This window comes from Streptomyces sp. NPDC040718 (assembly GCF_055593565.1).
This window is the reverse complement of record NZ_JBVIXO010000003.1, coordinates 446,185-557,022: the sequence shown is the minus strand read 5'-3', so window position 1 is coordinate 557,022 and position 110,838 is coordinate 446,185. Positions and strand designations below refer to the sequence as shown.

The window sequence follows — 110,838 nt, the reverse complement described above, 5'->3', positions numbered from 1 at the left end:
TCGACAGCTCTCCGGAAAATTCTTCGGAGATTCGACGGAACCGGCCACCGGGCGCGTCCTCGCCGCATCCGGCCGGGCCCCGGCGGCCGAAGAGGGGGCAGAGCCCCCGGTCACACGTCGGCGGTCCGGGGGCTCGCCGCTACCTGCTGTCGCCCGCCCAGTCCCAGCGGCCGGGGTCCGAGGCCCGCCGGCGGTAGTGGGCGCGGCCTCCCGCCCCGTAGCGGCCTATCTCGGTCGGCAGGCGTGCCTCTTCGGCCAGCCGGCCGGTGCTCCAGCCGGTGACGTCGAGGAGGAGGCCGTCGAGGGGGCCGCCCACGAGCTCGCCGTAGTCTCGGCCGGGGCGGGGGCCCGGGTCGGGGTCTTCGTGGTCGGCTCCGTAGACACGGCGGCGCGGCATCCTGTCGTCCATGCGCCCAGCTTCACAGCCGCCACTGACAACGGGCCCCGCGTGATCCGGGGGCACCCCATAGGCTGGCGGCCACGTCGCACGCGAACCGAGGAGCACCACGCATGGCCAGTCGGGTACACCGGCCTCTGGAGGACCAGGAATTCGACTTCGTCACCGGGATGGCGCCGGGGCCGGTCCTGGCCTATTTCACCGGCACCTGGCCCAAGGCCGTCGAGGCCTGCCGGGAGATGGACTCCCTGGTCGCCGAGCTGGCCCGGGACGCGGAGTACGGCGCGCGGTTCACCGCCGTGCGCGCCGACATCACCCGCTGCCCCGGACCGGTGCGGCGCTACGGGGTGGCGGGCGCGCCGACCGTGGTGCTGCTGCGGTCCGGTGAGGCGGTGGCGACGCACGCGGGGCCGATGGGGCGGGCGGAGCTGCGCGCCTTCCTGGACGCGCACCTGTAGCGTCCGCGCACCGCGGACCGGTCCCGGGCGGCCCGGCGGGTGAACTCGGGCAGGCTGGCCGAAAGTGGCATAGGTGGGATAGGTGCCTTAGGCATGTAATGGAGTCCGGCGAGACGGAACCATCGCTTGCGAGGTGTTGCTTTCCATGTCCGATGCCGTTGCCTTCCCCCAGGACCGAACCTGCCCCTACCACCCGCCGGCCGCCTACCGGCCACTCCGGGAGGGGCGGCCGCTCTCCCGGGTCACCCTCTTCGACGGCCGCTCCGTATGGGTGGTCACCGGCCACGCCGAGGCGCGGGCCCTGCTCTCCGACGGGCGGCTGTCGACCGACCGCACCAACGAGGCCTTCCCCGCCCCCACCGCCCGGTTCAAGGGGCTTCAGAACCGGCGGACGGCCCTGCTCGGGGTGGACGACCCCGAGCACAACGTGCAGCGGCGGATGCTGATCCCGAGCTTCTCGGTCAAGCGGACGGCCGCCCTGCGCCCCCGGATCCAGGAGACCGTGGACCGGCTGATCGACGCGATGGAGACCCGGGGACCGGGGGCCGAGCTGGTGGGCGACTTCGCGCTGCCGGTGCCGTCCATGGTGATCTGCGCCCTGCTCGGGGTCCCGTACGAGGACCACGACTTCTTCGAGGAGCAGTCGCGGCGGCTGCTGCGCGGCCCCTCCACCTCCGACGTGGAGGACGCCCGGGACCGGCTGAACGCCTATCTGGAGGCCCTGATCCGGCGCAAGCGCACCGATCCGGGTGACGGGCTGCTGGACGAGCTGGTCTCCACCCGGCTGGCGGCGGGCGAGACCGACGTCGAGGAACTCGTGTCGCTGGCCGGCATCCTGCTGATCGCGGGGCACGAGACCACGGCGAACATGATCTCGCTGGGCACCTTCACCCTGCTGCGGCACCCGGAGCAGCTGGCCGAGCTGCGGTCCGACCCCTCCCTGATGCCGGAGGCGGTGGAGGAGCTGATGCGGTACCTGTCCATCGCGGACGGGATGCTTCGGGTGGCCACGCGGGAGATCGAGGTCGCGGGGGTGACCATCCGGCCGGACGACGGGGTGGTCTTCTCCACCTCGGTCATCAACCGTGACGACGCGGTCTTCACCGACCCCGACGCGCTCGACTGGCACCGGCCGACCCGCCACCACCTGGCCTTCGGTTTCGGCATCCACCAGTGCCTGGGCCAGAACCTGGCCCGCGCCGAGATGGAGATCGCCCTCGGGACCCTGTTCGAGCGGCTGCCGGGCCTGCGCCTGGCGGCCGACCCGGACCGGATCCCGTTCAAGCCCGGCGACACCATCCAGGGCATGATCGAACTGCCCGTGACGTGGTGAGCGGCGTGCGGATCTCCGTGGACCAGGACGTCTGCATCGGCGCCGGCCAGTGCGTGCTGACCGCGCCGCAGGTGTTCACCCAGGACGACGACGGCTTCAGCGAGGTGCTCGCCGGCCGTGAGGACGGCCACGGGAGCCCGCTGGTGCGGGAGGCCGCGCGCGCCTGCCCGGTCTCGGCGATCACCGTGCGGGAGGCCGGGGAGGGTCCGGCGGACTGAGCGGGTCGCCGCGTCGCGCGGGAGCCCCCGCCGGGTGACCGGCGGGGGCTCCGGGCGACGGGAACCGCGGTGCGGCCGGCGCTACTCGGGGACCACGTTTTCCGCCTGGGGTCCCTTGGGGCCCTGGGTGACGTCGTACGCGACCCGGGCGTTCTCCTCCAGGGACTTGAAGCCGGTCCCCTGGATGGCGGAGAAGTGCACGAACACGTCGGGGCCGCCGTCGTCCTGCTGGATGAAGCCGAACCCCTTCTCCGAGTTGAACCACTTCACGGTGCCAGTTGCCATCGGTACTGATCCTTCTCAACGTTCCGCGGGGGCCGCATACGCGCGGCCGTCTCGATACTGCCCACCCGTCCCGCACGCCACACGCCGGACGCGGCCAACCGGGGCGGGTCAGGCTCCGCCGTCCCCGGCGGGCAGCGGGGCCGCGGACCGGCCGCCGACGGCCGGGCGGCCCGCGGACGCCGCAGCGCGGCGCGGGCCGCCCGCGCGGCAGCCCAGGCAGTCGGCGTGCCCCGTCCGGGCGGCGGTGTCCCGGACGCGCCAGTCCCAGTCACCGCGCGGGCGCGGGCCGCTGGGCTTGCCCCAGCCGGCGAGGTGGAGCAGCCAGGTGACGAGCCCCGCCACCACGACCAGGCCGAGTCCCAGCCAGACGCCCGGAGTCCAGGCCGCGCACAGGGCGGCACCCGCTCCGGTGCAGCCCAGCAGGGCCAGGGCGGTTCCGGTCCAGCCGGCCACGGTGTGGCCGAGGTCGACGTCGCCGTGAGCACTCATGGTTCCCCCTCGACGGGCAGGCGGCAGTACGCTCGGAGCAGGATCATTTATCTCACGAGCTAAGTAACTTAGATACTAAGGAGAATGTCGGTGCACGGCAAGCCCCGCCCCGCGGCCACGGCCGGGGAGGCGATCGCGCGCATGGACCAGTACGTGGCCCTCGGCCTCATCGGCCAGCAGGAGGTGGCCCAGCTCCTCGGGATCAACGTCACCGACCTGACCTGCCTCGCCCACATCCTGGCCGCCTGCGACAAGCCCCTCTCGGCCGGCGACCTCGCCGGGCTGGTGAACCTCACCACCGGCGCCGTCACCGGCGTGCTCAACCGGCTGGAGAAGGCCGGGTACGCCCGCCGGCAGCCCGATCCCGCCGACCGCCGCCGGGTGCGGGTGGTGGCCGACCCCGAGGCCGCCGCCCGGGTCATCGCCACCTACCAGCCCTTCTACGACCGGCTCGGCGCCCTGTTCGCCGAGTACACCCCCGACGAGACCGCCGTGATCGCCGACTGGTTCGGCCGGGCGACGGTCGAGATGCGGGCCCACCTCGCCCAGGTACGGTCCGGGGAGCTGGACCCCAGGCCCGGCCGGTGACCGGCTGGTAAAATGGCCGGGAAACTCGAGGCGCGGGGCGCCCCCGCCCGGTGCGGACGCGTACGACGAGCCGGGGACCGTACCGAGGGGTACGGACCCCGGCTCGTCGCCGTTCCCCCACCACGGCCCCCGGCCGCCTCACTCTCCTCACGGAAGGTTCTGCATGAAGAACCCGTCAGCTCACGGGCGTTTCGGCATCAAGGCCGGGGCGAAGGCAGGCTCCAAGCCGGGAGCCAGGGGAGCCGGCAAGGCCCCCCGGACCCTCGGCCCCCAGGGTGAGTTCGCCATGCCGCGGACCACCACCCCGGCACTGCCCCCGGTGGCCTCGTTCGACGAACTCGGACTGCCCGCTGAGCTGGTGAGGACCATGGCCGAGCAGGAGGTGCGGGAGCCCTTCCCGATCCAGGCGGCCACCCTGCCCAACTCCCTCGCGGGACGCGACATCCTCGGCCGCGGCCGCACCGGCTCCGGCAAGACCCTCGCCTTCGGCCTGGCCCTGCTGGCCCGCACGGCCGGCCGGCAGGCCGACCCCAAGCGGCCGCTCGCCCTGGTCCTCGTACCGACGCGCGAGCTGGCGCAGCAGGTGACCGAGGCGCTGACCCCGTACGCGCAGGCCCTGAAGCTGCGCATGGCCACCGTCGTCGGCGGGCTCTCCATCGGCCGCCAGACCAGCGCGCTGCGCACCGGCGCGGAGGTCGTGGTCGCCACCCCCGGCCGGCTCAGCGACCTGGTCGGACGGCGTGACGTGCACCTGGAGCGGGTGCGGATCACGGTGCTGGACGAGGCCGACCAGATGTGCGACATGGGCTTCATGCCGCAGGTCACGGAGATCCTGGACCAGGTGCACCACGACGGGCAGCGGATGCTGTTCTCGGCCACCCTGGACCGCAATGTCGACCAGCTCGTGCGCCGGTACCTGAAGGACCCGGTCTCCCACTCCGTGGACCCGCAGTCGGCGTCGGTCGGCACGATGGACCACCACGTGCTGCACATCCACGCGGCGGACAAGGTCTCGGCGGCGACGGAGATCGCGGCCCGCGAGGGCCGGGTGATCATGTTCCTGGACACCAAGCACGGCGTGGACCAGTTCGTGAAGCACCTGCGGGCCATGGGCGTACGGGCCGAGGGGCTGCACAGCGGGAAGTCCCAGCCGCAGCGGACCAGGACCCTCGGCCAGTTCAAGGACGGCCTGATCACGGTCCTGGTCGCGACGAACGTGGCCGCCCGGGGCATCCACATCGACGACCTCGACCTCGTGGTCAACGTGGACCCGCCGGCGGACAGCAAGGACTACCTGCACCGCGGCGGCCGCACCGCGCGGGCGGGCGAGTCCGGCAAGGTGGTCACCCTGGTCACCCCCAACCAGCGGCGCGACATGGTGCGCCTGATGGCCGACGCCAAGATCCGTCCCAGCATCACGCAGGTGCGCTCCGGCGAGGCGGCACTGAGCCGGATCACCGGCGCGAAGAAGCCCTCCGGGGTCCCGCTGTCCGGGGCCCTGCCGACCGACGCCAAGGGCCGCCCGAGCGGTACGGAGCTCGGTTTCCGGGGCATCGGCACCCGCCCGGGCCGGGGCAAGGAGTCCCGCAAGACCATCGAGGCGCGCCAGGCCGCCGAGGCCCGTCGCGCGGCCCGGGTCCGCAAGGGCCTCTGAAGGCCCGTGACCCGGTGTCCGGGGGTCCCCCGGACACCGGGTCACGGCACGGCTCGGGTCAGGCGCGGGCCCGGCGGCGCCGGGCCACTATCGCGCGGGTGACCACCGGCGGGAGCAGGTCCTTGGCCAGCCTGCGCCAGCGCACGCCCGGCCGCGGCGCGGGCTTCGAGGCGGGGCGGGCCGGGGCGGGTCCGGGGGCCGGCGGGTGCAGCGGCTCGGGCGCGGGCGGCGCCGAGACGCCCTCGTCACCTATGCGCACCAGCGGCTTGCCGTCGATGACGTCCACGCCGTGCCACAGGTCGGTGCGGCCCTCCAGCCAGGTGCGCAGCGCCGCCTGCCAGGGCTCCGGGTCGCCCCAGGTCGCGTACAGCTTCGAGGCGGACACGGCGATCGGGTGCAGCTCGCCGGTGGCCACGGCGGCCCAGACGGCGGCGGCGACGCCGGGGCAGTGGGCGGAACGGTAGTCGTCGAAGACCACCACGGCGTCCGGGGTGGCGACGATCCGCGAGGAGGCCACGTCCTGTACGACGTGCTCGTGGAGGTGGGAGGCGTCGACGTGGACGAAGCGGCAGCTTCCGGGGCGGACCCTTTCGGCCACGACGGAGGTCGGGGCCTGGATGACCGTCGGCAGTGCCTCGTGGAAGGCGAGGTAGTTCGTCTCGAACCCGCGGCGGGTGAGGGTGGGGTACGAGTCCCGCACTTCCTCGACGTTGGAGTCGTCGGGTGCCGGCGAGTCGAAGAGGTCACAGACCGTGAACCGCTCGCCCTCGCGGAGGTATCCGGCGAGGAAGATCGCGCTCTTGCCCATGAAGGCGCCCAGTTCCAGGATGTCGCCCGCCACCGGAGCGGCCTCGTTCTGGCGGCTCAGGAACCAGTCGAAGAGGACCTGGTCATACGCCGAGAACCAGCCCTCCACCTCGCTGTACGCCTTGGGCGCGGGCGGCGCGGGCGGTGCGGGCGGTGCGGGCGGTGCGGGCGGTGCGGGCGACCCGGCGTCGGGGGTGGTGACGGGGGCCTGCGAAACGTGCGACACGGAGAGTCATCCTCCAGCGGAACGGCATCGGTCCAGCTCTGACACCCGGCCGGGTATGCAGACCCTAAACCCCCGAACAGCCTTATGGCGAGAACTCGTTCGCCTGATCGTCCCGAATCAGGAGGTGGCTCGCCGGTCGAGTCTCCGGGCGGCCGCGTTGCGCACGCTCCGGGTCCGCCCGGAGGCGGCCAGCAGGGCCAGCGCCTCGTCCGGGGCCGGCGACCGCGCCGCGGTGCGCTGGCACCAGTCGGAGGCGGCGGCCAGTTCCGCGCGCGACCACTCCCCGCCCGCCTCGACGGCCTTCAGCAGGGTCCATTCGCGCAGCCGCAGAGCCGGGAACGCGTGGCCGTCGAGTACGCGGTGCAGGGCGCGGGCCCAGTCGCGGAACGCGGCGCCGGGCAGCAGCCGTACGGCGCGGCGGTCCAGATGGGTCACCACCGCGCTCTGCGCCATCACCGGGTCCCGGTCGAGCAGCACCTCCGCCACCGCCCCGGCCTCGACCGCCACGCCGGCCGCCCCGGCGGCGGCGAGCAGGTCGAGGTGGCGGGCGTAGCGCCAGCGGTCGGTGGCGACGGCCTGCTCCGGCGGCCGGGCCGTAGTCGTCGGGCCGGCCGCCGGCGCGCGGCGTATCTGGTGTCCTGGGCTCCCCATGGCACACATTCCACACGACCGCCCCGCGCGGGCCCGGGGCGGGGGGTGGGGTCAGTGCGCCGGGGCGGCGCCGGCCTGCTCGAAGTGGAAGGACTTGATGAAGCAGTCGCGGGGCTGCCCGACGGCGAAGAAGACGCAGTCCACCAGGGACTGCGCGGTGAGCGCGTCGTGGGCGGTGCGCGGGGCGTCCTCCCAGGCAGGGGAGAGCGGATCGTGGTTGTCGAAGTCCGGGGGGTAGAGCGAGATCACGCGGACCCCCCGGCCCCGCAGCCGGCGGGAGAGGCTCTCGGTGAATCCGGCCTGGGCGCTCTTGGCGGCGTAGAAGGCGTCGTGCGCGTCGGAGCGGTGGTTCCCGGTCTCGCCGCAGCTGGAGACCATGGTCACGATGTCCGGCTTCTGCGACTTGAGGAGGAGCGGGAGGAAGGCCTTGGTCACCAGGACGGTGCCGGTGGCCCCGGAGGCGAGGGTGTCGACGACGGCCTCGTCGGTGGCGGAGAGCAGGTCCGTCCCGTGCTGGTAGCGGGAGCCGTTGTTGACCAGGACGTCCACGTGGCCCGCGCGGGCGGCGACGGCCTCCGCGAAGTCGCGTACGGAGGCCGGGTCCGTGAGGTCGCAGGCGTAGGCGTGGATCCGGGCGGCGTCGTGGCCCTGGGCGATGATCTCCTCGCGGACCCGCTCGGCGCCCTCCCGGGTGCGGGCGGAGAGGTGTACCTCGGCGCCCCGTGCGGCGAAGCTGAGGGCGAGGGTCCGCCCGAAGTCGCGCCCGGCCGCGGTGATGACGACGCGGTGGTGTTCGAATGCCATGCCTGTCACGCCTCCTGGTGTGTGGTCCATACACGCGAACCCGTCTGTCGATCAAGAAATTCCGATCAGGGAACGCCGGGGCCCGGCATGCGCCGAGGGACACGGCCCAGGGCCACCGGGGACCCGCGGCCGGCATGGCGGGGCCGCCCCCTCAGCCCTATCCTGAAAAGGATCTCCGCGCCCGCCGGCCCGCGTCCCGTTCCCGGGAGGTCCGGCCCCGGCGTCCGAACGCCGATGCCGCGGCCCACCGGCCCCGCGGGTGACCGTCCGCGATCTCCGTCGTGAGGGAGAGCCGGTCCCCATGGATCTCAACACCATCACCGAAGTCGTCCGCCGCCCCTCCGGCCACCCGGGCGCACTCTGGCGCGAGGGCGACGCCTGGCTCGCCGGCGGAACGTGGCTGTACTCGGCGGAGCAGCCGCACCTGCGGCGCCTCATCGACCTGACGGCGCTGCCCTGGGAGCCCCTCGTCCCCGGTGACGCGGGCCTGGAGATCGGCGCGACCTGCACCGTCCGCGACCTGTACGCGTTCCGGCCGCCGTCCGAGTGGACCGCGGGAGCACTCATCCCGACGGCCTGCGAGGCGTTCCTGTCCTCGTTCAAGGTCTGGAACGCCGCCACCGTCGGCGGCAACATCTGCATGTCCCTCCCGGCCGGGCCGATGATCACGCTCACGGTCGCCCTGGAGGCCCGGTACGAGCTGTGGGGCGCCGACGGGTCCGTGCGCACCGTCGACGCCCTCGACTTCGTGACCGGCAACAACCGCAACGTCCTCGGCCCCGGCGAACTGCTGCGCCGGGTCGACGTCCCGGCGCACGCCCTCGGCAAGCGCGCCGCGCACCGCCGCTTCACCCTGACCCGGCTGGGCCGCTCGACGGTGTTCCTGATCGGCACGCACGCCCCCGGGACGGACAACCTGCTGCTCACCGTGACCGCCGGCACCACCCGGCCCGTGCGGTTCGCCTTCGACCACATGCCCGACGCCCTGACCCTGCGGCAGAGCATCGACGCCGTCCCCGCCGACGTCTGGTTCGCCGACCCCAACGGGACCCCCGACCACCGCAGGCACCTGACACGGCACTTCGCCGAAGAGATCCGGCGCGAACTCGTCACCGGGGGCCCGGCATGACCTACCTCGTCAACGGCAGGGACTTCGAGCAGGAGCCCGCTCCCGGCCAGTGCCTGCGCACCTTCCTCCGCTCCCTCGGCCACTTCGGGGTCAAGAAGGGCTGCGACGCCGGGGACTGCGGCGCCTGCACGGTCTGGCTCGACGGCGTCCCCGTCCACAGCTGCATCACCCCCGCCTTCCGCGCGGAGGGCCGTGCGGTGACCACCATCGAGGGGCTCGGATCGCCGGGCGACCTGCACCCGGTCCAGCGGCGGTTCCGCGACGCCCCGGGCTTCCAGTGCGGCTTCTGCACCGCCGGGATGATCATGACCTCGGCCACCTTCACCGAGGCCCAGAAGGCCGACCTGCCCAGGGCCCTGAAGGGCAACCTGTGCCGCTGCACCGGCTACCGCGCCATCGAGGACGCCGTGAAGGGCGTCGCGCACGTGGAGACGGCCGCGCCGGGCAGGGCGGTCGGGACGAGCGTCGGCGCCCCGGCGGCCGAGGACGTGGTGACCGGGCGCGCCGAGTTCACGATGGACACCCGAGTGGAGGGCATGCTGCACCTGAAGGTGCTGCACTCGCCGCACGCCCACGCCCGGATCGTGTCGATCGACAAGGGGCCGGCGCTCGCGGTGCCCGGGGTGCTCCGCGTCTACTCGTGGGAGGACGTCCCGCGCAGGCGCTTCACCACGGCGATCCACACCGACCACCTCGTCGATCCGGACGACACGTACATCCTCGACGACACCGTCCGCTTCGTCGGCCAGCGCGTCGTGGCGGTCCTGGCCGAGACGCCCGGCGCGGCGGAGGAGGGCTGCCGGAAGGTTGCCGTGGAGTACGAGGTGCTGCCGGCGGTGTTCGACCCCGAGGAGGCCATGGCCGACGGGGCACCCCAACTGCACGGCTCGGAGGACCCGTTCGTCCGCGACAGCGTCCACAACCTGCTGCTGGAGATCCACTCGCACATCGGCGACGTCGACGCCGGGTTCGCGGCGGCCGACGTCGTCCACGAGGGCACGTACTCCTCCCCGCGCGTGCAGCACGCCCACCTGGAGACCCACGGGTCGATCGCGTGGATGGAGGACGGCCGGCTGGTCGTCCGCACCAGCTCCCAGTCCCCGTCGATCGCGAAGGTCAAACTGGAGTACCTGTTCGCGCTGCGCCCGGACCGGGTCCGCGTGTTCTGCAAGCGCGTGGGCGGCGGGTTCGGCGGCAAGCAGGAGGTCATCTCGGAGGACCTGGCCGCGCTGGCCGCGATCGACACCGGACGGCCCGTCTGCTACGAGTTCACGCGCGAGGAGGAGTTCACCACCGCCTCGCCGCGGCACCCGATGAAGCTGACGGTCAGGCTCGGCGCGAAGGCGGACGGCACGCTCACCGCCTTCCAGGTACGCAACATGTCCAACACCGGCGCGTACGGCAACCACGGCGGCGAGACCCTGTACGCGGGCGGCGCCGCCGTCATGATGTACCGCTGCCCCAACAAGAAGTACGACGCCTACTCCGTCTACACCAACACCGTTCCCAGCGGGGCGCTGCGCGGCTACGGGATGACCCAGCCGGCCTTCGCCGTGGAGTCGGCGATGGACGAGCTGGCACTGGCCCTGCACATGGATCCGCTGGAGCTGCGCCGCCGCAACATCGTGCGCCCGGGCGACCCGCTGGTCGCGATGCACGACGGCCCCGACGACGTGATGTTCAACGAGGACGGGCTCGGCAAGTGCATCGACCTGGTGGCCGGCGCCCTGGCCCGTACCGCCGACCAGCCCGCCCCCGGCCCCGGATGGCTCGTCGGGACCGGCGTGGCGAGCTCGCTGCACGAGACGGCTCCCCCGACCGAGCACATCTCCGAGGCCTGGATCACCCTCGGCGACGACCTCGTCTACGAACTGGCCGTCGGGACGGTCGAGTTCGGCGAGGGGACCTCCACCGCGCACGTCCAGATCGCGGCCAACCAGCTGGGCACGACGCCCTCGCGGATCCGTCTGGTGCAGTCCGACACCGACCGCACGGGGTTCGACACCGGCGCCTTCGCCAGTGCCGGGCTGTTCGTCGCGGGCAACGCCGTGCTGCGGGCGGCGAACGCGGTGCGCGACCGGATCGTGGAGTTCGCCGCCGCGCACACCGGCGTCCACGTGGTCATGTGCACGATGGAGGACGACCACGTCGTCTGCGGCGACGACCGCGTCCCGCTGTCCGAGCTCGTCGCCCTGGCCCGGGCGCGCGGCATCCGGTTCACGGCGGCCCGCAAGGCGTACGGCTCGCCGCGCAGCGTCACCTCCAATACGCAGGGGTTCCGCATCGCCGTGCACCCGGTGACGGGCGAGATCCGGATCCTCTACAGCGTGCAGGCTGCCGACGCCGGCGTGCTGATCAACCCCGAGCAGGTACGGGGCCAGGTCGACGGCGGCGTCACGCAGGGCATCGGGTTCGCGCTCACCGAGAACTTCATGGTCGACGCGGCCGGCGCCATGGCCAACCCGAACCTGCGCAACTACCGCATCCCCAGCTACGCCGACGCGCCGCGCACCGAGGTGCTCTTCGTGAACTCGGCGGACTCGGTCGGGGCCATGCACTCCAAGGGCATGGCGGAGTGCTGCATCAACCCGGTGGCCCCGGCCCTGGCGAACGCGCTGCGCGACGCCACCGGAGTCCGCTTCCGCGAACTGCCCCTGACCCCGGAGCGGATCTACAGCCGGCTGGGTGAGAGCAGTCCGGCGTCGACGGGTCCGAGACGATGAGCACCGGCGCGCAGGCGGACGCCTCGGCCACGGTGATCATCGGCCGGAAGGTGCTGCCCGGCAGGGAGCGGGAGTACGAGGAGTGGCAGAACGGGGTCAACACCGCCGCGGCGGACTACCCCGGCTACCTCGGCGCCGAGGTCTCCCCGCCGACGCCGCTCCAGCCCGACTGGGTGATCGTCTACCGGTTCGACTCGATCGCCCACCTCCAGGCGTGGATGAACGGGGCGACCCGGCAGCGGCTCCTGGACGTCGGCGAGAAGTACTTCGACGGCCCCGCGACCCAGCAGGTCATCAGCGGCGGCTCGCAGCCGACGGACCCGCTGGTGACCGTCGTGGTCAGCCACCACGTCCACCCGGGCCAGGTCGACGAATTCCTCGCCTGGCAGCGCCGCATGAGCCACGAGGAGAGCAAGTTCGAGGGCTACCGGGGCAGCGAGGTCTTCCGCCCGGTCGAGGGCCTCCAGGAGGACTGGACCACCCTGTACCGCTACGACAACGCCGAGCACCTCGACGCCTGGCTGACCTCGGCCAAGCGGCAGGAGGTGCTCGCCGAGGGCCAGAAGTTCAGCGAGTTCAAGCTGCGCACCATCGACAACTCCTTCGGCAGCTGGTTCGCCTTCGCGGAGAACGGCAGGGAGGCGCCGCCGCCCTCGGAGACGAAGACCTCCGTGGCGGTCTGGGTCGGCCTGTACCCGACCGTGGTGCTGCTGACGCTGGCCCTGTCGCCGCTGAAGATGCCGCTGTGGCTCGGACTGCTGGTGGGCAACCTGCTGTCGAGCTTCCTCATGAGCTTCCTCACGATGCCGCACTACGTGAACCCGCTGCTCAGGCGGTGGCTGCGGCCGGCCGAGAACGAGCCCCCGGCCCGGACCAACCTCATCGGCCTCGGGATCGTCGCGGTGGTGATGGCGTTCTGGGTGCTCGTGTTCTACCTCGTGACGACCCGGATCTGGTCACTTCCCTGAGCCGGGCCTGCCCGGATCGGGCTCGGGCAGCGGTGCGCCGGTCTCCAGGAGCGTCTTGATGCTGGAGACGAGCATCGGCCAGGCGGCGGAGCACATGCCGATGAGGGTGCCGCCCGGAGTGAAGCCCTCGTGGCGGACGGTGAGGCGGGCGAGGGTGTCCCCGACCGGCTCGATCTCGTACGTCACCCTCGTGCGCGGTTCGGCCGCCAGCTCGGCCCGCAGCTCTTCGGCGATCCCGGCGGAGTCCGCCCACTGGGTGCTGAAGGTGTGCCAGGTGTAGGAGAGCCGGCGGTCCGGGACGCATTCGAGCACGACCTGCTCGGGGTCGCTGGTGCGGGTACCGCGCTCGACCCAGTCCATCGTCGAACCCACCGCCCAGTCCGTCTCGAAGGTCAGGTCCCAGTAGCGGCGGGTGTACGCCGGGGCGGTGAGGGCCTGCCAGACCCGGGCGGGGTCGGCCTGGATGTACACGGTGTAGTCGATCGCGCTGTCGCTCATGGCCCCATGCTGCGGGACCGGCCGCCGCGCGCCCGGCATTGGCGGGCCGGGCATCGGCCGGCCGGGCCCCTCACCAGCGCAGCCCCTGCTCGGGGAGTTCCGCGGGCGGGGTGCGCAGCGGGGCGGGCAGGCCGAGGTGGGTGCGGGCCGCGTGCACGGCGGCGAGCTCGTCCCGCCCGGCCGGTCCCCAGTCGCTGAGCTCCCGTACCTGCTCGGGGGTGGCCAGCAGCCGGGCGTACGCCGGGTCCGCGGCCGGGGACAGCGACGTGAGCCGGGCCGCCGTACGGGCCAGGGCGCCCCGGTCGGCGTACCGGTAGCCGAGCGGCAGCGCCCCGACGGCGGGCTCCGCCCGGGGGGCGGGCAGGTGCGCGGCGCCGGTGGCGCGGGCGACCAACAGCAGCACCCGGCCGTCGGGGGCGAAGAGCCAGCCGGTGTGGTCCCGTACGGGCAGGTGGGCGGGGACGGGGCCCGGGTGCCAGGAGCCGTGCTGGGGGGTGCGCCGGCTGCGCAGGACCCCGAGCCGGTCCAGGGCGGTGGGGGCGGTGGGGCGGCCGTCCTCCAGCAGGGCGGGGCCGGCGCCGTTGATCCGGGCGCGGAGGGCGGACAGGGCGCGGCGGGCGTCGCCCGGGTCCATCAGGGCGGGCAGGTCGGCGGGCTCGGCGAAGTCGATGCCGGTGATCTCCTGCGCGGGCAGGCGGACGGACCGGATGCGCTCGGGGGTCCAGGTGCCGCCGTCGTAGACGTGCAGGATCTCGCCGGGGAAGCGCATCTCGGGCGGGATCCCGGGCACGTCGGCGGGGATCCAGTCGACGGCGAGCCCGCGCGGGTAGTGGCCGTCGACGCCGAGCTCCTCGCGCATCTCGCGGGCCGCGGCCGCCGAGGGCGCCTCCCCGGCGTCCACCGCGCCGCCGGGGAGCAGCCGGTCGGGGCGGTAGTCGACGGTCTGGACGAGGACCCGCCCGTCGGGGTCGGTGACGAGGACGGTCGCTCCGGTCCAGAGGGCGGCGCGCGAGGCCCCGTACTCCGCCGGGGTCATCCAGGTGCCCGCGCGTCCGGGGTCGTCGGTCAGCTGCGGCATCGGTACTCCGTTCACCGTGGGTGGACCAGCCGCCTGTGCAACAGCGGGCCGGGCCGCCGGGTTACGGCGGTTCCCCCGGCTCCCGCCGGTTCCCCTTTGCCCGCGCCATACCTGCTTATTGCCGCGTTATGTCGATCTCGCTACGGTCCGTCCTGCGGACCGGTGGTGTGAAAGCGGCTGGTCCGACCACGTACGCTCACCCGTCCGTGTGAGCGGGCGCGACCTGCGGCGTCCCGTTGCGGCAGGGTGGGCGGATGCCGTCGCGCCGGACCCTGCCGCTGCCCCTGTCCCTGTGCCTGCTGCTCGCCGTGCTGGTGGCGGCCACCGGGTGCGTGACCGTCCGGCCGCCGGGGAAGCCGCCCGCGCCGGCGCGGACCGTGTGGGCGCCCCGGGTGCTGGGCGGCCTGCCGCTGGGACAGGTGCCCGAGGCGGCGGCGCCGTCGCCCGCCGCGGCCCCCGCGGAGCCTGACGACCCGCGGCCGGCCGGCGCGCGGCCCGCGCCCGCCGTCCCGCACCGTCCGGGGCCCCGCTCGGACGACCGCCCGCCGCGCCGCGCCGCCCCCGGCCGGCCCGCCCGCCCGGCCCACCGGGCCCCCGCCCCCAAGCCCCGCAAGCGTCAGCCCGCGCGCCCCGCACCCCGTCCCGCGCCGCAGCGCTCGTACGACATGAGCCACCTGTGCGAGGCGGCCCACGGCGTGGTGGACCCGGCCATCGTCGCCATGTGCCGCTGACCGGACGGCGCCCGGACCGGCCGGACCGGGAACCGATCGGGCCCGAGGCCGCCCGCTTCCGGCACGCCGCCCGTCGAGCGGGTCACCGGGGGGGACGACGACCTGACCGGGCGCAAATCGGGTGGATGCTCCGGGTCCGGATACCTAGAGTGACCTGGCACCCCGTCACCCGACCTGGAGCCGGTCATGCGTACGCACTACCCCCGCACGGCGCACCTGCCGTGGTCCCCCGGTGCCACGGCGGACGACGTGCGCGCCGGCGGTACGTCGGCGCTGGCCGGGCGCGAGGTGGTCGTCACCGAGAAGCTCGACGGGGAGAACACCACCCTGTACGCGGACGGGCTGCACGCCCGCTCCCTCGACTCCGCCCACCACCCCTCCCGCGCCTGGGTCAAGGGCCTCCAGGGCCGGATCGGCGCCGCGATACCCGACGGCTGGCGGGTGTGCGGGGAGAACCTGTACGCCCGCCACTCCCTCGCCTACGAGGAACTCGACAGCTGGTTCTACGGGTTCTCGGTGTGGGACGGCGACCACTGCCTCGACTGGGACCGCACGCTGCGCTTCCTCGGCCGCCTCGGCGTTCCCGCGCCGCGCGTCCTGTGGCGCGGGGTCTACGACGAGCGGGTCCTGCGCAGGCTGCGGATCGACACCACCCGCCAGGAGGGCTACGTCGTGCGGACCACGGCCGGCTTCGACCGCGCGGACTTCGGCCGGTACGTCGCCAAGTGGGTGCGGGGCGGGCACGTGCAGACCGGCACCCACTGGATGTACGCGCCCGTCGTGCCCAACGGGCTCGGCCCGGCCGCGCCGCTGTGGGCGGTCCGCTCCGGCTCCGAGCCGGACCCGGCCGGGCTGCTCGCCGCCCTCGGGGTGCCCGAGCCGGCCGACGCGGCCGCGGAGCGGACCGTCGCCGAGGTCACCGCCCGGCTCGACGGCGCGGGCCGCACCGGGGAGGCCCGGCTGGCCGGCGTACTGGCCGCCGCGCTGCACCGCGAGCCGCGGGCCGCCCTCGGGGCGCGGCTCGCGGCGGGCCCGCTCGGGATGCGGACGGCGCGGCGGGTGGCCGACCTGGTCGGGCTGTACCCGGCGCTGCGGCGGCCGTTCCCCGAGGAGGAGCGGCGGGCCGGGCTGGTGCGGATGGCGGCGGCCGCCGACCTCGGGGTGCTGCACGCGCTGGCCTCCGCCCTCCCGGCGACGGCCGGGGAACTGGAGTGCGCCGAGTGGTCGGCGCTGTGCGCCGAGGAGGCCGGCCTGCTCGGCCCGGACCCGCTCGGCGGGCTGCGGGCCGGACTGCGCGAGGCCCTCGCCGGGCTGGACGCCGACGCCGCCGACCGCTGCTGGGCCGAGACCCGCGAGGCGTTCGGACGGGGCTCGCTCTCCACGGCCGAGGAGGCGGTGGCCGCCACCTGGCGCTGGCGGGACGGGTCGGCGTACCCGCGCCTGGTACAGCTGTGCGGGCCCTCGGGCAGCGGGAAGAGCACCTTCGCGCGGAGCCTGCCCGGGGTGGACGCGTACATCGCCCTGGACGACCTGCGCGAGGCCCGGGGGGCGCGCGCCGACCAGCGGGCCAATCCGGAAGTGCTGCGCGAGGGCCTGGAGCGGCTGGACCGGGCCCTGGCCGCCGGGGGCACCGTGGTGTGGGACGCCACCTCCCTCACCGAGCAGCAGCGCGGCCTCGCCGGTGCCGTCGCACGGCGCCGCGACGCGCTGGTCACCCGGGTGGTGGCGCTGGTCGGGGAGGCGGAGCTGGCGCGGCGCAACGCCGTGCGCCCGCACCCGGTGCCGGAGCCCGTACTGACCGCGCAGCTGCGGCGGTTCAGCCCGCCGTACCCGGGCCGGGCGCACCGCACCCGGTACATCGGGGCGGCCGGCACGATCGAGGACACGACGGGCGGCCTCAGGGACGCCGGCGAGGGGGACGACGTCTGATGCGTACCAGTGAGCAGCTCTACCACCAGGTCCGCTGGGACCCCCGGTTCGACCCGGCGCGGTTCACCCTCGGCCTCCTGCAACGGGGGGCCGCGCCCAAGCGGATACCGCTGCCGTCCTTCGTGCCCGGCGGCGACATCCCCTGGCACCGGGTGCTGTTCGTCGAGGCGGACGGCGAACTGGTGTGGGACCGGGCCACCGGGGTCGACCTGATCGACTCGACCCCCGCCGGACGGGTGCGGGAGCAACGGCTGCTGAGCGCCCCGTTCTTCACCGCCCGGACCCCGCACGCCTGGGACCCGGCGGCCGGCGGCTGGCGGCCCGTACAGGCCGGACCGGCCGCGCGGCCTCCGGCGAGCGTGCGGCTGCTGACCTGGAACACCCTGTGGGACCGCTACGACGCCCCGCGCATCGCCACCGCCCGTCGCAGGCCCATGCTGCTGGCGGACCTGGCGGCGGCCGCCGCCGACGTGATCGCCCTCCAGGAGGTCGAACCGGCGCTGCTGGCGCTGCTGCTGGCCGAGCCGTGGGTGCGGGCCGGCTACACCCTGGGCACCGACCCGCGGGGTACGGACGTCGCGGACTACGGGCTGCTGGTGCTGAGCCGGCTGCCGGTGCGGGAGGCGGGGCTGCACGCGCTGCGCCCGCACAAGGCGGTCACCGCAGTCACCGTGGACACCGCGGGCGGCCCGCTGGTCGTCGCCGCGACGCACCTGACCAGCGACCACACCGAGGACGGGGCCGGCCGGCGGGAGGGGGAACTCGCGCGCCTCGCCGAGGGGCTGGGCGGGATCGACGCCGGGGTCGCGCTGCTCGGCGACTTCAACGACGGCCGCTCCGGGGACGGGGGCCCGGCCGTCGCGCTGGGGCTGCGGGACGCGTGGACCGAGGTGCACGGGCCGGGGGACGACACCCCGACCTTCGACCCGGGGGTCAATCCGCTGGCGGCCGTGGGCTCGCTGTCGGGGCGGGCGGCACGGCTGGACCGGATCCTGCTGGGCCCGTCGGGCGGCGCCCGGGTGCGGTCGGCCGGGCTGAGGGGCGACTCCCCGGGGCCGGAGGGGCTGTTCGTCTCCGACCACTTCGGGGTCGAGGCCACCGTGGAGTACGCGACCCCGGACGCGGCATCGGATGCCGTATCGGACGCGGGGGCCGCGCGGTGCCGCGTACCGGCGTCGGCGCGGACGGCCGTGGCGTGGCTGGCACCGCCCGACCCGGCGGTCGGGGAGCTGCGCCGGGCGCACGACCCGCAGGCGGACCGCTGGCCGGCGCACGTGAACCTGCTGTTCGGCTTCGTGCCGGAGTCCTCCTTCGGGGAGGCGCTGCCGCTGCTGGCGGAGGTCGCGGCGGGCACCGGGCCGTTCACCGCCCGGCTGGAGGGGGTGCACTCCTTCGGGCACCGGGAGGGCGCCACGCTCTGGCTGGACCCGGCGGCGGGCCCGGACGGCGACGCGCCGTGGCGGGAGCTGCGCCGCGCCCTGGCCGACCGGTTCCCGGGCTGCCGGGGGCACGCCGAGGGCTGGACCCCGCACCTGACGCTGGGCCGCAGCGCGGATCCGCGGCGGGCGGAGCGGGAGTTCACCGAGCGCCTCGGGCCGGGCGGGCGTGCGGCCCGGGTCGGGGAGCTGGCGGTGCTGTCGCGGCGCGGGGACGGGCCGATGCGGGTGCGGGCGGTGGTGGAGCTGGGCACCGCCACGGTGCGCCTGCCCCGGCCGGAGGCTCCGGCGGTGCCCGACGAGGTGCCGGGTGCCGCCGAGGAGCTCGCGGCGCGGATCGCGGCGGCCCTGCCCGGGGGCCGGGTGCGGACGGCGGGTTCCCGCCGGATGGGCTGCGCGCTGCCGGGGGCCGATCTGGACCTGGTGGCCGTCCTGCCCGGGCCGGCGGACGCCGCCGGGGTGCGGGCACGGGTGGCGGCCGCGCTGCCGGGGGCTCGGCGGCTGCGGGAGGTGACGGGCGCACGGGTGCCGGGGCTGCGGCTGCACGCCTCCGGGCTGGACGTGGACCTGGTGCTGGTCGGCGCCGGGGCGCTGGACCCGGACGAGGCCGTGGCCCGGCGCGCCGAGCTGGGCGAGCCCGCGGCGGTGGCGCTGAGCGCGCTCGACGACGCCGACGCGGTACGGGAGTCCGTGGGCGCGGAGCATGCCGCCTTCGCCGGGCTGGCGCGGGAGGTCAAGGCCTGGGCTCGGGCGCGCGGGCTGGACTCGGCGCCCTTCGGGGGGCTGCCGGGACTGGCCTGGGCGGTCCTCGCGGCGCGTACCGTCCGCGGGGCGGTCCGGGACGGCGGGGACCTCTCCCCCGCCGCGCTGCGGCGGGAGTTCTTCGGGACCTGGGCCGCCTGGGACTGGAGCGGGCCGGTGTCCCTGTTTCCGGCGGAGGGCGCGGGCCGCTCCCCGTCGGGCGACCCGGTGACGGTCCTGACGCCGTGCGCGCCGGTGCGCAGCTGCACCGCGCAGGTGGGGCCCGGGATGCGGGACCTGCTGGTCCGGGAGCTGTACCGGGCGTGGGAGGTGCTGGAGGCGGATCCCGAGGGCCTCGGCCGGCTGATGGCGCCGCCGCCGCTGCACCGGCGGCACGCGGCGTGGGCGGTGGTGACCGTACGGGGCGGTGCGGCCGGGGAGTTCGAGGAGCGGCTGGGCCGGGCGCGGGGCAGGATGCGGGCCCTGCTCGCCGGGCTCCCGGACGGCCATGCCTGGCCCCGGCCGTTCGAGCGGACCGCCACCTTCGCCCGCTACGCGGTGGGCCTGGGCCCGACCCCGCCGGACGCCGCCGCCCTGTCGGCCCTGGCCGCGCCGTGGGCGGCGGCCCTGCCGGGGGTGGAGGTCGCGTGGGCGGCGTCGGGCGAGGTGCCGGACCTGCTCTGAAGGCCGTCCGGCCGGCCGGTCTCACACCTCGATGACGATCTTGCCGGCCGTGTGGCCCTTCTGGTTGAGGGCGAAGGCGGCCGGGAGTTCGACGAGGGGGAAGGTCTCGGCGACCGTGACCTCCAGGCGGCCCTCGTCGGCGAGGCGGCCCAGGGCGGCGAGGTCCGCGGAGTCGGGGCGGACCCACATCCACTGGCCGCCCGCCCCCAGGACCGTGTGGTCGGCGATGGAGGCGTGGCGTCCGCCCTCGGCGAGGACGGCGCGGGTGACGTCGAGGACGCCCCCGACGAAGTCGGCGACGACGGTGACGCCCTCGGGGGCGAGGGCGCGGACGCGGTCGGTCAGGCCGTCCCCGTAGGCGACGGGTTCGCAGCCGAGGCCGCGCAGCCGGTCGTGGTTGCGCGGGGAGGCGGTGCCGATGACCCGGGCGCCGAGGGAGCGGGCGATCTGGACGCCGAGGGAGCCGACGCCGCCGGCGGCCCCGTGGACGAGGACCGTGTCGCCCCCGCCGGTACCGAGGCGGGTGAGCAGCTGGTAGGCGGTGAGGCCGGCCAGCGGCAGGCCGGCCGCCTGCCGCCAGTCGAGCGAGACGGGCTTGGCGGCGAGGCAGCGTACGGGGACGCTGACGAACTCGGCGAAGGTGCCGCCGTGCACCCAGTCCTTGCGGGCGTACCCCATGACCTCGGCGCCCACCGCGAACTCGGGGGCGTCGATGCCGACGCGCTCGACGGTCCCGGACACGTCCCAGCCCGGGATCACGGGGAACACGGCGTCCATGAGGCCGTCCAGCCCGCCCGACATGATCTTCCAGTCGACCGGGTTGACCGCGGCGCAGCGGACCCGGACGAGGACCTCGCCGGGGGCGACCTTGGGCACGGGCAGCCGGGTCTCGGCGAGCACCTCCGTCCCGCCGTACGCCCCGTACGCCATGGCCCGCATGGTGCCTTCGGTGTCCTGCGACATGGATGCGGCCTCTCCGTCTACCCGAACCGGTGGAAATCGCCCCTTCTCCATCCCACCACGGAAGGCCGCCCGCGCCGCTGACCGCAACGCCGCAGGCCCGTCCGCTGCCGGGCCCCGCGGCACGGGGTCACTCGTACTCGGTGCCGCCCTTGCGCGTCAGGTAGGCCGGGCTGACCGCCTTCGCGATGGCCCGCCCGCCGGTCACGGGGCTGTACCGCTCGGTCGCGGGCCGGATGACGACCCCCTCGCGCAGGTGCAGGCCGCGCCCGGAGACCGTCTCCCGGCCGCTCGCCAGCTCCAGTACCGCGGCCAGGGCGTACGGTCCCTCGAAGAGCCGGGGCACCAGCGGGAGTTCGCCGTCCCGGAGCACCTCCTGCGGGTCCAGCCAGCGCACCTGGCCGTCGATCTCGGCGGACACGTCGAAGACGGCGTATCCGGACGGCGCGTCGGCCGTCGCGGCCGGGACCCCGTACGCCAGGTCCTGCACCCCGGTTCCGTACACCTCGCCGAAGACGCCGATCCGGCTCGCGCCCAGCCGCTCGGCCAGCCGGGCCGCGGCCTCGGCCACGCCGTGGCCGCGTACGGCGCGCCAGTAGACGTTGCGCTCGTCCTCCTTGAGGGCCAGCCCCTTGGCACCGACCCCCTTGGAGGAGACCAGGACCCGCCCCTCCCCGGCCACGTAGGTCAGCAGGCAGGCCGTGCCGTGGAGTTTCTCCGTCAGGACGACGGGCTCCCCCTCCTCGAAGATCCCCGGGTAGCGCTGGAGGTTCTCGATGTCCACCCACGGCAGCAGGCCGGGCGCGGCCTCGACTTCTCCGGCCATCGTCGTGGGGACGGGCGGGGACCACTTGACGATGCCCAGCGCCTCCGCGAAGTCGGTGCCCTCCTCTGCGGCGAGGGCGAGGTCCACGCCGGCCAGGGCGCGGGGCCGGCAGACCAGGCCCTGCGAGAGCTCCCCGCGCAGCCGGACAGCCCTGACCCGGTCCTTCGAGCTGCCGGCGAGGCGGCCCGTCAGTCCCAGCTCGTCGATCAAGGCGGCCGGAAGAACGGCCTGTTCGGGTATGTAGAGGGCCAAGTCGCCGGTGCGGTAAGCCCCTTTGGCGACGACGGCGCGGTACAGGCCCACCTGGGCCAGCTCCAGCGCGTCTGCGTCGGGGTGGTCGTGGACGGTCAGCTCTTCGACGGTGACACGGAGGGTGGACATCGGCGCCTCCTGGGACGCGGTGACGGGATCGGAGTTCCCGGCCACTCTCGGCTCCGCCATTTCCGCTGGTCCAGCGGATTTCGGGGTGTTAGCCTGCGCCGCCTGGGACGGCATCCGCCGTTCCCCGCAAGGAGGTTCACATGCCGCGTCGCCCCGTCACCGTCGTCACCGGAGGCAGCCGAGGCATCGGCGGGGCCATCGCCTGGCCGCTGTCCGCGGACGCCTCGTGCACGACGGGAGCGGTGCTGCGGGCCTCCGGCGGGCGGTGACCCGGACCGCCCCGGGCCCCCGCCCCGGGCGGGCGCGGCCTCAGCCGAAGGCCGCCCGGGTGGCCGGGCCGTAGACGCCGCTCGGGTCGCCCTTGATGTCCCGGTCCCGCTGGAGCTGCGCGACGCCGCGCTTGGTCTGCCCGTCGTAGACCCCGGTCACCCGGACGTACGTGAACCCCTGCCCGTACAGCCGCTCCTGGAGGGCGGCCACCTCGGGCCCCTTGTCCCCCGGGCGCAGCGTCCCGGACGAGGCCGGGTGCTTCGCGGGCTTGCCCGGGGTCGGGGAGCCGGTCGCCGGCTTCGCCGAGGACGGGGGCGCGGAGGGGGACCGGGTGGCGGCGGAGGCCGAGGGCTTCACGGTGGCCGTCTGGCCGCGCACCTCGGCGTCCCCGGCGCCGGGGCTGCGGGCGGGCAGCGCGGGCAGGGCCAGGTCGGGGCGGGCCGCGGCCGGCGGGGGCTCCGGTTCGGGCCCGCCCAGCAGGAACACCAGCGCGCCCGCCCCGGCCAGCGCCAGCAGCGCGAGGGCGGCCGGTGCGAGCCGGCTCCCCCGCCGCGCGGGCGGGTGTACGGGCTCCGCGGCGACGGGGCCGGCCGGGGGCGCCGGCGGGACGGGCGGGAGCGGCTGCGTCGACTCCTCCGGCGGCTCCGGCAGCGACGGCCAGTCGGGGTACGCCGAGCCGTACGGGCCGTCGGGGACGGCGACGTAGGGGCGTACGAAGTGGCGGTCGTCGGGCTCGGGCCCGTTCTCATCGGGGTGTGGGGACATGGTTGTCTCCGGGCGCGGACAGGGGGCCGGTGCGGCGGTGCGGAACCGGCCCCCGTCCAGCCGGTCAGGCCCTGCGCCGCCGGGCGGCGGGGGCCGTGCCCGCCCCCGGGGCCGGCACGGTGAACGGGGCGCGGGCGGATATCGGCATGTGGGACTTCTCCGAAGTGCTGCTCATTCGGTGGCTCTTGAGCGGACTCTTTCCGTCCGCGACCACTTCGTCAAGCCGGGTGTCCGTTCCGCCCCATCCATCCGTTCTGCTCCGGCGTCGGGCCGGCGAGGGGGGCGGAGGCGGCCGACGGGTGGTCCGGGACCCCGCCGGCGGGGTCCCGGTCCCGGGACCGGGACCCGCGGGAGGTGACCGCCACCGTCAGGGCGGCCGCCAGCATCAGCGCCGCTCCGGTGAGCGGTGCCGCCGGCACGGAGACGCCGTCCACCGCGAGCCCGCCGGCGAGGGCGCCCGCCGCGATGGCGAAGTTGAACATGGCCACCATCAGGGAGGAGGCGGCCTCGGCGGCCCGCGGCGCGGCCTGGAGCATCCAGCGCTGGAGGCTGACGGAGACCCCGCCGTAGACCAGGCCCCAGACCAGCAGCAGCGCGGTCCCGGCGGCGGCTCCCGGCACGACGGCGATCAGCGCCAGTACGGCGGTGAGGGTGGCGCTGACGGTGAGCAGCGTCCGGCGGGCGTCGCGCGGCCCGGCCAGGAAGTTGCCCGCGACGCCGGCGAGGCCGTAGCCGAGGAGCAGGGTGCTGACCAGGCCGGAGTCGACGCCGGAGACGTCCCGCAGGACGGGCCGCACGAAGGTGTAGGCGGCGAACTGGCCGGTCACCACCAGGAAGGTGACGGTGACGCCGGCCCGGACCCCGCGGTTGCGGCGCAGCAGGGCGGGCAGTTCGCGGAAGGTGACGGGCGCGGACGGGGGCAGTGCGGGCAGCAGCAGGAGCAGGGCCGCCGTGGTGAGGGCGCCGAGGACGCCGACTGCGCCGAAGGCGGTGCGCCAGCCGCCGAGTTCGCCGAGGAGGGTCCCCGCGGGGACGCCGAGGACGGAGGCGGTCGGGACCCCGCCGAAGATCAGGGCCGTGGCCCGGCCGACGTGGCGCCCGGGGACCAGCCGGACGGCGAGCCCGCCCGCGATGGCCCAGAATCCGCCGACGCTGATGCCGACGAGCAGGCGGGCGGCCAGGAGCACCGTGAAGTCGGGGGCGAACGCGGCGGCGAGGTTGGCGGCGGCCATCAGGGCGATCAGCGCGCAGAGGACCTGCCGCCGGTCCGTCCGGGCGGCGCCGACGGTGACGAGGGGCGCGCAGAGGCCCGCGACGAGCCCGGGGACGGTGACCATCAGCCCGGCGGTGCCGTCGGAGACCCCGAGGTCGGCGCCGACGGGGGTGAGCAGCCCGATGGGCAGCAGCTCGGAGGTGATCAGGCAGAAGATCCCGAGGGAGACGGCCGCCACGGCCGCCCATCCCCTGAGGGGGCTCCTGCGGGGGCTCCGCCCCGAGGGGGACGGGTCGGCGGGCGGGGTGGGTCCGGGAACGCTGGACGCGGCTGGTTCGGTCATGCTCGGCACTCCGTACGGCAGGCGGGCGGACGGTTGGGGGTCCCCGCGGACGGAGTCCGGGGGGAGGGGCACGGCGGCACCAGGTCCCGGGGGTCGCGCCTCCCCCGTCGCCCGCACTGCCGTGTCGTGCCCCGAACGCGTTCCCGCCCATTCTGCGACCGCCGGGGCCGTTTCCGGCCGCCTCCCGAAGGATCGATTCGGCAACGCCCGTCCCGGCACCCCGCGTCACCCGGACGCGTGAGGGCCCTGATCCTGGCGGTCCCGGACTACGGCATGGTGGTCGGATGCAGTTACGCCGGGCCGCCCTGCCCCTCTCCCTCCTCGCGCTCCTCGCGAGCGCCGGCTGCGTCTCCGTGGGCGCGGAGTCCGGCGGCCCGGGCCCGGCACGGGGCTCCGTACCGCCCGTGGACGCGCCGGAGGCGCCGGACTCCCCCGGCGCCCCGGACGTCACCGGCGCGCGCCACGCCCACGATCCGCCGCCGGAGCCCCTGCCGCTGGGCGAGCTCCCGGGGCCCGAGGCGGCCCCGGCGCCACCGCCGCGGGTGCCGCCGCCCGTCCGCCGGGCCCGCCCGCCCGCGCAGCGCCCGGCGAAGCCCGCCGCGCCCCGGCGCGCACGGCCCCCCGAACCGCCCGCGGCCCGCGTACCGCGTGCGCCGCGCGGCGAGGAGCTGTGCGAGGCGGCGGAGGGCACGGTCCCGCCGTCGATCGTGGACCTGTGCGTACGCCAGTACGGCCGCTGAGCGGGCCGGCCACCCGGGCCGGGCAGACTTGACCCTCACACCGTGTCAGGCCGTGCACTGGGAGGCGTCATGTTCACCATCGGAGACTTCGCCAAACACGGCCGGGTGTCGGTCCGCATGCTGCGCCACTACGACGCGCTCGGACTGCTGCGCCCGGCGCGTGTCGACCCCGTGACCGGCTACCGCTCGTACGAGGCGGGCCAGCTCGCCCGTCTCAACCGCGTCATCGCGCTCAAGGAGCTCGGCTTCAGCCTGGAACAGGTGGGGGCGGTGCTCGACGAGAAGGTCGGCACGGAGGAACTGCGCGGGATGCTGCGGCTGCGCCGGGCGGAACTGGAGACCGCGGCGGCCGAGGCCGCGGCCCGCCTGGTCCGGGTCGAGACGAGGCTCCGGACCATCGAGAGCGAGGGAACCATGCCCGCGGACGAGATCGTCCTGAAGAGCCTGCCGCCGGTGCGGCTGGCCGAACTCACCGGGGTGGCCGCGAGCTTCGCCCCGCAGGACATCGGGCCGGTCATCGGTCCCCTGTACGAGGACCTGTGCCGCCGTATCGAGACCGCCGGGGTGGTTCCGACCGGCCCGGGTCTGGCCTACTACGAGGACGCTCCGGGCGGTGAGCCCGGGTCCGTGCTGGTGCACGCCGGGCTCCCGGTGGCGCCGGCGGTCCGCGCCGAGCAGCTCGGGGCCGGGGTGCGGATCGTCGAACTGCCCGGGGTCGAGCGGGCGGCGACCGTCGTGCACCGGGGCGCGATGGACGGCGTACTGCCGACGGCGCAGGCCCTGGCCCGGTGGATCGACGCGAACGGCCACCGCTCGGCCGGCCACGCCCGCGAGCTGACCCTGGCCTGCCCGGAGGACCGGACGCAGTGGGTCACCGAGCTCCAGGAGCCGCTGGCCTCCTGAGGGCCCGGCCGCGGTCGCGGACGGCCGCGCAGCGCCGGGCGGTGTGCCGGCGGGCCGTCCGCAGCCGGCGGACCGCGCCGTGCCCGCGCCGGCTCCACTCGGCGCGGGGCAGGCCGGCGCGCTGGCCGCCGCCGGTGATCAGGGCGTTGACGGGGGCGTGCGGGTCGGCGGCGAAGCCCTTGGCGATCAGCACGCCCAGGACGAGCGGGACCAGCGCGACCGCGAGCGCGGAGCCGGCGGCGGTCACGTGCCCGAGGCGCGGGCGGGGGGTTTCGGGTGCCGAGGTGTCCATGCCGTCATTCCAGCAGCGGCTCCGCCGCGGTGGATCAGGGCGGATACTCAGTCCGCCCGGCACGGGTACTCAGACGGTGGAGGACGGCAGTGGAGACGCGACCCCAGGGCTTCGAGCCCGCGACCGGCGACGGCCCGGAGCCGCCCGGCACCGGGCGGGCGGCCGAGGTGCGCACGGCGTACGAGGGGCTGTTGCAGATCCGCCGGCTGCTGGCCGGCGGGGCGGGGGTGCCGGCCCCCTGGGAGCTGCGGCTGATGCCGCGCGCGGTGGCCCTCCTCCTGGAGGCGGCCGGCTTCCCGCCGTCGGCGGTGGACGCCGGGGGCCGTCGCACACGGACCGGCTACCGGGTGATGACGGGCGGCGCGGACCGGGTGGAGGTCGCCTGGGCCGGCCCGCCCGGCGGCGGCGCGGCCGGGGAGGAGCAGGAACGCCTGAAGGCCTGCGCGGCGGAACTGGAGAGGCACGGCTGGGAGTGCCTGCTGTACCGCGGACCGCGGGGGCGGCGCTTCCTGGAGGTGGAGGCCCCCGGTGGGCGGGGGCCGTCGGTGACAATGCCGCCATGAGCCGCCACATCGGTACCGCCATCTCGGCCTTGGGAGTCCTCGCCTGCTCGGTGCTCCTCGTGGGAGCCGTGCACGACTACCGGAGCGGTGCGTCGCCGCTGTGGGTCGCGGCCGGTGCGCTGCTCGTCCTGGGCGCGGTCCTCGCGCTCGTGCGGGACGTCCGGAGCGGCCGCGGAGGGGCCTCCGCCTGACCGGCGGAGGCCCCTCGGTGTGCCGTCAGCTGCCGTCGGCGGGGTCCCGGTGGCGCAGCAGCCGCAGGGCGTTGGCGACGACGACGAGGGTGGAGCCCTCGTGGACCAGGACGGCCGGGCCGATGCCCAGGCCGAGCGCGGTGGCCGGGACGAGGACGGCGACGATGCCCAGGCTCAGCCACAGGTTCTGCCGGATGATCCGGCTCGCGCGGCGGCTGAGGCCGGTGATGAAGGGGAGGCGGCGCAGGTCGTCGGACATCAGCGCGATGTCGGCCGTCTCCAGGGCCGCCGCCGAGCCGGCCGCGCCCATGGCCACTCCCACGGTGGCCCCGGCCATGGCGGGGGCGTCGTTCACCCCGTCGCCGATCATGGCCGTACGGGCGGTGCGGCGCAGCCGGGCCACCTCGGTGACCTTGTCCTGCGGCATCAGGCCGCCGAGGGCCTCGTCCATGCCGACCTCGCGGGCCACGGCGTCGGCCACGCGCTGGTCGTCGCCGGAGAGCATCACGGTGCGGGTCACCCCGAGCGCGCGCAGGGCGGCGACGGTCCCGGCGGCCTCGGAGCGGGGGGCGTCCATCAGGCCGAGGGTGCCGAGCCAGCGGTCACCCCGGCGGACCAGCATCGTGGTGCGGCCGGTCCTCGCCAGCTCCTGCGTGCGCTCGCGCAGCGCGGGCGGTACGGGCGGGCCGGCGAGGGTGTCGGCGTAGGAGAGGCTGCCGATGTGGACGGCCTCGCCGTCGAGTTCGGCGCTGACCCCGCGGCCGATGACGGCGCGGAGGCCGACGGCTTCCGGGTCCGCGGCGGCCGGGCCGGCCGGCATGCCCGCCAGCAGGGCCGGCGCGTCCCGTACGACGGCCTGGGCGAGGGGGTGGTCGCTGAGGCGCTGGGTGGCGAGGGCCGTGCGCAGCAGTTCCCCGCGGCCGGCTCCGTCGGCGGCCTCGACGTCGGTGAGGCGGGGGCGGCCCTCGGTGAGGGTGCCGGTCTTGTCGAAGGCGAGGGTGCTCAGGCGGCCGAACTCCTCCAGCGGCGCCCCGCCCTTGACCAGCACTCCCCCGCGGGCGGCGCGGCCCACGGCGCTGAGGACGGCGGCCGGGGTGGCGATGGCGAGGGCGCACGGGCTGGCGGCGACGAGGACGGCCATGGCGCGGTAGAAGGTGTCGCTGAAGGGCTCGCCGGAGAGGGCGCCGAATCCCAGCAGGGCGGCGACGAGGACGAGGACTCCGGGGACGAAGGCCTTCTGGAAGCGGTCGGTGAAACGCTGGGTGGGCGAGGTGCGCTGCTCGGCCTCCTGGACCATCCGCACCACGCGGGCGAGGGTGTTGTCGGCGGCGAGGCGGGTGACGACGACGTCGAGGGAGCCGGAGCCGTTGACGGTGCCCGCGTAGACGCGGCTGCCCGGGTCGGCACCGGCGGGGTCGGCGAGCGCGGCGGCGCGGTCGGCCACCGGGGTCTTGTCGGCGGGGACGCTCTCGCCGGTGATCGGTGACTGGTCGACGCTGCTGTCGCCGGCGGCGACGAACCCGTCGGCCGGGACCCGGGTGTGCGGGCGGACCAGGACGGTGTCCCCGACGGCGAGCTCCTCGACGGGCACCTCGACGGGCTCCACGGCGCCGCCGCGCCGGACGAGGGCGGTGCGGGGGGCGAGGGCGCCCAGGGCCTCGATGGAGCGCCGGGCGCGGCCCATGGCGTACTCCTCCAGGGCGTGGCCGAGGCTGAAGAGGACCAGGAGGACGGCGCCCTCCTCCCAGCGGCCGATGGCGGCGGCTCCGGCCGCGGCGACGAGCATCAGGAAGTCGACCTGGAAGCGGCCCTCGCGCAGGGTGGCGACGGCCTCGCGGAGGGTGAAGAACCCGCCGAAGGCGTAGGCGGCCACGAAGAGGGCCTGGGCGACGGGGCCGCCGTTGGCGGTCAGCTGGAGGGTCAGCCCGGTGAGGTAGACGGTGAGGGCGAGCAGGGCGCTGACCAGCTCCGCGCGCTCTCCGGCCTTCTTCGCCACGTCACGCATGACGTCGCGCATCACGTCGTTCATGACATCAATATATCAGCACATCGAAATATATAGAGGTGTGCACGTCCTGATCTGCCGTTCTAAGGTGGCCCCCATGGAACCAGGCGTGCAACCCCCGCTCACCGAGCCCGACGCGGCCGCGGTCGCCGAGGTCATGCAGGGCCTCGCCTCGCCCGCCCGGATCCGCATCCTGGCCCGTCTGCTGGACGCGCCCTGCTCGGTCGGGGAGCTGGCCGAGGCCCTCGGCCTCGGCCAGCCCACCGTCTCCAACCACCTGCGCCTGCTGCGCCACCTCGACCTGGTGGCCGGACGGCGCGACGGGCGCAGCGTGGTCTACGAGCTGCACGACGAGCACGTCACCGCCCTGCTCCGGCAGGTGCTGGAGCACGTGCACCACGGCCGCCGGGCGTAGCGCGGCTACGGGGCCCCGAAGGTGAGCCGCAGCTGCGGCGTCCCCTCGTTCGCCGCGGCCTCCGAGGACCACAGCCACAGGGCGTCCGTCCCGGTGCTGGTCAGCGCCAGACCGTACGAGCCGCCCAGGGCGCCCGCGACGGCGGCTGTGCTGAGCCCGGCGGTGTGGACCGCCGAACCGTCCGGGACCCCCGGGAGGCTCCCGAGCGCCGAAGCGCCGGTGCCCGGCCGGTTGTCGTACGTGGTCCCGCCCTCCGACCAGGCGCCGCTGACCGGGACCACCGAGACGGTGTCGGTGGTCCCGGCGCCGGCCATGGTGCTGGTCTTCACGCTCAGCGCGGCCGACTTGAGGACCTTCCCGGCGGGTGCGGCCGGCAGGTCGAAGCGCAGGTAGCTCGTGTACAGCGAGGTGCCGCGCACGGCCAGGGACCCGGAGGTCCCGTAGTTGGCCGCCGGGGCGCCCGCGTTGGCGTACGTGTCCTCGGCCGCGGTGAGCGTCACGACCGAGTCTGCCGGGGCGGAGGCCAGGGTGAAGTGGTCCTTCACCTGCGCCGCGCTCAGGACGCCGGGGTAGACGGCCGTCTCGTCCAGCCGGCCCGCCCAGTGCTCGCTGTTCGGGCGGTCCGGCCAGCCGCCGAGGCCGTCGAAGCCGGTGCGCCAGTAGCCGGCGAAGTCCTCGTGGGTGGTGACGTCCAGGGTGCCCTTCTGGACTCCGTCCACGTACAGGGCCATCCCGCCGGGGCCCTGGGTGGCGACGACGTGGTGCCACTTGTCGTCGTTGTAGGCGGCGGCGGTGGTGACGGTGCGGGTGGCTCCGGTGTAGACGCCGTAGACCAGCCGCCCGTCATTGGTCATGTAGACGTGCTTGTCGTACCGGCTGCTGCCGCCCACCTGCTGGTTGCCGAAGCCGACGAGTTTGCCGCCCTGCGTGGTGCCCGTCCTGAACCAGGTCTCGATGCTGTACGCACTGCCCACGGTCTGCCGGCGGTCGCCGTACACGTGCGCGTCCGTGCCGTTGAAGCCGATCGCCGTCCCGGCGCCGCCCACCGCCCCCGGCGACTGGCGCAGGGCCGGTCCGTTGTGGTGCACCCCCGCCTGCTCGCCGGCGGCCGAGGAATCGGCCGCGTACGGCAGGACCGCGTCGTCGTAGCGCCAGTACAGCTGCGCGCCGTCCGCGCGGACCCGGCTCGGATAGGCCTCCGCCGAGACCGGGACCGTCACGCTCGCCGGGGCGGACGGGGCGCTGGTGTTGCCCGCCGCGTCGGTGGCCGTCACCCGGTAGGTGTACGACTGGCCGGCCTGGGCGGTGGTGTCGGTCCAGGAGGCCTGCGGCCGCTTGAAGAACAGCGAGTCGGCGGTCACCGTCGCGATCGGCGTCGCCGAGCCGTTGCGGTGGATCCGGTAGGTGAGCGCGCTGTCGTCCAGGTCGAGGCTGGTGCGCCAGCGGACCTGGACCTCGCCCGGCCCGAAGCCCGCCGCGCTGGCGACGGGAACCGTGGGCGCGCCCGTGTCGTTGGTGGAGGAGAAGCGCGTCAGGCTCTGCTGCGCCGCCCCGTTGACGGTGGTGAACTCGCCGCCGACCCACAGGTAGGGGACGCCCGCCTTGGCACCGACGGCCATCACGCGCGGGCCGATGCCCTCACCGATGCCGTCGTTGGTGTCGGGGGACCAGCCCAGCTTGCCGGTGCCCGTGGTCGGCTGGGCCAGCAGGTGGTGGCGCCGGCCGTCGGGGAACTCGCCGACGCCCGAGCAGTCGTGCGCGTGCGAGGCGCTGTAGAGCACGTTCCGATAGGGCAGGACGGCCTGGGTGGCGCCGAGGCACGTGTCGCGCCAGCGCTGGCCGAAGCCGGCCAGGTCGAGGGCGATGCGGCCGTCGAAGACCCCGCCGCCGGTGCCCTCGTTGGCGGTGTAGAAGCCGGTCGCGTCGGTCGCGATGTCCTTGACGACGGAGTTGGCCTCGATGAAGCCGGGGTAGGCCTTGGTGAGGGCGCCGCTGGCGGAGTCGACGACGGCCAGCGCGTGCGTGTCCGTCCCGTTCAGCGCGAAGAAGTCGCCGCCGAGCAGGACGTTCTTGCCGTCCGGGGTGACCTCGACGGCGCGTCCCGGTTCGTCGGCGTCGGCCCGGAAGGGGCGCAGCGCGCCGTCGGCGGTGGCGACGGCGGCGAAACTCCGGCGCGGCTGGCCGCCGACGGTGAGGAAGTCGCCGCCCGCGTAGACGGTGTCGCCGGTGACGGCGATGGCCCGCACCGTGGCCGCGAAGGACGGCCGGAAGGACTGCTTGACGGTGCAGGTGGCCACGTCGATGGCGGCGATGCTGGAGACCGGGGTGCCGTTGACGGCGCCGAAGTAGCCGCCCGCGTAGAGGGTCTTCTTGTCCGGCGAGACGGTGAGCGCCCGGACCGTGGCGGTGCCGCTCGCGACGGTGAAGGACAGCTCGCAGGAGGTGGGGGCGCCGGTGGCGGCGTCGAGCGCGGCGAAGTTGACCGCCTGGCGCTCGCTGCCGCCCGCTCCGGCGGGCGGGCGTACGGCGGAGAAGGTACCGCCGGCGAAGACGGTGCCGCCCGCCTCGGCGAGGGCCCAGACGACCCCGTTGGGCTGCCAGGTGGACAGCGGGTCGGCGGTGAAGGCCACGGGCGGGGTGACGGCCGCCGCCTCCGGGACGAGGCCCAGGCCGACGACCGCGCCGGTGCCGGCCAGTGACAGGGCGAGAGCGGCCGCCAGGCCTCTGGATCTACGCATGAACCCCCCAGTTCGTCGTGCGTCGCACTGCCGTACAGACGGCGCACGGATGTTCTTCCGTACCGGCGCACCCTAGGGTGGATCGCCGCGCCGGTCACCACACTTGACCCATCGGTTGCCGAACGTCCCGGGCGTACCGGCCGCGCGACGGAGCCGTCGCCTACCCTTCCTGCATGATCGTTTCAACTGAGCCCGTCCGCCTGGTGATATTCGACTGCGACGGCGTACTCGTCGACAGCGAGCTCCTCGCCGCCCGCGTACAGGTGGCCCTCGGCGCCGAGCTGGGCTGGCCGCTGACCGAAGCCGAAGTCATCGAGCGCTTCATCGGCCGCTCCAGCGCGTACGTGCGGGAGCAGGTCGCCGCCCGGCTGGGGGCCGCGACGGCCCGGGAGTGGGACGAGCGCTTCACCGTCCTGCACGCCGAAGCGGTGGACGCGGGGCTGACGCCGGTCGAGGGGCTCCCCGAGGCCCTCGACCGGATCTCCCTGGCGACCTGCGTCGCGTCCAGCGGTTCCCACGAGAAGATGCGGCACACGCTCGGCCGTACGGGCCTCTACGACCGCTTCGCGGGCCGCATCCACAGTGCCACCGAGGTCCCGCGGGGCAAGCCCGCCCCGGACGTGTTCCTGTACGCGGCCCGGCGGATGGGCGTCGAGCCGGCGGCGTGCGTGGTCGTCGAGGACAGCCTGCCGGGCGTCCGGGCGGCACGTGCGGCGGGGATGCGCTCGCTGGGCTACGCGGGCGGACTGACCCCGGCGGCCTCGCTCGCGGGCCCGGGCACGGTGGTCTTCACCGACATGCGCGAACTCCCCGCCCTGCTGGAGGAGATGGCCTGATCAGCCGGTCGGCCCTCAGGGCAGCGGACGGCACAGCAGGGCCGCCGGCGAGGGGCGTGAGCCGACCCGGGCGGTGAAGGCGATGCCCGCCGCGTACTCGGTGGACGCGCACTGGCCCTTGTAGTGCCCTTGGGCGAAGTCGCCGCCGCCGGCGCCCGCGGGACGGTTGTCGCCCCGGTCGAACCAGAGGGTGCGGCCCGCGCCCGCCGGGAGGGCCGTGCGGGCCGGGGCGCACAGGCCGGCGGAGACCCGCTCGCCGCGCAGGCTGTACCCGATCAGGAACTGCCCGGCCGGGCACTGGAGCTTCGTGTAGCCGGTGGCCCAGTCGCCGCCCGGCGGGACGTACCCCTCGTCGCGGACCACCGTGTGCCCGCCGGTCGGCGCGCGCAGGTCCGAGGTGGTGCACAGGCCGCGCCCGCCGGTGTGGCCCAGTCCCGCCAGCCGGGCGCCGTCCGGGCAGACGGCCTTGCGGGCTCCGCTGTCCCAGTCCCCGGCGGTGCGGGTGCGCAGGGAGGCGTTGTGGTCCCGGTGGTCGGTACTGAGCTGGTACCAGGCCCGGGTCGCGGGGACGGGCCCGGTGCGGCCGGGGGCGGTGGCCAGGGCGGTCCAGGGGGCGGTGCGCCAGTCGGCGGGGTCGAGGACTCCGGTGCGCCGCCCCGCGGAGTCGTAGCGGAGCACCGCCCAGCTGTCGCCGCCCGGGGCGCCCTGGCCGGTGGTGCTCCAGCCGACGAGCGGCCAGTAGGCGAAGTCGGCGTCGGAGCCCGCCAGGTAGGAGGTGAGGTTCTGGAACCAGGCGCGCGGGGCGGTGCCCGTCTCGTCCGCGCCGATGCCGAACTCGCTGATCCAGACGGGGGCGGTGAAGTGGGTGCCGGTCTCGGCGGAGACGAAGAAGGCCTGGTCGTAGAGGGTCTGTTCGAGCTGTGCCCGGCTCATGTCCTGGTAGCGGGGGTCGTGGGTCTCGCCGAGGCCGGTCGCGCCGCTGTGGCGGGGTCCGGTGTACCCGTAGAAGTGGGCGGAGTACACCAGCTTGCCGGAGACGACGAGGGTGTGCGAGAGCGTGCGGACGGGGGTGAGGGTGGGGCGTTCGTGGGGGAGGCCGTCGAGCGGGATGCCGGTCCAGTTGATGCCCTCGACGACGATGAGCAGGTCCGGGTTGGCCTCGGTGAGGATGCGGTCGGCGGCCTCCTGGGAGGCGGCCTGCCAGTCGTGGGCGTCGCCGAGGCCCCAGTTGGGGTCGTCCCAGGTGTCGCGGCGGACCTCGTTGTAGAGGTCGGCTCCGACCACGCGCGGGTTGTCGCGGTAGCGGCGGGCGACGGCCACCCAGTCGTCGGCCCACTGGGCGGTGGAACGGCCGCTGTTCCAGCGTTCGTTGCCGTCGAGTCCGCAGCACCAGCGGGTGGTTCCGGTGTGGTTGTTGAGGATGACGGCGAAGCCGGCGTCGGTCAGGGCGGCGACGACGGAGTCGAAGACCTGGAGCGGGGTGCGGCCCCGCAGGGCCGGGTTGGCGGCGACGGCGGCGTCCGGGACGGGGGTGGTGGTGTGCAGCATCTCGTTGGAGAAGGGCAGCCGGATGCTGTTGAGGCCCAGGGCGCGGAAGTCCGCGAGCAGCGTGGGTACGGGTACCCGGTCGAGGCCGAGGGGGATGCCGTGGGAGTCCTGGCCGCTGTGGTGGGTGGCGGGGTCGGTGCGGTCTCCGGAGCCGTTCCAGGAGCCCTGGGCGCCGTCCCAGTTGCCGGAGCGCAGCCGGAAGCGTTCGCCCCGGGCGTCGACGATGTAGCGGCCCCGGGTCGAGAGCGGGGGCGTCCAGGCGGCGGCTGGGACGGGCGCGGCGGCGGCCGGGGGCGGGGCGGGCGCCGCGGCGGCCGGCAGGGCTCCGCCCGCCAGGAACAGCACGCTCAGCAGCACCCGTACGAGGCTCTTCATGTGGCTCCCGCCCGCTCCGGCCGCCCCCTCCGGGCGGCTGCGGCGGACAAGTTACCGGGCGGTCGCAACGGGCGGAAGGCACGGGACCGGCCCGAGGGGCGCCCGCTGCCGCGGAGGCGTCAATTCCGGCGAGCGAGGGCCATCCCTTCACAGGCGGTCACCCGGCCGAAACCGCCCCGCGCGCCGCCGTGCGCCTCTACCGTGCCCTGAGGGGCAGGGCCGGCAACGGGAGGGCGGGGCTGATGGACGACGACGAGGACATGCGGCTGGCGAGGATCACGCCGGAGATCTCCCGCCGCACCCTGGCGATGCTGCGCGGGCTCGCCGGGCTGGAGCCGCCGGAGCAGGTGCCGGAGGACGCCATGGCGGTCGCCGACGCGATCCTCGACGACCACGGCACGGACGGGCTCCGGGTGCTGGTGATGACGCTGGCCGCCTGGGCGACGGCGCAGATCGAGAACGTCGCGGAGCTGAGCGGGCGCAGCCACGAGGCGGTGCTCGACGCGATGGAACTGGCCTGCCTGGAGGCCAACGCCGAGGAGTAGGGACGGGCAGCCACCGGAGGGGTTTCTTCCGCCGGGGTACGGGCGACGCTCCGGGGCAACCCGGCCCGTCGTCCGCCACCCTCGGTGGACGGCGGACGACCGACCGTGGCCGTACCGCGGCACGCCCCTCATCCGGGCCCGGGTCGGCGACACTGGGGAGACCAGAGGCTTGTGGGGGGTCGTGATCGGAGGCCGTCGTGAGCACACCTTCCCCCATCCGGATCGCCGCCGTCCTGTCGGCCGAGCACCGCGGCCGGCTGATGTCGCACGCCCGTGAGGTCAACTTCCCCGAAGGGGCGCGACTCTTCGACGAGGGCGGCCCGGCGCGGACCTTCTGGATCGTGCGCTCCGGCACGGTGACCCTGGAGATCCCGCTGCCCGGCCGCCGCAACCCCGCACCCGTCGAAAGCCTGGGCCCCGGGGAGCTCGTGGGCTGGTCGTGGCTGTTCCCGCCGTACGTGTGGCAGCTCGGCGCCGAGGCCATGACCCCGGTGCGCGCCTACGAGTTCGACGGGGCGGCCGTCCGGATGCTGATGGACGCCGACCCCGCCTTCGGCTCCGCCATCGGGCACTGGGTCGGGCGGGTCCTCGCCGTCCGGCTCCAGCAGACCCGCACCCGGCTCCTCGACCTCTACTCCCCGCGTTCCGGGGCGAGCCGCTGAGGAGCCGCTCCAAACCTTTCGGGGAGGGGTGTTCGGCCGTTTCACGCAATCCCTCCCCCACAGGTCACGGCAGCGCGGGCCGGAGGAGGGCGGCTGCGGACTGCGCTCATGCGCTCACGATCAGTGACGAGAAATGGCGGTACGAACGGGCGTTCACGCTCCGGATCGGCAAGACTCCCGTCCGTTATCCGAAACGCCGACCCGAGGAGTGTTCGAAATGCGGTCCATCACCAGGAGTCTGGGACTGGCTTCCGGAGCAATGGCCCTCACCGCCGTCACCGCGCTGGCCGGGACCGGAGCCGCCGACGCGGCGCCGACCGGAACGCAGAGCCTCTACTCGCCGTCCGCGCTCGTGGTCAGCGTGACGGCCGGGGAGGACACCGTCAACGGGACGGTACTGCGCGCGGCCACACTGGTGTGCGCGCCGCGGCCGGGCGGCACGCACCCCGACCCGGCGGCGGCCTGCGCCGAACTGCGGGCCACCGGGGCCTCGCTGGACGCCCTCGCCGCTCCCCGGCCGGACACGGCGTGTACCAGGGAGTGGAACCCGGTGACCGTCACCGCCGAGGGCGTCTGGCAGGGCCGCCGGCTGAGCTACACGTACACCTTCGGCAACCCCTGCGGCCTGCGCAGCACCACCGGAGTGCTCTTCGGCATCTGAGGAGCGGGCCCCGGGCCCGGCCGGGCGGCGCCGTGCGACCGCCGTCCGGCCCGGCTGCTCAGCCCAGTTCGAGGCTGGTGACCCCGTACAGCCCGGCCAGCTCGACCTCCGGCGCCGGGCCGGTGTACATGCGGGCCGTCTCGAAAGTCGGGGCCAGCCCCAGGCCGGTGGCCACCGCTGCCGCCGCCGGGTTCGCGTCGGGCACGTCCACGGCCACCTCCCCGCCGGGGGCGTGCCCGGCGAGCCGCCGGACGAGGGCGGCGGCGATCTCCGGGGCGGCGGCGTAGAGCGGGCCGACGCGGGAGGCGCCGCTACAGGGGCGGACCACGCCGAGGCCCTCGATCCGGCCGTCCCGGACGGCCGCGAGCGCGGTCCTGCCGGGCAGCGAGGTCCAGGCGGCGAGGAAGGAGTCCCGCCGCTCGGGGAAGAAGCGGCGGTCGTAGGCGGCGAGCGCCGAGAAGGGCAGCGAGGCCGCGTCGACGATCTCCACTCCCTCGTCCGCGCCGTCCCCGGCGGCCCGGGGCACTCCCTCGTAGCGCATGTTGGTCCAGGCCGGAAGGAACCCGGACTTGCGGTAGTTGTCCTGCTGTTCGACCACACCGTCGAGCCCCACGAGCCGCCCGTGGAGCCGGTCCATCCCGGCCTGCCACAGCCGGATTCCGTACCCCTGGCCGCGTACGTCGGGCCGGGCGATGTAGAAGCCGATGAAGCCGAACCCGGCGCCGTAGCGCACCGCGGAGATGCAGGCCACCGGCTCCCCGTCCCGGCGTCCGACCAGGAAGCCGTCCGGGTCGGCGACCGCGAAGGCGAAGCGGTCTCCGTCCCCCGGGTTCCAGCCCTCCAGGTCCGCCCAGTCGCGCAGCAGTTCCATGTCGGCGGCGCTCGCGCCGGTGATCTCGAATCCCGTCATGGCCGGTGTTGTACCAGACCGCCGGGGCGAGCGCAGGAGCGCTATCCGGCCGTCAGCAGCCCGGCGAGGGCCGCCGGGTCGACCGCCGGGTGCAGGTCGCTGACCTGGCCGTCGCCCACCTCGACCACCCGCCAGACACCGTCCTCCCGCAGCGCGAGGTCGGTGGTGACGAAGCGGCAGCCGAGCGCCCCGACGGCCGCCCGGACCGGTTCGAGGGCCGGCCCGGGGAGAGCGGCGGCGGGCCCGGGGTGGTCCGGGTGGGGGGTCACCAGCCGGGGCTCCCCGTCGCGCCACCAGACACGGACCTCGGGACCGGTGAAGCGCTCGAAGGCGCGCAGGACGATCCCGCCCGCGAGGAACTCGCCCTGGAGTTCCACGAAGCGGCTCACCACGCGGTGCACCGCGGCGCGGTGGGAGAGGTCGGGGAGGTGGCAGGCCTCGTGCCACTCGTGCTTGCGGGACTTCACGTAGTCCTTGACGATGCCCGCCCCGACCGGGAGGGCCGCGGCGAGGGCCGCGAGCCGCTCCTCGTCCGGGGTGCTGCCCGGCGCGGCGGGCAGCCAGCGGCTGGCGGGGGTGAGCGCGGCGAACGTCTCGTACCAGCCGGGGAGTTCGTGGGCCCGCCGGTAGGCCTCGGGGGTGACGGCCAGCCGGGTGCCGCGGCCGCGCAGGGCCGCGTCGAGGGCGGCGTACCGCTCGGCGGGGACCATCCAGCCCCGGTACCACACGGCTCCGGCCCCGGCGGGGACCCGGGCCGCCGCCCGCTCGGCGTCCCCGGCCAGCAGGGCGTCGTGGTCGACGAGCGCGACGTCCCCGCCGGCGGCGCGCAACTGCCGGGCCTCGGCCGCGAAGTGGGCGTCGGCCCGGCGTTCCCGCAGCGGGTCGTGGCAGTAGAGGACGGTGGTGGTCGTGTTCACTCCCCCACGATAGTGATCAGCCCGCGCAGATCACGTCGTCGAGCGCGATCGGCCGGGAGTCGAGGCGGACGTACGCGGTGAAGGTGTCGGTGGCGCCGGAGTCCCAGGTGGTGGTGACGGTGGCCCAGCCGACGCCCGCCGCCTGCGCCACCGTGGCCGGGCCGATGCTGATGTCCCGCGGGACGCCCTGGGCGCAGAGCACGACGTCGGCGTCCGGGCTGTGGGCCTGTTTCTCCTTCAGCTGCTGCGAGATCCGCTGGCCGCGGTCCCGCGCGGAGGGCCCGTGGTCCCCGTAGAAGGCGGTGAGGAAGCCGGTGATCTCCTCGGCGGTGTGGTGGCGGTGACCGTGGTGCTGGTGGAGGGACCAGCGCGGCACCGGGTCGGCGAGGGCGGCTGCCGGGACGGACGACGCGGCCAGGGGGAACAGCGCGGCGGACAGTGCGAGCAGCAGGCCGCCGGGGCGGTACGGGATGAGGGTCATGTCCGGTTTGTAGCCGCCCGTTCCCGCCGACGGTCAGGGGCGCGGCGCGGGCTCACTCCGGTGGACGTGGAGATTCACCGCAGGAACGCCCCTCCCCCTGCGCCGGCCGGCCCCGTGCACGGCACGGGCCGGCCGGGACGGTAATCCGTTCGCCGTGCCGGGGTGGTCCTGCGTAGGGTCGGCCCATGGGGAAGCCGCTCGTCGCAGTGTTCAGTGGGGCCGGGATGTCGACCGATTCCGGGATTCCGGACTATCGGGGTCCGCAGGGGCTGTGGCGGCGTGACCCCGAGGCCGAGAAGCTCGTGACGTACGAGTACTACATGGCCGATCCGGAGGTCCGCCGCCGGTCCTGGCTCATGCGCGGCGAGGTCTGGTCCCTCGCGGCCCGGCCGAACGCGGCGCACCTGGCGGTCGCCGAACTGGAGCGCTCGGGCACTCCGGTGCGGGTGATCACGCAGAACGTGGACGGCCTGCACCAGCTCGCCGGGATGCCGGCGCGGAAGGTGTTCGAGCTGCACGGTACGGCGCGGGAGGTGCTCTGCACCCGCTGCCACGCCCGGTCCGGCATGGCGGAGGCCCTGGCCCGGGTGGCCGCCGGGGAGCCGGATCCCGCCTGCCTGGCCTGCGGCGGGATCCTGAAGACGGCGACGGTGATGTTCGGGGAGAACCTGGACCCCGAGGTTCTCGCGCGGGCCGTGGCCGTGGCCAAGGGGTGCGAGGTGTTCATCGCCGTCGGGAGCACCCTCCAGGTCCAGCCGGCCGCCTCGCTCGCCGGGATGGCCGCCGAGGCGGGGGCGCGCCTGATCATCGTCAACGCGGAGGAGACCCCGTACGACCCGCTGGCGGACGAGCTGATCCGCGAGCCGATCGGTACGGCCCTGCCGGCGCTGCTGGCCCGGTTCGCGTGAAGACGGGCTGACCCCGCCCGGTTCAGAGGGTGTCCAGCTGGGCGGCGAGGCCGTCCAGGAGGAGGCCGAGGCCGAGCTCGAAGCCGCGGTCGTCGAGCGCGGCCAGCCCGGAGCCCGTGGCGGCGGCTCCGGTGAGCGCGTCGGCCAGGGCCGGGTAGTCGGGGCGGTACTCGGCGGGGGCCCGGCTGAATCCCGCCGTGAAGGTCTCCAGCGCCGAGCCGAGGACCAGGTAGTCGACGGCGGCGGCGGCTTCCGCCGCCCGGGCGGGGGTGCAGCCGGCCCGCACGAGCGCGGCGAGCAGCGCGTCGTAGCCGCGCAGCGCCTTGTCGGCCTCCACCTGGCGGCGGGCCGCCGGGGCGATCGCGTTCGGGTGGCGGAGGTAGACCTGCCGGTAGCCCCGGGCGTACGCGGCGATGCCCTCGCGCCACCGCGGATCGCCGAGCGGGCTCAGGTCGATCTCTTCGTTGATCAGCTCCGAGACCGCGTCGAGGACGTCGTCCTTCGAGGCGACGTGGTGGTAGAGCGAGGCCCCGCGCACGCCGAGGCGGTCGGCGAGGGTGCGCATCTTCAGGGCCTGGGGGCCCTCCTCGTCCAGGAGTCCGAGGGCCGCGCGCGCGATGATCCCGCGGTTGAGCAGCGGCTGGTTGGGTCGGCCCACGGTGTTCCCCCTCGTTTTCCGCCGCCAGGTTACCGGGAGGGAGGGGTTCCCAAGAGGTCCGGGCCGGGTTAAGGTCCCCGCATTCCCGATACCTAACAACGTTAGATTTATGTTCCGGAGCACTCCGGGCCCGCCCGGGTGCGGGCGCGGCGCTCCCTCCCTCCCCCAGAGGTGCGCATGCCAGACCTTTCCCCCCTCGCCCCCGGCCCGGACGTCCCGCGGGACACCGACGCCGCCCGCCTGAGCGACCTGGGCTACGAGCAGGAGCTGAACCGCAGCCTCGGCGTCCTCGGGAACATCGCCATGGGCTTCGCCGTGGTCTCGCCCGTGGTCGCCCTCTACGCCGTCTCGATGGTCGGCACGATGATCGCCGGGCCCGCCTGGGTGTGGGCGCTGCCGATCGTCCTGCTCGGGCAGTGCCTGGTGGTCAACGTCTACTCGGAGCTGGCCTCGCAGTGGCCGCTCGCGGGCGGCCCGTACCAGTGGGGCCGACGGCTGCTGGGTCCGTCGTTCGGCTGGATGAGCGGCTGGGTCTGGCAGTTCGCGGTGATGTTCGGCAACACCACCGTGGCGTACCTGGCGGCCCCCTGGGTCTTCGCCCTCATCGGGGTGGTCCCCTCCCCGGGCGCCCTGGTCGCGGTCGCCGCCGGGATCCTGGCGGCCTGCATGCTGGTCAACGCCTACGGGATCCGGATCCTGAGCTGGTTCGTCTCGCTGGGCATCGCCGCCGAGGCCGTCGCCTCCGTGCTCGTCGGCTTCACGCTGCTGCTGTTCTTCCGCGAGCACGGCTTCTCGATGTTCACGCGGACCCTGGGCGCCGAGGAGCTGTCCGGCGGATCGACGACGATGGCCTTCCTGGCCGTCCTCGCCGTCGCCGGCTGGGGCTTCATCGGGTTCGACGCCTGCGTCTCGACCGCCGAGGAGACCAAGGACGCCGGGCGCCAGGTGCCGCGCGCCATGTGGTGGGCCCTGCTCAGCGTCGGCCTCGTCGTCATCCTCAACGCGATGGCGGTCGCCCTGGCCCACCCGGACCCGCGGGCCGTCGTCGCCGGAGAGGACCTCGACCCGGTCACCACCGCCGTGGTCACGGCCTTCGGCTCCTGGTCCGACAAGCCCTTCGTGGCGGTGGTCCTGGTCGGCTTCCTCGCCTGCGCGATGGCCTCCCAGGGCGGCGCCGCCCGCGGGGTGTACTCGCTGGCCCGGGACGGAGTGTTCCCCTTCTCCCGGCAGGTGCGCCGGGTCAACCGGCGCCAGGCGCCCATCGGCGGCCTGATCGCCTCCACCCTGGTCTCCTGTACGGGCCTGCTGCTCGGCCTGAACGCCACGGCCATCGGCAGCCTGATCGCCTTCGGCACCGCGGCCACCTTCCTGCCGTTCTTCCTGGTGACCCTGGCCGCGCTGATCTCCCGGCTGCGCGGTACGTGGGTCCCCGCCGGGTACGTCCGGCTCGGCCGCAAGGGCACCTTCCTCAATCTGCTGGCCGTGCTCTGGACCGCCTTCGAGGTGGCCAACGTCTGCTGGCCGCGCGCGGTCCTGGCCCCGCCGGGAGCTCCCTGGTACCAGATCTGGGCCGGCCTGCTGGGCACCGGAGCGGTGATCACCGCCGGGCTGCTCTACCTCGCCGTCAAGAAGCCGCAGGACACGCTGCGGGCGGCGGCCGCCCGCGAGGAGCCGGCCGGCGCGACCGCCACCGCCACCGCCACCGCCACCGGGACCCCCTGACCCCGTCGGGTGTCCGGCGGACCACCGCCGGACACCCGACGGTCCCGCCCCCTCCCCACCACCAGAAGGAGATATGTCATGCACCTGCCACGCATGAGCCGGCGCGGTTTCGGCGCGGCCGCCCTCACGGCCGCCGCGTACCCCCTCTTCGGCGGCCCGGTGCCCGCCTTCGCCGAGGACGCGCAGACCAAGGGCGGCGAGCGCCACCACGCCCCCGCCGAATGGGAGCCGCACTCCGCCTGTGTCATGGCCTGGCCGTGGGACAGGAACGTCGGCTGGGGCGGACTGCTCGGCGACGTCCAGGACGAGATAGCGGGCATCGCCCGGGCCGTCGCCCGCTTCGAAACGGTCGTGATGGTCGCCGAACCGGGCCAGGCGGCGCAGGCGCGGGCCCGCTGCGGCAGCTCGGTCACCGTCACCGAGTACCCCGTCAACGACTGCTGGGCCCGCGACACGGGCCCCGTCCTCACCGTGAACGACGCGCGGACCCGGTCGGCCGGCCTGGACTTCCGCTTCAACGGCTGGGGCGGGAAGTACCCGTACGACAAGGACGACTTCCTGCCCGTCGGCGTCTGCGCCCACCTGGACGTCCCCCGGCAGCCCGTGGACATGGTCCTGGAGGGCGGGTCCGTCATCACCGACGGGCAGGGCACCCTCATCACCACCGAGGAGTGCCTGCTCCACCCCAACCGCAACCCGGGCATGACCCGTGCGCAGATCGAGGCCGCGCTGCTGGCCTCGTACGGCGCGAGCAAGGTGGTCTGGCTGCCGTACGGCCTGGCCGGCGACGACATCACCAACGGGCACGTCGACCTCGTCGCCGCCTACCTCGGCCCGGCCAGGCTGCTGCTGCACACCCAGCCCGACCCCGCCGACCCCAACCACGACCGGATGGCCGCCAACAAGGCGGTGCTGGACTCCGCGACCGACGCCTGTGGGCGGCCCTTCCAGGTGGTGGAGATGCACCACCAGCCGAAGTTCCGGCACAACGGGCTGATGGTGCGGACGTTCAGCTACACCAACTACTACGAGACCAGCGGCAACGTCGTCGTGCCGACGGCGGGCGAACCGGCCGACGCCCCGGCGCTGGCCCAGTTCGCCACGCTCTTCCCGGGCCGCCAGGTGGTCGGCGCCCCGGCCCGCAACCTCGCCTGGGGCGGCGGGGGCGTCCACTGCGTGACGCAGCACGTCCCGCGCGTGCGCTGACCGCCTAGGGGTGCAGTCCCTGTCCGGGCGATCTTCGCGGGCCCACGGCGCCCGGAACAGGACCTAGCCGGCGTCGGCCGCCCGGCGCATCTCGGCGACGTCCAGCTTCTTCATGCCCAGCATGGCGGCCGTGGCGCGGGCGGCGCGGCCCGGGTCCTCGTCGCTGATCAGGTCGATGGCGCCGGGCGGGATGACCTGCCAGGAGACCCCGAACCTGTCCTTGACCCAGCCGCAGGCGGACTCCTGGCCGCCGCCCCCGGTCAGCGCGTCGTAGTAGTAGTCCGCTTCCTGTTCGTCGGAGCAGTGGATCTGGAAGGAGATGGCCTCGCTGAAGTGGAACTCGGGGCCGCCGTTGAGCCCGACGAACCTCTGCCCGTTGATCTCGAACTCCACGACCAGCACCGACCCGGCCGGGCCCGGGCCCGCCTCGGTGTAGCGGCCGGTCCGCAGGATGCGGCCGTCCTTGAAGACGGACAGGTAGTAGTCGGCGGCGGCTTCCGCTTCGCCGTCGAACCACAGGCACGTGGTGAAACCCTGGGTGGTCATGACTGCCTCCGGGCGGGTGGGTGAGGGGGCTGGAACGCCGTCCCTCACATACAGACCGGTCCCGCGCCCGAAACTCATCGGGGGGCGCGGGACCGGTCCGTACGTTCACCCGCGAGGGCTACATCCCGAGCATGCGGTCGACGACCCGCTCGGTGGCCCGGCCGTCGTCGAGGTCGCAGAACTCCTCGCGGAACGCGGCCCGCGCACCCGCGTACTCGGCGCCCACGGCGTCCGCGTCGCGCACGGCGGCGATCAGGCTCGCCGAGTCCGCCAGCAGCGGGCCGGGGGCCTTCTCCTCCAGGTCGAAGGTGAACCCGCGCAGGGTGTCGCGGTAGTGCTCCAGGTCGTACGTGAACAGCAGGATCGGCCGGTCCGTCAGCGCGAAGTCGAAGAGCGCGGAGGAGTAGTCCGAGACCAGGACGTCGGCGACGAGCAGCAGATCGGTGGTGTCGGGCCAGCGCGAGACGTCCACGACGAAGCCGTCGCGCACGCCGTCGCGGAGCTGTTCGGTCACCCGGTAGTGGCCGCGGACCAGCAGGACGTGGTCCTCGCCCAGCTCGCGGCGGGCCGCGTCCAGGTCGATCCGCAGGTCGAGCTTGTAACCGCCGGAGAAGCCCTCGCGGTTCTCGCGCCAGGTCGGCAGGTAGAGGACGACCTTCTTGCCCTCCGGCAGGCCGAGCCGCCGCCGGACCTCGGCGATCCGCTCGGCGTCCGGGCGCACCAGGGCGTCCGTGCGCGGGCTGCCGGCCTCGATGACCTCGCCCTGGTAGCCGAGGGCGCGCTTGAGGACGGGCGTGGCGTACGAGCTCGGCGAGGCGAGCAGCGTCCACTGGGCGCTGTCGTGCTCCAGGCCCTCCAGCACCTCGGGGCTGGTGTAGTAGTCGTGCGTGTAGTCGTAGCCGATCTGCTTGACCGGGGTCCCGTGCCAGGTCTGTACGACGGTCTGGCCCGGGCGGCGCAGGAAGTGCGACGGCACGCTGTCGTTGACCACGTAGTACCGGGCGCGGGCCAGGACCTCCCAGGCCTCCAGGCTGTCGTACTGGACGGCGCGCGCGGTCGGCGGGACCTCGACCCGGCCGTCGCGGACCAGCCAGACGTGGTCCAGCTTCTCGCCCCGGCGCACGAGCTCCTCGTGGACGGCGCGCGGGGAGTCGCCGGCGCCGTGGCCCTGGAAGGTGTCGTAGACGACCATGTCCTTGACCGGCAGCCGGCGCTGGGCCGGGTAGGTCTCGTCGCGGGCGATGCGCTGGGCGTGGCGGGAGCGGTCGTGCGGGCTGATCAGCGGGTCGCTGACCAGGACCATGCGGTCGCGCAGGCGTGCCTCGACGCGCATCCGGCGGCCCAGGACCGTGACGGCGTACGGGCCGGAGTTCAGGGCGGGCGCGATCAGCTGGACGGGCGCGCCGCGGTCGATGCCGAGGAGGCCCGCGGTGGTGCCGCCCTGGGCGACCGGACGCAGGGTGGGCCACCAGCGGCCCGCCGGGATGGTGGTGCGGCCCGCGTACGGCTCGGGCAGCACGGGCTCGAAGGAGGCCTCGAAGCGGTCGCCGTCACGGGTGACGGGGTAGCAGAACTCCATGCCGTGCTGGTCGTGGAAGACCAGTTCGTACGCTTCGCCGGCGTGGGCGTCCGGGGCGTGGAAGGTGCCGCCCAGGGTCAGGGTGCCGTCGCGCGCGGTGACGGTGTCGACCAGCGGCGGGGAGGGCTGGACGGAGAGGACGAGGTGTCCCGTGGTCCCGCGCTTGGCGAAGACGGCGCGCTCCCCCGCGGTGCCGGGGAGCGGTGCGACGAGGCCGGCGAAGCCGCCGCGCTCGTCGTGGGCCAGGGGGTGGCGGGTGCCGTCGGCGCGGACCACCGAGAGTTCCCACGGCTCGGGGTTCCAGCCGCCCGGCTTCGTCTCGGCGGCCGGCACGGCGGCCAGCTCGGCGAGCGGGACGGCGGCGGTGAAGGCGGTCCGGCCGCCGGCCGCGGCGGCGCCGGTGGTCAGCGGGACGCTGACGGCGGTGCCGGTGCGGGCGTGCTGGGCGTGCAGGGTGGCGCCGGCGCCGACCTCGGCGGCGAGCTCGCCGGCGAGTTCGAGGGTGCCGTCGCCGCGGCGGACGTCCAGGACCCGGGCGCGGACGACCTCGACGTGGACGGTGAGGGAGCCCGCGACGGTCGGCAGGATGCGGACGTCGGGGGTGGCCCAGTGGGCCGGCGGGGCCATCCCGCTGTCGTGCTCGCCGCCCTTGAGGCGGGCGCGGTGGAGTCCTCCGGCGCCGGTGACGGCGATGGAGGTGGTCCATATGCCGTCGTGCCACTTGCCGCCCGACTGGAAGACGGTCGGGTCGACGACGGCGGTGAAGCCGGCCCAGTCGGCGTGCCGCAGGGCGAGGTGCGGGGTGTTCACCGTGGCCATCGGGGAGGCGACGGTACGGGTGCTGACGACGTTGCGGCGGCGCTTGCCCTGCTCGCGGAAGACCAGCATCTTGCGCGAGCCGAGACGGCTCTCGGCGCCCATGTGCCCGGGCAGGGCGTAGCCGCGCAGCAGCAGCTTGCCGTCGCTCCAGACCGCCTGCTCCAGGCGGCTGACGACGCGGCGCTCGCGCGTGCCGAGGGTCAGCAGCTTCTGGGGTACCGGCGCCTTGAGGAAGGGGTAGTCGGCCTGCGGGCGGGCGAGTCCCTTGACCGGCACGCTGTAGCTGAAGTCGCGCTGGTGGCGCGTGAGGGCGATGAACTCCTCGACGCGGCCCTCGCGGGCCAGGTAGGCCTTGAGCCGGTCGGCGACCGTCAGCTCGGACCACGGCTCGGTGCCGATCTCCCGGACGAGGCCGCCGACCTCCTTGACGAAGGCGGCGCGGAAGTCGGGGCCACCCTCGCCGACGTACTTGTAGATGAGGGGCAGCTCTTCGCTGAGCACGTTGTGGTCGTAGTCGCGCAGGTAGCGGGCGTACTTCTCGCCGGACTTGGCGAGCAGGGCCTCGCGGACCAGCCGGACGGAGGTGACGCGGTCGATGACGGAGACCGGGTCGGTGGAGCGCTGGGTGATGGAGCGCTCGCCCGTCTCACGGACGCGCCAGTGGTAGACGACGTCGCTGATGATGTCGACGCTCTTGGCGAAGTAGTGCGCGGGGATGCTGACGGGGGCGTCCTCGTAGAGGATGCCCTCCGGGTACTGGAAGCCGTGCTCCTCCCAGAAGCCGCGGCGGTAGACCTTGTTCCACGCGGTGCGGTCGGTGACCAGCGCCGGGAACTTCGAGATGTGGGTCTTGGGCCGGTCGTTCGCGAATGCGACCCGGTGGCCCCACGACTGCTGCATGCCGACGGACCGGAAACGGGTGACGTTGCCGGCGGCGAAGTCCGAGCCGGTCTCGTCCAGGGAGTCGATCATCCGCTGGTAGGCGTACGTCGGCATGGTGTCGTCGCTGTCGACGAAGGCGATGTACTCGCTGCCCGGGGTCGCGTGCCGGAAGCCCACGTTCCGTGCGGCACCGAGGCCGGCGTTCTCCTGGAGGACCACCCGGAAGCGTTTGTCACGCTCAGCGAAGGCCTTGGCGATCACCGCACTGGTGTCGGTGGACCCGTCGTCGACGATCACGACCTCGAAGTCGGCGAACGTCTGAGCTGCTATGGATTCCAGGCACTCGTCGAGATAGAGCTCGACGTTGTAGACGGGTACGACGATGCTCAGGCGCGGGGGCATGGGTGACGGGTTCTCCAGCGTTTTTGGCTTTGTCGACGGGCTCGAAGATCAGCTGATTACAGCATCTTACTCTGTAACAGGATGATAAAGTCCGCCCATCCCGGACATATGCCCGAGGTCCGCCGGGGCGGACGGCAAAGAATTCCGCCGTCCGCCACCGCGCCGTCACGGCCCCGGGACCGCCGTCAGATGTCCAGATCGGCTTCGATCTTCTTCAGCTGGAGCCGGGCCATCGCGAGGTTCGCCCGGCCGCGGTCGAGCGCGAGGTAGAGGAAGAACCCCTCGCCGCTGCGCCCCTTCAGCAGCCTGATCAGGTGATACTGATTGCCGAGCGTGATCAGGATGTCCTCGATCTCGTCCTTCAGCCCCAGCATCTCCATCGTCCGCACCTTGGCCCGGACCACGTCCGTGTTGCCCGCGGCGGCCACCGACAGGTCCAGGTCCTTGTTCCCGCCGACGGTGCCGAGGGGCATGCCACTGCCGTAGTCGACGAGGGCCGCACCGAGGGTCCCCTCGATCCCGGCGGCTTCCTTGAGAGCGGTCTCGACGTTGATCATGGAATTCTTCCTCATTCCGCAGTGGCCCCTACCGATACGGGCCCGGTGATTTGCTTTCGCGTACTGCTTGTGTGGTGTCGAAGAAGGTCAGGAACGGTCCGGCCCACGGTCCGGCGGCGCCGCAACGGCCGACGGCGCCCCGGGGCCGCGGCGGCCGAGGCTGTGGTCTATGAGCTCGCTGATGTGCAGGGTGGAGCGCCTGGCCTCCAGGTGGAGGCGGCCGACGTTGACGCGCGTCTCCGCGATCAGGGTGAGGACGGCCGCGTCCCCGGCGGCGTAGGTGGCGACGTATCCGTGCTCGCCGCGTACGAGCAGCTCCCGGAAGCCGCCCTGCCCGGTGCAGTCGCTGAGCCGCTGGGCCACGCCGAGGGCGGCCGCGGTGAGGGCCGCGAGGGACTCGGCCTCGGCGGCGGCGCTCTCCTGGGCGAGCACCAGGCCGTCGGCGCTCGCGGCGAGGACCCCGGTGAGCTGGGGCACGCGCGCCCGCAGCCGCCGGAGCTCGGCGAGTATCTCGGCTTCGGCCTCGGCGGGCACCATCGGCGGGCTCATGTCGGCCTTCCTCTCTTCGGGCCGCCTCTCCTCGGGCTGCCTCCGCTCGGAGCGGTCGGCTCGCAGAACCGGTCGCAACGGGAGCCTCACAGGCTTGCCTCCAGTGCGTCGCGTAACCGGCGGAGCAGCGCCACGTCCGGGGGTTGGGCCTGGGTCATCCAGTCGGGCAGGGGCTCGGGGGGCGGAGCGGGGGCCGGGGTGGCCGGGTGCGGGGTCTCGACCAGGCCGGCCGCCGCGAGTCTTCGCACCTCCAGCAGGGTGTGGAAGGCGGGCCGGCCCAGCACCCACGCGAGGTCGGCGGGGGTCCGTACGCCGTCCGCCTGTTCGAGCAGGATCCGCTGGCGGGCGGTGAGGGTCTGGCCGGGCGCGGCCGGGCGCGGCACCACCGGGGATATGTCGAGCAGCGGGTAGGGCCAGACCGCGTCCAGCAGTTCCCGGCGGCGGCAGGTCTCCCGCTCCACGGCGGCCGCGGGGACGGAGCGGACGGAGCCGATCCAGTGGGTGGCGCCGCGGCGGAACCGCGAGGGGCCGCTGCCGGGGGAGAGCGCGAAGAAGGCCGCGTCGAAGATCGCCGCGAGGTGGCAGATCTCCAGTTCGCCGTCGGCCAGCCTGCCGTTGTCGACGAGGAAGCGGCCGACCTGGCGGCGGGCGCCCGCCTCGTTCACGGCCTCGGTCCAGCGCTCGGGGGCCAGGCCCCCACCGGTGGTGAGCAGGACGTCGAGGCCCGGGGTGGAGGGGCTCTCGGCATGCACGACGCGGCCGTCCTCCAGGAAGAGGGTGCCCCGGTCTCGCAGCAGGGCGCCGGTGGCGCGCTCGGCGGCGAGCCGGGTGAGCAGCGGGGAGACGGCGGTGGCGGCGGTCATCTCAGGACCAGTCCTTCGGCGAGGGCGCGGAGTCGGTGCCGGGCGAGGGCGAGGTTGCCGTCCGTGCGGTCGAGCCACAGGTGCAGGAAGACGCTGCTGTCGAAGCTCGTCTCGACGAAGCGGAGCACGTGGTAGCCGCTGCGCGTGGTGACGATCAGGTCCTCGACGGGCGGGCCGGGGGCGCCCGCGTCGTCCGGGCCGGGCGCGAAGGACTCGTACTCGGCGGCCGCCCGGGCCAGTTCCGCGGTCTCGGCCGCCGTGGTCTCATGGTCGCCGACGGGCGAGTCCCCGGCGGTGCCCAGGGCCAGTCCGCTGCTCCAGTCGACGAGCGCGGCGCCCCGCGCACCGGGCAGGGCCATGGCTTCGAGCAGGCATTCGTCGATCCCAGGCACGCGGGCTCCCCTCCCGGCCGGACGTGCTGGTCGCACGGTCGTACGGCGTGACAGGAGGGAACTTACTCAAGTTCCACACTGTGAAAGGGGGTTCTGGCATTTTCCGCTGGAACATGCGCGGTACCGCGCGACAGCTTGGCCGGAACCCGTTCGTTTTTGATCAAGACTGTGAATCCGACGCCCTCCCCACCCCCGGCGAACACCCGTCCTACGGGCGTTCCGGGAGCAGGCGCTCCACCATCACCCCGAGGAGGTCGTCGACGGGGTGGGATTCGAGCAGGGCGGGGATGGTGAGGTCGTCCACGATCAGGCCCTGCATCGCGAAGTAGACCAGTGCCACGCCCGCCCGGTCCCCGGGCAGGCCCGCGTCCAGGTGCCAGGCGATGTTCTCCTCCAGCTCGGCGGCGAGGAAGGCGGACAGCTCCGCCTGGAGTTCGGGCCTGCGGGTGGCCTCCAGGCGCAGCTCCAGCACGGCGGTGTGGACGCTGCGCTCGCGGCGGATCCGCCCGAGGAGGCGGCCGAGCAGCACCTTGGTGTCGAGGGGGCCCGCCAGTTCCCCGGGCTCGGGAGTGAGGCGTTCGCGGGTGCGGTGCAGTATCTGCACCAGCAGCTGGCTCCGGTTGGCGAAGTAGTTGGAGGCGGTGCCGGTCGGCACCCCCGCCTCCGCGTCCACGGCGCGCAGGGTCAGGCCGCGGGAGCCCTCGCGGGCCAGGACCTCGATGGCGGCGTCGAGGAGCGCGGCTCGGCGCTGCGGATTCTGGCGCATGGGCGTTCCCGGGGTTGCGGCGGCGTGGGCACGTGCCCGTGAGCACTGCACCCACAGTACTCCGCGCGGACCGGCGGACCGGACCACAGGACTCCGAAGCCTCCCCACGGCCCCCTCCGCCGTGTCACCCTGCCCGTCATGGACCGGATCATCGAGGAGATACGCGAGGAACTGAGCCGGCGGATCGCCGTCGCGGCGGACCGGCTCACCGACCGGACACTGACCGAGGATCCCGCCTACGCCGCCCTGACCGGGCGCGCCGAGCTGCGCGAGCGGATCCACCAGGCCCTCGACCAGGCCGTCGAGGGCCTGGTCCGCAGCTCCCGGGGGCTGCCCGTCGAGCTGTCCGGCGCCCGGGCCACCGGCGCCCTGCGCGCCGGCCAGGGGCTGCCGCTCGACTCGCTGCGGCGGACCTACCGGTACGGCGGGCGGCTGCTGTGGCAGAGCCTGACCGAGGCGGTGGCCGCGCACGACCGGGCGGCGCTCCCGCGGCTGCTGCCGGGGGCGGGCGCGCTGTGGGACGTACTGGACCAGATGACGGAGGCCGCCTCGGAGGCGTACCGGCTGGCCGAGGCCGAGCGGGGCGGGCGCGAACGCGAGCGCCGGGCCGCCCTGCTGGACGCGCTGCTCGACGGTTCGGGCCCGGCGGCGGAGGCGGCCGCGCAGCTGGGGCTGCCGGAGCGGGGGCGTTTCGCGGTGGTCGCGCTCGGCCCGGCCGGCCCCGGCGGCCCGTCCCGGCCGGACGGCGGACCGGGCGCGGCGCCGGGCTCCCCCCGGCTGCTCTGGCGGGTCCGGGCCGACGGGGAGACGGGCCTGGCCGACCTGGGCCACCAGCCGCTGGAGTCCCTGCGCGCGCTGTTGGCCCCGCTCGCCGTGCGCGCCGGGGTCAGCCCGGTGGTCGGGACCCCGGCCGAGCTGGCCGGGGCGCGCCGACTGGCGGTGCTCGCCCTGCGCACCGCCCCGCCGTCCGCCGCGCCCGGCGCCGCCCTGCTGGACGAGCGGCTGCCGGCGGCGCTGGTGGCGGCCGATCCCGAACTCGCCGGCCGGCTGCGGCGGGTGGTGCTGGGGCCGGTGCTGGAGCTGCCCGCGGAGGACGCCCGGCTGCTGCTGACCACTCTGGGCACCTGGCTGGCCTGCCAGGGCTCGACCACGCACGCCGCCCAGCGGCTGTACTGCCACCGCAACACCGTCTCGAACCGGCTGCGCCGGCTGGAACGGCTCACCGGGCGCGCGCTCTCGGACCCGGCGCAGGTGGTGGAACTGGCCCTGGCCCACGCGGCGGCGGCCCAGGCCCCCTCCCCCGCCGGGGCCCCCTCCCCCGCCGGGGCCCCCTCCCCCGCCGGGGCTACCGCCCCTGCGGCTCCGCATGCCGGGCCGAATCCAGCAGGTACGGCACGTCGATCACCGCGACCCCCGGCGTGAACAGCAGCCGCGCCTTCAGCCGCAGCGCGTTCTGGTTGTGCAGGGGCTGCTCCCACCAGTGGCCGACCACGTACTCCGGGATGACCACCGAGAGCGCGTCCGTCCCCTCGGCCGCCGCGGCCTCCTCGATGTACTCCAGGACCGGCCCGACGACCTCCCGGTAGGGGGAGTGCAGCACCTTGAGCGGGATGCCCGGGTCGTGTTCCGCCCAGGCCTCGCCCAGCTGCCGGGCGTCCTCCTCGTCGGCGGCCACGGACAGGGCGGTGAGGGTGTCGGGCCGCAGCCCCTGGGCGTAGCCGAGGGCCTTGAGGGTCGGGGCGTGGACGTTGGCGACGAGGACGACGACGTGGTGGCGGGCGGGCATGCGGGGTCTGACCCCGGGGGCCACGGCCACCTGGCGGGCGACCTGGTCGTAGTGGCGGCGCACCCCCTTCATGCCGAGGAAGAGGGCGGGCATCGCGATGACGACCAGCCAGGCCCCGTGCGTGAACTTGGTGATCAGGACGATGACGAGGACCAGGGCGGTCATGACGGCGCCGACGGCGTTGATGGCGAGGCGGCGGTGGATGTGGACGCGCTCGGACCGGGGCGTGGCGGCTGAGGCGAGTTCGCGCCTCCAGTGCCGGACCATGCCGGACTGGGAGAGGGTGAAGGAGACGAAGACGCCGATGATGTAGAGCTGGATGAGGCGGGTGAGCTGGGCGTCGAAGGCGACGATCAGCGCGACGGCGGCGAGCGCGAGCAGGACGACGCCGTTGGAGTAGACGAGCCGGTCGCCGCGGTTGAAGAGCTGGCGGGGCGCGTACCGGTCCTTGGCGAGGATCGAGGCCAGCATCGGGAAGCCGTTGAAGGCGGTGTTCGCCGCGAGGATCAGGACGCCGGCGGTGACGGCCTGGAGCAGGTAGAAGAGGAAGTGCCAGCTCCCGAAGGTGGCGCGGCCGATCTGGGCGAGCGCGGTGGACATGGGGGTGCCGGGGGGCAGGCCCAGTTCGGTGGGGTCGGCGGCGGCGTGCACCTGGTAGGCCATGGCCAGGACGGTGATGCCGGCGAACATGGTGACGGAGAGGGCGCCCATGGCGGCCAGGGTGGTGGCGGCGTTCCTGGCCTTGGGCTTCCGGAAGGCGGGGACGCCGTTGCTGATGGCCTCGACGCCGGTGAGGGCCGTACATCCGGAGGCGAAGGCGCGCATGGCGAGGAGCACCACGGCGAGTCCGGTGTAGGTGCCGGCGGCGGTGATCGGGAGGTGGGCGGACTCGGCCCGGATGGTGTCGCCGGTGGCGAGCCGGACGGCGGCGACGGCGAACATCAGGTAGATGACGAGGACGAACCCGTAGGTGGGGACGGCGAAGACGCGCCCCGACTCCCGTACGCCGCGCAGGTTCATCAGGGTGAGCAGCACCACGAAGCCCACGGACAGGGCGACTTGGTGGTCGCTGAGGGAGGGGATCGCCGAGGTGATGGCGGCGACGCCGGAGACGACGGAGACGGCGACGGTCATCACGTAGTCGACGAGCAGGGCGCTGGCGGCCGTGAGGGCGGCGGTCGGTCCCAGGTTCTCGGCGCTGACGACGTAGGCGCCCCCGCCGCCGGGGTAGGCGTGGCAGGTCTGCCGGTAGGAGGCGACGACGACGACCAGCAGGAAGACGATGGCGGCGGCCGCGTACCAGGTGAGGTGGAGCAGGGCGACTCCGCCGAGGGCGAGGATCAGCAGGATCTCTCGGTGGCGTAGGCCACGGAGGAGAGCGGGTCGCTGCAGAAGATCGGCAGCGCGAGCCGTTTGGGCAGCAGGGTCTCGCCCAGGCGCGCGGTGTCGAGGGGTTCACCGACCAGCACGCGTTTCGCATTGATTCGCCTCATTCCGGCATGATCTTCCATTTCGGCCGGACAACCGGCGCTACCGGGCTGTGTCCCGGGCCGGGGCGTTGGGCCGTACGGCCCAGTGGCGATCTTGCGGGGGCGCTGGGATGGTGATCGGGTCGGCCGCCGCGCGATCTTCCCGAACCCGGCGGCCGGCCCGACGGAAGGAGACGGCCGTGTACGCAGCTGTCGACCTGGCCTACGACTACCCGGTGCTGGGCGCGTTCTGGACCGTGATGTGGATCTTCCTGTGGGTCATGTGGCTGATCCTGCTCTTCCGGATCGTGGTGGACGTCTTCCGCGACCACGGGATGAGCGGCTGGGTCAAGGCCGCCTGGCTGCTCTTCCTGTTCCTGATCCCGTTCCTGGGCGTGCTCGTGTACGTCATCGCGCGGGGCAGGGACATGGGCAGGCGGGAGATCAAGCACGCGCAGGAGCAGCAGGAGGCCTTCAACACCTACATCCGGGAGACCGCCGGCTCGGCCTCCCCCGGCAAGACCACGGCCGACGGCCTGGCCAAGCTCTCCGACATGAGGGCCAAGGGCGAACTGAGCGAGGAGGAGTTCCGGCAGGCGAAGGAGAAGCTCCTCGCCTGAACCGGCACGGCCCCCCCTCCGCCGCGCGCCGCGGCCGTCACATCCTGGCGGCCGCGGCCCGGATGGCCTCGCGGATGCGGAAGTAGGTCCCGCAGCGGCAGATGTTGGCGATCGCGTCGATGTCCTCGTCGGTGGGCTCGGCGGTCCGCTTCAGCAACGCCACGGCGGCCATGATCTGACCGGGCTGGCAGAAGCCGCACTGGGCGACGTCCTGTTCGAGCCAGGCCTCCTGGACGGGGTGCAGCCGGTCGCCGTCGGCCAGCCCCTCGATGGTGGTGACCCGCTTGCCGGCGCAGGCGGACACGGGCACCACGCACGGACGGACGTCCACCCCGTCGAGGTGGCTGGTGCAGGCCTTGCAGACGTCCACCCCGCAGCCGTACTTGGGGCCGGTGACGCCCAGCATGTCGCGGAGCACCCACAGCAGGGGCAGGTCGTCGGGGGCGTCGACGGTGACGCTCCGGCCGTTGACTATGAAGGTGTGCAGAGGCACGGCGGCGTACTCCAGCGGTCAGCGCGGGTAGGGGGTGAAGTCGACGTCGAAGTCGAGGGGGAAGCTGCGGGGCTTGGAACCGGTGGCCCGGGACCAGGCGTTGGCGATGGCGCCCACGGCGGCGGGCACCCCGAGCTCGCCCGCGCCGCCCGGCTCCGTGCCGGTGGCCGGGAGCACGAAGACCCGTACGTCCTGCGGGGTGTCGCGCTGCTGCGCCCAGTGGAACTGGCTGTAACTGCCCTCCAGCGGGAGCCCCTTGTCCAGGTGCAGCCCGGCCCGGAGGGTGGTGGAGATCGCGTCGGTGAGGCCGCCGATCATCTGGGCCTCCAGTCCGCGCGGGTTGACGGGCAGGCCGACGTCGACGGCGATGACCGCCTTGGTGACGCGGACGTGCTCCGGGTCGCGGGCGTCGATCTCCACGAGGCAGGCGGTGCGCGACTTGTACTCCTCGTGGAAGGCGATGCCCTGCGCGCAGCCGGCCGGCATGGTGCGCCCCCACTGCCCTTCCGCGGCGGCCTTGTCGAGGACGGCGCGCTGTGCTCCGGTCTTGAGGAAGGTGCGCCGGAAGCGGTACGGGTCCTTGCCCGTGGCCGCGGCGAGTTCGTCCACCATGATCTCCTCGGCGCCCCGGGTGTTGGCCGAGTACACCGAGCGCCAGGACCCGGTGGGGATGCCCGTCGGCACCTCGGTCAGGGCCTGGGTGGTGAGGCCGAAGTGGTACGGGGACTTGACGGTGGTGAGGAACAGGGTCTGGGCGAGGGTGGCGTTGCCGATGCCGGAGGGCAGGCTCGCGGCGGTGGCGGTGATGATCTCGCCGAGTCCGTGCCGGAAGTCGGTCTCGGCGGCGGCCACCCGGTGCTCGAAGCTGAGGACCTCGCCGAGCAGGTGGGTGGCCCGGATCCGGTGGTGGGTGGCGGGGCGCATCCGGCCGTGCCGGGTGTCGTCCACGCGGGTCCACATGAGCTTCACGGGGCGGCGGCAGGCCTTGGAGACCCGGGCGGCCTCCAGGGCGGCGTCGAAGAACAGCCGCCGGCCGAAGGAGCCGCCGGCCTGGACCACGTGCACCTTCACCTTGTCGAGCGGCAGTCCGAGCTCGGCGGCGATGGTCTGCCGGGCGACGATGGGGGACTTGAGTCCGGACCATATCTCGGCGCGGTCGTCGCGGACGTCGGCGACGGCGGAGTTGGTCTCCATCGGGGCGTGGCTGACGAAGGCGAAGTCGAACTCGGCGTCCACGTACGGGGTGAGCAGCGGCGGCACCAGCAGCGGCGGGGTGGCGGCGCGCAGTTTCGTACGGATCTGCGCGTCCGAGAGCTGGTCGGCCGGGCCCGGGCCCCAGTCGACCGTGAGGGCGCCCTTGGCGGTGAGGGCCTGCCCGAACGTTTCCGCGACGACGGCGACCCCGGTCTTGACGGTGACCACGTCCAGGACGCCCGGCATGGCCCGGACCGCCGCGAGGTTGGTGACGGCGCGGACGGTGCCGCCGAGGGTGGGCGGGCGGCGCACCACGCAGGGCTTGGCGCCCGGTACGTCGAGGTCGAGGGTGTACTTCTGGGCGCCGGTGACCATGGCGCGGGCGTCGATCCGCCGGGTCGGGGTGCCGATGAGGGCGTGCTCGGCGGCCGGCTTCGGGGAAGCGCCCAGGACGATCAGGCCGGGTGAGGCGGCGGCCGCGGAGAGGCTGCCGTAGCCCGCGGTGCGGCCGTCGGGGGCCCGTACGGCGCCGTTCGCGGTGGTCAGCGAGGCGGCGGGCAGGCTCCAGCGCGCGGCGGCCGCGGCGACCAGGCGGGCCCGGGCGGTGGCGGCGCACTGGCGGACCGGCCCGTAGAGCGAGCGGATCGAGTTGGAGGAGCCGGTGAGCTGGTTGAACAGCAGCTCGGGGCGGGCGTCGTCCAGTTCCACCCGGACCGTGTCCAGCGGTGTGTCCAGCTCCTCCGCGACGAGCATGGCCACGGCGGTGGTGAGGCCCTGGCCGACCTCCTCGCGCGGGAGCCGGAAGCGGACGGTGCCGTCCTCCTCCACGGCGAGCGCCAGCAGCGCGGAGGTGGGGGCGCCGGCCAGGATGAACAGCTCGCCCAGGTCGAGGATGTCGGCGATGGCCGGCAGGGTCGGTATCGCGGCGTGCGCCGCCTGCGGGGCGAGCAGGTCGGCCCCGGCCCGGGTGACCAGGGCCAGGGTGGGCGCGGCGACCAGGTGGGTCAGGAAGGAGCGGCGGCTCCGCCCCGTCGGCACTCTGCTCTGTTCGGTCATCCGGTCATTTCCCCAACGATCCCCGGGTCCGCGGAAACGGACCTCCCCCGGCTCATTACCGACACGTAGGGTAGCGATCACCGGGTGAGGTGGGAAGCACGGTGCGGAACGGGGTCCTTCGTTCGAGTGGTGCCCCTGACGGGCCGATGACCGCCGGGGCGGACGGGATTCCCGGCGCGGGCGGCTCGAACCCGTCGACCGTACGATCGACCGTCGCCCGCCGGAGGGCCCTTTTCCGGCCGCGGGCGCACGATGGAGACAGACCCGTACACGGCGCGACACATGAGGAGGTGTTCGCGGTGGCCAAGTACATGGACGTCCACCACGGGATGAAGGGCATCACGGCGGACGAGCTGCTGGCCGCCCACCGGGCGGACCTGGCGATCCAGGCGGACGAGAAGGTGCAGTTCGAGCGTGCCTGGGCGGACCCCGCATCCGGCGAGGTCTACTGCCTCTCCGAGGCTCCTTCGGCGGACGCCATCCGCCGGATCCACGAGCGCGCGGGACACCCCGCCGACGAGATCCACCCGGTGCCGCTGACGGTGTGACGGAACGGCGGACTCCGACCGGGCGCGGAGTGAGAACGGCCCGGAGCGGGCAGGAACGACAACCACGGCTGACCGGAAATGTTCGTACGGACGGGAGGTAACCGGGAGGCCTTCGGCATATGCCCCGAGCAAGACCGTTACGGATGTTGCCAAACGCCTTACAGGCACTCTGCGGCTGTGCCACAGTCGTAGTCGGTCCACAGCCGTCACCGGTCGCCCTCCGGGACCTGGCCGAGCCGCGTCTGTATCGCCGCGCCTGCATCGGAGTCATCATGCCGTCCCACCTGTACGCGGACCGTCCCGCGCAGCCGCCCGAGCCGGGATCGGTGGACGCACTGATCTCGCAGACCCGCCGGCTGCGCGGCGAGGTGGACGCGGTGCGCCGCGACACCGTCGTGGACGACGACGACGCCCAGGGCCGCTGGCAGCGCGCGCTGTGCGACCTCGCCGTGCACCACCTCGACGACCTCGGCCAGCACCTGGGCCAGCTGAAGGAGGGGCTGCCGCCCGCTCCCGAGCCCGCAGAACTCCCCCAGGCGGCCCCGGAGGCCGCCCAGGAGGACCGGCAGACGCGCGTCGGCAGCGCCGAGTGGAACCTGCTCACGGACGAGGTCACCTGGTCCGAGGAGCTGTTCCAGATCTTCGGACGGCCACCCGAGTCGGGCCCGCTGCCGCTCGACGAGCTGGGCTCCACCCTCTTCTCCGAGGACCAGCCCCTGATGACCTCGATGGTCACGGACTGCCTGGTCGACGGCAAGCCGATAGACGGCGAGTTCCGCATCGTCCGCGCCGACGGGCGGGTCCGGACGCTGCACATGAGGGGCGAGCCGGTGCTCGACTCCGACGGCTGCACGGCCTCCATGTGGGCCGTGATGCGGGACGTGAGTGAACTGCGCCGCAGCCAGCGGGCGGTGCGCGAGTCACGGGACTCGCTCCAGCGCCAGCGGGAGATCGCGCAGACCGAACACCGGCTGGCGGTCGAGCTACAGGAAGCCGTGCTCCCCCCGTGGCGCGGCTCCCTGCGGTTCCCGCACGAGAACGCCGGCACGATGGACGTGGCCGCGCACTACCTGCCCTCCGCGACCAGTGCGCTGATCGGCGGCGACTGGTACGACGCCCTCGAACTGCCCGACGGACGCTCCCTGCTGACGGTCGGCGACCTGACCGGGCACGGGGTGAGCGCCACCTCCGGGATGGCGATGATGCTCGGCGCACTGCGCGGGATGGCCATGGCCGGGATCGAGCCCGGCCCGCTGATGGGCTGGCTCAACCAGCTGCTGGAGACCTCCGTACAGCCGGCCCTCGGCTCGGCCGTCTGCTGCCGCTACGACCCCGCGCGCCGGGTGCTCTCCTGGGCCCAGGCCGGACACCCCGCACCCCTGCTCTTCCGGCGGGGCCAGGGCCGGACCCTCCAGCCCCCGGAGGGGGTGCTGCTCGGCGCCACCTCGGGGGCCGTGTACGGGCAGGCCGAGGAACGGCTCGAACTGGGCGACGTACTCGTACTGCACACGGACGGACTGACCCCGCGGAGCATCGAGTTCAGCCGGGCGGACGGCACCGAGAGGCTGCTTGCCCTAGCGCCGAGGTTCTCGGAGGCCCGGTCGGCGCGGGACTGCGTGCGGATGGTCACGGAGGAGTTCGGCGAGAGCGAGCGCGAGGACGACGCCTGCGTCCTGGTCGCCCGCATCGGGGGCTGACGCCGGCGGGGAAGTCCGGGAATTCCAGGGGGCCGCGCCGGCGAGGCGCGGCCCCCTCCTCCGCTGCCGTCCCCGGCCCCCTGACCCGCCCGTCCGGCCCTCGGCGACACGTGACCTATACCTGCGCTCCGCGGGCTACGGGGGCGGGGCTGTTGGGGAGGGCCAGCTTGATCTCCTCGCGCAGGTCCTCGATGCCCGCGTACCCGGCGTACTGGCCGGTGAGCCGGTACATCTCGCGGAGCCGGTCCCACGTCCGGTGCGAAGAGGTCTCGTTCATCGAGACCAGGGCGAGCCGGGCGTAGCGGTCCGCCTGCTCCGGTTCGTCGGCGATGAAGCAAGCCGAGGCCATGGAGATGTAGTCGAAGATCTGCGAGCGCTGGTAGCCGTCTCCGCGCAGCCGCAGCGCCTCCCGCGCGTGCCGTGCCGCGATGGGCGCCGCCGAGGCGTCGTGGTCGGCGAGGGTGCGGTACGCGAGGGCCTGCATGCCGTGCAGGTCGGCCTCGTCGAAGTGCTGCATCCAGGAGGGCGGCGGTACGTCGCCCTTGTCGGACACGAAGAGGTCCTCGGCCTCGCCCAGGGTGCGGCGCATGGCCTGGCCCTTGCCCATGGCGGCCTGGGCCCAGGCCTCGATGGTGTGCAGCATGGCGCGGGTGCGCGGCAGGGTCTGCTCGCCCGAGCCGGACTGCGCCAGCTTCATCAGGTCCAGGGCCTCGTTGGGCTTGCCCAGGTGGACCATCTGGCGGGCGGCGCGGGAGAGGGCCTCGCCGGCGCGGGGCCGGTCGCCGCCCTCGCGGGCCGCGTGCGCGGCGATGACGAAGTACTTCTGCGCGGTCGGTTCGAGGCCCACGTCGTGCGACATCCAGCCCGCCAGCACCGCCAGGTTGGCCGCCACCCCCCACAGCCTGCGCTGGAGGTGGTCCGGATGGTGGTAGGCCAGCATGCCGCCGACCTCGTTCAACTGGCCCACGACGGCCTTGCGCTGGAGTCCTCCGCCTCTGGAGGCGTCCCAGGCGCGGAAGACCTCGACGGAGCGCTCCAGGGCCTCGATCTCCTGGGAGCCGATGGGCGCGGCCTCGTAGCGGTCGTAGCCCGCCGGGTCGGCCTGGTAGGGGTCTCCGAAGGTCTTCGCGTTCTTGGCGCCGGCGGGCTCGGTGTGCAGCCAGTCGTACATGGCGTTGCTGAGGGCTGAGCCGGCGGTGAGCGCGGCTCCCGCGCCCATCAGGCCGCGACGGTTGAGCATGAGGTCCATTCCCGTGAATTCGGTGAGGACCGCGGCTGTGCGTTCGGGCGCCCATGGCACTCCGTCGGGGTTCTCCTGAACCCCCTCCGGCTGCCGTTTGGTGGTGCGCCGCTGCCGTACGAACCCGAGGTCCTCGATGGTCACGACACGACCGAGCCGCTCGGTGAACAGTGCTGCCAGTACCGTGGGCACCGGTTCGCGCGGGGTCTCCCCCATGTCGATCCAGCGCCGCACCCGCGAGGTGTCGGTGGCCAGCTGGTGGTGGCCCATCGCGGCCGCCTGCCGGTTCACCATCCTCGCGAGTTCGCCCTTCGACCAGCCGGCCAGGCCGAACAGGTCGTTCAGACGGGTGTTTGGACCTTTGCTCACGTCAAGCCCCCAGGTTCTCGGCTGAGTTGACAGTAGCTGCCCGTCAGATGCCCAGCGACTATTCGCCAGGGTTCGCCACCCGCCGCCCCGTGGTTCGCCACCTGCGGGCGGGTGTCAGGTAGGAATGCGCCTCCCCGACCCGGTTCACCGGCGGAACTCCCCAGGGTGAAGTACGGGATCCGGCGGGGCGGCGTACGCACTCGTCGGCGCACGAAGGGAACCGTAAACGCCATGTACGCAGCAACGTCCTCCGTGTCCGCCCCGGTCCGCCCGCACCGCACCCTCCAGGCGGGGGGCGGCTCCTACCTCGAACCCGGCCGCCAGCCGGTACCGGCGCAGGGCGCCGTACGGGCGCGGCGGATGCCGGGCAGCGGACCGCAGCCGCTCAGCGGAAGGATCGACCTCTCCGGGCCGCAGGGGGCGCAGCTGCGCACGGCGCTCGCGTCGGTGCAGCGCATCTGTCCGGAGTTCGCGCCGGTCCAGGTACTGCGGCGCAGCGGCCGGTCGGTCCTCCTGGTGGGGACGACCGGACGGATGACCGCGGTCGCGAAGGTTTTACTGGACCACTCGCCGGAGTGGCGCGAGCGCTACCGGCACGAAATAGGGACGTACCGGACCTTCGTCCGGCACCGGCCTCCGGTCCGCGTACCCCGGCTGATCGCCGCGGACCCCGAGAACTGCGTACTGGTGGTGGAGCGGATGGCGGGCCGGGTCGCCGCGCTCCAGCGGCATCCGGTGGAGGCGCCGCCGCGGACCGACGTACGGGCCGCGCTGGGGGCGGTGTGCCGGGTGAACCAGTGGCGGCCGCCGGCCGATCTGTTCGGGCATCCGGTGGACTACGTACGGCGGATCTCGCGTGGCCACGAGCTGGGCCTGCTGACCGACCGGGACTTCGGCGACCTGCAGAAGCTCCTGCACGGGCTGCGGCCGGCGGGCATCCCCTGGCAGTTCAACCACGGGGACGCGCTGCTGTCGAACCTGCTGTTGTCGCCGGCCGGTCCGGTGCTGCTCGACTGGGAGCACGCCGGCTGGTACCTGCCCGGCTACGACCTGGCCACGCTGTGGACGGTACTGGGCGACGCCCCGGCGGCGCGCGGCCAGATCAGCAGGCTGGCGCAGTCGGCCGGCCCGGCGGCGCGGGACGCCTTCCTGGTCAACCTGATGCTGGTGCTGACGCGGGAGATCCGGATGTGCGAGACGGCGGTGCAGCGCTCCATGCTGGCGTCCGCCCCGGACCGGCCGCTGCCCTCGGGCGCCCTTTCCTCCGGGGAGGAGCAGCGCCTTCTGCTGCGCCGGCTGCACGACGACGCGGGGATGGCCCGTAGAGCGGTCCGGGCGGCGGTCGGTACGCGCTGACCGCCCCGCCCCTCCGGCCCTCACCGATCCCGTGTGCCGCACACCCAGTGTGCGGGGCACGGGATTCGGCCTGTCCGGGGGCGGGACGGTTGTGAGCGCGCGTGACTTGACTTCACATGATCCCGCGAACAGTTTCTCTGACCCGGCATCAGAAAAAAACGCCGGAGCCGCCCGTGCCGTCCTCCCACCCCCTGGAGCCCGCCCATGACCGAGCCCGTGCCCCCGACCGAGCGCATACCCGTGGCCCAGGGCCCGGACCGACCGCGTCCCGACGTCCCCTCCCGCCGGGCGGTGCTCGCGGGGGCGGGAGCCGGGGTGCTCGCCGCCGCCGTGCTGCCTGGCGCGGCCGCGCGGGCCGCCGAGAGCCCGCTCGGCGAGTACGACGTCGTCGTGGTCGGCTCGGGAGCGGCGGGGATGACGGCCGCCCTGACCGCCGCCGAGCGGGGGCTGAGCGTGCTGGTGGTGGAGAAGGCCCCGACGTTCGGCGGTTCCGCGGCGCGCTCCGGCGCGGGGATCTGGCTGCCGAACAACTCGGTGGTCCTGGGCGCGGGCGTGCCGGACACCCCGGAGAAGGCGGCCCGGTACCTGGCGGCGGTGGTGGGGCCGGACGTGCCGGCCGACCGGCAGCGGGCGTTCCTGGACAACGGGCCCCGGATGCTGGACTTCGTCATGGCGAACAGCCCGCTGAGGTTCCGTTTCATGGACGGCTACAGCGACTACTACCCGAACCTGCCGGGCGGGCTGCCGAACGGCCGCTCCATCGAGCCGGACCAGATTGACGGCAACGTACTGGGCGACGAACTGGCGCACCTGAACCCGGCGTACATGCCGGTACCCGCCGGGATGGTGGTGTTCAGCCAGGACTACAAGTGGCTGAACCTGGCGGCGGTCAGCGCGAAGGGGCTCGCGGTGTCCGCGGAATGCCTGGCGCGCGGCACGAAGGCCGCGCTGCTCGGGCAGAAGCCGCTGACGATGGGCCAGGCGCTGGCCGCGGGGCTGCGGGCCGGGCTGCTGCGGGCGGGGGTGCCGGTGTGGTTGGGCAGCCCGCTGGTCGACCTGGTCCAGGAGGGCGGGGCGGTCACCGGGGTCGTGGTGGAGAAGGAGGGCGTGCGGGGCGTCGTACGGGCCCGCAGGGGCGTGGTGATCGGCTCGGGCGGCTTCGAGCACAACGCGCAGATGCGGGCCCAGTACCAGCAGCAGCCGATCGGCACGGAGTGGTCGGTGGGCGCGAAGGAGAACACCGGTGACGGGATCCGGGCCGGGCAACGGGCGGGCGCCGCACTGGCGTTGATGGAGGACGCCTGGTGGGGGCCGTCGATCCCGCTGCCCGGGGAGCCGTACTTCTGCCTGGCGGAGCGGACCCTGCCGGGCGGTCTGGTCGTGAACGGGGCGGGTACCCGCTTCGTCAACGAGGCCGCACCGTACAGCGACGTGGTGCACGTGATGTACGAGAAGGACCGGGGCTCGGCGGGTTCGCACATCCCGGCGTGGCTGATCGTGGACCAGAACTACCGCAACAAGTACCTGTTCAAGGACATCCTGCCGACGCTGCCCTTCCCGGACTCCTGGTTCGAGTCGGGGGCGGCGAGGAAGGCGTGGACCTGGGACGCCCTCGCCGGACAGATCGGGGTGCCGGCGGCGGCGCTGCGGGCCACGCTGAACCGCTTCAACGCGCAGGCGTGGAGCGGGAGCGACGCGGACTTCCACCGGGGGGACACGGCCTACGACCACTACTACACGGATCCGAACGTGGTGCCGAACTCGTGTCTGGCGCCGGTGTGGCTGCCGCCGTTCTACGCGTTCAGGATCGTCCCGGGCGACCTGGGCACCAAGGGCGGCATCGTCACGGACGCCCGGGCGCGGGCGCTGCGGGCGGACGGATCGGTGATCCGGGGCCTGTGGGCGGCGGGCAACGCGAGCGCGGCGGTGATGGGCCACAGCTACGCGGGGGCCGGGTCGACGATCGGGCCCGCGATGACGTTCGGCTACGTCGCGGCGAACGACATCGCGGACACCCCCCGGGAGGGCTAGCCCTGCTGGAAGAGCTCGGCGGGAAGCGGCTTCAGCAGCGCGTAGAGGTCGTCGGTGATCGGGCGGTCCCAGCTGGCGATCGTCACGAGGACGTTGTCGCTGCGGTCGAACTGCACGCAGGAGATCCGGCCCTCGGAGAGCTTGATCTTGCGGACGATGAGGAGGTTGTCGCCCTGCATGACGGGGCAGTCCTCGGTCCCGGTGACCTCGACGTCCTCGTCGTTCTCCAGGGCGTCGAGGAGCTGGGCCACCTCGAAGGGGACCTGGCCCTCGGCGAGCTCGCGCGCCGGGGACCCCTCGGGGAGGTTACCGATGATCATCGCGGGGCCGCGGCCGCCGAACAGGTCGTAGCGGAGGAAGACGCCCTGGCAGCTGCCGTCGGGCGCGGGCAGCAGCCCGGCCCCGAGGTTGCCCGGCCAGTCCCCCGGGTCCATGGCCAGGACGTCGAAGTCCGGGCCCGCGGGTGTGGCGGCGCGGTGGCGGCGGAGGAAGGACATGCCGCCATGGTACGTGGCCGCGCGGGTTTTCCGGCGCCGGGGGCTCCGTCCCCGCGCAGCGGGGCGCCGCGTCGGTGGGAGGGGGCCCGGGACGGGCCGGGGGCGGGGGTGTGAGGGGTGCCGGGAGGCCGGGCGGCGGGTGCCCCGGCCTGCCGGACCTGCGGGTATGGGGCGGGGCCGCCGCGTACTCCTTACCGTGGGGCGGGTCGGTGCGTTGAGCTGCGGGCATGCGCCCTTTCCCGCCACAGGCCGCCGCACTGGCTGTATCTTGCTGTGCGTCCCCGCGTCCCGGTCATCGATCGTTTTCGATTCGACAACGATCGGTTCGGTGCTGGGGATCTTGTGGCCCGGGGGGACCTACCGTCGTCCCCGGTGCGCAGACGGATCTGCCCTTCGGACGTAGACGTATGGGAGCACAGACAGATGACTGTCCCCGTTGGCGGTCCGCCGCTTGCCCTCACCACGACGCTCGCCCGGCTCCGGGCGCTCGCCGCGGAGAGACGACTGGACGTGGACGAGATCCTCGACGCGGTGTCCCTCTCCGAGCGGACCGGCGTCCCCGTGGAGGTGACGGCGGCGCTGCTGCGCGGCGAGGAGTTCGCCGACCCCACGCCCGAGGAGGCCGAGGGGACGGTCTGCCGTCGCGCGGCCTTCCTGTACGCCGTCTCGCGCGACACCCGGGGACAGCCGTACGCGGTCGCGGAGATCGCGGCGGCGATCGGCGCGGACCCCCGGTGGGTCGGCGCCCTGGTGTCGGGCGGGAGGCCGCCGCACCTGCGGCACTGCGAGGAGTTCGCGGCCTTCTTCGGCCGTGACATCACCTTCCTGACGGACACGCCGGCCCAGGCGGTGAGCCGGGCCCTGTGGCCCGCGGTCGAATCCCTCAACTACCGATCGGGCGACTTGATGGCCGACCTCACGAACCAGTACGGGCTGGTCTCCATCTCCAGCCGGGGAAGGGCCCTCACCCGTACGCAGGAGACGCTGCTCCTGGGCATGATCACCGGAATCCTTTCCTCCGAGGTGGTCCGGTGAACCTGTCCCGTTCGATGCGCAAGCTGTGCACCGTGCTGACCTCCTCGCTCGACCTGGAGACGCCGGTCGAGCCGCAGACCCTCTTCCGCGCCCTGTGCGACGCCATGAGCCGCACCCGCGGCGGCCGCCCGATCGTGCTGCGCTTCGAGCGCTTCCCGGCCGGGCTGACCACCTCGGGCCTGTGGCTGAACATGGAGGACTACGACATCGTCGTGGTGGAGAAGCACACGACGCCCGACCACCAACTGGTCATCCTCGGGCACGAGCTGTGGCACATGAAGGCCGGCCACTGCACCGGCCACGGGGGCGGGGCGGCGGACGCCGCGCGCGCCCTGCCCGACGCCTCGGACCTGACGTACGCCAGTGTCGCCGCGCGGTCCCACTACGAGGACGCGCAGGAGATCGAGGCCGAGAGCTTCGGGCTGATGCTCGGGGACCGGTGCCGGCCGTGGCTGACGGGCGGCGACGCGGCGGGGGCCGCCCGGCGCAGTGACGTGGCGGGCCGGATAGGCAACGCCCTGGGCTACCGCGGACCGATCGGTTGACGGTGACCTCGGACAAGTACTACATCCCGTACCTCATACCGGCGGCGATCCTCACCCTGGCCTTCGCGATCCGCCTCCCGGTGATGATGAGGTTCTGGCGGATCGACCCCAACGTGCGCTCGGTCGGCGGCCTGCTCCTGCTGGCCTCGGCCGTCTTCTACTTCGGCCGGCCGAAGACCCTCGTACTGCTGAACAGCGCGACGGGCGTCAGCAACTTCGCGGCGCCGCTGGTCTACACGCTGCTCACGATGTTCTGCGCCTCCTGCCTGATCATGATCATCCACTGGCGGGGCGGCGATCCCCGGCGGGTGCGCCGGACCAGCTGGACCATCGGAGTCGTCTACGCGGCCGTGGTGGCCGGCCTGTGGATCACCTTCGCGTTCGCCGACGTACCGGTCGAGCGGCTGCGGGACCTGGACACGTACTACGCCAACACCCCCTGGATGCGCGAGCACATCATGCTCTACCTGGGGGCCCACACCACCGCCTGCGCCATCACCGCCGTCGTCACCTGGTCCTGGCTGCGGGAGGTCGCGGGCTGGCTGCGGGCCGGCCTGGTGCTCCTGGTCATCGGGTTCATCCTGAACCTCTGCTACGACACCGTGAAGCTCACGGCGGTGTTCGCCCGCTGGAACGGCCGCGACCTTGACTGGCTCAGCACGTACGTGGCCCCGCCCATCGCCTCCGTGTGCGCCCTGTTCATCGCCGTGGGCTTCATCCTGCCGCACGCGGGCCAGGCGCTCCAGGGGCTCTGCACCGACTACTACCACTACCGGTGCCTGGCCCCGTTCGTGCGGGAGCTGGCGGACCTGGACACCGCCTCGATGCGGTTGCCCCGCCGCTCCCCCATCAGCCGCCGGCTGGTCCAGCGCAGGACCCAGATCAGCGACGGGCTGCTGCGGCTCCAGCCGTACATGGATCCCGGGATCCGCGGGCGGGCGCTCGCCGAGGCCCGTGCACGGGGCGAGGCGCCGAAGCGGGCGGCGGCGACCGCCGAGGCGGTGGCCGTGGTCGCGGCGGTCACGGCCCTGCGCGGCGGCGCCGAGGCCGCGGCGGCGGACGCCCCGGTACCGGGCACGGCGGCGGCGCCGGACCTGGTCGCCGTGGCCAAGGCGCTGCGCCGGTCCCCCGCCGTCTCCTCCTTCCGCGCCCGGTCCGGGCCGTCAGACCACCCAGAGAGCGTGAGGCCATGAGCAGTTCACCGCGGTCGCCCGGCCGGCACACCTCGGTCGTCATCGGCGGCAGCCTGGCCGGCATGCTGACGGCCGCCGCCCTCGCCGGGGACGGCTCCGGATCCGCGGGCGGCCGGGTCGTCGTCGTCGAGCGGGACGCGCTGCCCGACGGGCCGCTCCCCCGCAAGGGGCTCCCACAGGCCCACCACGCCCACCTGCTGTGGTCGGGCGGGGCCGCGGCCGTCGACTCCCTGCTGCCCGGCACCGTCGCGGCGCTGAGGAAGGACGGGGCCCACCGGATCTCGCTGCCCACGAACATGGTCGGCCTCTCGCCCGAGGGCTGGTTCCGCCGCTGGGCCCGGGAGTCCCACTACGTGCTCATCGCCAGCCGCGACCTGCTCGACTGGCACGTCCGCCGGGCCGTGGCGGCGCTCCCGGACGTCACCGTCGCCGACCGCACGGAGGTGCTGGGCCTGGCGGGCGGCGCCCGGCGCGTCACCGGGGTCCGGGTGCGCGGGGAGGACGGCGTGGAGCGGGTCCTGGACGCGGACCTGGTGGTGGACGCCTCCGGGCGGGCCTCGCGCACGCCGCGGTGGCTGGAGGAGTTCGGCCTGCCCGGGGCCGCCGTGCGGACGGTCGACCCCGGCCTCGTCTACGCCAGCCGGACCTTCCGGGCCCCGAAGGACCTCGGGAGCACCTTCCCGGTCGTCGTGAACGTCCAGGCCGATCCCCGCCAGGCGGGTCCGGGCCGGTCCGCGACCCTGGTCCCGATCGAGGGCGACCGCTGGCTGGTCACCCTGTCGGGGACGCGCGGCGGCGAACCCGGTACGGATCCGGAGGCCTTCGGGGCCTTCGCGCGGGCACTGCGGCACCCGATCGTGAGCGAGCTGATCGCCGGGGCGGAGCCGCTGACGGACGTGGTGCGCACCCGTACGACCGTCAACCGCAGGCACCACTACGAGAAGGCCGCCCTGCCCGCGGGGTTGCTGGTGCTCGGGGACGCGGTCGCCGCCTACAACCCGGTGTACGGGCACGGGATGTCGGTGGCCGCGCAGAGCGCCCTCGCCCTGCGGGCCGCCGTCGCCCGGTACGGCCTGTCCGACGGCCGGCTCGCCGCCCGCGCGCAGAAGGCCGTCGCCGGGCCGGTGGCCGCCGCCTGGGCGCTGTCCACGGGGAACGACGTCTTCTACCCCGGTGCCACCGAGAACGGCCCGACGGCGGCCGAGCGGGCCGCCGCGGCCTACGTGCGGCGGCTGATGCGCACGAGCACCGGCAACGGGCGGGTGGCCCGGGCGGTGACCGACGTGATGACCCTGGAGCGTCCTGCCTCCCGGCTGTTCACGCCGCCGGTGCTGCTGGCGGCCCTACTGGGCCCGGGCCGGTCGCAGCTGACCGGGCCGCCGCTCGCGCCGGCGGAGCTGGCGGCGGTCGCGGCGCTGCGGAGGTAGGTGCCGGCGGTCCCGTTCAGGCGGGCGGGACGAGGGCGAACCAGTGCTCCAGCAGGGCGGCGTCACCGGTGACGTGGAGTGGCTCGGCGGGGGGCGCTGCCAGAGGAACAGCATCAGGTCGGAGGCGGTCCCCGCCGCCTCGACGTGGACGGGGGCGGTGTCGTCCCGTGCGTGGAGCACCCGGTCGCCGCTGAACTCGACGGTCCAGCGCTGGACGCTGCCGAGGTGGCCGGCGAGGTCCGCGACCGACCGTCCGGGGCAGGAGGGCACGGCGGGTGCCTCCCGCCCGCCGTCGGCCGCCCGGCGGACGGCCTTGTCGAAGGCGGCGGCCTCGTGCCGGAGGACGTGGAGCCGGGTGAGGTGATCCATGGGGTCCACCCTGCCCGCTCCCGTCCCCGGGGCTCAGCTTGCGCGCTGGGCGAACGCCGCCAGGTCCTGGGCGGTGCTCGCCTCCAGGGCACCGGCGCCGCATTCCCGGCTGGTGAGGTGGGCGCGGGCGAGCAGGCCGGGGTCCTGGAGTTCGGTGCCCAGCGCGGCCAGGGCCCGGGCCAGTTCGTAGGCGGCCGGGGAGTCCTCCAGCAGGGCCACGGCCTCGCGCAGCAGGGCGGCACGGTCCTGCGGGGCCGCCACCTCCGCCGCGACGCGCAGGGCCTGGCCGATGGCGGAGGGCGCTCCGAAGGCGCGGGCGCGGCGTACCGCCTCGGCCGTCAGGTCGCGGGCCCTGGCGGGGTCCTCGGGGGCGACGGCGCGGGCCAGGAGCAGCCGCCAGGGGCACCAGGCCGGGTTCTGGATGCCGCGGGGGGTCAGCCGCCGCTCGACGGCCTCCAGTTCGGCCGCGGCGGCCTTCCGGTCGCCGCCGGCCAGGAGCAGTTCCGCGTACACGGTCTGCGAGTCGGGGAAGACCACGGCCGCGGGGAAGGGCTCCCCGTACTCGTGCTCCCGGGCGAGGCCCCACGCCTCGTCCACCCGGCCCCGGGCGACGAGGGTGGTGAGGAGGATGGCGATGGCGTACCAGTGCACGGGCGTACGCCGGCCCACGCGCTCGGCGAGGCGCAGTCCGGCCCGGGCCAGTTCCTCGGCCTCGACGAGCCGGCCGCGGCGGTAGCGGATGTAGGCGCGCAGGCTGTACGCGAAGGACAGGTGGGCACCGTGCCAGCCCTGGCGTTCGAACTCGGCGGTGCCCTCCTCGAAGAGCTCCTCGGCGCGGCCGGGCCGGTCGGCGTACATGTGGACCATGGCGGCGAGCACGGGCACCTCGAAGCCGCGGTCCTCGTGGGCCCAGCTGAAGGGTTCCCGCAGGACCCGGTCGGCGTGGTGGAGGGCGACGTCGAGGGGTTCGCCGCGCAGGCAGGCGTCCCAGGCGCGCAGTCCGATGACGTACCGCTCGGTGAGGTCCCGGCCGGGGAGGCGGTCGGCGAGCCGGGCCAGGCGGCGGGAGCGGGCCGGGGAGTCGGGTTCGGCGGCGTTGAAGGCGTCCCACATGAACTGCTCGGACTGCAGGCGCAGCCGGGCGCGGGCGTCGTGGGTGCGCGGTATCTCGCGGCCGAGGAGTTCCGAGGCGGCGGCGAGGTGGTCGCTGTGGGCGAGGACCTGGGCGAGCCGGATGACGATGCCCTGGCGCAGGGCGGGGTCGTCGAAGGGTTCGGCGAGGGCGGCGCGCAGGTGGTTGACGGTGTTGGCGGGTTCGGTGAGGAGGGAGGCGCAGCCCAGTTCGTAGAGGACGGCGGCGCGTTCGTCGAAGTCCGGGGGTTCTTCGAGGGCGCGGGCGAGCTGGCGGCGGGCGGCTTCGGGGGCGCCGGCCCGGAGGTTCTCGGCGGCGGCCTCGCGCAGGGTGCGCACCACCCAGGGGTCGTTCTCGGGCTGGGTCTCCAGCAGGTGGCGGGCGGCCGCGGAGGAGCCGAGCCCGGCGTCGACGACGGCTGCGGCGGCCTTGCCGTGGAGGGCGACGCGCAGGGCGTCGGGGATGGCCCGGTATATGGCGGTGGCGATGAGCGGGTGGACGAACTCCAGCCCGGTGTCCTCGGCTTCGCCGGCCGCGGCGTCCGCCGGCGGGGCGGAGAGGATGCGGGCGTCGCGGAGCCGGACGGTGGCGTCGGCGGCCTCCTCCGCGCCGAGGACGGCGACGCGGGCGGCGATGCGCCGCGGGATGGCGGTGCCGAGGACGGCGCAGGCCCAGGCGAAGCGGACGGTGGAGGGGCCGAGGCTGTGCAGGCGGGCGACGAGCCCGCTGCCGCGCTGGGCGGCGGCGAGGTCGCGCAGCAGCGGGGCGCTGGCCTCGACGGGGTCGAGGCCCTTGGCGCGGACCTTGGCGGTGAGTTCGACGGCCTCGAAGGGGTTGCCGGTGGTCACGGCCCAGGCCTCGCGGCAGAAGGCGTCCTCGGCGTGGGCGCCGACGGTCTCGCGGACCAGGGTGGAGACGGCGTCGGCGCTGAGCGGGGCGAGGCTGAGGGGGCGTTGTCCGGCGCGGCCGGGCAGCGTGCGGAAGGCCTCGGCGTCCGCGGGGAGTTCGTCGGGGCGGTAGGCGGTGACGAGGAGCAGGGGGAGGTGTTCGGCGCGCGGGGCGAAGCCGGCGAGCCAGCCGAGGGACTCCGGGTCGGCCCAGTGGGCGTCGTCCAGGACGAGGACGACGGGGGGCCGCTGGACGGTGAGGTGGGTCAGGACCCAGTCGAGGCCGTCGCGCAGGCCCTGCGGGTCGGGCGGGGCGCCCTGGGCGGGGGCGCACAGGCCGAGGGCGGGGCCGACGATGGCGTACCAGCTGCCGAGCGCGGCGCGGAGTTCGGCCTCGGGGCGGCCGGCCAGCTGGGGCTGGATGAGCTGCCGGGCGACGTGGAAGGGCTGGGTCTGCTCCTGTTCCCCGCCGCGTGCGGCGAGCAGGGTGCAGGAGCGGGCGAGGGCGCGGCGGCGTACTTCGGCGAGCAGGGTGGTCTTGCCGAGTCCGGCCGGGCCCGAGAGGGCGAGGAGGCCGCCGCCGCTGTCGGGGCCGGACGCTGTGAGCCGGTCCAGCGCGTCGTCCACGGCGAGGAGTTCGGCTTCGCGTTCGAAGAGCGTGCGCCGTGTGCGGGTCCGGCGTTCCGTCATGGCTCGTACCCCCCAGGCCGGCTCGGGAGATCAGCGTACGCGCGCACGAGCCGATGGATCCCACTATCGGGAAAGAATCCGATCTTCTGTTCCGGGCGGGCGCTCTACTCGCGCCACCGCCAGGTGAGGGCTCCGCCTTCCGGGACCGCCGCCCAGCGGGCCGAGGCCGCGTCGAGGGCGGTACGGGCACGCTCCAGTTCGGCTTCGCCGAGCGGGGGGCGGCCCACGCCGCGGCCCGTGACGGGCAGTCCGGACCAGGCGCGGTAGGCCCAGTTGACGGCCATCTCCGCCGCCATCACGGCGTCTCCGCCGCGGCGCAGCACCTTGAGGCCGGACCGGCGGTGGCGGCCGGGCCGGGTCATCTCGAAGCCCTGGAAGGTGGCGCCGGCCGCCACCGCGCCCCAGAAGCCGTCGGTGACGCCGAGCGCCTCCTCCACGGCGGCGTGGGCGAGGTCGTGCGGGACGGTCGGGCCGGTGGGCTGCGCGGGGAGCCGTACGTCGGGGCCGCGGCGGCCGGTGACCGTGATCTCGTACCGGTTTCCCGGCAGCTTCCGGAAGGAGATGTCCATCGGGGCGACCGTAGGCCGGTGACCGCGACGGCCGCCACCGGTTTTCGCGGGCGGCGGGGCAGCGCGGATCCGGCCCGGGCGGGTTTGGTGCGGCCGTCCGTGGACAGCCGCAGGGGGAGGCACCCAGACGTGCCGGTCAGCCGGTCGGCCCCGGGCTCCGCGCGGGGCCGCACCCCGACCCGGAGGCGAACGATGAACACGAACCGCGGGCACGACGCCCCGGAGCGGCGCGCCGCGCTGCTCCCGGACGCGGGGGCCATGGTGGACGAGCACGGCCGCGCGCCGGGCGCGGCCTCCCGTACCGGGACGGATGCGGGCCCGGCGGCCGACCCGGCGCGGATGGACGCGCGGCGGGCCGCCGAGGCGGAAGTGAACGTACTGGTCAGTCACTGCGACCGGGCGGGCGCCGACGCCGTCCTCGGCGTCCTGGCGGAGGCGTTCCCCGGCATGACCCCGCCGGTCCCGGAGCGGGCGGGCGGGGCCGGGGCGGCTCCGAGCGTCTGGTCGGCGACGGTGGACGTCCGCCACCGGGCGCCCGGTGCGAGCCCGCGGGCCCGGCCGGCCGGCGCCGTGACCGCCGAGCTGGACGGCGCCGCGGAACCGGTGCGCGCGGTCCGCGCCGTACTGGAGGACGCCTTCGCCGGCGAGCACCTCGGCACCGTGTCCGGGGAGCACGAGCTCCAGGTCGCCCTGCGGCTGACCGCCCGCCCGGCGTGAGCCGGGCGGCGCCGGCTCAGCTCGGGCCGAAGCGTCCGCCCCGCGTCCCGAGGACGAACCTGCGCCACTCGCGCGGCGCGAAGACCAGCGAGGGGCCGTCGGGGCGCTCGCCGTTGCGCATCGCGATGAACCCCTCCACGAAGGCGATCTGGACGTCGCCCACCCCCCGGCTGCCGGCCTGCCAGTCGGCCCCGCTGAGATCGAGTTCGGGCCTGGGCCCGCCCCAGCCGGCAACGGGCTGCGAAATCGTGCTCTCCGCCACGTGCGTGCTCCTCCCGGTACGGTACGTCGTCGTCCGGGGGCCCAGGGTAGCGATCGGGGCGGGCGCCGGACAGGCCGCGGGCGTCACCCGCGGCCCGTCCGGCACACCGCGCCCGCCCCGGCGCCGCCCCGGCCCTGCCCCGGTCAGGAGCTCGGCGGCTGCGCGCCCACGAGCCACATCGCGAAGAACTGCGCGCCGCCGCCGTACGCGTGCCCCAGCGCCCGCCGGGCACCCGGGACCTGGTGTTCGCCGGCCAGGCCGCGGACCTGGAGGGCCGCCTCCGCGAAGCGGATCATGCCGGAGGCGCCGATCGGGTTGGTGGACAGCACCCCGCCGGAGGGGTTCACCGGGAGGTCGCCGTCGAGTTCGGTGACGCCCGCCTCGGTGAGTTTCCAGCCCTCGCCCTCCTGCGCGAAGCCCAGGTTCTCCAGCCACATCGGCTCGTACCAGGAGAACGGCACGTACATCTCGACCGCGTCGATCTCCCGGCGCGGGTCGGTGATCCCGGCCTGCCGGTAGACGTCGGCCGCGCAGTCCTTGCCGGCCTGCGGCGAGACGAAGTCCTTGCCCGCGAAGAGCGTCGGCTCGCTGCGCATCGCCCCGCCGTGCAGCCAGGCCGGCGGTTTCGGCGAACGGGCCGCGCCCGCGCGGTCGGTGAGGACCATCGCGCAGGCGCCGTCCGAGGACGGGCAGGTCTCGGAGTAGCGGATCGGGTCCCAGAGCATCGGGGAGGCCTGGACCTTCTCCAGGGTGATGTCGTGCTCGTGCAGGTGCGCGTACGGGTTCTTCAGCGCGTTGCGCCGGTCCTTGTACGCGACGAGCGAGCCCACGGAGTCGGGGGCGCCGGTGCGCCGCATGTACGCGCGCACGTGGGGGGCGAAGAAGCCGCCCGCGCCCGCCAGCAGCGGCTGCTGGAAGGGGACGGGCAGCGAGAGCCCCCACATGGCGTTGGACTCGGACTGCTTCTCGAAGGCGAGGGTCAGGACGGTGCGGTGGACCCGGGCCGCGACCAGGTTGGCGGCGACGAGGGCGGTGGACCCGCCGACGGACCCGGCCGTGTGGACGCGGAGCATCGGTTTGCCGACCGCGCCGAGGGCGTCGGCCAGGTAGAGCTCCGGCATCATGACGCCCTCGAAGAAGTCCGGGGCCTTGCCGATGACGACCGCGTCGATGTCGGCCCAGGTCAGCTCCGCGTCGGCGAGGGCGCGGGAGGCGGCCTCGCGGACGAGGCCGGCGATGGAGACGTCGTGCCGGGCGGCGACGTGCTTGGTCTGGCCGATCCCGACGACGGCGACGGGTTCCTTGCCCGGTGTGCTCATGCTCGGTCCCCTTCCAGGACGGCGACCAGGTTCTGCTGGAGGCAGGGGCCGGAGGTGGCGTGCGCGACGGCGCGGCGGGACTCGCCGCGGTGGATGCGGGCGGCCGCCTCGCCGATCCGGATCAGGCCGGCGGCCATCATCGGGTTGGCGGCGAGCGCCCCGCCGGAGGGGTTGACGGCCACCGCGTCGCCGAGTCCGAGTGCCTTGCGGAGCACCACCTCCTGGGAGGAGAACGGCGCGTGGAGTTCCGCCGTGTCCACGGGGGCGTCGAAGACCCCGGCGCGTTCGGCGGCGGTCCGGGTGGACGGGGAGTCGGTCAGGTCGCGCAGGCCGAGGCCGTGCGCCTCGATGCGGTGGTCGATGCCGGTGATCCAGGCGGGCCGTTCGCACAGCCGCCGCGCGGTGTCGCCGGCGGCCAGGACGACGGCGGCCGCGCCGTCCCCGACGGGCGGGCAGTCTCCCGTGCGCAGCGGCCGCACCTGGTAGCCGCCCTGCGGGACGGGGCCGCTGAGCTGGGCGTGCGGGTTGCCCTCGGCGGAGGCCCGGCTGCGGGCGCCGATCGCGGCGAGCGCGTGCTCGTCGGTCTCCCCCGCGTCGATCAGCGCCTGCGCCTGGAGCGCGGCCAGCGCCACGGAGTCGGGCCACAGGGGGGCGAGGTAGTACGGGTCGAGCTGCCGGGTGAGGACGTCGCGTACGGAGCCGGGCGAGGACTTCCCGTACGAGTAGACGAGCGCGGTGTCGGCCTCGCCGGTCTGGATCTTGACCCAGGCCTCGTAGAGCGCCCAGGCGCCGTCCATCTCGACGTGCGACTCGGAGATCGGCGGCCAGGCGCCGACCCCGTCGAGGGTCATGGTGAAGGAGAAGGCCCGGCCGGCGAGGTAGTCGCTGGAGCCGGAGCAGGTGAAGCCGATCTCGCCCGCCTTGAGCCCGGTGGCGGCCAGCACCCGGTGCAGGACGGGCATCACCATCTCGACTTCGCTGAGTTCGTCGGTGCGGCGCAGGTGGTCGCTCTGGGCGAAGGCGACGACGGCCACCTCGCGCGCGTATCGGGTCGTCACAGCAGCTCCTTGTACGCGTCGTAGTCCGCGTCCGGCTCGCCGGTGGGGCGGTAGTGGTCGGGGTGGCGGCCGCCGTCGGTCCACACGGGTTCGACGCGCAGGCCCATGCGGACCTGGTCGTACGGGATTCCGCCGATCCGGCCGTGGAGGGCGAGGCCGGCGCCGTCGAGGGCGATGTGGGCGTAGACGTAGGGGACCTCGATGTCGAGGTTGCGCGCCTTGATGTTGACGATGCAGAAGGTGGTGACGGTCCCGGCCGGGCCGACCTCGACCCGGTCGGTGGTGGCCACCCCGCAGGTGGGGCAGGCGCCGCGCGGGGGGACGTACACCTTGTGGCAGGAGGGGCAGCGCTCGCCGACGGTGCGCCGCTCGGAGAGCGCGTTGATGTAGGCGGTCTGGGCGCGGCCGGGGCTGTAGGTGTAGTCGAGGCGGGCCTCGGCGACGATGCCGGTGACGGGGTCGGCGAACACCCCGTCGTGCGCGGCGGCTCCGCTCGCCTCCTGCCCCGCGTACGGCTCGAAGCAGGCGATGTCGGTGATGGCGCCGGTGCGCTCGGCCGCCCAGCGGACGCGTACCCGCATCCCGCTGGACACGGCCTCCGGGCCGGGTGCGTCGAGGGCGTGCAGGATCGCGGTGTCGGCGCCGTCGAGCCGTACGAGCACCCAGGCGAAGGGGGTGCCGAGGGGCTGCTGGGGGCGGGGTTCGCCGTTCCAGGCCCAGGTGGTGACGGTTCCGGTGGGGGCGACCTCGACGAGCTCGCGGATCTCCTCGGCGGTGACGGGGTCGTACTCGGCGGGCGGCACCATGACCCGCCCGTCGGAGGTCCGGACGCCGAGCACGACCCCCTCCCGCAGGCCGGTGAGGAAGGCGCTCTGCACGGGTCCGAGGGAGCGGGTGAAGGGGAACTCGACGACCAGGGGCGCACGCAGCACCTCGGGCGGGGACGCGGCTGTCATGGACGGCTCTCCGATTCTCGGGGGCGGTTCTGGATCGCTACTCGACGTGCCCGGCGGGGCCGGTCCTCCGTCCGGTACGGAGCCCGGCCGGCAGGGCGCCAGAGGCCGGGCGGCGGGCCCGGACCCCGGAACGGGGATCGGGCCCCGCGACCCCGGCACGGGTCCGGGCCCGGCACGGAGGCCCGACGCGAAACCGGCCCAGGGGCCGCGCACAAAGCCGGCCCGCAGCCGCGGGACGGACCCGGGCAACGGGACCGGTCCGAGACCGGACCACAACCCGGCACGGGCCCGGAACGGAGGCCCAGTACGGCGCCGGACCACGGGCTGGAACAGGCCCCGACCACAGGCCCGAGGGGCCCGGCCCACAAGCCCGGCACGGCTCCGGGCCGCAGGCCCAACGGGCCCGGGCCGCGACCCGGGACAGGCCCCGACCGCAGGCCCAACGGGTCCGGCCCCGAGCCCGGGACGGGTCCAGCCCCCAGGCCCAACGGGTGCGGGCGGCAGGCCCGAGCCGTTCGGACCGCAGGCCCGGGGGGGTCTGGGGCGGAGCCCAGGGGTCTGGGGCGGAGCCCAGGGGACCGGGGGCGGGGCCCAGGGGACCGGGGCGGGGCCCAGGGGACCGGGGGCGGGGCCCAGGGGACCGGGGGCGGGGCCCAGGGGACCGGGTACACGCGCGGCCGGCGCCTAGGCTCGGCGGTAGACCGGCGGCCGCTTCTCCGCGAAGGCCCGCGCCCCCTCCTTCGCGTCGGCCGTCTCGAAGACGGGCCAGCCCCGTACCAGTTCGGCGGCCAGCCCCTCCGTCTCCGTCAGCTCGGCGGTCTCGTACACCGAGGCCTTCACCGCCTCGACGGCCAGCGGGCCGCACGCGTTGATCAGCTCCGCCGTCTCCAGCGCGGCGTCCAGCGCCGTCCCTTCCGGCACCACCCGGCCCACGAGCCCGATCCGCGCCGCTTCCTCGGCCGAGTACGGACGCCCCGTCAGCAGCATCTCCAGCGCGTGCGTGCGCGGGACCTGCCGGGGCAGGCGGACCGTGGAGCCGCCGATCGGGAACAGCCCCCGCTTGACCTCGAACAGTCCGAACGTGGCCCCGGCGCCCGCTACCCGGATGTCGGTGCCCTGGAGGATCTCGGTGCCGCCCGCCACGCAGTAGCCCTCGACCGCCGCGATCACCGGCTTGCGCGGCCGGTGGTGGCGGAGCATCGCCTTCCAGTGCAGGTCGGGGTCGGCTTTGAGGCGGTCCCGGTAGTGGTCCCCCGCCATGCCCCCGCCGGCCAGCGCCTTGAGGTCCATGCCGGCGCAGAAGTCGCCGCCCGCGCCCGTCAGGACCACCGAGCGGACGGTGTCGTCCGCGTCCGCCTCCAGCCAGCCGTCGTACAGGCCCACCAGCAGGGGAAGCGAGAGCGCGTTCTTCGCCTCCGGCCTGTTCATGGTGAGCACCAGCGTGGCGCCGCGGCGCTCCACGGTCAGGTGTTCGGTCCCACCCATTGCCGTCCTCCCGTCTCAAGACCTAGAACAGGTTGCAGGAGGGCCGGTGGCAGTTCAATAGTTTTCTGACACTCAGTCAGATCTCTTGGCGTGCGCCCTTCCCAGTTGGACCGGGCGACGCTCTAATGACCGCCGAGCAGCCCAGCCGTGAGCACTTTCGGGTCAGGAGGAACGGTGGAGTACAACCTTGCCGACCTGTTCGAATCGGTCGTGGACGTGGTCCCGGACCGCGAGGCGCTGGTGTACGTCGACCACCCCGGGACCGGCGCCGAGCGCCGCCTGACGTACGCGGAACTGGACGCGGCGGCGAACCGCGTCGGGCACCACCTGCTGGACAGCGGGCTGCGGCCCGGCGAGCACGTGGGGCTGCACCTCTACAACGGGATCGAGTACCTCCAGACCGTACTGGCCTGCCTCAAGGCCCGTCTGGTGCCGGTGAACGTCAACTACCGGTACGTGGAGGAGGAGCTGGTCTACCTCTACAACGACGCCGACCTCGCCGCGCTCGTCTTCGAGGGCGAGTTCACGGAGCGGGTGGCGGCCGCCCTGCCGCAGACGACGAGGCTGCGCCACCTGGTCCGGGTCGGGCGGGCGCCCGCCGGCGCGCCGGAACCGGCGGTCGCACCGGTCGCGTACGAGGACGCCGAGGCGGCCGGGTCACCGGAGCGCGGGTTCCCCGGGCGCAGCCCGGACGACCTGTTCATCATCTACACCGGCGGCACGACCGGGATGCCCAAGGGCGTCATGTGGCGGGCCGAGGACCTGTTCTTCGCGGGGCTGTTCGGCGGGGAGCCCTCGGGCGAGCCGGTGAAGCGGCCCGAGGAGCTCGCGGAGCGGGTCGCGGCGCGCGGCGCCGGGCTCACCTTCTTCCCCGCTCCCCCGCTGATGCACGGGACCTCGACGCTGACCTCGTTCATCGCCTTCAACTACGGCCAGCGGGTGGTGATCCACCGCAAGTACGCGCCCGAGGAGGTGCTGCGCACCATAGCGAAGGAGAAGGTGTCGAGCGTCTCGCTGGTCGGCGACGCGATGCTGCGGCCGCTGATCGACGCGCTGAACGGGCCGCTCAAGGGGACGGACCTGTCCTCGCTGTTCAGCGTCTCCTCCTCCGGGGCGATCATGTCGGAGACCGTCCGCGCCGAGTTCCGGCGGCTGGTACCGAACGTGGTGCTCCTGAACAACTTCGGCTCGTCCGAGTCCGGTTCCAACGGCAGGGCGACGGACGACTCGGGCCCGGAGAAGGGGTTCCGCCTCCAGGTCAACGACCGTACGCAGGTGGTGGACCCGGTGACGCACGAGCCCGTGGCGGTCGGTGTCCCCGGACGCCTCGCGCAGCGCGGACACGTCCCGCTCGGCTACTACAACGACCCGGTGAAGACGGCGGAGACCTTCTTCCGGAAGGGCGCCGAACGCTGGGTGCTGCTGGGCGACATGGCGACGGTCGACGAGGAGGGCATCGTCACCGTGCTGGGGCGCGGCTCGCAGTGCATCAACACCGGCGGGGAGAAGGTCTACCCGGAGGAGGTCGAGCAGGCCCTGAAGTCGCATCCGGACGTGTACGACGCCCTGGTGGCGGGGGTCCCGGACCCGACGTGGGGCAACCACGTGGCCGCGGTGGTGCAGGTACGGGAGGGCGCCGCGGAGCCGACGCTGGAGGAGATCCAGCGCCACTGCCGCACGAGGCTGGCCGGCTACAAGATCCCGCGCCAGCTGGTGATCACACCGGCGGTGCAGCGCTCCCCGAGCGGCAAGGCGGACTACCGCTGGGCCAAGGCCGTGGCGACGGAGGCGGACGCGGGGGCGGGTGCGGCCGGTTAGCGGCCGTCCGGCGGATCACGGCCCGGAACCTCGCGCCGGCGCCGCCTTCACATGGCCTCGGCTTCCAGCGCCTGTCGGGCCAGGCCGATGAAGGTGGCGTACGCGTCCCGGAAGTCCGTGAACGCGGCGTCGTAGGCATGCCTCGGCTCAGGAGTGGTGGCGCCGACCAGATCCCTGAGCCGAGGCTGCACACGACGGGCCGTCTGCCGTACGTGTTCCGACGCGTCAGACACTTCGGCGGGACCATCGAGGCGGACTTCGTGGTTGGCCCGGTTCATGTTCCCGAGGGCCGGGGCCATGTGCTCGTACATCTGCCTCAGCAGACGGTCCTTGGACTCCCGGTCCCGCGCGGCGTCGACGGCATCGATCTGCCAGGTGACCTCGAAGAAGACGTGCGCGCAGCCCATCATCTCCCGGTAGGTCGACCGGCGGCGCTCGCGCTGTTCCCGGAGCGCGTCCGCCCTCGCGGCGGTCCGGGCTTGCGCCAGTGCCGCCCGCGAGGTCGCGCGTGCCGTGATGTAGCTGGCCCCGAGCGCGGTCAGCGCGGTCAGGACGCCGACCCACAGTTCGCTGTGTCCCATGATCCGGGAGTCTGCCAGCACGGAGCGCCGTCGCGGCGGGCGTTCGCCGCAGTCCCCCGCCGGGGTCAGGCGCCGGTGGACAGGAAGCGTTCCACGCGGGCCGCGAACCACTCGGCGTCGTCCAGCCACGGGAAGTGCGCGGCGTCCCGCTGGACGTCGGCGGTTCCGTGGGGCAGGAGCCCGGCGAGTCCGGCGGCGACGGCGACGGTGGGGTAGCCGTCCAGTTCCCCCGCCAGGACCAGCGCCTCGCCGTCGAACCGGCGCAGGGCCGCGCGCGTGGCGGGCGGGTCGAACGCCCCGGGGCCGGCGAAGGCGGCGGCCGCGGCCTGGTTGCGCTCCCGGTCGCTCGCGGCGACGTGGGCGCGCGCCTGCTCGTCCCAGCGGCCGTAGGCGAGGACCATCGCCCGGCGCCGGTCCTCCGGAGAGGGGTCACCGCCGGCCGCCCACAACCGCTCGTAGGCGGCGATGGCCGTGTCGTAGGGCTCCCGGCCCGCCCGGGTCCGGACCGCTTCCAGGCTCTCCTCGGGGGTCGGCCCGAGGTCCACGGCCCAGGCGGTCGGGGTCACGAGGGCCAGGCGGCGCACGCGCCCGGGGTGCGCGGCGGCGTACAGCAGGGCGAGGTTGCCGGCGGCCGAGTGGGCCAGGACGTCCATGCGGTCCAGGCCCAGGTGGACGCGGAGCGCCTCGACGTCTTCGACCTGGTGGTCGACGCGGTACGTGGACTCGTCGGCCGGCACCGCCGAGTCGCCGGTGCCGCGCAGGTCGAGGAGGATGAGCCGGCGGCCGGCGGAGAGCCCGCCGAGGTCGCCCAGGTAGCGGGAGGCCCGCATGGCGCCACCGGGGAGGCAGACCAGCGGTTCGCCCTCGCCCCTGACGTGGTAGGCGAGTTCGGTTCCGTCATAGGTGGTGAATACAGGCATGAGGGCCATCAGATCAGACGATCACTCGTTCGAGTCATTGCTTTACCCGGCGGGGTCCGGCAATCTACCGAATGAACGTTCGGTTGGCCTTTGGCGGTATGACTCTCGACGACGATGACGATGGCGATGAGGTGGCGGCGATGACGGCGCGTACGGGTCTCGAAGACCTCGGTGGATTCCAGGACGAAGGCGAGCGGCTGAGCCCCGACGAGCTGGCGGCGCTCCAGCTGAAGCGGCTGCGGGCGACCTTGCGCCGGGCCTACGACCGGGTGGCCTTCTACCGGCAGGCCTTCGACAAGGCGGGGGTCCATCCCGACGACTGCCGCTCGCTGGCGGACCTCTCCCTCTTCCCGCTCACCACCAAGGCGGACCTGCGGGACCAGTACCCCTTCGGGATGTTCGCCGTACCGCGCGCGGACGTGCGCCGCATCCACGCCTCCAGCGGCACCACGGGCCGCCCCACGGTGGTGGGCTACACCGACGGGGACCTGGCCACCTGGGCCGATGTCGTGGCCCGGTCGCTGCGCGCGGCGGGCGCCCGGCCGGGGCACATCGTGCACGTGGCGTACGGGTACGGCCTGTTCACCGGGGGCCTGGGCGCCCACTACGGGGCGGAGCGGCTGGGGTGCACGGTGGTCCCCGCCTCCGGCGGCATGACGGACCGCCAGGTCAGACTGATCCAGGACTTCCGCCCCGAGGTCATCATGGTGACCCCCTCCTACATGCTCACCCTGCTGGACGAGATGGAGCGCCAGGGCATCGACCCGCGCAGCACCTCGCTGCGCACCGGGATCTTCGGCGCCGAGCCCTGGACCGAGGAGATGCGCCGGGAGATCGAGGACCGGCTCGGCATCGACGCCGTGGACATATACGGCCTGTCCGAGGTGATCGGACCGGGCGTCGCGCAGGAGTTCGCCTCGCACAAGGACGGCCTGCACATCTGGGAGGACCACTTCTACCCCGAGGTCGTCGATCCGCTCACCGGGGCGGTACTGCCGGACGGGGAGCCCGGGGAGCTGGTGTTCACCTCCCTCACCAAGGAGGCCATGCCGGTGATCCGCTACCGGACCCGGGATCTGACGCGGCTTCTGCCGGGGACGGCCCGGCCGGCCTTCCGCCGGATGGAGAAGGTGACCGGCCGCAGCGACGACATGATCATCCTGCGCGGGGTGAACCTCTACCCGACCCAGATCGAGGAGATACTCCTGCGCATCGCGGGCCTCGCCCCGCACTTCCAGCTGCGGCTGACCCGGGAAGGCCGCCTCGACGCCCTCACCGTGCGGGTGGAGGCGCGCCGGGAGGCCGATGCCGACAGGCGGCGGGCGGCGGCCGCGGAGCTGGTGCGGGCGGTCAAGGAGTCCGTCGGGGTGTCCGTCGCCGTCGAGGTGGTGGAACCGGAGAGCCTGGAGCGCTCGGTCGGCAAGATCAAGCGGGTGAGGGACCTCCGGGAGCCGCACTCCTCCTGAGCGGGCCGGTCCACGCCTACGGGCGGTTGAAACCACCCGTTCGGGCCCATTCCGGCGCCGCTTCCGGGAGCGGCCGGGCCCGTCCGGGTAGGGGATCAGGTGTGACCTCGACCCTCCGGCGCCTCCACGACCGGCTCTTGGGCTCCCCGGCCGGGCTGGCCTGGAGCCGTGGCCGGGAGATCGAGCTGATGCACCGGGCGATGGGCTTCGCCGCCCTGGGCTTCCTCACCCTGGTGCCGTTGCTGGTGGTCGTCGCGGCGGCCGCGCCGGGCAGCGGTTCCAACTTCGGCCGCTGGCTGGGCCAGGCCCTCGGGGTGACGGCGTCCTCGCGGGCCCGGGTCGAGATGCTGTTCGGGGCGGCGGACCTGGCTCTGGAGCGGACCACCGCCTTCGGCCTGGCGGCCCTCGCGGTGTTCGGGCTGACCTTCGGCTCCGCCGTGCAGACCGGCTACGAGAAGGTGTGGGACCTGCCGACGGCCCGCTGGCACACCATGTGGCGGCACGTGGTGTGGCTGGCGCTGTTGGTCTGCTACCTCGGGCTGCTGGTGGGGATCCCCGCCCCGTCCGACAGCGTGGCGGGCACCGTGGTGGGCACCGTCAGCGACACCGTCGGCACCTGCCTGTTCTTCTGGAGCTCCGGGCGGCTCCTGCTGGGCGGCCGGGTCCGCTGGCGGGCGCTGCTGCCCGGGGCGGTGGCGACGAGCCTCGGGCTGCTGGGCCTCCGGGTCTTCTCGCAGCTGGTGTTCTCCCCGCTGATCGCCTCGAACGCCGTCACGTACGGCCCCTTCGGGACGCTGCTGGTCGTGCAGTCCTGGCTCGTCGGCGTCGGGGTCGTGGTCTACGGCGGGGCGATGGTGGGCCGGCTCGTCCACGAGCACCTGACCCTGCGCCGGCTGCGCGCCAACGGGCTCCTGCCGCCGGCGCACCCGCACGGTCACGCCGACGCGCCGGCCCCGGAGTGACGGGCCGGGGAGTGACGGCCGGGGAGTGACGGCCGGGGAGTGACCGCCGGGGAGTGCCGGCCGGGGATGCCTCAGGCGGTGCCGAAGCGGTCGCGGAGTTCCCGCTTGAGGATCTTGCCGCTGGCGTTGCGCGGGAGGGCGTCCACGAACAGCACCCGCTTGGGCGCCTTGAAGTGCGCGAGCCGCTCCCGGGCGTAGGCCGTCAGCTCGGCCTCGGTGACCTCCCCACGGGGCACGACCACCGCCGTGACGGCCTCGATCCACCGCTCGTCGGGCAGCCCGACCACCGCCGTCTCGGCCACCCCGGGGTGGGTGTAGAGCACGTCCTCCACCTGCCGGGACGCCACGAGCACCCCGCCCGAGTTGATGACGTCCTTCACCCGGTCGACCACGGTGAAGTACCCGTCGGCGTCCCGTACCGCGAGGTCGCCGGAGCGGAACCAGCCGTCCCGGAAGGCCTTCGCGGTGGCCTCGGGGTCGTTCCAGTAGCCCAGGCAGAGCTGCGGGGACCGGTAGACGACCTCCCCTGCCGTGCCGTCGGGGACGTCCGCACCGTCCTCGTCGACGACCCTGGCCTCCACGTGCCGCACGGGGCGCCCGCACGACTCCATCCGCCCCTCGTGCTCCCCGGGCCCCAGGACGGTGGCCAGCGGCCCGATCTCGCTCTGCCCGAAGCAGTTGTAGAAGCCCAGCCCCGGCAGCCGGGCCCGCAGCCGTTCCAGGACCGGGACCGGCATGATCGAGGCCCCGTAGTAGGCCTTGCGCAGTGCGCCGAGCTCCCGCTGCCCGAACTGCGGGTGGTTGGCCAGCGCGATCCACACCGTGGGCGGCGCGAACAGGCTGTCGGCCCGGCCGGCCTCCACGAGGTCGAAGACCTCCTCGGCGACCGGCGCGTCCAGGATCGTGTTGTGCGCGCCGACCGCCAGGTAGGGCAGCAGGAAGACGTGCATCTGTGCCGAGTGGTAGAGGGGCAGCGAGTGGACGGGCCGGTCGGCCTCCCCCAGGTCCAGGGCCTCGATCGCGCTCTCGTACTCGTGCGCCAGCGCCCGGTGGGTCATCATCGCGCCCTTGGGCAGGGCCGTGGTGCCCGAGGTGTACAGGAGCTGCACCACGGCGTCCGGATCCCCGGCGGACTCGTACGCCGACGGCACGGCCAGCTCGGACAGGAAGGAGCCGGGCGCTTCGCGCAGCGCCCGTACGGTGTGCCCGTCGGGGACGCGGTCCGCCAGGTCGGGGTCCGCGAGGACCAGGGCGCTCGCGCAGTCGCCGAGGATGTGCGCGAGGTCCTCGCCGGTGAGGTTCTGGTTGACCGGGACGTGGGTGAGCCCGGCCCGGGCGCAGGCGAGGAAGGCGATCAGGTACGCGTCGGAGTTGTGGGCGAAGGCCGCGACCCGGTCCCCCGCGGCCAGCCCGTACCGCTGCCGCAGCACGGCGGCGCCGGTGGAGACGGCCGCGTCGAGTTCCCCGTACGTCCAGCTCCGCTCCCGGTAGCGGATGGCGACCCGGTCGGGGACGCGCCGCGCGCTGTCCCGTACGAGCCCGTCGACCGTCTGGTGCCGCACTGCCGTCATGGGCGTGATCCTCGCCCCGCCCCGGCCCTGGGTCAATATCGGTGCGCCGGCCGGGGTGCACCTCCTACGGGCTGACGGCGAGGAAGAGGTAGGCGGCCAGCAGTACGAGGTGGACGCCGCCCTGGAGCAGGGTGGCGCGGCCCGGAACGATCGTCAGGGCGCCGACCACCACCGTCAGGGCGAGCAGCACCATGTGGAGCGGTGCCAGGCCCAGCAGCAGCGGCCCGGTCAGCCAGATGGAGGCCAGGGCGATGGCCGGGATGGTCAGGCCGATGCTGGCGATGGCGGAGCCGTAGGCCAGGTTGAGGCTGGTCTGGACGCGGTCGCGGCGGGCGGCCCGGACGGCGGCGAGGGTCTCGGGGAGCAGGACGAGCAGGGCGATGATCACGCCGACGACGGCGTGGGGCAGTCCGGCGTCGGAGACGCCCTTCTCGATGGTCGGGGAGACCGCCTTGGCGTTGCCGACGACCGCGACGAGGGCGGCGAAGAGGAGGCCGAGGCTGATGAGGGCGGCGCGGGCGGTGGGCGGTTCGGCGTGGTCGCCGTCGCCGTCGGCGGAGCCCGGGGCGGTGCTCCCGGTGTCCACGGGCAGGAAGTAGTCGCGGTGGCGGACCGTCTGGACGGCGATGAACAGCCCGTAGAGGGCGAGGGAGGTGACGGCGGCGAAGGTCAGCTGGGCGGAGGAGAACTCCGGGCCGGGCTTGCTGGTGGTGAAGGTCGGCAGCACCAGGCTCAGCACGGCGAGGGTCGCGACGGTGGCCAGGGCGGCTCCGGAGCCTTCGGCGTTGAAGACGGCGACCCGGTTGCGCAGGGCGCCCACGAGCAGGGACAGGCCGACGATGCCGTTGCAGGTGATCATGACGGCGGCGAAGACGGTGTCCCGGGCGAGGGAGGCGGTCTTGTCGCCGCCATCGGCCATCAGGGTGACGATGAGGGCCACTTCGATGACGGTGACGGCGACGGCGAGGACCAGTGAGCCGAAGGGTTCGCCGACCCGGTGGGCGACGACCTCGGCGTGGTGCACGGCCGCGAGGACCGCCCCCGCGAGGCAGAGGGCGACCAGGGCCACGGCGAGGCCGGACAGGTCGCGCCCCCAGCTGAGGACGAGCGCGACCAGCGCCACCACGGGAACGAGGAGGGTCCAGTCGGTCAGGGGGGATCTGCGCGTTGCCGTACTCATGCCAGCCAAGTTGCCAGAACCGGCGCCGGGGTGCGCCACGAGGCGCCCATCCGGAGCCCCGGAGTGGCACTTCTCACGAAATATCAGCGTGTTGCGGACATCTGAGCCCGGCCCCGGCTGCCGGCGGAGCCGGGGCCGACTGCGTCACACGGCGCGGTCGCGGCCCTCCCAGTAGGGGTCGCGCAGGCGGCGCTTGTAGAGCTTGCCGTTGGGGTCGCGGGGCATCGTCTCGATGAAGTCGACGGACTTCGGCCGCTTGTAGCCGGCGAGCCGGCGTTCGCAGTGGTGGAGGATCTCGGCGGCCAGCGCGTCGCCCGCCTCGAAACCCTCGGCGGGTTCGATGACGGCCTTGACCTCCTCGCCCCAGGATTCGTGGGGGATGCCGAAGGCGGCGGCGTCGGCCACGGCCGGGTGGGTGAGCAGGGCGGACTCGATCTCGGCGGGGTAGATGTTCACCCCGCCCGAGATGATCATGTCGATCTTGCGGTCGCGGAGGAAGAGGTACCCCTCCTCGTCGAGCAGGCCGAGGTCGCCGACGGTGAAGAAGGCCCCGATGCGGTTCTTGCGGGTCTTGCCCTCGTCCTTGTGGTAGCTGAAGCCGCCGGTGTTCATCTTGATGTAGACGGTGCCGAGCTCCCCGGCGGGGAGCCGGTTGCCGTCGTCGTCGAAGACCGCGAGCTCGCTGATCGGCCAGGCCTTGCCGACCGTGCCCGGCTTCTTCAGCCAGTCCTCGGCGGTGGCGAAGGCCCCGCCGCCCTCGCTGGCCGCGTAGTACTCCTCCACGCAGCGGCCCCACCAGTCGATCATCGCCCGTTTGACGTGGTCGGGGCAGGGGGCCGCGCCGTGGATCGCGTGCCGCATCGAGGAGACGTCGTAGGCGTCCTTCGTCTCCTGCGGGAGCGCGAGGAGGCGGTGGAACTGGGTGGGGACCATGTGGGTGTGGGTGCAGGCGTGGCGGTCGATCAGGCGCAGCATCTCCTCCGGGCTCCACTTGTCCATCAGCACCAGCGGGTGCCCGATGTGCAGGGACGCGCCGGCGAACTGGAGCACGGCGGTGTGGTACAGCGGCGAGCAGACCAGGTGGACGTTGCCGTCGGAGGGGCGGATGCCGAAGATGCCGAGGAAGCCGCCGAGGTACGTCTCCTCCGGGAGTTTGCCGGGCAGCGGGCGGCGGATGCCGCGGGGACGGCCGGTGGTGCCGGAGGTGTAGTTCATGACCCAGCCTAGGGTGCGGCCGACGGGCGGTTCGCCGCTCTGGCCGTCGAGGAGTTCGGCGTACGCCCGGAAGCCGGGGACCGTTCCGACGGCGTAGCGGTGTCCGGGGGCGAGCCCGGCCTCTTCGGCGGCGGCGGTGGCGGCGTCGGCGAAGCGTTCGTGGGCGATGAGGACCTTGGCGCCGGAGTCGGAGACGATCCAGGCGATCTCGGGGCCGACGAGGTGGTGGTTGACGGGGACCAGGTAGAAGCCCGCCTGGGAGGCTGCCAGGTACGCGGTGAAGAACTCGACGCCGTTGGGCAGGACGACGGCGAAGGCGTCCCCCTCCTCCAGTCCGGCGGCGCGCAGGCCGTGAACGAGGCGGTTGACGTCGGCGTGCAGCCGGCCGGCGGACCACTCCTCGCCCTCGGGGGTGACCAGGACGGTGCGGGCGGGGTCTGCGGTCGCCTGCGCCCAAAAGCCGTTGGGCTGCTGCGTGTCGGTCATGCTGATCCTCACTCCTCACTCCTCAGGACCGGCCGGCGATCCGGTTGATGCGGTCGATGGCGCGCTCGAAGCCGCTGGTGAGCTCGTCGAACACGGCCCGGACGCTGCGCTCGCTGTTCATCCGGCCGACGATCTGGCCCACGGGGGTGCCGAGCAGCGGCTGGACCTCGTACTTCTGGATCCTGGAGACGGCCTCGGCGACGAGCAGCCCCTGGAGCGGCATGGGGAGGGCGCCGGGTCCCTCCGGGTCGTCCCAGGCATCGGTCCACTCGGTGCGCAGCTGGCGGGCCGGTTTGCCGGTGAGGGCGCGGGAGCGGACGGTGTCGCCGGAGCCGGCGGCGAGGAGCTTCTCGGTGAGGGCGCGGGAGTGCAGGTCGGCCTCGGTGGTGGTGAGCCAGAGGGAGCCGAGCCAGACGCCCTGGGCGCCGAGGGCGAGTCCGGCGGCGATCTGCTCACCGCTGCCGATGCCTCCGGCGGCGAGGACGGGGAGCGGGGCGACGGCCTCGGCGATCTCGGGGACCAGGACCATGGTGGCGATGTCGCCGGTGTGGCCGCCGGCCTCGTAGCCCTGGGCGACCACGATGTCGATGCCCGCTTCGGCGTGGCGGCGGGCGTGTTTGGCGCTGCCGGCGAGGGCGGCGACCAGGACGCCGTGTTCGTGAGCGCGGGCGATGACGTCGGCGGGCGGGGAACCGAGGGCGTTCGCCAGGAGTTTGACGGGGTAGTCGAAGGCGACGTCGAGCTGGTTGCGGGCGACCTGCTCCATCCAGCCGGTGATCCGCCAGCCGGAGGCCTCACCCTCGGCGAGTTCGGGGACGTGGTGCTTGGCGAGGGTGTCGCGGACGAAGGCCCGGTGGCCGGCGGGGATCATCGCCTCGATGTCGGCCTCGCTGACGCCGTCGACGGCCTTCTTGGCGGGCATGACGACGTCGAGGCCGTAGGGCTTGCCGCCGGTGTGCTCCTGCATCCAGTCGAGGTCGCGTCTGAGGTCGTCGGGAGCCGTGTAGCGGACGGCGCCGAGCACGCCGAAACCGCCCGCGCGGGTGATGGCCGCGGCGACCGCCGGGAAGGGCGTGAAGCCGAAGATGGCGTGCTCGACTCCCAGTTTCTTGCTCAGCTCCGTCTCCATGGGCGTGAGGATGCCGCAGGGCGGCGGCCGAGGGAAGAGATTTTCTGATGCAGTGTCAGATTCTTGCGGGCGGCCCGGTGCGGAGGGTCCCCGGCGGGCGGGCAGATACCCAGTAGCGTGCGGAACGCCTGCGGCGGGCCCGGATGGACACGGGCGCTCCCCTGCGGGTTGCCTGCGGCGGGCCGGGTTCCGTGCGGGTGCTCCCGTGACGGGTGCCCGCGGGCGGGCCCGGGCCCGTGCGGGGCGCCGGCCGCGGGCCGGGCCGGTGCGGGTGCTCCCGTGCGGGTGCTCGCGGTGTGCGGGTGGCGGAGGAGAGTTCGGCGGACAGGAGGGCCGGTCATGGCGGGAGTCACGGGGGCGGAGACGGAGGCCGCCGGGGGTGGCGGGCCGAGCCGTCGGCGGCTCGGGGCACGGCTGCTGGCGCTGGGCGGGGTACTCGTCCTGCACGCGGCGCTCCCGGGGCCGCCCGCCGGCGCGGCCGAGCGGCGGGCCCTCCAGGGGCTGCGGCTGCGGTACGGATCGGCGCGGCAGGCCGGGCTGCTGGAGCGGCACCTGGAGGGGGTCGCGGAGGAGGCCCGGCGCTTCCTCGGGCCCTCCCCCGAGCACCCGTACTACGCGGGGGCCGTCGTGCTGGCGGGGCGCGGCCGGACCGTCGCCCTGCACCGGGCGATGGGGTACGCGGTGCGGTACGCGGACTACGACGGCCGCACGGACCGGCCGGCGGAGTTCCCGGCGGCCGAGCGGATCGCGATGGCCGAGGACACCGTCTTCGACCTGGCCTCCCTCAGCAAGCTGTTCACCTCGATCCTGGCGGTGCAGCAGATGGAGCGGGGCCGGCTGGAGCTGGAGGCGCCGGTGGACCGGTACCTCCCGGAGTTCACCGGGGGCGGCAAGGAGGCCGTGACGGTCCGCCAGCTGCTCACGCACACCTCGGGGCTGCGCTCGTGGGCGCCGTTCTACCAGGAGTCCACCCGCGAGGGGCAGTTGCGGCTGCTGTGGTCGGTGCGACCTCAGGACACCCCCGGGACGGTGTACCGCTACTCGGACCTCAACCTCATCGCGCTCCAGCTGCTCCTGGAACGGATCACCGGCCGCACTCTGGACGTCCTGCTCCGCGACGAGATCACCGCTCCGCTCGGGATGCACCGCACTCGGTACAACCCGCCCCTCTCCTGGCGCCGGATCACCGCCGCCACCGAGGTGCAGCGCCCGCCCTGGTCGGGCCTGGACCGGGGGCTGGTGTGGGGCGCGGTCCACGACGAGAACGCGTACGCCCTCGGCGGCGCCGCGGGCCACGCGGGCGTGTTCGGCACCGCCTGGGACCTCGCGGTCCTCTCCCGCGCCCTGCTCGACGGCGGGGTCTACGCGGGCAGGCGCATCCTGCGCCCCGCCTCCGTCGAGCTGCTCTTCACCGACTACAACACCGCCTTCCCCGGCGACGACCACGGCCTCGGCTTCGAGCTCTACCAGCACTGGTACATGGGCGCCCTGGCCACCCCGCACTCCGCCGGGCACACCGGCTTCACCGGTACCTCCCTGGTGCTGGACCCCTCCACCGACTCCTTCCTCGTCCTGCTCGGCAACTCCGTCCACCCCGTGCGGACCTGGCGGGCCGGCAGCGCCCCCCGGGTCGCCACCGGCAACCGCTTCGCCCGGGCCGTTCCGGTCCGTACGAAGCACGGCGGCGCGGCCTGGTTCTCCGGCATGGAGACCGGCGGCTCGGGCACCCTCACCCTGCCCCCGCTGACCCCCGCGACGGCGCGCGCCCGGCTGCGCTGCGCGGTGTGGTGGGACACGGTGCCCGGCGCGGGCGCCTTCCACCTGGAGGCCTCCGCGGACGGGACCGCCTGGGAGGCCGTCCCGTTCACCACGGTGCGCAGCACCGGCGGTACCCCCGAGGAGTGGCCGGCGGGGTCGGCGGGCGGCTGGTCGGGCCGTATCTGGCACCGCCTCGAAGCCCCGCTGCCCGCGTGGTCGGCCGGCCGCGAGGTCCGGCTCCGCTTCCGTCACGCGTCGACCGGCCGCTACGTGGGGCGCGGGGTGTACGTGGACGTCCTGCGGGTCGCCGAACCGGCCCGGCTCCTGTTCTCGGAGGACCGCCCGGCGGACGCGTCCCGCATCGAGGCCGCGGGCTGGACCCGCTCGGCGGACTGACCGGTTACGCCGCTCCCTCCAGCCGCTCCCGCAGCTCCTCCAGGTCGGTGAGGAACCAGGTCTGGCGGCCGCGGTTGCACTCGCGGACGAAGTCCCGCAGGGCCTCGCTGCCGTCCGTGTGGCGGGAGATGTCGCCGAGGACGACGAGGCCGACGCGGTAGGTGACGAACTTCTGGACGATGTCCCCGGCGATCCGGGTGCGCAGCCGGAAGAACTCCTCGTCGAACCGCGCGGCCGGCAGGACCACCCACCGGGCGCCCTGCCAGGCGGCGTTGCCCACCAGGTCCATGACGTCCCGTTCACCCCCGATCGTCTCGCCCTCGGGGTCGCACATCAGAACGGGCACGTCGTGGATGGTCTGCAGGATGCTCATGAGGACCGACGCTAGGCCCTGCCGGGCCCCGGGTCGACCCGATTTCGGGCGCCCCGGCCCCTAGGCCCCGGAGCGGCGGTCCCGGTAGAGGTCGCGGAGCAGGGCGATCTCGGCGCCGTGGTGCAGGACCTCCTGGTTGACCCACCAGGCGATGTCGACGAACGGCTCCTCCGCGTCGCCTCCGTGCGGGTAGGTGCAGTACCCGACGGTGTCGAGCGCGGCCTCGTCGACGCTCAGGAGCGCCTCGTGCCAGGCGTCGGCGGCCTTCGCGAACGCGGCCACCGCTCCGGCGGCGTCGCCGGTGACGGGGTGGTCGTCGCGGGTGAGGGTGCGGGTGCCGGCGGTGTGGTCGGCGCGCAGGGTCAGCATCTCCGTGAGGTGGCTCAGCCGCCAGGCGAGGGTGGTGAAGGGCGGCGGCCAGGGGTGCGGGTACGAGGCGGCGTCGCGGCCCCACTCGCCGGTGCGGGCGCCCGCCAGGAGCGTCGCGCGCGCGCCCGGTCCCCGCGTGCGGAGCCGGACCGACCAGCAGTCCGCCACCGGCTCCCAGAGGTACTCCTCGTCGGTCAGGGGCACCACCCGGGTGTCCGTACCGTCCCCGCTGTCCATCACGGGACCCGCCAGCCGGCCGGACAGCCGGGTGGACGCGAACTCGAACTGTCGCACGAGCGGGACGAGTCGGGGTACGCCGTTCACCGCGCCTCCCGGATCAGGCAGAACGGGTGGCCCGCCGGGTCCGCGTAGACGCGCCAGCCCTCGGCGTCTCGGCTGTCGTCCAGGAGCGCGGCGCCGAGGGCGAGCACCCGCTCTTGGGCGCGGCCGAGGTCGGCGACGGCGAGGTCCAGGTGGGCCTGCTGGGGGTGGGCGGGGTCCGGCCACTTCGGCGGGCGGTGGTCGGTGACCTGCTGGAAGCAGAGGACGGCCCCGGACGGGGTGTGGAGCGTGGCCCAGTGCTCGTCAAGGGTCCAGCGCCGGTCGGGCCGGTTGACCTCGCCGCCGAGCAACTCCCCGTAGAACTGCGCCAGCTTGAGCGGTTCCGGACAGTCGAGTACCAGGCACTGCAGTTCGGCGATCATGCCGGGATCCTAGGCGGGAGCGAGCACGGCGTCGAGCATCCGGCGGGCGGCGGCGGTCAGTTCGGCCGGGTCCGGGGCGGGGCGGGAGCGGGCGAGGGCGCCGGCCAGCCGGTCGTAGAGCAGGCCGTCGGCCCAGGCGGCCAGGAGTTCGGCGGACTCCTCGGGCCGGGGTGCGCCGAGGGCGGCGAGGACCGCGGCCCCGCGGGCGCGCGCGGCGAGGCCCGCCTGCCGCAGCGCCGGTTCCAGCTCCGGGCTGCGGGCGGCCTCCAGGCTCAGTTCGAAGCGGGCCAGCTGCCGTTCGCGCCCCCGGGTCAGCCACTCGTGCAGCAGCGTCCCGAGCATCCGCGCGGCGGCGTCCCGGTCGGCCGGGGCGGCCGGGGAGCCGTCGCCGTCGAGGTCGGCGAGGTCCAGCTCGGCCAGCCGCCGGTAGCAGGCGCCGATGAGCGCGGTCCGGGTGCGGAAGTAGTACGAGGTGCTGCCCGCCGGAAGCGCGGCGGCCCCGTCGACGGCGCGGTGCGTCAGGCCCCGCAGGCCGCCGGCGGCGACGAGGGCGATGGCCGTGTCCGCGATCAGCGTCCGGCGGTCGGCGGCGGGGGGCGGGGTTTCCGGGGTGGACATGCACCCACTCTACAGCTGTAGAGTGCCAGCACGCCCTCTACGGATGTAGAGGATCCTTGAACGGCAGGAGGCCGTGCCATGCCCGAAACCCAGCGCCACGCCGTCGTCGCCGGTGCCGGGATCGGCGGTCTGACCGCCGCCCTGGCCCTGCACCGCCAGGGGTGGCGGGTCACCGTGTGCGAACGGGCGGCCGCCCCGACCGCCGTCGGCGCGGGCATCGTCCTCGCCCCCAACGCCCTGCGCGCCTTCGACGCCATCGGCTTCGACGCCGCCCGCGCGGCGGGCCGCGCCGTCCCGGCCTCGATGGGCGTCCGCCGCCCCGGCGGCACGCGGCTCGCCCGCGCCGACACCGCCGCGCTCGCCGCCCGCTACGGCCGGCCCCCGCTCGCCGTCCACCGCGCGGACCTCACCGCCGCGCTGGCCGCGGCACTGCCCGCGGGAGCCCTGGCGTACGGGGCCGAGGTCGCCTCCGTGGACGGGGACGGCGGCCGCGCGGTGGTGCGCACCGCTTCCGGGGACCTCGCCGCCGACGTCGTCGTCGCCGCCGACGGCATCCACAGTCCGCTGCGCCGCCGCCGCTTCCCGGACCACCCGGGCCTGCACTACAGCGGGGAGACCGCCTGGCGGACCGTGCTGCCGTCCGGGCCGGGGGCCGAAGCGGCCGAGACCTGGGGCCGGGGCGAGCGCTTCGGGACGGTCCCGCTCGCCGACGGGCGGGTCTACCTGTACGCCACCGCCGTCGTCCCCGAGGGGTACCGGCCCGCGGACGTCCGCGCCGAGCTGCTGCGGCGGTTCGGCACCTGGCACGACCCGATCCCCGCCCTGCTGGACCGGATCGACCCGGAGCGGGTGCTCCAGCACGACCTGTACGACCTGGCCGCGCCGCTCCCCCGGCTGCACGACGGACGCACCGCCTGGATCGGGGACGCCGCGCACGCCATGACGCCCAACCTCGGCCAGGGCGGCTGCCAGGCCGTCGAGGACGCCGTCGTACTGGCCCACCTGCTCCGCGGGCCGGACGTGCCGGCCGCCCTGGGCTCCTACACCCGGGCCAGGCTCGCCCGTACCGACGCCATCCGGGTCCGGGCCCGCCGGATGGGCCGGGTGGCCGCCCTGACCCACCCGCTGGCCGTGGCCGCGCGCGACCTCGCCTTCCGGGCCACCCCCGCGAGCGCCACGCGGCGCGCGCTGGACGACCTCTTCGACGGATTCACCCTTCCGGGCGGGCCGGCCGGGAATGCGGGCCGCGGCCCGGGGCGTTGAGGCCGGTCACCGAGGCGTACGGGCCGGTGACGGCGGGGAACTGGCCCGCGTACGACGAGTACCAGGCCGAGCCGGAACCCGAGGTCCCGGCCGTGGTCGTCGAGCCCGCCTGACGGGGGGCTCAGCGCCGCTCCAGGACCGCCATCGCCGCGTTGTGCCCCGGGATCCCGCTCACCCCGCCGCCGCGGACCGCGCCCGCACCGCACAGCAGGACGTTGCGGTGGGCGGTCTCCACGCCCCAGCGCCCCGCCTCCCGCCCGTCCGCCCCCTGTTCGTCCGCGTACGGCCAGGACAGGTCCCGGTGGAAGATGTGCCCGCCGGGCAGCCGCAGTTCGCGCTCCAGGTCCGTCGGGGTCTTGGCCTCGATGCAGGGGCGGCCGTCCCCGTCGAAGGCCAGGCAGTCGGTGAGCGGCTCGGCCAGGTGGGCGTCCAGCTGGGCCAGGGTGGCGGTCAGCAGCACCTCGCGGGCCTGCCGGTTGTCCTTCTCGAAGAGCCGGGCGGGGGTGTGCAGCCCGAAGAGGGTGAGCGTCTGGTAGCCCTGCCCGGCGAGTTCGGTCCCGAGGATCGAGGGGTCGGCCAGCGAGTGGCAGTAGATCTCCGAGGGCGGCACGGACGGCAGTTCCCCGGCGGCCGCCTCGCCGTGGGCGCGCCTGAGCTGTTCGTAGCCCTCGGCGATGTGCAAGGTGCCGCCGAAGGCCTCGCGGGGGTCGACGGAGGTGTCGCGCAGCCGGGGCAGCCTGCTCAGCAGCATGTTGACCTTGAACTGGGCCCCCTCGGGGGCCGGGCCGCCGTCGCCGGGGTCCTCGCCGAGGAGTTCGGCCAGGGCCCGCGGGGAGGCGTTGACCAGGACGTCGCGCCCGACGACGGCGCCCTCGCCCGTCGCCGTGCGGAACGTGACCTCGGCGGGGGCGGTGCCGTCCGTGTGGATGCGCAGCACCTCGTGGCCGGTGGCGATCTCCGCGCCGGCCGCGCGGGCTGCTTCGGCGAGCGCGTCGGTGAGGGCTCCCATGCCGCCGACGGGGACGTCCCAGTCGCCGGTTCCGCCGCCGATCACGTGGTAGAGGAAGCAGCGGTTCTGTACGAGTGAGGGGTCGTCGGCGTCGGCGAAGGTGCCGATCAGGCCGTCGGTGAGGACCACGCCCCGGACCAGGTCGTCGGCGAAGCGCTGCTCCACCGCCCGGCCGAGCGGCTCCTCGAACAGCATCCGCCAGGCCTCCTCGTCGTCGATCCGGGCCCGCAGCCCGGCGCGGGTGGGCAGCGGTTCGGTGAGGGTGGGGAAGACCTTGCGGGCGAGCCGGCCGGTGGTCCCGTAGAAGGCCCGCCAGGCCTCGTACTCCCGGTCGGAGCCGGTCAGTTCCGCGAAGGACTCCCGGGTGCGCTCCTCGCCGCCGCCGACGAGGAGTCCGCCTGGGCGGCCGTCGCGCTCGAAGGGGGTGTACGAGGAGACCGTGCGCCGCCGTACCGCGAACCGCAGCCCCAGGTCGTCGACGATCTTCGCGGGGAGCAGTGAGACGAGGTAGGAGTAGCGGGAGAGGCGGGCGTCGACGCCGGCGAAGGGCCGGGTGGAGACGGCGGCCCCGCCGGTGTGGCCGAGCCGTTCGAGGACCAGCACCGATCTGCCGGCGCGGGCCAGGTAGGCGGCGGCGACGAGGCCGTTGTGGCCGCCCCCCACGATCACCGCGTCGTACACGTCCTGCGCGAAGCCCCGGGAGCCTGAGTTGGCGGTCATGGCTCTTGGTAGCACACCTGGCCGAGCCGCTCCAGACAGTGCGCCTCGTCGGCGTGGGCGAGGACCGTGTCGGGGTGCTCGTCGCCGAGGGAGCGCTCGCGGATGCCGGACAGGTCCCGGTATATGGGCAGCGCCTCGTCCCAGCGGCCGAGCCGGCCCAGGCCGACGGCGAGTTCCCGGCGGCTGACCAGGGTGTCGGGGTGTTCGGCGCCGAGGGCCTTGGCGCGGAGCCGGCCGACCTCGCGGGCCTCGGCGACGGCCTCCTCCCAGCGTTCGAGGCGGCCCAGGTTGACCCCGAGGACGTGCCGGGCGCGCAGGGTCTCCGGGTCGGCGGCGCCGTAGGCCCGGGTGCGGTCGCGGGCCAGGGACCGGAACAGGTCGAGGGCCTCGGCGGGGCGGCCGGTGCGGCCCAGGGCGATGCCGGTCTCGTAGCGGGCGGCGAGCGCGTCGGGGTGGTCTCGGCCGAGTACCCGGTCCCGGACGGCGGCGACCTGGCGGAAGCCGGTCAGCGCCTCCTGCCAGCGGCCGAGCCGGCCCAGGGAGTACGCGGCCTCGTAGCGGCTCCGCAGGGTGTCCGCGTGCTCGGCCCCGAGGACGGTGGCGCGGTCCGCGGCCACCTCGGCGGCGGTGGCGTGGGCCTCGGCGTGCCGGCCGAGGGCGCTCAGCGCGCAGGCGAGGCCGTGGCGGCAGCGCAGGGTGTCGGGGTGGAGCGGGCCGGCGGTGCGGACGCGGGCGGCGAGGACCGCTCGGTACATCTCGTACGCCTCTCCGTGCCGGCCGAGGCGTCCGAGTTCGTACGCCTCCTCCTGGCGGGCGGCGAGGGTCTCGGCGTGGTCCGGGCCGAGCACCCGGGCCCGTCCCTGGGCGACGGCCACGTACACGGCGAGGGCCTCCTCGGGCCGGCCGGCGCGGCTGAGGGCGAACGCGCGGGTGTGCCCGGCGGCGAGCTCGTCGGGCTCCCCGGCGGCCGGGGTGTGCGGCGCCAGTCCGTAGGCGGCGGTGAGCCGGGGGTCCTCGGCGGGGGCGGGACGGGTGATGCGGTGTTCGCCGGAACCGGAACCGGCGACGGAGCCGGAGGCGGCGACGGAACCGGAGGCGGCGACGGAACCCGGGCCCGCGACGGGCAGGCCGGCGGCCGGAGCCGGACGGGCCGCCGTCCAGGAGCCGGTGAGCAGGGTCCACTCCCCGCTGGCGGGCCGGGCGTCCACGCCGGCCTTGCGCCCGGCGGTCATCCCCTCGGCCCAGGCGGGCAGCGGGGGCTGCGCGGCGGGCCGCCCGCCGGGGCCGAACCGGGCCTCGACCAGGCGCCGGTGCAGGTGGCGGGCGTCGCCGGGCCGGTCCTCGGGCCGCTTGGCCAGCAGGTCCAGTACGAGCTGCTCGAAGTAGCCGGGGAGCTCGGGCCGGTGGTCGCGCAGCGGTACGGGCGCGGTGTCGCGGTGGCCGACCAGCACGGACCAGGAGTCGCCGAGGTCGAACGGCGGGGCTCCGGTGGCGATCTCGTAGAGGACGCAGCCGAGCGAGTAGAGGTCGCTGCGGTGGTCGACCTCGCCGCCCGCGATCTGTTCGGGCGACATGTAGTGCGGGGTGCCCATGGCCATGCCGCCGCCGGTCAGCTTGGCGGTGAAGCCGATGTCGTGGGCCAGGCGGGCGATGCCGAAGTCGCAGATCTTCACCGTTCCGTCGGTGAGCCGCATGATGTTGGCGGGCTTGAGGTCCCGGTGGACGACGCCCTGGTCGTGGGTGTAGCCGAGGGCGGCGGCCATCTGCTCGGCGATGTCGAGGACCACGTCGACGGGGAGCGGGCGCGCCTCGTTCTCCTCCATGAGCTGGCTGAGGTTGCGGCCTTCGAGGAGTTCCATGACCAGGTAGAGGGGGCCGCCGGCGGCGCTGTCGTCGCCGAAGTCGTGCACGACGGTGACGCCCCGGTGCTGGAGCGAGGCGGCGACCCGCGCCTCACGGCGGAAGCGCTCGCGCAGCACCTGGGTGAAATGGGCGTCCTGTTCGACGCCGACCGGCTTGAGGCACTTCACCGCGACCTGCCGGCCCAGCGACTCGTCGCGGGCGCGCCACACCTCGCCCATGCCGCCGCGCCCGATCAGATCGAGTGACCGGTACCGGCCCTGGATCAGTCTGGACTCCGCCATGTCTTAAAGCCGCCCCCGTTGTCGTGCCGCGCCCTCCCCGGCCGGTCCAGTATGGCCGCTGATTTTCGCAGTGTGTACGCGGAAGGGCGGCTGCCGGGGCCCAGTCGGCGCATCGCTTTCAAGATGTGACCTGGAGGCAGCTGCCAGCGTAGACCTGCGGGAATGGTGCGCAGCACGCGACCCGTGAGACGCAGGCGGCGGGTGACCGCGTGCGGGGGCGGTGCGGGGCGTCCGTACAGCTGGTGCGCCCAGCCGGGCAGGGATCCGTAGGCAAGCCCGACGAGCGGTCTCCACAGCAGGTTTCGGCCAGGGACGAGGTACGGGGGCACGGGCGGGGCCCGCAGGAAGTCCTCGACGGCGCGGGCGTCGGGTCCGGCGGCGAGGCGGGGGCGGACCTGGTCGAAGTAGGCGGCGAGGGCCCCGGCGGTGGCGGGCACGGCGGCCGGGTCGAGGCCGACGAGGCGGGCGTTGGTCCGGTTCTCGTCCACGTAGCGGTCGGCCTGGGCGGGGGTGAGGGGGACGCCGGATCGGCGCAGTACGTGCAGGAAACTGTCGATCTGGGCGCAGTGCACCCACAGCAGCAGTTCGGGGTCGTCGACGGGGAAGGGCTCGCCGGTGTCCGGGTCGGCGGCGGACAGCCTCCGGTGGATGGCGCGGACCCGGGCCCCGGCCCGTTCGGCGGCCTCGGCCGTGCCGTAGGTGAGGGTGCCGACGAAGTCGGCGGTGCGCAGCAGGCGGCCCCACGCTTCGCCGCGGCCCCCCTCGCGCTCGAAAGCGGTGGAGTTCGCCATGACGGCCCGGACGGCGCGCGGGTGCAGGGCCTGGAGGTAGAGCGCGCGGATTCCGGCGATCCACATGACCGGGTCGCCGTGGCACTGCCAGGTGACGGACCCGGGGCCGTAGAGCCCCGGGTCGGCGTCCTCGTAGCTCATCGGTGCCTCCCGCCGGGTTCCTACCCCGGTGGGACTCAGCTCAGCCGTGAGACGTGGTACTGGCGGATCCGCCAGCCGGCTCCGGTGTGCTGGGCGATGAGCGAGAGGCGGACGGGGAGGGGGGTCCCGGCGGGGTCTTCGGGGGTGGGTGTCCGGAAGGTGACGGTGGCGAAGCCGGCGAGGGCCTCGGCGGCGAGGGGGCGCGAGTGCAGGACCTCCACGGCGGCGGTGGTGCCGGGCGGGACGTTCTCGTAGTAGGTCCGTATCTCCGCGCGGCCGTTCAGCAGCCGGGGGGACAGGCCCTGGAAGAGGGCGTCCTCGGCGAAGAGGGCCACGACCTCGTCCACGCGGCCCTCGCCGAAGGCCGCACGCCACTCCTCCAGGATGTCCGCCAGTACCCCGTATCCGTTCGACATACGCCCGTTACCTCCGGTTCCATGGTCAATACCTTGTTAAGACACCATGTTGGCAGCCTACGTACCGATACCGGCTACTTTTCCAAGTGCATAATTAGGCCATGCAGGATCATGCAAGGCAGTACCCGGGGGAATGTTGTGAACGTGACGACTCTGCAGACAAGGGGGGCGGCGTATGCGGTGAGGGCCTGACCGTCTACCGCCAGGCCGTGGTGAAGGGGTGTACGCCCAGGGAGGGCGCACCCGCCTGTCTCCTGCGGATGGGGCTGCTCGTCGCTCCGCCGGACGACCCGACCGTCCTCGTGCCCGTGGCACCGGACGTGGCCAAGGCCGAACTGGTGCGGCCCATCGAGCAGTCGCTGGAGAGGCAGCGGCTGGACGCGCACGCCATCGCCGGCAGCTTCGTACCCGTGGCCGCGATCTACACCGCCGCCAAGCGCGAACACACCGGCTGGGCCACCGCCATCGACGGGGAGAAGGTCGTCCACTCCACGCTGGCGCACGCGGTCCGCGAGTGCCGGGAGGAGCTGATGACGGTGCAGCCGGGGGGCTCGCGCGTCTCCTACGACCTGGACGAGCTCGACCACGTCCGCGGTCCCGCACGGCACCGCACCCTCTACCCGCACGCGGCCCGGACCCACGCGGCCACGCTGCGCCACATCGAGCGGCTCACCGAGGCCGGCTGCGAGGTCCGCACCCTCGACCACGTCTTCGACCGCCTCATCGTCATCGACCGGGCCGTCGCCTACGTCCCGGGCCCCGGCGAGGCCCGGACCTCGGTCCTGGAGATCAGACAGCCCTCCATCGTCTCCTTCCTCGTGCAGGTCTTCGAGGAGGCATGGGAGCGGGGGTCGACCATCGACCCCGGCGCCTCCCGCACGGTGGAGCCCGACATCGCCGACGAGATCCAGCGGGCCGTGATGCGCCTTCTGGTGGCCGGCTACACGGACGAGGCCATCGCCCGCCGGCTCGGCACCAGCCGGCGGACCGTGGCCGCCCACGTCAGCAGGATCGCCGCCACCCTGCAGAGCCGCAGCCGGGCCCAGCTCGGCTACCTCATCGCCACCAGCGGACTGCTGCCCATGGACGAGCACACCGAGACGGACTGCGGCCCCCTGTCGGCCTGACCACCGCCCCTACGAGCACCTGAGAGCCCGGCCGGGAACCTCCCCGGCCGGGCCGGCCGCGCATCAGCCCGGGCTCCGGCGGGCGCGCAGCGCCCGTACCCCGGCGGCCGCCAGCAGCACCAGGACCAGCAGCGTCGACCAGCCCAACTGGCCGCGCGCCTCCGGGTCGAAGGCCATCAGCACCAGCACGGCCGCGATCCCCGCCGCAGCCAGCCAGGACAGGTACGGGAAACCGCGCATCCGCACCACCAGCAGGTGCGGGGACTCCCGCTCCAGCCGGCGGCGCAGCACCAGATGGGCGGCCGCGACGGTCAGCCACATGTACAGCATCGAGCCGCCCATGGCCTTCGCCAGGAACGGCAGGATCCGCTCCGGCCAGCGGTGGTCGAGGGCGATCGCGACGAAGCCGAAGGCCGCCGACGCCGCGACCGCGAGCCGCGGCGCCCCCCGGGCGGAGGTGCGCAGCAGGAGCGCGGGGGCGTCGCCGCGCGCGGCGAGCGAGTGGGCCATGCGGGAGGCGCCGTACAGGTTGGCGTTCATCGCGGACAGCAGGGCGATGAGCACGACGACCTCGATCAGCCGCCCGGCGCCCGGGATTCCCAGCCGGTCGAGCACGGCCACGTAGGGGCTGCGGCCGGGCGTGGCCGCGTCCCAGGGCAGCAAGGTGACGATCACGGCCATGGAGCCGAGGTAGAAGAGGCTGATCCGCCAGATCGCGCTGCTCACCGCCTTGGTGACGGAGCGGGCGGGGTCGCCGGACTCGGCGGCGGCCATGGTGACGACCTCCATGCCGCCGAAGGCGAAGACCACCGTCAGCAGGCCGGCGACGACGCTGTCCCAGCCTTGCGGGAGGAAGCCGCCGCGGCCGGTCAGGTTGTCCAGGCCGGGCGGCTCGACCCCGGGCACGGCCCCGCACAGGGCGGCGACGCCGAGGGCGAGGAAGGCGATGATGGCGGCGACCTTGATGCCCGCGAACCAGAACTCGGCCTCCCCGAACGAGGAGACCGAGAGCATGTTGGACTGGGTGAAGACGGCCAGCGCCACGAGGGCGATCGCCCACTGCGGTACGGCCGGCATCCACTGGTGCAGGATCGTCGCGGCGGCGATCAGCTCGATGGCGACCGCGATGACGGTCACCGCCCAGTACAGCCAGCCCGCGGTGAAGCCGGCCCAGCGGCCGAGGGCCTTGTCGGCGTAGACGGAGAACGAGCCGCTGGCCGGCATGGCGGCGGCCATCTCCCCGAGCATCCGCATGACCAGCAGGGCCAGGGCGGCGGCGAGTGCGTACGACAGGATGATGGCCGGGCCCGCGATCCGCAGGCCGGTCCCGGAGCCGACGAACAGCCCGGCTCCGATGACCCCGCCGAGGGCCAGCATGGTCAGGTGCCGGGGGCGCAGGGCGCCGGCGAGTTCCCCGTCGGCCGGGGCGGGCGCGGCGGGCGCCGCGGGCGGTCGTGGTGTCTGGGTGAGTGGAGCGGGCATGGGCGGTTCCCCCCGTGGACAGAGGTGGGCGGGGCCGGCGTCCGTGGCGCCGGCCCCGCGTCACCGTGCAGGTCAAGAAGAGACGCGCTGGAGCGTCGCGGTGTGCAGTTCGCCGGCGCGGCCGCCGTCGGGGGTGCCGTACGTCCAGTAGACGCTGACGGTGCCGTGGCCGAGGTCCATGACGTGGCTGACGGTCATGCCGGAGGCCTCGACCCAGTTGACGAAGTAGAGGCCCTCGCCCACCTCGCGGACGGAGAGCCGCTCCTGGCCGCTGCGGCCGGCCATCGGGCCTTCCAGGGCGGTCCAGTCGAGGGTGGTGCCGTCGGCGGAGTAGGAGTTGCGCAGGACGGCGCCGTTGTCGAGCGTGAGGACGTACGTGTGGCCCGCGAAGGCGGGGACGGAGGAGGGGGCGGGGGCGGCCGCGGAGGTGGCGGCCGGGGCGGCCGGGGCCGCCGCCTGGGCGGAGGGGGCGGCGGCGAGGGCGATCAGGGCTGCGGCGGCGAGGGCCGGGACGGTGGTGCGCAGGCGCATGGCGGTTCCTTCTCTGTGGTGGTGACGGGGTGTGGGCAGCGGGCGCGCGGGGCGCGTCACTGCGCGTACTGGTAGAAGCGGGTGTGGTCGAGCAGCTCCGAGGGCCGCACCTGCCACGGGGACATCGGCTCGTCGAGGCTGATGACGCGGCCGTGCTGGGGGTCGGAGGCGGGCAGGGGCCGGCGCGGCTCGTAGACCGAGCCGGGGTGCTTGCGCTGCCAGCGGGCCCAGATGAGGTCGATGAAGGTGTGGTGGAGCCAGAAGACCGGGTCGTTGGGTGAGGTCCCGCCGGTCATCTGGCCGCCGACCCACAGGTGGACCCGGTTGTGGTTGTGCCAGCCCTCCTTCTCCCCGACGGTCCAGCCCTCGACCTTGTTGCGGAAGCCCGCGGTGGTGGAGGTGGAGTCCCAGGGGGCGGAGTCGTACACCGGGTCGTCGATCGCCCAGGCCAGTTCGGCGGGCGTGGGGAGGGCGACCGGGTCGGCGGGGCGGCCGAAGTCGCGCATGAGGTACTTCTCCTCGGTCACGCCGACGTTCACCGGCCAGTCGCCCCGGTCGAAGGCGAACGGGCCGGTCATGACCCGGTGGTCGCCGGGGCGGCCGTTGCCGCCGAGGAAGTCGTCGGTCCACGGGCCGGCGGTGGGCGACTGGTCGGTGGTCCAGTCCCAGTAGGGCAGGGTCACCTTCGGGTCGACCTGCTGGAGGGCGCGTTCGAACTCCAGCAGGTACTGGCGGTGCCAGGGGAAGAAGGAGGGGGACATGTGCCCCACCCGCTGCCCGCCCTCGCCGTCGGAGACGAAGTACTGGCCGTGCAGCCGGACGAACTCGTCGTAGACGCCGCGTCGTTTGACCTCCAGGAGGGCCGTCACGAACCTGGCGCGCTCGCCGGCGTCCAGGTCCTTCTGGTTCTTGCGCGTGTACACGTGTGCTTGTTCCTCGCCTTGTCTGAGCGTTGTCGAAGCCCTGTCGGACGTCAGTGGTGGTGCAGCCGGGCCGTCGAGAGCTGGGCGGTGCCGATCTCGTCGACGGCCGCCCGTGCCACCTCCAGCGGCGTGGGGAAGGACTGGTAGTGGTTGACCAGGCTCAGGTAGCTGCCGTCGGCGCGGCGCATGACGTGCAGGGGGCGGCCGTCGATGCTGATCTCGATGCCGGGCCCGGAGGCCGGGGCGGAGGCGCCCCGGGCGGAGGCGTAGCGCACGGCCACGGGTCCGCCCTGGATGCGCCGGCCCCGGTAGACCTCGTCGAAGCCGCCGGGGAGCGCGGCCTGCCCGGCGGCGGTGCCGGTACCGGCGGGGGCGTCGGGGGCCGCGGGGTCGGCCAGGACGATCGGCGCGACGGCGGCGCTGGTGCCGACGACGACGGCCGTGGTCAGGGCGGCCCTCATCATGTCCCTGCGGGTGATCGTGTTCATGCGGGCTGCTCCTGGGGTGCGGTGGCCGGGGCGGTGATGTCCTGGACGACCGCCCGGACTATGTCGTCGGCCCGTTCGAGGACGGAGGGCATGCCGGAGGTGAAGAAGAGCGTCCCGGCGCCCATGTCGCCGATCGCGTGCATCCGGCGGTGGGCCCGGCCCCCGCCCACGGCCCGGCTGGTGGAGGGTTCGATGTGCAGGCCGCCGTAGGGGTGGTACTCGCCGATGCCGTCCTCGACGAGGGAGTCGACGAACGGGCGGGCCTGGGCGGGGACCCGGTGGGAGGGCGCGCTGACGGCGTTGACGACGACGTCGCTCTCGTACTCCCCGCCGTCGGCGGCGACGTGGAACCCGGAGCCGGCCAGGGGCTTGACGTTCCACAGGCCGCGCAGGACGCGCAGGCCGCCCGCTTCGTGCAGCTCCAGCAGCTTGCGGGCGTTGGCCGGGGGCATCGGGCAGCACAGGCTCATCACGGCCCGGTAGTGGTGGTCCCGGATGAAGTCCTGGTCGGCGGCGCGCATCAGGGTCCAGGCGTCGGGGCCGCTCTCGGGGACGGCGTGCTGCATGACGCGCATGCCGGTGTCGGCCTCGTCGATGCGGTCGTACTGGCGGCGCAGCCGCTCCAGGGGGGATTCGCCGCCGAGGGAGGTCAGTTCGGCGACCACCGCCGAGGGGTCGGCGCCGTGTTCGGCCAACTCCCGCTCCAGCAGCTCCAGTACGTCGTCCAGCGCGAGCCGGCCGTCGTGGCCCGCGGCGGCGCGGGCGTGCAGGGCGGCGGGGGTGAAGTGCCTGATCTCGGGGAAGACGGGCCGCTGCCGGACGGCCGGGAGGGCGCCGTTGCGGGAGGCCATGGTGATCCGGCCGCGGTGGCCGCGGGCGGCGAGTGAGACGACGGTGTCCACCGCCGCGAGCCCGGTGCCGAGGACGGTGACGTCCGCGTCCTCGGGGATCGAGGCGACCGTGTCGCGCAGCGGGTAGGGGTCGCCGAAGTAGCCCGCGAGACCGGTGAGTTCGTAGTGGTCCGCGGGCCGGCCGGCGCCGACCGCGCAGATCACGTAGTCGAAGGTGTGCGTACGGCCGTCGCGGGTGGTCAGCACCACCTCGTCCCCCGCCTCTCGGGCGGCGACGACCGCGTCGCGGACGACGTCGACGGGCCAGCCGCCGAGGGAGAGTTCGCCGACGGCGTTCTCGGCGGTGCGCTCCAGGTAGCTGCCGAACACCCAGCGGGGCGGGAAGTAGCCGTCGGCGGCGTAGTCGCCCTGTCCGTAGGGGAGTCCGGAGGCGCGCAGCCAGTCGAGGAAGTCGTCGGGGGCTCCGGTGCGGGCGCTCATCTCCGCCGGGATGATGTTGGCGAGGACGGCGTCGGCGTCGTGCTGGTAGGCGCGGCCGCGCCACAGGTTGCCGGAGGGCTCGAAGACGGTGATCGAGCCCCGGCCGCGGCCCTGGGTGCGGGAGAGCCGGTCCAGCAGGCAGACGGCCGCGGCCCCTCCGCCGACCAGGCCGATGCGCGTCGGCGGGCGGTCGTTCGTGTCGATGGTCATGGTCGGCCTTTCGTGAGGAGGAGTCGGCGGGAGGGGCCGGCCCCGTCAGTTCGCGGCGGCGGGCTGCGGCTCGGCGGCGGCCGTGGGGGCGGGGGCGGGACGGCGGCGGGAGCTCGCGTAGAGCAGGCCGAGGCCGATCAGCGCCCAGACGACGAGCACCAGGACCGGGCCGGCCGCGCCGGCGCCGTCGAAGGGGCCGGACGTGCGCAGCAGGGTCGCGGCGGCGCCGGCCGGGAGGAACTGGCCGATGGCGCCCAGCGGCTGGGGCAGCATCTCGGGGGCCGAGGCCAGTCCGGAGAGGGGGTTGCCGACGACGAACATCAGGACGGCGCCGACGGCTATGCCGGGCGGGCCGATCAGCGAGCCGAGCCCGGTGATCACGGAGACCATGGCCAGCTCCAGCAGGGCCACGATCCCGGCGTTGACGAAGTAGTTGCCGGGTGCCACCCCGCTGAGGTGCGTCAGCATCAGGGAGCTGAGGAGTCCGGAGGCGACGGCGAATCCGATGACGCCGAGGAACCTGGCGCCGGCGGCGCGCACCTTGAGGACGAAGAGCAGGGCGGCGATCACGGCGGTGATCAGCAGGGGCAGGAAGCCCATGGACAGGCCCGCGCCGTGCGGGTCGTCGGCGTCGGCGGGCACCACGTCGGTGACGAGCACCGGCCCGCCGGCGAGTTCCTGCGCCTGCCCGGTCAGCGTCTGGGCGACGGTGGGCGAGGCGGCGGAGGCCAGGCGCAGTTCGAGTCCGCCGGCGGTGGGCAGGAGGGCCCCGTACGCCTTGCGGTCGCGCAGGGCGGCGTCGGCCTCCTCCACGCCGGCGGCGGTCTCGATCGCGTAGGCGCCGGGGGCGGCCTCGCGCAGCCGGTCGGCGAGCTGTTCGGCGCTCCGGGGGGCGCCGGGGGCGGAGACGACGAGGACGGGCAGGTCCCGCGGCGCGGCGTGGGACGCCGACCAGGAGAACCAGCCGCCGATCACGAACTGCACGATCGCGACGATGACGAGGATGGTGCGCGCTTCCGCGCGCGGTGAGGCGGTTGAGCTCATGATTGCTTCCTGGGATCCGGTGCGGCCGGGGGCATGGGGGCGCGGCGGCCCTACTCGTCGAGCAGGTCCGGCTGTTCGGCCGTGATCTCGTCCCACATGATCTGGAAGCTGTAGCGGCCGAGCTGTTCGTCGCCGAAGCCGTCGCGGGCCAGCAGGGCCTGCTCGTGGGACATCGGGACGGGCCGCCCGGCGGAGAGGGCCAGCAGCTGGACCTGGGCGCAGCTCTCGTAGGTGAAGAACCAGTGGACGGCCTCCTCCAGGGAGCCGCCCACGGTGATCAGGCCGTGGTGGCGCAGCAGCATGGCGCGCTTGGCGCCGAGGCGGTCGGCGATGTCCTGGCCGTGCTCGATCTTGATGGCCGGCCCGTCGTAGTCCCCGTAGAGCACCTGGTCCTGGTAGAAGGCGGCGGATTCCTGGTCGTAGGGCTCCAGGAGCCGTTCCAGGGCGCCGAGGGCGCGGGCGTGGACGGTGTGGCCGTGCGCGATGGCGTTGGCCTCGGGGCGCTCGTGGATCTTGGAGTGGATGGTGAAGGCGCTCGGGTTGACCTTGCCGGTGCCGTCGACGACGCGGCCGGCGGCGTCGACGCGGATCAGGTCGGCGACGCGGACGCGGTTGAAGGAGACGCCGAACGGGTTGACCCAGAAGGTGTCCAGGTCCTCGGGGTCGCGGACCGAGATGTGGCCGGAGATCCCCTCGGCGTAGCCCGCCTTGCCGAACAGCCGCATGGCGGCGGCCAGTCGCTGCTTGCGGTGGCGGCGCTCGTCGTCGGCGGAGGCGAACACCGGGTCCGCGGGGATCGGAAGGCCGGTGTGGGTGTCGGCGAGGAAGGCTTCGGGTGCGGTGGTGGACACGTCGGGTCTCCTGGAAGGTCGGATTCGGGCCCGCCCGTCCCCTTCTCCCCACCCGCGCCAGGGCAGCGCGAAGCCCGCTGCGGGTAGGGGGAATTGAGCCGAAACCCCTGGTCAGTCGGGGTTCTGCGGCTGGGAGGGCGTCAGCTCCTGCACCTGAATCCTGTCCCACGGAGGGGTGGCTTTTCGGCCTCCAGCGGCTCCGCGAGGCTTCATAACCGTGCGTTTCACCTTTGCGCAGCGGGCCGGATTACGGGCATAGCGGCACAGACCACCCCGCGGTGGCTGCGGCGGGCCCAAAGCGGGGGTCAGGCCTGCCCGTCGGGGCCGGTCCGCTGGACTCGACCCGGCCGGGCACGGCGGCCCGCCACCTGCCGAGGTCCTCGTCGGCCTCGACGGCATGGTGCGCCTCCAGGGGGCGCGGCTGCACGAGACCCCTCCGGCTCGGCACGGAACCGGCGGGCCGGCGGGCCCGGACTCCGCATCCCCGACCACCGCCGGCTCGCGGGTACGCGACGGCCACCGGGCGGAGGCCGACAGCACGGTCTCCGCCCGGCTGGGCGCTGCGGGCGCGGTGCTGGTGGGCCAGACGCGCACCCACGAGTTCGCCTACGGCCTGACCACGCCCCGGACGAGGAACGCCTGGGACGCGGAGCGGATCGCGGGCGGGTCCAGCGGCGGCTCGGCCGTGGCCGTGGCGGCCGGAGCGGCGACGTTCGCACTGGGAACGGACACGGGCGGGTCGATCCGGGTGCCGGCGGCCCTGAACGGGGTGGTCGGCCTCAAACCCACCTACGGCCTGGTCCCCCGGCACGGAGTGACGGCCCTGTCCTGGTCGCTGGACCACGTGGGCCCCCTCACCCGGACCGTGGAGGACGCGGCGCACGTGCTGACGGCCCTCGCCGGGTACGACCGCCGCGACCCCGCGAGCCTGTCCGTGCCCGCCACCGACTACCGCCCGGGACCGGCCGAAGGCCTCGCCGGACTGCGCGTCGGCGTGCCGGTCAACCACTACTTCGACCACGTCGACCCCGAGGTCGAATCCGCGGTCCGGCGGGCCGTCGACCGCCTGGAGTCCCTGGGCGCGGAGCTCGTCGACGTCGAGATCCCGATGGCCCGCTACGTCCAGGCGACCCACTGGGGCCTGATGGTGCCCGAGGCGACCGCCTACCACGAGCGGACCCTGCGGACCTCGCCCGAGCTCTACGGGCCGGACGTGCGCGTCCTCCTGGAGGCCGGCGAGCTCCTGTCCGCGGGCGACCACCTGCGGGCCCAGCGGGCCCGCACCCTGATGCGGCGGGCGTGGCTGGACCTGCTGGACACCGTCGACGCGATCGCCGCCCCCACCGTGCCGATGACCGCCGTACGGGCGGCCCAGACCTCCGTCACCTGGGCCGACGACACGGTGGAGACCGTCTCCGACGCCTACGTGCGCCTGTCGTCACCGGCGAACATCACCGGGGTGCCGTCGCTACCGTGCCGGTCGGCCACGACCGGGCCGGGCTGCCGATCGGCATGCAGCTCATGGGGCGGCCGCTGGGCGAGGCGGTGCTCCTGCGCACCGGGCACGCCTACGAACGCGCCGAACCCCCGCGAGGCCTCGCACCA

General features: G+C 74.4%; 101 protein-coding genes and 2 pseudogenes (1 of these 103 only partly in view). 42 read left to right on the top strand and 61 right to left on the bottom strand.

All coding sequences use genetic code 11. The features are described 5' to 3' along the window. Positions 1–139: 139 nt before the first annotated feature. A complete protein-coding gene (locus ACZ597_RS11290) occupies positions 140–409 on the bottom strand; it encodes a hypothetical protein (RefSeq protein ID WP_471327891.1) in 270 nt (89 codons plus the stop codon). A 101-nt stretch (positions 410–510) separates the two neighbouring features. Between ACZ597_RS11290 and ACZ597_RS11285 the strand changes: the two genes are divergently transcribed. The 3 genes from ACZ597_RS11285 (at position 511) to ACZ597_RS11275 (ending at position 2,406) form a co-directional block, all read left to right on the top strand. Continuing rightward, the gene (locus tag ACZ597_RS11285) at positions 511–855 is read left to right on the top strand and encodes a thioredoxin family protein (protein ID WP_471327890.1); all 345 of its coding nucleotides are present in this window, start codon (positions 511–513) and stop codon (positions 853–855) included. Positions 856–1,000: 145 nt separating this feature from the next. Beyond that, on the top strand, positions 1,001–2,188 hold the full coding sequence (locus ACZ597_RS11280) for a cytochrome P450 (RefSeq protein WP_471327889.1): 1,188 nt from the start codon (positions 1,001–1,003) through the stop codon (positions 2,186–2,188). A gap of 5 nt (positions 2,189–2,193) precedes the next feature. After that, entirely contained in the window at positions 2,194–2,406 is a 213-nt protein-coding gene (locus ACZ597_RS11275; RefSeq protein WP_471327887.1) for a ferredoxin, read from the top strand. A gap of 81 nt (positions 2,407–2,487) precedes the next feature. On the opposite strand, the gene ACZ597_RS11270 is transcribed toward ACZ597_RS11275, so the two are convergent. Next, positions 2,488–2,691, bottom strand: coding sequence for a cold-shock protein (locus ACZ597_RS11270; protein ID WP_471327885.1), 204 nt, complete (start codon positions 2,689–2,691; stop codon positions 2,488–2,490). A gap of 108 nt (positions 2,692–2,799) precedes the next feature. Then, the gene (locus ACZ597_RS11265) at positions 2,800–3,180 is read right to left on the bottom strand and encodes an HGxxPAAW family protein (RefSeq protein ID WP_471327884.1); all 381 of its coding nucleotides are present in this window, start codon (positions 3,178–3,180) and stop codon (positions 2,800–2,802) included. A gap of 90 nt (positions 3,181–3,270) precedes the next feature. On the opposite strand from ACZ597_RS11265, the gene ACZ597_RS11260 reads away from it, so the two are divergent. Together ACZ597_RS11260 and ACZ597_RS11255 are read left to right on the top strand one after the other, a co-directional pair. Beyond that, the gene (locus ACZ597_RS11260; protein ID WP_471327882.1) at positions 3,271–3,768 is read left to right on the top strand and encodes a MarR family transcriptional regulator; all 498 of its coding nucleotides are present in this window, start codon (positions 3,271–3,273) and stop codon (positions 3,766–3,768) included. A 163-nt stretch (positions 3,769–3,931) separates the two neighbouring features. Continuing rightward, positions 3,932–5,422, top strand: coding sequence for a DEAD/DEAH box helicase (locus tag ACZ597_RS11255; RefSeq protein ID WP_471327881.1), 1,491 nt, complete (start codon positions 3,932–3,934; stop codon positions 5,420–5,422). Between the two features lie 58 nt (positions 5,423–5,480). Here ACZ597_RS11255 and ACZ597_RS11250 read toward each other — a convergent pair whose 3' ends face one another. From ACZ597_RS11250 to ACZ597_RS11240, 3 genes are all read right to left on the bottom strand, one after another. Then, entirely contained in the window at positions 5,481–6,338 is an 858-nt protein-coding gene (locus tag ACZ597_RS11250) for a class I SAM-dependent methyltransferase (RefSeq protein ID WP_471327980.1), read from the bottom strand. A gap of 234 nt (positions 6,339–6,572) precedes the next feature. Further along, complete coding sequence (locus tag ACZ597_RS11245; protein ID WP_471327880.1) at positions 6,573–7,106, bottom strand: hypothetical protein; 534 nt, start codon at positions 7,104–7,106, stop codon at positions 6,573–6,575. Between the two features lie 51 nt (positions 7,107–7,157). Beyond that, positions 7,158–7,910, bottom strand: a complete 753-nt coding sequence (locus ACZ597_RS11240) for an SDR family oxidoreductase (protein WP_471327878.1) — start codon at positions 7,908–7,910, stop codon at positions 7,158–7,160. Between the two features lie 301 nt (positions 7,911–8,211). Here ACZ597_RS11240 and ACZ597_RS11235 point away from each other — a divergent pair, with 301 nt between their 5' ends. From ACZ597_RS11235 to ACZ597_RS11225, 3 genes are read left to right on the top strand one after another with little or no spacing between them, the layout of a single operon-like run. Continuing rightward, on the top strand, positions 8,212–9,039 hold the full coding sequence (locus tag ACZ597_RS11235) for an FAD binding domain-containing protein (protein WP_471327877.1): 828 nt from the start codon (positions 8,212–8,214) through the stop codon (positions 9,037–9,039). Further along, positions 9,036–11,762: a molybdopterin-dependent oxidoreductase gene (locus tag ACZ597_RS11230; protein ID WP_471327876.1), complete on the top strand. Its 2,727-nt coding sequence runs from the start codon at positions 9,036–9,038 to the stop codon at positions 11,760–11,762. The genes ACZ597_RS11235 and ACZ597_RS11230 overlap by 4 nt, the downstream gene beginning before the upstream one ends. After that, the gene (locus tag ACZ597_RS11225; RefSeq protein WP_471327874.1) at positions 11,759–12,730 is read left to right on the top strand and encodes an antibiotic biosynthesis monooxygenase; all 972 of its coding nucleotides are present in this window, start codon (positions 11,759–11,761) and stop codon (positions 12,728–12,730) included. The genes ACZ597_RS11230 and ACZ597_RS11225 overlap by 4 nt, the downstream gene beginning before the upstream one ends. Here ACZ597_RS11225 and ACZ597_RS11220 read toward each other — a convergent pair. Continuing rightward, positions 12,719–13,228, bottom strand: coding sequence for an SRPBCC family protein (locus ACZ597_RS11220; RefSeq protein ID WP_471327873.1), 510 nt, complete (start codon positions 13,226–13,228; stop codon positions 12,719–12,721). The two genes, ACZ597_RS11225 and ACZ597_RS11220, sit on opposite strands and share 12 nt — an antisense overlap. Before the next feature lie 70 nt (positions 13,229–13,298). Next, positions 13,299–14,306 carry an NUDIX domain-containing protein gene (locus ACZ597_RS11215; protein ID WP_471327871.1) on the bottom strand — a complete coding sequence of 336 codons (1,008 nt, stop codon included), beginning with the start codon at positions 14,304–14,306 and terminating at the stop codon, positions 13,299–13,301. Positions 14,307–14,560: 254 nt separating this feature from the next. Here ACZ597_RS11215 and ACZ597_RS11210 point away from each other — a divergent pair, with 254 nt between their 5' ends. The 3 genes from ACZ597_RS11210 (at position 14,561) to ACZ597_RS11200 (ending at position 19,827) form a co-directional block, all read left to right on the top strand. Further along, positions 14,561–15,037 (top strand): hypothetical protein, encoded by a 477-nt coding sequence (locus ACZ597_RS11210; protein WP_471327869.1) that lies wholly within the window; start codon positions 14,561–14,563, stop codon positions 15,035–15,037. Positions 15,038–15,223: 186 nt separating this feature from the next. Beyond that, the gene (locus tag ACZ597_RS11205; protein ID WP_471327868.1) at positions 15,224–16,966 is read left to right on the top strand and encodes an RNA ligase family protein; all 1,743 of its coding nucleotides are present in this window, start codon (positions 15,224–15,226) and stop codon (positions 16,964–16,966) included. After that, complete coding sequence (locus tag ACZ597_RS11200; RefSeq protein WP_471327866.1) at positions 16,966–19,827, top strand: poly(A) polymerase; 2,862 nt, start codon at positions 16,966–16,968, stop codon at positions 19,825–19,827. Before ACZ597_RS11205 ends, ACZ597_RS11200 begins: the two co-directional genes overlap by 1 nt. Before the next feature lie 21 nt (positions 19,828–19,848). Here ACZ597_RS11200 and ACZ597_RS11195 read toward each other — a convergent pair whose 3' ends face one another. Next, positions 19,849–20,766 carry an NADP-dependent oxidoreductase gene (locus tag ACZ597_RS11195; RefSeq protein ID WP_471327978.1) on the bottom strand — a complete coding sequence of 306 codons (918 nt, stop codon included), beginning with the start codon at positions 20,764–20,766 and terminating at the stop codon, positions 19,849–19,851. A gap of 151 nt (positions 20,767–20,917) precedes the next feature. Continuing rightward, on the bottom strand, positions 20,918–21,994 hold the full coding sequence (locus tag ACZ597_RS11190) for an RNA ligase (ATP) (RefSeq protein WP_471327864.1): 1,077 nt from the start codon (positions 21,992–21,994) through the stop codon (positions 20,918–20,920). A 140-nt stretch (positions 21,995–22,134) separates the two neighbouring features. On the opposite strand from ACZ597_RS11190, the gene ACZ597_RS11185 reads away from it, so the two are divergent. Then, entirely contained in the window at positions 22,135–22,263 is a 129-nt protein-coding gene (locus ACZ597_RS11185) for a hypothetical protein (RefSeq protein ID WP_471327863.1), read from the top strand. Between the two features lie 40 nt (positions 22,264–22,303). Here ACZ597_RS11185 and ACZ597_RS11180 read toward each other — a convergent pair whose 3' ends face one another. Both ACZ597_RS11180 and ACZ597_RS11175 read right to left on the bottom strand, forming a co-directional pair. Next, positions 22,304–23,029, bottom strand: a complete 726-nt coding sequence (locus tag ACZ597_RS11180; protein WP_471327862.1) for a peptidoglycan-binding domain-containing protein — start codon at positions 23,027–23,029, stop codon at positions 22,304–22,306. A 218-nt stretch (positions 23,030–23,247) separates the two neighbouring features. Beyond that, entirely contained in the window at positions 23,248–24,585 is a 1,338-nt protein-coding gene (locus ACZ597_RS11175) for an MFS transporter (RefSeq protein WP_471327861.1), read from the bottom strand. A 284-nt stretch (positions 24,586–24,869) separates the two neighbouring features. On the opposite strand from ACZ597_RS11175, the gene ACZ597_RS11170 reads away from it, so the two are divergent. Both ACZ597_RS11170 and ACZ597_RS11165 read left to right on the top strand, forming a co-directional pair. Next, complete coding sequence (locus tag ACZ597_RS11170; protein ID WP_471327860.1) at positions 24,870–25,325, top strand: hypothetical protein; 456 nt, start codon at positions 24,870–24,872, stop codon at positions 25,323–25,325. Positions 25,326–25,394: 69 nt separating this feature from the next. Continuing rightward, entirely contained in the window at positions 25,395–26,228 is an 834-nt protein-coding gene (locus ACZ597_RS11165) for a MerR family transcriptional regulator (RefSeq protein ID WP_471327859.1), read from the top strand. On the opposite strand, the gene ACZ597_RS11160 is transcribed toward ACZ597_RS11165, so the two are convergent. Further along, on the bottom strand, positions 26,197–26,520 hold the full coding sequence (locus ACZ597_RS11160) for a hypothetical protein (protein ID WP_471327857.1): 324 nt from the start codon (positions 26,518–26,520) through the stop codon (positions 26,197–26,199). The two genes, ACZ597_RS11165 and ACZ597_RS11160, sit on opposite strands and share 32 nt — an antisense overlap. 89 nt (positions 26,521–26,609) lie before the next feature. Between ACZ597_RS11160 and ACZ597_RS11155 the strand changes: the two genes are divergently transcribed. Continuing rightward, a complete protein-coding gene (locus ACZ597_RS11155) occupies positions 26,610–27,083 on the top strand; it encodes a hypothetical protein (RefSeq protein ID WP_471327855.1) in 474 nt (157 codons plus the stop codon). Continuing rightward, positions 27,080–27,274 (top strand): hypothetical protein, encoded by a 195-nt coding sequence (locus tag ACZ597_RS11150; protein ID WP_471327854.1) that lies wholly within the window; start codon positions 27,080–27,082, stop codon positions 27,272–27,274. Before ACZ597_RS11155 ends, ACZ597_RS11150 begins: the two co-directional genes overlap by 4 nt. 25 nt (positions 27,275–27,299) lie before the next feature. Here ACZ597_RS11150 and ACZ597_RS11145 read toward each other — a convergent pair whose 3' ends face one another. Next, positions 27,300–29,303: a heavy metal translocating P-type ATPase gene (locus ACZ597_RS11145; RefSeq protein ID WP_471327853.1), complete on the bottom strand. Its 2,004-nt coding sequence runs from the start codon at positions 29,301–29,303 to the stop codon at positions 27,300–27,302. Between ACZ597_RS11145 and ACZ597_RS11140 the strand changes: the two genes are divergently transcribed. Next, positions 29,302–29,694 (top strand): ArsR/SmtB family transcription factor, encoded by a 393-nt coding sequence (locus tag ACZ597_RS11140; protein WP_471327851.1) that lies wholly within the window; start codon positions 29,302–29,304, stop codon positions 29,692–29,694. The two genes, ACZ597_RS11145 and ACZ597_RS11140, sit on opposite strands and share 2 nt — an antisense overlap. A 5-nt stretch (positions 29,695–29,699) precedes the next feature. On the opposite strand, the gene ACZ597_RS11135 is transcribed toward ACZ597_RS11140, so the two are convergent. After that, entirely contained in the window at positions 29,700–32,432 is a 2,733-nt protein-coding gene (locus ACZ597_RS11135) for a DNRLRE domain-containing protein (protein ID WP_471327850.1), read from the bottom strand. A gap of 173 nt (positions 32,433–32,605) precedes the next feature. Here ACZ597_RS11135 and ACZ597_RS11130 point away from each other — a divergent pair, with 173 nt between their 5' ends. Beyond that, positions 32,606–33,268: an HAD family hydrolase gene (locus ACZ597_RS11130; protein WP_471327849.1), complete on the top strand. Its 663-nt coding sequence runs from the start codon at positions 32,606–32,608 to the stop codon at positions 33,266–33,268. 15 nt (positions 33,269–33,283) lie between these two features. Here the strand turns inward: ACZ597_RS11130 and ACZ597_RS11125 are convergent, their stop codons facing one another. Beyond that, the gene (locus ACZ597_RS11125; RefSeq protein WP_471327847.1) at positions 33,284–35,191 is read right to left on the bottom strand and encodes a glycoside hydrolase family 5 protein; all 1,908 of its coding nucleotides are present in this window, start codon (positions 35,189–35,191) and stop codon (positions 33,284–33,286) included. Positions 35,192–35,433: 242 nt separating this feature from the next. On the opposite strand from ACZ597_RS11125, the gene ACZ597_RS11120 reads away from it, so the two are divergent. From ACZ597_RS11120 to ACZ597_RS11110, 3 genes are all read left to right on the top strand, one after another. Continuing rightward, complete coding sequence (locus ACZ597_RS11120) at positions 35,434–35,736, top strand: hypothetical protein (RefSeq protein ID WP_471327845.1); 303 nt, start codon at positions 35,434–35,436, stop codon at positions 35,734–35,736. Between the two features lie 197 nt (positions 35,737–35,933). Then, positions 35,934–36,398 carry a Crp/Fnr family transcriptional regulator gene (locus tag ACZ597_RS11115; protein WP_471327844.1) on the top strand — a complete coding sequence of 155 codons (465 nt, stop codon included), beginning with the start codon at positions 35,934–35,936 and terminating at the stop codon, positions 36,396–36,398. A gap of 217 nt (positions 36,399–36,615) precedes the next feature. Further along, on the top strand, positions 36,616–37,059 hold the full coding sequence (locus ACZ597_RS11110) for an SSI family serine proteinase inhibitor (RefSeq protein ID WP_471327842.1): 444 nt from the start codon (positions 36,616–36,618) through the stop codon (positions 37,057–37,059). A gap of 58 nt (positions 37,060–37,117) precedes the next feature. On the opposite strand, the gene ACZ597_RS11105 is transcribed toward ACZ597_RS11110, so the two are convergent. Genes ACZ597_RS11105 through ACZ597_RS11095 form a run of 3 tightly spaced genes read right to left on the bottom strand, consistent with a single transcriptional unit; the run spans position 37,118 to position 39,367 of the window. Next, entirely contained in the window at positions 37,118–37,969 is an 852-nt protein-coding gene (locus ACZ597_RS11105) for a GNAT family N-acetyltransferase (protein ID WP_471327840.1), read from the bottom strand. Between the two features lie 41 nt (positions 37,970–38,010). Continuing rightward, positions 38,011–38,886 (bottom strand): ATP-grasp domain-containing protein, encoded by an 876-nt coding sequence (locus ACZ597_RS11100; RefSeq protein WP_471327838.1) that lies wholly within the window; start codon positions 38,884–38,886, stop codon positions 38,011–38,013. A gap of 16 nt (positions 38,887–38,902) precedes the next feature. After that, on the bottom strand, positions 38,903–39,367 hold the full coding sequence (locus ACZ597_RS11095) for a hypothetical protein (protein WP_471327837.1): 465 nt from the start codon (positions 39,365–39,367) through the stop codon (positions 38,903–38,905). 185 nt (positions 39,368–39,552) lie between these two features. Between ACZ597_RS11095 and ACZ597_RS11090 the strand changes: the two genes are divergently transcribed. Beyond that, a complete protein-coding gene (locus ACZ597_RS11090) occupies positions 39,553–40,275 on the top strand; it encodes an SIR2 family NAD-dependent protein deacylase (protein ID WP_471327836.1) in 723 nt (240 codons plus the stop codon). Between the two features lie 22 nt (positions 40,276–40,297). Here ACZ597_RS11090 and ACZ597_RS11085 read toward each other — a convergent pair whose 3' ends face one another. Beyond that, positions 40,298–40,933: a TetR/AcrR family transcriptional regulator gene (locus ACZ597_RS11085; protein ID WP_471327834.1), complete on the bottom strand. Its 636-nt coding sequence runs from the start codon at positions 40,931–40,933 to the stop codon at positions 40,298–40,300. Between the two features lie 177 nt (positions 40,934–41,110). On the opposite strand from ACZ597_RS11085, the gene ACZ597_RS11080 reads away from it, so the two are divergent. Together ACZ597_RS11080 and ACZ597_RS11075 are read left to right on the top strand one after the other, a co-directional pair. Next, positions 41,111–42,655: an APC family permease gene (locus ACZ597_RS11080; protein ID WP_471327832.1), complete on the top strand. Its 1,545-nt coding sequence runs from the start codon at positions 41,111–41,113 to the stop codon at positions 42,653–42,655. Between the two features lie 78 nt (positions 42,656–42,733). Next, entirely contained in the window at positions 42,734–43,861 is a 1,128-nt protein-coding gene (locus tag ACZ597_RS11075) for an agmatine deiminase family protein (protein WP_471327831.1), read from the top strand. Positions 43,862–43,924: 63 nt separating this feature from the next. Here ACZ597_RS11075 and ACZ597_RS11070 read toward each other — a convergent pair whose 3' ends face one another. From ACZ597_RS11070 to ACZ597_RS11040, 7 genes are all read right to left on the bottom strand, one after another. Further along, positions 43,925–44,407, bottom strand: coding sequence for a VOC family protein (locus ACZ597_RS11070; protein WP_471327829.1), 483 nt, complete (start codon positions 44,405–44,407; stop codon positions 43,925–43,927). Between the two features lie 118 nt (positions 44,408–44,525). Beyond that, positions 44,526–48,089, bottom strand: a complete 3,564-nt coding sequence (locus tag ACZ597_RS11065; RefSeq protein ID WP_471327828.1) for a bifunctional glycosyltransferase/CDP-glycerol:glycerophosphate glycerophosphotransferase — start codon at positions 48,087–48,089, stop codon at positions 44,526–44,528. A 185-nt stretch (positions 48,090–48,274) separates the two neighbouring features. Further along, complete coding sequence (locus tag ACZ597_RS11060; RefSeq protein WP_007262453.1) at positions 48,275–48,646, bottom strand: hypothetical protein; 372 nt, start codon at positions 48,644–48,646, stop codon at positions 48,275–48,277. An 87-nt stretch (positions 48,647–48,733) separates the two neighbouring features. Beyond that, complete coding sequence (locus tag ACZ597_RS11055) at positions 48,734–49,195, bottom strand: roadblock/LC7 domain-containing protein (RefSeq protein ID WP_471327827.1); 462 nt, start codon at positions 49,193–49,195, stop codon at positions 48,734–48,736. 86 nt (positions 49,196–49,281) lie between these two features. Further along, entirely contained in the window at positions 49,282–50,058 is a 777-nt protein-coding gene (locus ACZ597_RS11050) for a transcriptional regulator (RefSeq protein ID WP_471327825.1), read from the bottom strand. After that, positions 50,055–50,450 (bottom strand): hypothetical protein, encoded by a 396-nt coding sequence (locus ACZ597_RS11045; protein WP_125814369.1) that lies wholly within the window; start codon positions 50,448–50,450, stop codon positions 50,055–50,057. The genes ACZ597_RS11050 and ACZ597_RS11045 overlap by 4 nt, the downstream gene beginning before the upstream one ends. A 208-nt stretch (positions 50,451–50,658) precedes the next feature. Continuing rightward, positions 50,659–51,216 (bottom strand): TetR/AcrR family transcriptional regulator, encoded by a 558-nt coding sequence (locus ACZ597_RS11040; protein WP_471327823.1) that lies wholly within the window; start codon positions 51,214–51,216, stop codon positions 50,659–50,661. Positions 51,217–51,354: 138 nt separating this feature from the next. On the opposite strand from ACZ597_RS11040, the gene ACZ597_RS11035 reads away from it, so the two are divergent. Continuing rightward, entirely contained in the window at positions 51,355–52,638 is a 1,284-nt protein-coding gene (locus ACZ597_RS11035; protein ID WP_471327822.1) for an RsbRD N-terminal domain-containing protein, read from the top strand. On the opposite strand, the pseudogene ACZ597_RS11030 reads toward ACZ597_RS11035, so the two are convergent. Further along, positions 52,562–54,495 (bottom strand): annotated as a pseudogene (locus ACZ597_RS11030) (APC family permease). The gene ACZ597_RS11035 and the pseudogene ACZ597_RS11030 sit on opposite strands and share 77 nt — an antisense overlap. A gap of 236 nt (positions 54,496–54,731) precedes the next feature. Between ACZ597_RS11030 and ACZ597_RS11025 the strand changes: the two are divergent. Next, positions 54,732–55,091 carry an SHOCT domain-containing protein gene (locus ACZ597_RS11025; RefSeq protein WP_471327976.1) on the top strand — a complete coding sequence of 120 codons (360 nt, stop codon included), beginning with the start codon at positions 54,732–54,734 and terminating at the stop codon, positions 55,089–55,091. Between the two features lie 37 nt (positions 55,092–55,128). Here the strand turns inward: ACZ597_RS11025 and ACZ597_RS11020 are convergent, their stop codons facing one another. Beyond that, complete coding sequence (locus tag ACZ597_RS11020) at positions 55,129–55,584, bottom strand: (2Fe-2S)-binding protein (protein ID WP_007262461.1); 456 nt, start codon at positions 55,582–55,584, stop codon at positions 55,129–55,131. An 18-nt stretch (positions 55,585–55,602) separates the two neighbouring features. After that, complete coding sequence (locus ACZ597_RS11015) at positions 55,603–57,834, bottom strand: xanthine dehydrogenase family protein molybdopterin-binding subunit (protein ID WP_471327821.1); 2,232 nt, start codon at positions 57,832–57,834, stop codon at positions 55,603–55,605. Positions 57,835–58,133: 299 nt separating this feature from the next. On the opposite strand from ACZ597_RS11015, the gene ACZ597_RS11010 reads away from it, so the two are divergent. Together ACZ597_RS11010 and ACZ597_RS11005 are read left to right on the top strand one after the other, a co-directional pair. Then, a complete protein-coding gene (locus ACZ597_RS11010; RefSeq protein WP_471327819.1) occupies positions 58,134–58,382 on the top strand; it encodes an SCO4226 family nickel-binding protein in 249 nt (82 codons plus the stop codon). 272 nt (positions 58,383–58,654) lie between these two features. Next, positions 58,655–60,079 (top strand): PP2C family protein-serine/threonine phosphatase, encoded by a 1,425-nt coding sequence (locus ACZ597_RS11005; RefSeq protein ID WP_471327817.1) that lies wholly within the window; start codon positions 58,655–58,657, stop codon positions 60,077–60,079. Between the two features lie 115 nt (positions 60,080–60,194). Here the strand turns inward: ACZ597_RS11005 and ACZ597_RS11000 are convergent, their stop codons facing one another. Further along, a complete protein-coding gene (locus ACZ597_RS11000) occupies positions 60,195–61,688 on the bottom strand; it encodes a DNA-binding protein NsdB (protein ID WP_471327816.1) in 1,494 nt (497 codons plus the stop codon). 231 nt (positions 61,689–61,919) lie between these two features. On the opposite strand from ACZ597_RS11000, the gene ACZ597_RS10995 reads away from it, so the two are divergent. Continuing rightward, positions 61,920–63,044 carry an aminoglycoside phosphotransferase family protein gene (locus tag ACZ597_RS10995; RefSeq protein ID WP_471327814.1) on the top strand — a complete coding sequence of 375 codons (1,125 nt, stop codon included), beginning with the start codon at positions 61,920–61,922 and terminating at the stop codon, positions 63,042–63,044. A gap of 204 nt (positions 63,045–63,248) precedes the next feature. Next, on the top strand, positions 63,249–65,075 hold the full coding sequence (kstD, locus tag ACZ597_RS10990) for a 3-oxosteroid 1-dehydrogenase (RefSeq protein ID WP_471327813.1): 1,827 nt from the start codon (positions 63,249–63,251) through the stop codon (positions 65,073–65,075). Here kstD and ACZ597_RS10985 read toward each other — a convergent pair. Beyond that, positions 65,072–65,572 carry a hypothetical protein gene (locus tag ACZ597_RS10985; protein WP_361611550.1) on the bottom strand — a complete coding sequence of 167 codons (501 nt, stop codon included), beginning with the start codon at positions 65,570–65,572 and terminating at the stop codon, positions 65,072–65,074. The two genes, kstD and ACZ597_RS10985, sit on opposite strands and share 4 nt — an antisense overlap. A gap of 423 nt (positions 65,573–65,995) precedes the next feature. Between ACZ597_RS10985 and ACZ597_RS10980 the strand changes: the two genes are divergently transcribed. The 4 genes from ACZ597_RS10980 to ACZ597_RS10965 are packed head-to-tail and all read left to right on the top strand — an operon-like array spanning position 65,996 to position 69,772. Then, positions 65,996–66,607, top strand: coding sequence for a hypothetical protein (locus ACZ597_RS10980; protein WP_471327812.1), 612 nt, complete (start codon positions 65,996–65,998; stop codon positions 66,605–66,607). A 14-nt stretch (positions 66,608–66,621) separates the two neighbouring features. Continuing rightward, positions 66,622–67,152, top strand: coding sequence for a toxin-antitoxin system, toxin component (locus ACZ597_RS10975; RefSeq protein WP_471327974.1), 531 nt, complete (start codon positions 66,622–66,624; stop codon positions 67,150–67,152). Positions 67,153–67,154: 2 nt separating this feature from the next. Continuing rightward, on the top strand, positions 67,155–68,345 hold the full coding sequence (locus ACZ597_RS10970; RefSeq protein ID WP_471327811.1) for an MAB_1171c family putative transporter: 1,191 nt from the start codon (positions 67,155–67,157) through the stop codon (positions 68,343–68,345). Beyond that, complete coding sequence (locus tag ACZ597_RS10965; RefSeq protein WP_471327810.1) at positions 68,342–69,772, top strand: FAD-dependent monooxygenase; 1,431 nt, start codon at positions 68,342–68,344, stop codon at positions 69,770–69,772. The genes ACZ597_RS10970 and ACZ597_RS10965 overlap by 4 nt, the downstream gene beginning before the upstream one ends. Here the strand turns inward: ACZ597_RS10965 and ACZ597_RS10960 are convergent. From ACZ597_RS10960 to ACZ597_RS10950, 3 genes are all read right to left on the bottom strand, one after another. Beyond that, positions 69,689–70,141 (bottom strand): hypothetical protein, encoded by a 453-nt coding sequence (locus tag ACZ597_RS10960; RefSeq protein WP_471327808.1) that lies wholly within the window; start codon positions 70,139–70,141, stop codon positions 69,689–69,691. The genes ACZ597_RS10965 and ACZ597_RS10960 overlap by 84 nt on opposite strands. A 33-nt stretch (positions 70,142–70,174) precedes the next feature. Continuing rightward, positions 70,175–72,850, bottom strand: coding sequence for an ATP-binding protein (locus ACZ597_RS10955; protein ID WP_471327807.1), 2,676 nt, complete (start codon positions 72,848–72,850; stop codon positions 70,175–70,177). 104 nt (positions 72,851–72,954) lie between these two features. Next, entirely contained in the window at positions 72,955–73,419 is a 465-nt protein-coding gene (locus ACZ597_RS10950; RefSeq protein ID WP_471327805.1) for a hypothetical protein, read from the bottom strand. A gap of 192 nt (positions 73,420–73,611) precedes the next feature. Between ACZ597_RS10950 and ACZ597_RS10945 the strand changes: the two genes are divergently transcribed. Next, a complete protein-coding gene (locus tag ACZ597_RS10945; protein ID WP_471327804.1) occupies positions 73,612–74,136 on the top strand; it encodes a hypothetical protein in 525 nt (174 codons plus the stop codon). A 16-nt stretch (positions 74,137–74,152) separates the two neighbouring features. Here the strand turns inward: ACZ597_RS10945 and ACZ597_RS10940 are convergent, their stop codons facing one another. The 5 genes from ACZ597_RS10940 to ACZ597_RS10920 form a co-directional block, all read right to left on the bottom strand. Continuing rightward, the gene (locus tag ACZ597_RS10940) at positions 74,153–74,398 is read right to left on the bottom strand and encodes a DUF397 domain-containing protein (RefSeq protein WP_471327802.1); all 246 of its coding nucleotides are present in this window, start codon (positions 74,396–74,398) and stop codon (positions 74,153–74,155) included. 143 nt (positions 74,399–74,541) lie between these two features. Further along, positions 74,542–75,717 carry a thiolase domain-containing protein gene (locus ACZ597_RS10935; protein ID WP_471327801.1) on the bottom strand — a complete coding sequence of 392 codons (1,176 nt, stop codon included), beginning with the start codon at positions 75,715–75,717 and terminating at the stop codon, positions 74,542–74,544. Continuing rightward, the gene (locus ACZ597_RS10930; protein ID WP_471327800.1) at positions 75,714–76,775 is read right to left on the bottom strand and encodes a thiolase domain-containing protein; all 1,062 of its coding nucleotides are present in this window, start codon (positions 76,773–76,775) and stop codon (positions 75,714–75,716) included. Before ACZ597_RS10930 ends, ACZ597_RS10935 begins: the two co-directional genes overlap by 4 nt. Then, a complete protein-coding gene (locus tag ACZ597_RS10925; protein WP_471327798.1) occupies positions 76,772–77,731 on the bottom strand; it encodes a Zn-ribbon domain-containing OB-fold protein in 960 nt (319 codons plus the stop codon). The genes ACZ597_RS10930 and ACZ597_RS10925 overlap by 4 nt, the downstream gene beginning before the upstream one ends. A 684-nt stretch (positions 77,732–78,415) precedes the next feature. After that, the gene (locus tag ACZ597_RS10920) at positions 78,416–79,216 is read right to left on the bottom strand and encodes a crotonase/enoyl-CoA hydratase family protein (RefSeq protein WP_471327796.1); all 801 of its coding nucleotides are present in this window, start codon (positions 79,214–79,216) and stop codon (positions 78,416–78,418) included. A gap of 174 nt (positions 79,217–79,390) precedes the next feature. Between ACZ597_RS10920 and ACZ597_RS10915 the strand changes: the two genes are divergently transcribed. Next, positions 79,391–81,034 carry an acyl-CoA synthetase gene (locus ACZ597_RS10915; RefSeq protein WP_471327795.1) on the top strand — a complete coding sequence of 548 codons (1,644 nt, stop codon included), beginning with the start codon at positions 79,391–79,393 and terminating at the stop codon, positions 81,032–81,034. Between the two features lie 47 nt (positions 81,035–81,081). Here the strand turns inward: ACZ597_RS10915 and ACZ597_RS10910 are convergent, their stop codons facing one another. Continuing rightward, complete coding sequence (locus ACZ597_RS10910) at positions 81,082–81,615, bottom strand: hypothetical protein (protein ID WP_471327794.1); 534 nt, start codon at positions 81,613–81,615, stop codon at positions 81,082–81,084. A gap of 65 nt (positions 81,616–81,680) precedes the next feature. Further along, positions 81,681–82,535, bottom strand: a complete 855-nt coding sequence (locus tag ACZ597_RS10905; RefSeq protein WP_471327793.1) for an alpha/beta fold hydrolase — start codon at positions 82,533–82,535, stop codon at positions 81,681–81,683. 140 nt (positions 82,536–82,675) lie between these two features. On the opposite strand from ACZ597_RS10905, the gene paaK reads away from it, so the two are divergent. Further along, entirely contained in the window at positions 82,676–84,001 is a 1,326-nt protein-coding gene (gene paaK, locus ACZ597_RS10900) for a phenylacetate--CoA ligase PaaK (protein ID WP_471327792.1), read from the top strand. Between the two features lie 101 nt (positions 84,002–84,102). Continuing rightward, the gene (locus ACZ597_RS10895; protein ID WP_471327790.1) at positions 84,103–84,963 is read left to right on the top strand and encodes a YhjD/YihY/BrkB family envelope integrity protein; all 861 of its coding nucleotides are present in this window, start codon (positions 84,103–84,105) and stop codon (positions 84,961–84,963) included. A gap of 71 nt (positions 84,964–85,034) precedes the next feature. Here the strand turns inward: ACZ597_RS10895 and ACZ597_RS10890 are convergent, their stop codons facing one another. The 4 genes from ACZ597_RS10890 to ACZ597_RS10875 all read right to left on the bottom strand — a co-directional run bounded on the left by ACZ597_RS10890 (position 85,035) and on the right by ACZ597_RS10875 (position 90,544). Next, positions 85,035–86,534, bottom strand: coding sequence for a fatty acyl-CoA synthetase (locus ACZ597_RS10890; protein WP_471327789.1), 1,500 nt, complete (start codon positions 86,532–86,534; stop codon positions 85,035–85,037). A 64-nt stretch (positions 86,535–86,598) separates the two neighbouring features. After that, positions 86,599–87,714 carry a calcium:cation antiporter gene (locus ACZ597_RS10885; RefSeq protein WP_471327787.1) on the bottom strand — a complete coding sequence of 372 codons (1,116 nt, stop codon included), beginning with the start codon at positions 87,712–87,714 and terminating at the stop codon, positions 86,599–86,601. 144 nt (positions 87,715–87,858) lie between these two features. Then, positions 87,859–89,415 carry an acyl-CoA synthetase gene (locus ACZ597_RS10880; protein ID WP_471327786.1) on the bottom strand — a complete coding sequence of 519 codons (1,557 nt, stop codon included), beginning with the start codon at positions 89,413–89,415 and terminating at the stop codon, positions 87,859–87,861. 22 nt (positions 89,416–89,437) lie between these two features. Beyond that, positions 89,438–90,544, bottom strand: coding sequence for an NAD(P)H-dependent flavin oxidoreductase (locus tag ACZ597_RS10875; protein ID WP_471327784.1), 1,107 nt, complete (start codon positions 90,542–90,544; stop codon positions 89,438–89,440). 339 nt (positions 90,545–90,883) lie between these two features. Here ACZ597_RS10875 and ACZ597_RS10870 point away from each other — a divergent pair, with 339 nt between their 5' ends. After that, positions 90,884–92,698: a serine hydrolase domain-containing protein gene (locus ACZ597_RS10870; RefSeq protein ID WP_471327783.1), complete on the top strand. Its 1,815-nt coding sequence runs from the start codon at positions 90,884–90,886 to the stop codon at positions 92,696–92,698. A 4-nt stretch (positions 92,699–92,702) separates the two neighbouring features. Here the strand turns inward: ACZ597_RS10870 and ACZ597_RS10865 are convergent, their stop codons facing one another. From ACZ597_RS10865 to ACZ597_RS10850, 4 genes are read right to left on the bottom strand one after another with little or no spacing between them, the layout of a single operon-like run. Continuing rightward, entirely contained in the window at positions 92,703–93,071 is a 369-nt protein-coding gene (locus ACZ597_RS10865) for a DUF4180 domain-containing protein (RefSeq protein WP_471327782.1), read from the bottom strand. A gap of 60 nt (positions 93,072–93,131) precedes the next feature. Then, positions 93,132–93,764, bottom strand: a complete 633-nt coding sequence (locus tag ACZ597_RS10860) for a DinB family protein (protein WP_471327780.1) — start codon at positions 93,762–93,764, stop codon at positions 93,132–93,134. Further along, complete coding sequence (locus ACZ597_RS10855) at positions 93,761–94,144, bottom strand: VOC family protein (protein ID WP_471327779.1); 384 nt, start codon at positions 94,142–94,144, stop codon at positions 93,761–93,763. Before ACZ597_RS10855 ends, ACZ597_RS10860 begins: the two co-directional genes overlap by 4 nt. 9 nt (positions 94,145–94,153) lie before the next feature. Further along, positions 94,154–94,762, bottom strand: coding sequence for a TetR/AcrR family transcriptional regulator (locus ACZ597_RS10850; protein WP_471327778.1), 609 nt, complete (start codon positions 94,760–94,762; stop codon positions 94,154–94,156). Positions 94,763–94,840: 78 nt separating this feature from the next. Here ACZ597_RS10850 and ACZ597_RS10845 point away from each other — a divergent pair, with 78 nt between their 5' ends. Then, positions 94,841–96,025 carry an FAD-dependent monooxygenase gene (locus tag ACZ597_RS10845; protein WP_471327776.1) on the top strand — a complete coding sequence of 395 codons (1,185 nt, stop codon included), beginning with the start codon at positions 94,841–94,843 and terminating at the stop codon, positions 96,023–96,025. Positions 96,026–96,146: 121 nt separating this feature from the next. Here the strand turns inward: ACZ597_RS10845 and ACZ597_RS10840 are convergent, their stop codons facing one another. Genes ACZ597_RS10840 through ACZ597_RS10825 form a run of 4 tightly spaced genes read right to left on the bottom strand, consistent with a single transcriptional unit; the run spans position 96,147 to position 101,246 of the window. Continuing rightward, on the bottom strand, positions 96,147–97,754 hold the full coding sequence (locus ACZ597_RS10840; RefSeq protein WP_471327774.1) for a phytoene desaturase family protein: 1,608 nt from the start codon (positions 97,752–97,754) through the stop codon (positions 96,147–96,149). Then, entirely contained in the window at positions 97,751–99,898 is a 2,148-nt protein-coding gene (locus ACZ597_RS10835) for a serine/threonine-protein kinase (RefSeq protein ID WP_471327772.1), read from the bottom strand. Before ACZ597_RS10835 ends, ACZ597_RS10840 begins: the two co-directional genes overlap by 4 nt. Then, complete coding sequence (locus ACZ597_RS10830) at positions 99,880–100,830, bottom strand: oxygenase MpaB family protein (protein WP_471327770.1); 951 nt, start codon at positions 100,828–100,830, stop codon at positions 99,880–99,882. The genes ACZ597_RS10835 and ACZ597_RS10830 overlap by 19 nt, the downstream gene beginning before the upstream one ends. A gap of 35 nt (positions 100,831–100,865) precedes the next feature. Beyond that, positions 100,866–101,246 carry an SgcJ/EcaC family oxidoreductase gene (locus ACZ597_RS10825; protein ID WP_471327769.1) on the bottom strand — a complete coding sequence of 127 codons (381 nt, stop codon included), beginning with the start codon at positions 101,244–101,246 and terminating at the stop codon, positions 100,866–100,868. Between the two features lie 260 nt (positions 101,247–101,506). Between ACZ597_RS10825 and ACZ597_RS10820 the strand changes: the two genes are divergently transcribed. Further along, a complete protein-coding gene (locus ACZ597_RS10820) occupies positions 101,507–102,373 on the top strand; it encodes a helix-turn-helix transcriptional regulator (protein ID WP_471327768.1) in 867 nt (288 codons plus the stop codon). Between the two features lie 63 nt (positions 102,374–102,436). Here ACZ597_RS10820 and ACZ597_RS10815 read toward each other — a convergent pair whose 3' ends face one another. The 7 genes from ACZ597_RS10815 to ACZ597_RS10785 form a co-directional block, all read right to left on the bottom strand. Next, positions 102,437–103,855 carry an amino acid permease gene (locus ACZ597_RS10815; RefSeq protein WP_471327766.1) on the bottom strand — a complete coding sequence of 473 codons (1,419 nt, stop codon included), beginning with the start codon at positions 103,853–103,855 and terminating at the stop codon, positions 102,437–102,439. 72 nt (positions 103,856–103,927) lie between these two features. Further along, positions 103,928–104,386: a MoaF-related domain-containing protein gene (locus ACZ597_RS10810; protein WP_471327765.1), complete on the bottom strand. Its 459-nt coding sequence runs from the start codon at positions 104,384–104,386 to the stop codon at positions 103,928–103,930. A 56-nt stretch (positions 104,387–104,442) separates the two neighbouring features. After that, the gene (locus ACZ597_RS10805; RefSeq protein WP_471327763.1) at positions 104,443–105,309 is read right to left on the bottom strand and encodes a tyrosinase family protein; all 867 of its coding nucleotides are present in this window, start codon (positions 105,307–105,309) and stop codon (positions 104,443–104,445) included. 50 nt (positions 105,310–105,359) lie between these two features. Beyond that, a complete protein-coding gene (locus ACZ597_RS10800; RefSeq protein ID WP_471327762.1) occupies positions 105,360–105,797 on the bottom strand; it encodes a tyrosinase family oxidase copper chaperone in 438 nt (145 codons plus the stop codon). Continuing rightward, positions 105,794–107,338 carry an FAD/NAD(P)-binding protein gene (locus tag ACZ597_RS10795; RefSeq protein WP_471327761.1) on the bottom strand — a complete coding sequence of 515 codons (1,545 nt, stop codon included), beginning with the start codon at positions 107,336–107,338 and terminating at the stop codon, positions 105,794–105,796. The genes ACZ597_RS10800 and ACZ597_RS10795 overlap by 4 nt, the downstream gene beginning before the upstream one ends. A gap of 45 nt (positions 107,339–107,383) precedes the next feature. Further along, the gene (locus tag ACZ597_RS10790) at positions 107,384–108,382 is read right to left on the bottom strand and encodes an ABC transporter permease (protein WP_471327759.1); all 999 of its coding nucleotides are present in this window, start codon (positions 108,380–108,382) and stop codon (positions 107,384–107,386) included. 50 nt (positions 108,383–108,432) lie between these two features. After that, positions 108,433–109,233: a class II aldolase/adducin family protein gene (locus tag ACZ597_RS10785; protein WP_471327758.1), complete on the bottom strand. Its 801-nt coding sequence runs from the start codon at positions 109,231–109,233 to the stop codon at positions 108,433–108,435. Between the two features lie 484 nt (positions 109,234–109,717). Here ACZ597_RS10785 and ACZ597_RS10780 point away from each other — a divergent pair. Beyond that, positions 109,718–110,838: pseudogene (locus ACZ597_RS10780) on the top strand (amidase); its annotated part runs 9 nt beyond the window's last position; the annotation flags it as partial.

Bases quoted from the DNA above. Each gene is read 5' to 3' on its own strand.
- ACZ597_RS11245 (WP_471327880.1), bottom strand. From the start codon at position 7,106: ATGGGGAGCCCAGGACACCAGATACGCCGCGCGCCGGCGGCCGGCCCG.
- ACZ597_RS11185 (WP_471327863.1), top strand. From the start codon at position 22,135: ATGCCGCGTCGCCCCGTCACCGTCGTCACCGGAGGCAGCCGAGGCATC.
- ACZ597_RS10975 (WP_471327974.1), top strand. From the start codon at position 66,622: ATGCGCAAGCTGTGCACCGTGCTGACCTCCTCGCTCGACCTGGAGACG.
- ACZ597_RS10945 (WP_471327804.1), top strand. From the start codon at position 73,612: ATGAACACGAACCGCGGGCACGACGCCCCGGAGCGGCGCGCCGCGCTG.
- ACZ597_RS10835 (WP_471327772.1), bottom strand. From the start codon at position 99,898: ATGGCGGAGTCCAGACTGATCCAGGGCCGGTACCGGTCACTCGATCTG.
- ACZ597_RS11210 (WP_471327869.1), top strand. From the start codon at position 14,561: ATGCCGTCGCGCCGGACCCTGCCGCTGCCCCTGTCCCTGTGCCTGCTG.
- ACZ597_RS11230 (WP_471327876.1), top strand. From the start codon at position 9,036: ATGACCTACCTCGTCAACGGCAGGGACTTCGAGCAGGAGCCCGCTCCC.
- ACZ597_RS10855 (WP_471327779.1), bottom strand. From the start codon at position 94,144: ATGATCGCCGAACTGCAGTGCCTGGTACTCGACTGTCCGGAACCGCTC.
- ACZ597_RS10820 (WP_471327768.1), top strand. From the start codon at position 101,507: ATGGGGCTGCTCGTCGCTCCGCCGGACGACCCGACCGTCCTCGTGCCC.
- ACZ597_RS11200 (WP_471327866.1), top strand. From the start codon at position 16,966: ATGCGTACCAGTGAGCAGCTCTACCACCAGGTCCGCTGGGACCCCCGG.
- ACZ597_RS11170 (WP_471327860.1), top strand. From the start codon at position 24,870: ATGCAGTTACGCCGGGCCGCCCTGCCCCTCTCCCTCCTCGCGCTCCTC.
- ACZ597_RS11090 (WP_471327836.1), top strand. From the start codon at position 39,553: ATGGGGAAGCCGCTCGTCGCAGTGTTCAGTGGGGCCGGGATGTCGACC.
- ACZ597_RS10865 (WP_471327782.1), bottom strand. From the start codon at position 93,071: ATGAGCATCCTGCAGACCATCCACGACGTGCCCGTTCTGATGTGCGAC.
- ACZ597_RS11080 (WP_471327832.1), top strand. From the start codon at position 41,111: ATGCCAGACCTTTCCCCCCTCGCCCCCGGCCCGGACGTCCCGCGGGAC.
- ACZ597_RS10830 (WP_471327770.1), bottom strand. From the start codon at position 100,830: ATGAGCTACGAGGACGCCGACCCGGGGCTCTACGGCCCCGGGTCCGTC.
- ACZ597_RS11285 (WP_471327890.1), top strand. From the start codon at position 511: ATGGCCAGTCGGGTACACCGGCCTCTGGAGGACCAGGAATTCGACTTC.
- ACZ597_RS10960 (WP_471327808.1), bottom strand. From the start codon at position 70,141: ATGGATCACCTCACCCGGCTCCACGTCCTCCGGCACGAGGCCGCCGCC.
- ACZ597_RS11015 (WP_471327821.1), bottom strand. From the start codon at position 57,834: ATGACCGAACAGAGCAGAGTGCCGACGGGGCGGAGCCGCCGCTCCTTC.
- ACZ597_RS11265 (WP_471327884.1), bottom strand. From the start codon at position 3,180: ATGAGTGCTCACGGCGACGTCGACCTCGGCCACACCGTGGCCGGCTGG.
- ACZ597_RS11005 (WP_471327817.1), top strand. From the start codon at position 58,655: ATGCCGTCCCACCTGTACGCGGACCGTCCCGCGCAGCCGCCCGAGCCG.
- ACZ597_RS11235 (WP_471327877.1), top strand. From the start codon at position 8,212: ATGGATCTCAACACCATCACCGAAGTCGTCCGCCGCCCCTCCGGCCAC.
- ACZ597_RS11190 (WP_471327864.1), bottom strand. From the start codon at position 21,994: ATGTCCACCCTCCGTGTCACCGTCGAAGAGCTGACCGTCCACGACCAC.
- ACZ597_RS10955 (WP_471327807.1), bottom strand. From the start codon at position 72,850: ATGACGGAACGCCGGACCCGCACACGGCGCACGCTCTTCGAACGCGAA.
- ACZ597_RS10965 (WP_471327810.1), top strand. From the start codon at position 68,342: ATGAGCAGTTCACCGCGGTCGCCCGGCCGGCACACCTCGGTCGTCATC.
- ACZ597_RS10810 (WP_471327765.1), bottom strand. From the start codon at position 104,386: ATGCGCCTGCGCACCACCGTCCCGGCCCTCGCCGCCGCAGCCCTGATC.
- ACZ597_RS11070 (WP_471327829.1), bottom strand. From the start codon at position 44,407: ATGACCACCCAGGGTTTCACCACGTGCCTGTGGTTCGACGGCGAAGCG.
- ACZ597_RS11180 (WP_471327862.1), bottom strand. From the start codon at position 23,029: ATGTCCCCACACCCCGATGAGAACGGGCCCGAGCCCGACGACCGCCAC.
- ACZ597_RS10980 (WP_471327812.1), top strand. From the start codon at position 65,996: ATGACTGTCCCCGTTGGCGGTCCGCCGCTTGCCCTCACCACGACGCTC.
- ACZ597_RS11075 (WP_471327831.1), top strand. From the start codon at position 42,734: ATGCACCTGCCACGCATGAGCCGGCGCGGTTTCGGCGCGGCCGCCCTC.
- ACZ597_RS11280 (WP_471327889.1), top strand. From the start codon at position 1,001: ATGTCCGATGCCGTTGCCTTCCCCCAGGACCGAACCTGCCCCTACCAC.
- ACZ597_RS10920 (WP_471327796.1), bottom strand. From the start codon at position 79,216: ATGGGTGGGACCGAACACCTGACCGTGGAGCGCCGCGGCGCCACGCTG.
- ACZ597_RS10840 (WP_471327774.1), bottom strand. From the start codon at position 97,754: ATGACCGCCAACTCAGGCTCCCGGGGCTTCGCGCAGGACGTGTACGAC.
- ACZ597_RS10925 (WP_471327798.1), bottom strand. From the start codon at position 77,731: ATGACAGCCGCGTCCCCGCCCGAGGTGCTGCGTGCGCCCCTGGTCGTC.
- ACZ597_RS10935 (WP_471327801.1), bottom strand. From the start codon at position 75,717: ATGAGCACACCGGGCAAGGAACCCGTCGCCGTCGTCGGGATCGGCCAG.
- ACZ597_RS11050 (WP_471327825.1), bottom strand. From the start codon at position 50,058: ATGACCGCCGCCACCGCCGTCTCCCCGCTGCTCACCCGGCTCGCCGCC.
- ACZ597_RS10825 (WP_471327769.1), bottom strand. From the start codon at position 101,246: ATGTCGAACGGATACGGGGTACTGGCGGACATCCTGGAGGAGTGGCGT.
- ACZ597_RS10890 (WP_471327789.1), bottom strand. From the start codon at position 86,534: ATGACGGCAGTGCGGCACCAGACGGTCGACGGGCTCGTACGGGACAGC.
- ACZ597_RS11240 (WP_471327878.1), bottom strand. From the start codon at position 7,910: ATGGCATTCGAACACCACCGCGTCGTCATCACCGCGGCCGGGCGCGAC.
- ACZ597_RS10790 (WP_471327759.1), bottom strand. From the start codon at position 108,382: ATGAGCTCAACCGCCTCACCGCGCGCGGAAGCGCGCACCATCCTCGTC.
- ACZ597_RS11165 (WP_471327859.1), top strand. From the start codon at position 25,395: ATGTTCACCATCGGAGACTTCGCCAAACACGGCCGGGTGTCGGTCCGC.
- ACZ597_RS10905 (WP_471327793.1), bottom strand. From the start codon at position 82,535: ATGCCTGTATTCACCACCTATGACGGAACCGAACTCGCCTACCACGTC.
- ACZ597_RS10950 (WP_471327805.1), bottom strand. From the start codon at position 73,419: ATGGACATCTCCTTCCGGAAGCTGCCGGGAAACCGGTACGAGATCACG.
- ACZ597_RS11025 (WP_471327976.1), top strand. From the start codon at position 54,732: ATGTGGATCTTCCTGTGGGTCATGTGGCTGATCCTGCTCTTCCGGATC.
- ACZ597_RS11175 (WP_471327861.1), bottom strand. From the start codon at position 24,585: ATGACCGAACCAGCCGCGTCCAGCGTTCCCGGACCCACCCCGCCCGCC.
- ACZ597_RS10850 (WP_471327778.1), bottom strand. From the start codon at position 94,762: ATGTCCACCCCGGAAACCCCGCCCCCCGCCGCCGACCGCCGGACGCTG.
- ACZ597_RS11160 (WP_471327857.1), bottom strand. From the start codon at position 26,520: ATGGACACCTCGGCACCCGAAACCCCCCGCCCGCGCCTCGGGCACGTG.
- ACZ597_RS11060 (WP_007262453.1), bottom strand. From the start codon at position 48,646: ATGATCAACGTCGAGACCGCTCTCAAGGAAGCCGCCGGGATCGAGGGG.
- ACZ597_RS10870 (WP_471327783.1), top strand. From the start codon at position 90,884: ATGGCGGGAGTCACGGGGGCGGAGACGGAGGCCGCCGGGGGTGGCGGG.
- ACZ597_RS11205 (WP_471327868.1), top strand. From the start codon at position 15,224: ATGCGTACGCACTACCCCCGCACGGCGCACCTGCCGTGGTCCCCCGGT.
- ACZ597_RS11120 (WP_471327845.1), top strand. From the start codon at position 35,434: ATGGACGACGACGAGGACATGCGGCTGGCGAGGATCACGCCGGAGATC.
- ACZ597_RS10800 (WP_471327762.1), bottom strand. From the start codon at position 105,797: ATGAACACGATCACCCGCAGGGACATGATGAGGGCCGCCCTGACCACG.
- ACZ597_RS11065 (WP_471327828.1), bottom strand. From the start codon at position 48,089: ATGCCCCCGCGCCTGAGCATCGTCGTACCCGTCTACAACGTCGAGCTC.
- ACZ597_RS10845 (WP_471327776.1), top strand. From the start codon at position 94,841: ATGCCCGAAACCCAGCGCCACGCCGTCGTCGCCGGTGCCGGGATCGGC.
- paaK (WP_471327792.1), top strand. From the start codon at position 82,676: ATGACGGCGCGTACGGGTCTCGAAGACCTCGGTGGATTCCAGGACGAA.
- ACZ597_RS11040 (WP_471327823.1), bottom strand. From the start codon at position 51,216: ATGCGCCAGAATCCGCAGCGCCGAGCCGCGCTCCTCGACGCCGCCATC.
- ACZ597_RS10995 (WP_471327814.1), top strand. From the start codon at position 61,920: ATGTACGCAGCAACGTCCTCCGTGTCCGCCCCGGTCCGCCCGCACCGC.
- kstD (WP_471327813.1), top strand. From the start codon at position 63,249: ATGACCGAGCCCGTGCCCCCGACCGAGCGCATACCCGTGGCCCAGGGC.
- ACZ597_RS10880 (WP_471327786.1), bottom strand. From the start codon at position 89,415: ATGACCGACACGCAGCAGCCCAACGGCTTTTGGGCGCAGGCGACCGCA.
- ACZ597_RS11105 (WP_471327840.1), bottom strand. From the start codon at position 37,969: ATGACGGGATTCGAGATCACCGGCGCGAGCGCCGCCGACATGGAACTG.
- ACZ597_RS10815 (WP_471327766.1), bottom strand. From the start codon at position 103,855: ATGCCCGCTCCACTCACCCAGACACCACGACCGCCCGCGGCGCCCGCC.
- ACZ597_RS11220 (WP_471327873.1), bottom strand. From the start codon at position 13,228: ATGAGCGACAGCGCGATCGACTACACCGTGTACATCCAGGCCGACCCC.
- ACZ597_RS11125 (WP_471327847.1), bottom strand. From the start codon at position 35,191: ATGAAGAGCCTCGTACGGGTGCTGCTGAGCGTGCTGTTCCTGGCGGGC.
- ACZ597_RS10875 (WP_471327784.1), bottom strand. From the start codon at position 90,544: ATGGAGACGGAGCTGAGCAAGAAACTGGGAGTCGAGCACGCCATCTTC.
- ACZ597_RS11130 (WP_471327849.1), top strand. From the start codon at position 32,606: ATGATCGTTTCAACTGAGCCCGTCCGCCTGGTGATATTCGACTGCGAC.
- ACZ597_RS11140 (WP_471327851.1), top strand. From the start codon at position 29,302: ATGACATCAATATATCAGCACATCGAAATATATAGAGGTGTGCACGTC.
- ACZ597_RS11215 (WP_471327871.1), bottom strand. From the start codon at position 14,306: ATGCCGCAGCTGACCGACGACCCCGGACGCGCGGGCACCTGGATGACC.
- ACZ597_RS11145 (WP_471327853.1), bottom strand. From the start codon at position 29,303: ATGAACGACGTGATGCGCGACGTCATGCGTGACGTGGCGAAGAAGGCC.
- ACZ597_RS11270 (WP_471327885.1), bottom strand. From the start codon at position 2,691: ATGGCAACTGGCACCGTGAAGTGGTTCAACTCGGAGAAGGGGTTCGGC.
- ACZ597_RS10910 (WP_471327794.1), bottom strand. From the start codon at position 81,615: ATGGGACACAGCGAACTGTGGGTCGGCGTCCTGACCGCGCTGACCGCG.
- ACZ597_RS11150 (WP_471327854.1), top strand. From the start codon at position 27,080: ATGAGCCGCCACATCGGTACCGCCATCTCGGCCTTGGGAGTCCTCGCC.
- ACZ597_RS11035 (WP_471327822.1), top strand. From the start codon at position 51,355: ATGGACCGGATCATCGAGGAGATACGCGAGGAACTGAGCCGGCGGATC.
- ACZ597_RS11135 (WP_471327850.1), bottom strand. From the start codon at position 32,432: ATGCGTAGATCCAGAGGCCTGGCGGCCGCTCTCGCCCTGTCACTGGCC.
- ACZ597_RS11225 (WP_471327874.1), top strand. From the start codon at position 11,759: ATGAGCACCGGCGCGCAGGCGGACGCCTCGGCCACGGTGATCATCGGC.
- ACZ597_RS10795 (WP_471327761.1), bottom strand. From the start codon at position 107,338: ATGACCATCGACACGAACGACCGCCCGCCGACGCGCATCGGCCTGGTC.
- ACZ597_RS11195 (WP_471327978.1), bottom strand. From the start codon at position 20,766: ATGCGGGCCATGGCGTACGGGGCGTACGGCGGGACGGAGGTGCTCGCC.
- ACZ597_RS10985 (WP_361611550.1), bottom strand. From the start codon at position 65,572: ATGTCCTTCCTCCGCCGCCACCGCGCCGCCACACCCGCGGGCCCGGAC.
- ACZ597_RS11255 (WP_471327881.1), top strand. From the start codon at position 3,932: ATGAAGAACCCGTCAGCTCACGGGCGTTTCGGCATCAAGGCCGGGGCG.
- ACZ597_RS11110 (WP_471327842.1), top strand. From the start codon at position 36,616: ATGCGGTCCATCACCAGGAGTCTGGGACTGGCTTCCGGAGCAATGGCC.
- ACZ597_RS10885 (WP_471327787.1), bottom strand. From the start codon at position 87,714: ATGAGTACGGCAACGCGCAGATCCCCCCTGACCGACTGGACCCTCCTC.
- ACZ597_RS11095 (WP_471327837.1), bottom strand. From the start codon at position 39,367: ATGACCCTCATCCCGTACCGCCCCGGCGGCCTGCTGCTCGCACTGTCC.
- ACZ597_RS11290 (WP_471327891.1), bottom strand. From the start codon at position 409: ATGGACGACAGGATGCCGCGCCGCCGTGTCTACGGAGCCGACCACGAA.
- ACZ597_RS11055 (WP_471327827.1), bottom strand. From the start codon at position 49,195: ATGAGCCCGCCGATGGTGCCCGCCGAGGCCGAAGCCGAGATACTCGCC.